Source organism: Endozoicomonas sp. PH6C, from assembly GCF_059322965.1.
The window spans coordinates 6318761-6434103 of the sequence record NZ_CP185342.1 but is presented as its reverse complement, the minus strand read 5'-3'; the positions used below and the strand labels follow the sequence as shown (position 1 = coordinate 6434103).

Annotated in this window: 94 protein-coding genes and 3 pseudogenes (2 of these 97 running past the window's edge); 50 read left to right on the top strand and 47 right to left on the bottom strand. The window is 50.1% G+C overall.

Annotated features, from left to right (window positions below):
- Together ACOMG9_RS22655 and mutL are read left to right on the top strand one after the other, a co-directional pair.
- A protein-coding gene (locus ACOMG9_RS22655; RefSeq protein ID WP_494529463.1) for a hypothetical protein crosses the window boundary here: on the top strand, positions 1-864 show its 3' portion. 108 nt of this gene lie to the left of the window's left edge; the window shows 864 of its 972 coding nt (coding positions 109-972); the start codon falls outside the window, past its left edge; the stop codon is at positions 862-864.
- Between the two features lie 71 nt (positions 865-935).
- On the top strand, positions 936-2876 hold the full coding sequence (gene mutL / locus ACOMG9_RS22650; RefSeq protein WP_422135705.1) for a DNA mismatch repair endonuclease MutL: 1941 nt from the start codon (positions 936-938) through the stop codon (positions 2874-2876).
- Between the two features lie 211 nt (positions 2877-3087).
- Here mutL and ACOMG9_RS22645 read toward each other — a convergent pair whose 3' ends face one another.
- Positions 3088-4923 (bottom strand): autotransporter domain-containing protein, encoded by a 1836-nt coding sequence (locus ACOMG9_RS22645; protein WP_494529462.1) that lies wholly within the window; start codon positions 4921-4923, stop codon positions 3088-3090.
- 317 nt (positions 4924-5240) lie between these two features.
- On the opposite strand from ACOMG9_RS22645, the gene miaA reads away from it, so the two are divergent.
- The 5 genes from miaA to hflC all read left to right on the top strand — a co-directional run bounded on the left by miaA (position 5241) and on the right by hflC (position 10930).
- A complete protein-coding gene (gene miaA / locus ACOMG9_RS22640) occupies positions 5241-6230 on the top strand; it encodes a tRNA (adenosine(37)-N6)-dimethylallyltransferase MiaA (RefSeq protein WP_448218867.1) in 990 nt (329 codons plus the stop codon).
- Between the two features lie 306 nt (positions 6231-6536).
- A complete protein-coding gene (gene hfq / locus ACOMG9_RS22635; protein WP_317144701.1) occupies positions 6537-6794 on the top strand; it encodes an RNA chaperone Hfq in 258 nt (85 codons plus the stop codon).
- 261 nt (positions 6795-7055) lie between these two features.
- The gene (gene hflX / locus ACOMG9_RS22630; protein WP_448218868.1) at positions 7056-8345 is read left to right on the top strand and encodes a ribosome rescue GTPase HflX; all 1290 of its coding nucleotides are present in this window, start codon (positions 7056-7058) and stop codon (positions 8343-8345) included.
- 531 nt (positions 8346-8876) lie between these two features.
- Positions 8877-10055, top strand: coding sequence for an FtsH protease activity modulator HflK (gene hflK, locus ACOMG9_RS22625; RefSeq protein WP_422135701.1), 1179 nt, complete (start codon positions 8877-8879; stop codon positions 10053-10055).
- Positions 10052-10930: a protease modulator HflC gene (gene hflC, locus ACOMG9_RS22620; protein ID WP_422135700.1), complete on the top strand. Its 879-nt coding sequence runs from the start codon at positions 10052-10054 to the stop codon at positions 10928-10930. Before hflK ends, hflC begins: the two co-directional genes overlap by 4 nt.
- Positions 10931-11877: 947 nt before the next feature.
- On the opposite strand, the gene ACOMG9_RS22615 is transcribed toward hflC, so the two are convergent.
- Positions 11878-13923, bottom strand: a complete 2046-nt coding sequence (locus ACOMG9_RS22615) for a death domain-containing protein (protein ID WP_494529461.1) — start codon at positions 13921-13923, stop codon at positions 11878-11880.
- Positions 13924-14207: 284 nt separating this feature from the next.
- On the opposite strand from ACOMG9_RS22615, the gene ACOMG9_RS22610 reads away from it, so the two are divergent.
- From ACOMG9_RS22610 to ACOMG9_RS22595, 4 genes are all read left to right on the top strand, one after another.
- Entirely contained in the window at positions 14208-14435 is a 228-nt protein-coding gene (locus ACOMG9_RS22610) for a hypothetical protein (protein ID WP_494529460.1), read from the top strand.
- A gap of 1032 nt (positions 14436-15467) precedes the next feature.
- On the top strand, positions 15468-15653 hold the full coding sequence (locus ACOMG9_RS22605; protein ID WP_317146501.1) for a DUF2065 domain-containing protein: 186 nt from the start codon (positions 15468-15470) through the stop codon (positions 15651-15653).
- A gap of 116 nt (positions 15654-15769) precedes the next feature.
- Complete coding sequence (locus ACOMG9_RS22600) at positions 15770-16954, top strand: ATP phosphoribosyltransferase regulatory subunit (RefSeq protein WP_448218870.1); 1185 nt, start codon at positions 15770-15772, stop codon at positions 16952-16954.
- Positions 16955-17089: 135 nt separating this feature from the next.
- Entirely contained in the window at positions 17090-18382 is a 1293-nt protein-coding gene (locus tag ACOMG9_RS22595; protein ID WP_494529459.1) for an adenylosuccinate synthase, read from the top strand.
- 45 nt (positions 18383-18427) lie between these two features.
- On the opposite strand, the gene ACOMG9_RS22590 is transcribed toward ACOMG9_RS22595, so the two are convergent.
- Positions 18428-19099, bottom strand: a complete 672-nt coding sequence (locus ACOMG9_RS22590; RefSeq protein ID WP_448218872.1) for an OmpW/AlkL family protein — start codon at positions 19097-19099, stop codon at positions 18428-18430.
- A gap of 235 nt (positions 19100-19334) precedes the next feature.
- Between ACOMG9_RS22590 and rnr the strand changes: the two genes are divergently transcribed.
- The 3 genes from rnr (at position 19335) to rlmB (ending at position 24150) form a co-directional block, all read left to right on the top strand.
- Positions 19335-21866, top strand: a complete 2532-nt coding sequence (gene rnr / locus ACOMG9_RS22585; protein WP_448218873.1) for a ribonuclease R — start codon at positions 19335-19337, stop codon at positions 21864-21866.
- 184 nt (positions 21867-22050) lie between these two features.
- Complete coding sequence (trhA, locus tag ACOMG9_RS22580) at positions 22051-22689, top strand: PAQR family membrane homeostasis protein TrhA (RefSeq protein WP_448218874.1); 639 nt, start codon at positions 22051-22053, stop codon at positions 22687-22689.
- A 723-nt stretch (positions 22690-23412) separates the two neighbouring features.
- A complete protein-coding gene (gene rlmB / locus ACOMG9_RS22575) occupies positions 23413-24150 on the top strand; it encodes a 23S rRNA (guanosine(2251)-2'-O)-methyltransferase RlmB (RefSeq protein WP_448218875.1) in 738 nt (245 codons plus the stop codon).
- Positions 24151-24163: 13 nt separating this feature from the next.
- On the opposite strand, the gene ACOMG9_RS22570 is transcribed toward rlmB, so the two are convergent.
- Positions 24164-24406 carry a DUF2789 family protein gene (locus ACOMG9_RS22570; protein ID WP_422135689.1) on the bottom strand — a complete coding sequence of 81 codons (243 nt, stop codon included), beginning with the start codon at positions 24404-24406 and terminating at the stop codon, positions 24164-24166.
- Between the two features lie 92 nt (positions 24407-24498).
- On the opposite strand from ACOMG9_RS22570, the gene ACOMG9_RS22565 reads away from it, so the two are divergent.
- From ACOMG9_RS22565 to ACOMG9_RS22555, 3 genes are read left to right on the top strand one after another with little or no spacing between them, the layout of a single operon-like run.
- A complete protein-coding gene (locus ACOMG9_RS22565; protein WP_448218876.1) occupies positions 24499-25443 on the top strand; it encodes a D-2-hydroxyacid dehydrogenase in 945 nt (314 codons plus the stop codon).
- The gene (locus tag ACOMG9_RS22560; protein WP_448218582.1) at positions 25362-25697 is read left to right on the top strand and encodes a type II toxin-antitoxin system RelE/ParE family toxin; all 336 of its coding nucleotides are present in this window, start codon (positions 25362-25364) and stop codon (positions 25695-25697) included. Before ACOMG9_RS22565 ends, ACOMG9_RS22560 begins: the two co-directional genes overlap by 82 nt.
- Positions 25697-25990, top strand: a complete 294-nt coding sequence (locus tag ACOMG9_RS22555; RefSeq protein WP_422135687.1) for a HigA family addiction module antitoxin — start codon at positions 25697-25699, stop codon at positions 25988-25990. Before ACOMG9_RS22560 ends, ACOMG9_RS22555 begins: the two co-directional genes overlap by 1 nt.
- Here ACOMG9_RS22555 and tamB read toward each other — a convergent pair whose 3' ends face one another.
- Together tamB and tamA are read right to left on the bottom strand one after the other, a co-directional pair.
- Positions 25991-29281, bottom strand: a complete 3291-nt coding sequence (gene tamB / locus ACOMG9_RS22550) for an autotransporter assembly complex protein TamB (protein ID WP_448218581.1) — start codon at positions 29279-29281, stop codon at positions 25991-25993.
- Positions 29278-31011, bottom strand: coding sequence for an autotransporter assembly complex protein TamA (tamA, locus tag ACOMG9_RS22545; protein ID WP_448218580.1), 1734 nt, complete (start codon positions 31009-31011; stop codon positions 29278-29280). The genes tamB and tamA overlap by 4 nt, the downstream gene beginning before the upstream one ends.
- 38 nt (positions 31012-31049) lie before the next feature.
- Here tamA and ACOMG9_RS22540 point away from each other — a divergent pair, with 38 nt between their 5' ends.
- The 6 genes from ACOMG9_RS22540 (at position 31050) to ACOMG9_RS22515 (ending at position 35754) form a co-directional block, all read left to right on the top strand.
- Complete coding sequence (locus ACOMG9_RS22540; protein WP_422135684.1) at positions 31050-31196, top strand: hypothetical protein; 147 nt, start codon at positions 31050-31052, stop codon at positions 31194-31196.
- A 149-nt stretch (positions 31197-31345) separates the two neighbouring features.
- Complete coding sequence (rpsF, locus tag ACOMG9_RS22535; protein ID WP_422135683.1) at positions 31346-31765, top strand: 30S ribosomal protein S6; 420 nt, start codon at positions 31346-31348, stop codon at positions 31763-31765.
- Between the two features lie 94 nt (positions 31766-31859).
- Positions 31860-32084 carry a 30S ribosomal protein S18 gene (rpsR, locus tag ACOMG9_RS22530; protein ID WP_034835335.1) on the top strand — a complete coding sequence of 75 codons (225 nt, stop codon included), beginning with the start codon at positions 31860-31862 and terminating at the stop codon, positions 32082-32084.
- 36 nt (positions 32085-32120) lie between these two features.
- The gene (locus ACOMG9_RS22525; RefSeq protein ID WP_422139152.1) at positions 32121-32993 is read left to right on the top strand and encodes a YybS family protein; all 873 of its coding nucleotides are present in this window, start codon (positions 32121-32123) and stop codon (positions 32991-32993) included.
- Between the two features lie 31 nt (positions 32994-33024).
- On the top strand, positions 33025-33471 hold the full coding sequence (gene rplI, locus ACOMG9_RS22520; RefSeq protein WP_317144724.1) for a 50S ribosomal protein L9: 447 nt from the start codon (positions 33025-33027) through the stop codon (positions 33469-33471).
- Positions 33472-33699: 228 nt separating this feature from the next.
- A complete protein-coding gene (locus ACOMG9_RS22515; RefSeq protein ID WP_494529458.1) occupies positions 33700-35754 on the top strand; it encodes a PhoX family protein in 2055 nt (684 codons plus the stop codon).
- A 130-nt stretch (positions 35755-35884) separates the two neighbouring features.
- Here the strand turns inward: ACOMG9_RS22515 and ACOMG9_RS22510 are convergent, their stop codons facing one another.
- From ACOMG9_RS22510 to tatA, 4 genes are all read right to left on the bottom strand, one after another.
- Positions 35885-37123: an ATP-binding protein gene (locus ACOMG9_RS22510; RefSeq protein WP_448218578.1), complete on the bottom strand. Its 1239-nt coding sequence runs from the start codon at positions 37121-37123 to the stop codon at positions 35885-35887.
- 263 nt (positions 37124-37386) lie between these two features.
- On the bottom strand, positions 37387-38133 hold the full coding sequence (gene tatC / locus ACOMG9_RS22505; protein WP_422135679.1) for a twin-arginine translocase subunit TatC: 747 nt from the start codon (positions 38131-38133) through the stop codon (positions 37387-37389).
- Between the two features lie 34 nt (positions 38134-38167).
- Entirely contained in the window at positions 38168-38461 is a 294-nt protein-coding gene (tatB, locus tag ACOMG9_RS22500) for a Sec-independent protein translocase protein TatB (protein WP_422139151.1), read from the bottom strand.
- Between the two features lie 10 nt (positions 38462-38471).
- Positions 38472-38693, bottom strand: coding sequence for a twin-arginine translocase TatA/TatE family subunit (gene tatA, locus ACOMG9_RS22495; protein WP_422135677.1), 222 nt, complete (start codon positions 38691-38693; stop codon positions 38472-38474).
- Between the two features lie 508 nt (positions 38694-39201).
- Here tatA and ACOMG9_RS22490 point away from each other — a divergent pair.
- The 6 genes from ACOMG9_RS22490 to ACOMG9_RS22465 all read left to right on the top strand — a co-directional run bounded on the left by ACOMG9_RS22490 (position 39202) and on the right by ACOMG9_RS22465 (position 44897).
- On the top strand, positions 39202-39648 hold the full coding sequence (locus tag ACOMG9_RS22490) for an IS607 family transposase (RefSeq protein ID WP_448218675.1): 447 nt from the start codon (positions 39202-39204) through the stop codon (positions 39646-39648).
- Positions 39560-40774, top strand: a complete 1215-nt coding sequence (locus ACOMG9_RS22485; RefSeq protein ID WP_448218674.1) for an RNA-guided endonuclease InsQ/TnpB family protein — start codon at positions 39560-39562, stop codon at positions 40772-40774. The genes ACOMG9_RS22490 and ACOMG9_RS22485 overlap by 89 nt, the downstream gene beginning before the upstream one ends.
- Positions 40775-40887: 113 nt before the next feature.
- Positions 40888-42291, top strand: a complete 1404-nt coding sequence (gene dnaB / locus ACOMG9_RS22480; RefSeq protein WP_317144729.1) for a replicative DNA helicase — start codon at positions 40888-40890, stop codon at positions 42289-42291.
- A gap of 108 nt (positions 42292-42399) precedes the next feature.
- Complete coding sequence (locus tag ACOMG9_RS22475; protein WP_448218576.1) at positions 42400-43635, top strand: RNA-binding domain-containing protein; 1236 nt, start codon at positions 42400-42402, stop codon at positions 43633-43635.
- A 55-nt stretch (positions 43636-43690) separates the two neighbouring features.
- On the top strand, positions 43691-44257 hold the full coding sequence (locus ACOMG9_RS22470) for a DnaB-like helicase C-terminal domain-containing protein (protein ID WP_448218575.1): 567 nt from the start codon (positions 43691-43693) through the stop codon (positions 44255-44257).
- 136 nt (positions 44258-44393) lie between these two features.
- A complete protein-coding gene (locus ACOMG9_RS22465) occupies positions 44394-44897 on the top strand; it encodes a DUF29 domain-containing protein (RefSeq protein WP_422413221.1) in 504 nt (167 codons plus the stop codon).
- A 204-nt stretch (positions 44898-45101) separates the two neighbouring features.
- Here ACOMG9_RS22465 and ACOMG9_RS22460 read toward each other — a convergent pair whose 3' ends face one another.
- The 3 genes from ACOMG9_RS22460 to ACOMG9_RS22450 all read right to left on the bottom strand — a co-directional run bounded on the left by ACOMG9_RS22460 (position 45102) and on the right by ACOMG9_RS22450 (position 47981).
- Positions 45102-46154: an RING finger protein gene (locus ACOMG9_RS22460; protein ID WP_448218573.1), complete on the bottom strand. Its 1053-nt coding sequence runs from the start codon at positions 46152-46154 to the stop codon at positions 45102-45104.
- A 383-nt stretch (positions 46155-46537) separates the two neighbouring features.
- Positions 46538-47416, bottom strand: coding sequence for a protein kinase family protein (locus ACOMG9_RS22455; RefSeq protein ID WP_448218572.1), 879 nt, complete (start codon positions 47414-47416; stop codon positions 46538-46540).
- A 166-nt stretch (positions 47417-47582) separates the two neighbouring features.
- Positions 47583-47981 carry a hypothetical protein gene (locus ACOMG9_RS22450; RefSeq protein ID WP_422139147.1) on the bottom strand — a complete coding sequence of 133 codons (399 nt, stop codon included), beginning with the start codon at positions 47979-47981 and terminating at the stop codon, positions 47583-47585.
- Positions 47982-48368: 387 nt separating this feature from the next.
- On the opposite strand from ACOMG9_RS22450, the gene ACOMG9_RS22445 reads away from it, so the two are divergent.
- Positions 48369-49283, top strand: a complete 915-nt coding sequence (locus tag ACOMG9_RS22445; protein WP_494529457.1) for a hypothetical protein — start codon at positions 48369-48371, stop codon at positions 49281-49283.
- A 372-nt stretch (positions 49284-49655) separates the two neighbouring features.
- Positions 49656-51080, top strand: coding sequence for a Fic family protein (locus ACOMG9_RS22440; protein ID WP_448218569.1), 1425 nt, complete (start codon positions 49656-49658; stop codon positions 51078-51080).
- Between the two features lie 45 nt (positions 51081-51125).
- Here the strand turns inward: ACOMG9_RS22440 and ACOMG9_RS22435 are convergent, their stop codons facing one another.
- Together ACOMG9_RS22435 and ACOMG9_RS22430 are read right to left on the bottom strand one after the other, a co-directional pair.
- Positions 51126-52406: a type II toxin-antitoxin system HipA family toxin gene (locus tag ACOMG9_RS22435; RefSeq protein ID WP_448218568.1), complete on the bottom strand. Its 1281-nt coding sequence runs from the start codon at positions 52404-52406 to the stop codon at positions 51126-51128.
- The gene (locus ACOMG9_RS22430; protein ID WP_448218567.1) at positions 52403-52681 is read right to left on the bottom strand and encodes a helix-turn-helix domain-containing protein; all 279 of its coding nucleotides are present in this window, start codon (positions 52679-52681) and stop codon (positions 52403-52405) included. The genes ACOMG9_RS22435 and ACOMG9_RS22430 overlap by 4 nt, the downstream gene beginning before the upstream one ends.
- 230 nt (positions 52682-52911) lie before the next feature.
- Here ACOMG9_RS22430 and ACOMG9_RS22425 point away from each other — a divergent pair, with 230 nt between their 5' ends.
- From ACOMG9_RS22425 to ACOMG9_RS22400, 6 genes are all read left to right on the top strand, one after another.
- Complete coding sequence (locus tag ACOMG9_RS22425) at positions 52912-54243, top strand: SWIM zinc finger family protein (protein ID WP_494529456.1); 1332 nt, start codon at positions 52912-52914, stop codon at positions 54241-54243.
- 175 nt (positions 54244-54418) lie between these two features.
- A complete protein-coding gene (locus ACOMG9_RS22420) occupies positions 54419-54892 on the top strand; it encodes an SNF2 helicase-associated domain-containing protein (RefSeq protein ID WP_494530402.1) in 474 nt (157 codons plus the stop codon).
- 71 nt (positions 54893-54963) lie between these two features.
- A complete protein-coding gene (locus ACOMG9_RS22415) occupies positions 54964-55218 on the top strand; it encodes an antitoxin (RefSeq protein ID WP_448218565.1) in 255 nt (84 codons plus the stop codon).
- Entirely contained in the window at positions 55218-55640 is a 423-nt protein-coding gene (locus ACOMG9_RS22410) for a type II toxin-antitoxin system VapC family toxin (RefSeq protein ID WP_448218564.1), read from the top strand. Before ACOMG9_RS22415 ends, ACOMG9_RS22410 begins: the two co-directional genes overlap by 1 nt.
- 65 nt (positions 55641-55705) lie before the next feature.
- Positions 55706-56185 (top strand): IS607 family transposase, encoded by a 480-nt coding sequence (locus ACOMG9_RS22405; RefSeq protein ID WP_448218563.1) that lies wholly within the window; start codon positions 55706-55708, stop codon positions 56183-56185.
- Complete coding sequence (locus tag ACOMG9_RS22400; RefSeq protein ID WP_448218562.1) at positions 56142-56480, top strand: hypothetical protein; 339 nt, start codon at positions 56142-56144, stop codon at positions 56478-56480. Before ACOMG9_RS22405 ends, ACOMG9_RS22400 begins: the two co-directional genes overlap by 44 nt.
- Here the strand turns inward: ACOMG9_RS22400 and ACOMG9_RS22395 are convergent.
- Positions 56460-57458, bottom strand: a complete 999-nt coding sequence (locus tag ACOMG9_RS22395) for a serine/threonine protein kinase (protein ID WP_448218561.1) — start codon at positions 57456-57458, stop codon at positions 56460-56462. The genes ACOMG9_RS22400 and ACOMG9_RS22395 overlap by 21 nt on opposite strands.
- 152 nt (positions 57459-57610) lie before the next feature.
- On the opposite strand from ACOMG9_RS22395, the gene ACOMG9_RS22390 reads away from it, so the two are divergent.
- The 4 genes from ACOMG9_RS22390 (at position 57611) to ACOMG9_RS22375 (ending at position 62212) form a co-directional block, all read left to right on the top strand.
- Positions 57611-58513 carry a protein kinase domain-containing protein gene (locus tag ACOMG9_RS22390; protein ID WP_448218560.1) on the top strand — a complete coding sequence of 301 codons (903 nt, stop codon included), beginning with the start codon at positions 57611-57613 and terminating at the stop codon, positions 58511-58513.
- Positions 58514-58869: 356 nt separating this feature from the next.
- The gene (locus ACOMG9_RS22385) at positions 58870-59847 is read left to right on the top strand and encodes a protein kinase domain-containing protein (protein ID WP_494529455.1); all 978 of its coding nucleotides are present in this window, start codon (positions 58870-58872) and stop codon (positions 59845-59847) included.
- A gap of 155 nt (positions 59848-60002) precedes the next feature.
- Positions 60003-60986 carry a protein kinase domain-containing protein gene (locus tag ACOMG9_RS22380; protein ID WP_448218558.1) on the top strand — a complete coding sequence of 328 codons (984 nt, stop codon included), beginning with the start codon at positions 60003-60005 and terminating at the stop codon, positions 60984-60986.
- Between the two features lie 209 nt (positions 60987-61195).
- Positions 61196-62212, top strand: coding sequence for a serine/threonine protein kinase (locus tag ACOMG9_RS22375; RefSeq protein WP_448218557.1), 1017 nt, complete (start codon positions 61196-61198; stop codon positions 62210-62212).
- Positions 62213-62221: 9 nt separating this feature from the next.
- On the opposite strand, the gene ACOMG9_RS22370 is transcribed toward ACOMG9_RS22375, so the two are convergent.
- Positions 62222-62914 (bottom strand): ComFC family protein, encoded by a 693-nt coding sequence (locus ACOMG9_RS22370; protein ID WP_494529454.1) that lies wholly within the window; start codon positions 62912-62914, stop codon positions 62222-62224.
- Between the two features lie 164 nt (positions 62915-63078).
- Here ACOMG9_RS22370 and bioB point away from each other — a divergent pair, with 164 nt between their 5' ends.
- From bioB to bioD, 5 genes are read left to right on the top strand one after another with little or no spacing between them, the layout of a single operon-like run.
- On the top strand, positions 63079-64179 hold the full coding sequence (bioB, locus tag ACOMG9_RS22365) for a biotin synthase BioB (protein ID WP_448218673.1): 1101 nt from the start codon (positions 63079-63081) through the stop codon (positions 64177-64179).
- The gene (bioF, locus tag ACOMG9_RS22360) at positions 64179-65354 is read left to right on the top strand and encodes an 8-amino-7-oxononanoate synthase (RefSeq protein ID WP_448218555.1); all 1176 of its coding nucleotides are present in this window, start codon (positions 64179-64181) and stop codon (positions 65352-65354) included. The genes bioB and bioF overlap by 1 nt, the downstream gene beginning before the upstream one ends.
- A complete protein-coding gene (locus ACOMG9_RS22355) occupies positions 65351-66097 on the top strand; it encodes an alpha/beta fold hydrolase (RefSeq protein WP_422135654.1) in 747 nt (248 codons plus the stop codon). Before bioF ends, ACOMG9_RS22355 begins: the two co-directional genes overlap by 4 nt.
- A complete protein-coding gene (gene bioC / locus ACOMG9_RS22350; RefSeq protein WP_448218554.1) occupies positions 66082-66900 on the top strand; it encodes a malonyl-ACP O-methyltransferase BioC in 819 nt (272 codons plus the stop codon). The genes ACOMG9_RS22355 and bioC overlap by 16 nt, the downstream gene beginning before the upstream one ends.
- A complete protein-coding gene (bioD, locus tag ACOMG9_RS22345) occupies positions 66893-67576 on the top strand; it encodes a dethiobiotin synthase (RefSeq protein WP_448218553.1) in 684 nt (227 codons plus the stop codon). The genes bioC and bioD overlap by 8 nt, the downstream gene beginning before the upstream one ends.
- 22 nt (positions 67577-67598) lie before the next feature.
- On the opposite strand, the gene ACOMG9_RS22340 is transcribed toward bioD, so the two are convergent.
- The 19 genes and pseudogenes from ACOMG9_RS22340 to ACOMG9_RS22250 all read right to left on the bottom strand — a co-directional run.
- Complete coding sequence (locus tag ACOMG9_RS22340) at positions 67599-68735, bottom strand: ankyrin repeat domain-containing protein (RefSeq protein WP_494529453.1); 1137 nt, start codon at positions 68733-68735, stop codon at positions 67599-67601.
- Between the two features lie 151 nt (positions 68736-68886).
- Entirely contained in the window at positions 68887-70593 is a 1707-nt protein-coding gene (locus ACOMG9_RS22335) for an ankyrin repeat domain-containing protein (RefSeq protein WP_448218551.1), read from the bottom strand.
- 137 nt (positions 70594-70730) lie between these two features.
- Positions 70731-72809, bottom strand: coding sequence for an ankyrin repeat domain-containing protein (locus ACOMG9_RS22330; RefSeq protein ID WP_494529452.1), 2079 nt, complete (start codon positions 72807-72809; stop codon positions 70731-70733).
- A 179-nt stretch (positions 72810-72988) separates the two neighbouring features.
- The gene (locus tag ACOMG9_RS22325) at positions 72989-74767 is read right to left on the bottom strand and encodes an ankyrin repeat domain-containing protein (RefSeq protein ID WP_494529451.1); all 1779 of its coding nucleotides are present in this window, start codon (positions 74765-74767) and stop codon (positions 72989-72991) included.
- Positions 74768-74915: 148 nt separating this feature from the next.
- The gene (locus tag ACOMG9_RS22320) at positions 74916-76709 is read right to left on the bottom strand and encodes an ankyrin repeat domain-containing protein (RefSeq protein WP_448218548.1); all 1794 of its coding nucleotides are present in this window, start codon (positions 76707-76709) and stop codon (positions 74916-74918) included.
- 182 nt (positions 76710-76891) lie between these two features.
- Positions 76892-78676, bottom strand: a complete 1785-nt coding sequence (locus tag ACOMG9_RS22315; RefSeq protein WP_494529450.1) for an ankyrin repeat domain-containing protein — start codon at positions 78674-78676, stop codon at positions 76892-76894.
- Positions 78677-78860: 184 nt separating this feature from the next.
- Positions 78861-80249, bottom strand: a complete 1389-nt coding sequence (locus tag ACOMG9_RS22310; RefSeq protein ID WP_494529449.1) for an ankyrin repeat domain-containing protein — start codon at positions 80247-80249, stop codon at positions 78861-78863.
- Between the two features lie 227 nt (positions 80250-80476).
- Positions 80477-83371, bottom strand: a complete 2895-nt coding sequence (locus ACOMG9_RS22305; RefSeq protein WP_448218543.1) for an ankyrin repeat domain-containing protein — start codon at positions 83369-83371, stop codon at positions 80477-80479.
- 146 nt (positions 83372-83517) lie between these two features.
- Complete coding sequence (locus ACOMG9_RS22300; protein WP_494529448.1) at positions 83518-84519, bottom strand: ankyrin repeat domain-containing protein; 1002 nt, start codon at positions 84517-84519, stop codon at positions 83518-83520.
- Between the two features lie 146 nt (positions 84520-84665).
- Positions 84666-85376, bottom strand: a pseudogene (locus ACOMG9_RS22295) (ankyrin repeat domain-containing protein); the annotation flags it as partial.
- A 4-nt stretch (positions 85377-85380) separates the two neighbouring features.
- A pseudogene (locus ACOMG9_RS22290) lies at positions 85381-85536 on the bottom strand (ankyrin repeat domain-containing protein); the annotation flags it as partial.
- A gap of 12 nt (positions 85537-85548) precedes the next feature.
- Positions 85549-85968, bottom strand: coding sequence for an RING finger protein (locus ACOMG9_RS22285; protein ID WP_448218540.1), 420 nt, complete (start codon positions 85966-85968; stop codon positions 85549-85551).
- 115 nt (positions 85969-86083) lie between these two features.
- Positions 86084-87172 (bottom strand): ankyrin repeat domain-containing protein, encoded by a 1089-nt coding sequence (locus tag ACOMG9_RS22280; RefSeq protein WP_494529447.1) that lies wholly within the window; start codon positions 87170-87172, stop codon positions 86084-86086.
- 380 nt (positions 87173-87552) lie between these two features.
- A complete protein-coding gene (locus ACOMG9_RS22275) occupies positions 87553-88848 on the bottom strand; it encodes an ankyrin repeat domain-containing protein (RefSeq protein ID WP_494529446.1) in 1296 nt (431 codons plus the stop codon).
- A 147-nt stretch (positions 88849-88995) separates the two neighbouring features.
- A complete protein-coding gene (locus tag ACOMG9_RS22270) occupies positions 88996-89991 on the bottom strand; it encodes an ankyrin repeat domain-containing protein (protein ID WP_448218537.1) in 996 nt (331 codons plus the stop codon).
- A gap of 127 nt (positions 89992-90118) precedes the next feature.
- On the bottom strand, positions 90119-92980 hold the full coding sequence (locus tag ACOMG9_RS22265; RefSeq protein ID WP_448218536.1) for an ankyrin repeat domain-containing protein: 2862 nt from the start codon (positions 92978-92980) through the stop codon (positions 90119-90121).
- A gap of 197 nt (positions 92981-93177) precedes the next feature.
- Entirely contained in the window at positions 93178-94305 is a 1128-nt protein-coding gene (locus ACOMG9_RS22260) for an ankyrin repeat domain-containing protein (protein ID WP_448218535.1), read from the bottom strand.
- A 312-nt stretch (positions 94306-94617) separates the two neighbouring features.
- Positions 94618-95769 (bottom strand): ankyrin repeat domain-containing protein, encoded by a 1152-nt coding sequence (locus tag ACOMG9_RS22255; RefSeq protein ID WP_448218534.1) that lies wholly within the window; start codon positions 95767-95769, stop codon positions 94618-94620.
- A 262-nt stretch (positions 95770-96031) separates the two neighbouring features.
- A pseudogene (locus tag ACOMG9_RS22250) lies at positions 96032-96118 on the bottom strand (IS3 family transposase); the annotation flags it as partial.
- Positions 96119-96318: 200 nt separating this feature from the next.
- On the opposite strand from ACOMG9_RS22250, the gene ACOMG9_RS22245 reads away from it, so the two are divergent.
- Entirely contained in the window at positions 96319-97302 is a 984-nt protein-coding gene (locus ACOMG9_RS22245; RefSeq protein ID WP_448218533.1) for a hypothetical protein, read from the top strand.
- Positions 97303-97667: 365 nt separating this feature from the next.
- On the opposite strand, the gene ACOMG9_RS22240 is transcribed toward ACOMG9_RS22245, so the two are convergent.
- Together ACOMG9_RS22240 and ACOMG9_RS22235 are read right to left on the bottom strand one after the other, a co-directional pair.
- Positions 97668-99875, bottom strand: coding sequence for an ankyrin repeat domain-containing protein (locus ACOMG9_RS22240; protein WP_494529445.1), 2208 nt, complete (start codon positions 99873-99875; stop codon positions 97668-97670).
- Between the two features lie 336 nt (positions 99876-100211).
- Positions 100212-102455: an ankyrin repeat domain-containing protein gene (locus tag ACOMG9_RS22235; RefSeq protein ID WP_494529444.1), complete on the bottom strand. Its 2244-nt coding sequence runs from the start codon at positions 102453-102455 to the stop codon at positions 100212-100214.
- Positions 102456-102761: 306 nt separating this feature from the next.
- On the opposite strand from ACOMG9_RS22235, the gene ACOMG9_RS22230 reads away from it, so the two are divergent.
- Both ACOMG9_RS22230 and ACOMG9_RS22225 read left to right on the top strand, forming a co-directional pair.
- Positions 102762-103031 carry a BrnT family toxin gene (locus ACOMG9_RS22230; protein ID WP_448218527.1) on the top strand — a complete coding sequence of 90 codons (270 nt, stop codon included), beginning with the start codon at positions 102762-102764 and terminating at the stop codon, positions 103029-103031.
- Positions 103015-103299 (top strand): BrnA antitoxin family protein, encoded by a 285-nt coding sequence (locus ACOMG9_RS22225; RefSeq protein WP_448218526.1) that lies wholly within the window; start codon positions 103015-103017, stop codon positions 103297-103299. The genes ACOMG9_RS22230 and ACOMG9_RS22225 overlap by 17 nt, the downstream gene beginning before the upstream one ends.
- Before the next feature lie 198 nt (positions 103300-103497).
- Here ACOMG9_RS22225 and ACOMG9_RS22220 read toward each other — a convergent pair whose 3' ends face one another.
- The 4 genes from ACOMG9_RS22220 to ACOMG9_RS22205 form a co-directional block, all read right to left on the bottom strand.
- On the bottom strand, positions 103498-104265 hold the full coding sequence (locus ACOMG9_RS22220) for an ankyrin repeat domain-containing protein (protein ID WP_448218525.1): 768 nt from the start codon (positions 104263-104265) through the stop codon (positions 103498-103500).
- 193 nt (positions 104266-104458) lie between these two features.
- A complete protein-coding gene (locus ACOMG9_RS22215) occupies positions 104459-105805 on the bottom strand; it encodes an ankyrin repeat domain-containing protein (protein ID WP_494529443.1) in 1347 nt (448 codons plus the stop codon).
- Positions 105806-105993: 188 nt separating this feature from the next.
- Entirely contained in the window at positions 105994-107346 is a 1353-nt protein-coding gene (locus tag ACOMG9_RS22210) for an ankyrin repeat domain-containing protein (protein WP_494529442.1), read from the bottom strand.
- A gap of 136 nt (positions 107347-107482) precedes the next feature.
- A complete protein-coding gene (locus tag ACOMG9_RS22205) occupies positions 107483-108682 on the bottom strand; it encodes an ankyrin repeat domain-containing protein (RefSeq protein ID WP_494529441.1) in 1200 nt (399 codons plus the stop codon).
- Between the two features lie 292 nt (positions 108683-108974).
- Here ACOMG9_RS22205 and ACOMG9_RS22200 point away from each other — a divergent pair, with 292 nt between their 5' ends.
- Positions 108975-109145 carry a hypothetical protein gene (locus ACOMG9_RS22200; RefSeq protein ID WP_422135625.1) on the top strand — a complete coding sequence of 57 codons (171 nt, stop codon included), beginning with the start codon at positions 108975-108977 and terminating at the stop codon, positions 109143-109145.
- 26 nt (positions 109146-109171) lie between these two features.
- On the opposite strand, the gene ACOMG9_RS22195 is transcribed toward ACOMG9_RS22200, so the two are convergent.
- The 5 genes from ACOMG9_RS22195 to ACOMG9_RS22175 form a co-directional block, all read right to left on the bottom strand.
- Positions 109172-109468 carry a helix-turn-helix domain-containing protein gene (locus ACOMG9_RS22195; protein ID WP_494529440.1) on the bottom strand — a complete coding sequence of 99 codons (297 nt, stop codon included), beginning with the start codon at positions 109466-109468 and terminating at the stop codon, positions 109172-109174.
- Entirely contained in the window at positions 109456-109797 is a 342-nt protein-coding gene (locus tag ACOMG9_RS22190) for a hypothetical protein (RefSeq protein ID WP_494529439.1), read from the bottom strand. The genes ACOMG9_RS22195 and ACOMG9_RS22190 overlap by 13 nt, the downstream gene beginning before the upstream one ends.
- 87 nt (positions 109798-109884) lie before the next feature.
- Entirely contained in the window at positions 109885-111156 is a 1272-nt protein-coding gene (locus tag ACOMG9_RS22185) for an ankyrin repeat domain-containing protein (protein WP_494529438.1), read from the bottom strand.
- 171 nt (positions 111157-111327) lie between these two features.
- The gene (locus tag ACOMG9_RS22180) at positions 111328-113388 is read right to left on the bottom strand and encodes an ankyrin repeat domain-containing protein (protein WP_448218518.1); all 2061 of its coding nucleotides are present in this window, start codon (positions 113386-113388) and stop codon (positions 111328-111330) included.
- Positions 113389-113557: 169 nt separating this feature from the next.
- Positions 113558-115343 carry the 3' portion of an ankyrin repeat domain-containing protein gene (locus ACOMG9_RS22175; protein WP_494529437.1) on the bottom strand. 581 nt of this gene lie beyond the right edge of the window, so only the last 1786 of its 2367 coding nucleotides appear in the window; the start codon falls outside the window, past its right edge; its stop codon occupies positions 113558-113560.

Here is a 115343-nt window from a genome sequence, read left to right as displayed (position 1 = left end):
CGGGTCAACCGGTCCGGGCATCGGATTTTCAGCGATACCTTCACCAGGCTCGATAGTCGGTCCATTGCACAGTTTGAGAGTCTGACACTTTCTTCCCCTGATCCTGAAAAGCCTGATGCCGATCTGTCAGATTTACTGGAATCCTATGAGGTGATTTCAGAGTACCCTGAGGTAGATTCAGCCCTCAGGATCATGTCTGGACTGGCTGCCACTTCTACACCCCGGTCTGTTTCTGTCAGGTCTGAACAGCTCTTGGCTTTAAGGCCGCGCTTATTGGTGCCTGAGCAGATCTGGAAGCAGAAAGAAATACAAAAGCAACCTGAAGCTCAGAAACAAGAGGGCACTTTGGCAGAAGAGACTGAAACCCCGGCAGAACAGACGATAGAACAAAAAGAGCCGAAAGAAACTCCGGTGATTGATGCGCTGACCGGCCTGCCCGCAGAAGAGCTTGAAAATAAAGTCTGGGAGTTTCTGGTCAAAGTTGTCGGTATTGCCTCCCCCGCAGGCAAAACAATTAAGGGGGCCGCAACCCTTGTCGTCTCAAAGGAGAAAATAGAGAAGTTTCAGACAGGGCTTAAGAATATCCTGAAAGGTCAGGTTCATTATGAAGTCAGTGAAAACATAGGACGTCGTATGCTTCAGCTGTCAAAGGTTTGTGGTTCTACCAGTCCATCACTGCCAGTACTGACTCTGTTGGGGTACACCATTCCGGGCTATCGGATTGTACCGGCCATGTTGACACTCTGGCGACTCAAGGATTTCAGGGATGAGATGGCTGCGCTCTACTACGACCAGAATGCCATGCCTGCGTTGACGGACTTTACCTTGAGCTGGATGCCAGCTTTATTATCCAGTCTCTTCTAACGACTTGGCAAAAGTCGATAGAGGCTGATAGTCTTTCTGGCAATAAAACCGGACTGACTGACCTGCCTTTTATGAAACCTATTCGTTTACTCGATACCCGACTTGCTAACCAGATTGCTGCCGGTGAGGTGGTTGAACGTCCCGCATCGGTTGTTAAAGAACTGTTGGAAAACAGTCTTGATGCCGGTGCCAAACGAGTGAATGTCGAGGTAGAAAATGGTGGTGTCAAATTGATCCGTATTCGTGATGACGGACATGGCATTGCCAAAGATGATCTGGCACTGGCTCTGTCGCGACACGCCACCAGCAAGATTTCTGAACTGGAAGATCTGGAAGGTGTCGGGACTCTGGGCTTTCGTGGTGAAGCCCTTGCTTCGGTCAGCTCGGTTTCACGCTTAACATTAACGTCACATGTTGATGGTCAGGAGTCTGGCTGGCAGGTTCGTACCGAAGGGCGTGACATGGAGGCTATTGTTAATCCGGCACCCCACCCCGTGGGTACAACGATTGAAGTCAAGGATCTGTTTTTTAATACCCCTGCAAGGCGTAAATTCCTGCGGACGGAAAAAACCGAGTTTTCCCATCTTGAAGAAGTCGTGAAGCGTCTGGCACTGTCCCGGTTTGATGTTGGGTTTGGTCTCAGACATAACCAGCGCAGTATTCATCAGCTAAGACCCTGTAACACTCAGGCTGAGAAAGATCGCCGGGTGGCTTCCCTTTGTGGTCCGAAGTTTATTGAAAACTCGGTGATTGTTGATGTTAATGTTTCCGGGCTCAAGCTTTGGGGCTGGGTAGGATTGCCAACGTTTTCCCGTTCCAGTGCTGATCTTCAATACTTCTTCGTCAATGGCCGCGTGATCAGGGATAAACTGGTCGCACACGCTGTTCGTCAGGCCTATCGCGATGTTCTCTATGGCGGCAGGCATCCAACCTTTGTCTTGTATCTTGAGCTTGATCCGGCGCTGGTGGATGTCAACGTTCACCCCACCAAGCATGAGGTTCGATTCAGGGATGGTCGAACCGTCCATAATTTTCTGTTCAGTACCCTGCATCGTGCTCTGGGAGAGGTGTCTCCAGAAGATCAGTTGCCACCAGCCGCTCTCTCTTCACAACCCCAGGCCCGGGCTTCAGGTGTTGAAGGTGGCGAGTTCAAAAGTCAGGAAAGTATGCCGCTGTCGCCAGCTCCAGCAACCGCTTCCCATTCTTATGGTGCGTCTTCCGGGCAGCCATCAGCATCGGCAGGTGCAAGACAGGCAAGAGAAACACCTCAGCCAGATCAGATTCAGAAGCAGATTCAGGTCTACAGTGAACTCTATGCTTCTGGTGCCACTGAGCGAAGCTCTGTCCAGGAAAGTCAGCCACTGGCCGTCAATGATGCGCCAGCTGCTCAGCCTGCATCTGTTAATCTGCCAGAGCAGACAGCAGATATACCCCCCTTGGGTTTTGCCATAGCGCAGTTGAAAGGTATTTATATTCTCTCTGAGAACGAGCAGGGGATGATTCTGGTGGACATGCACGCTGCTCACGAGCGCATTACTTACGAGCGGATGAAAGTTTCCTGGCATGCCGATGGTATTAAAGCCCAGCCCCTGCTGGTGCCAAAATCAATAGCTGTCAGCGATCGTGAGGCGACCTGTGCAGAAGAGAATTATGAGTACTTCAAAAAGCTTGGATTAACACTTGAGCGAATGGGGCCGGAAACGCTACTGGTTCGACAAGTGCCGGTCATGCTTCACAATGCTGATGTTGAAAAGCTGGTTCGTGATGTTTTGTCAGATCTGATGCAGCACGGTGACAGTGATCGTGTGGAAAGTCAGATGAATGAAGTGCTGGCCACCATGGCCTGCCATGGTTCGGTAAGAGCTAACCGTCGTCTTTCCATCGAAGAAATGAACGCTCTGCTCAGGGATATGGAGCAGACGGAACGCAGTGGACAGTGTAATCACGGAAGACCTACCTGGACGTTATTGACACTGGATCAGTTGGACAAACTGTTTTTACGAGGGCGTTAGGAGCCGATACTCACACAGCCGTCATTCCCGAATAAGAGCGTGTCGCAAAACGCTAACAATTCGTTCCCACGCTGGGACCCACAGGGCCTGAAAGCATGGGAACCAGAGGTCTTGCGACAGCCTCAGAAGCGGGAATCCAACATTCGTTGTACTCCTGCTTTCGTGGGGGTGGCGGAATGTGAGTAAGTTAACGATATAAGGCTCAGACGCACTAGATCGACCAGGAAATACCCAGTTGCAAGGCCTGATAATCGGTCTGATGGTCATCAGCCTTGCTGAACTGGTAGCTGCCGTAAACTTCCACGTCGTTTGTCAGGCTGTGCCCTACTCTTAACTTCATTCGCCAGGCATCTTTGCTACTGATATCAGCGGGTAAATAGGCCATCCGGGGAGTTAATTTCTGTCGCAGTTGAATGGTTCTCAAGTCGTCATCATTGAGATCCTTGTTGTAGTCAATCTGAATACCAAGACGTGTTTTGTCGTTTATCGCATCCAGAAAAACACCTGCTGCGGCATTTTTGAAATCCAGCTCCTGATCACCGAATACCATAGAGGACAAGTTATTTTCGGACTCGGTAAAACCGTCGACCGATGATTTATGATAGCTGGCGGAAACAATAGGGCCTGCCTTTAGCTGTCCATTGTCGTAGAGTGCATAGCCTGCGTCCATGCTTAAACCATAGAGTTTGCCCGAGCTGGAGCTGCTTTCTTTGCGTGTCAAGGCACCCAGATGGAAACCACGCTTGTTGTCGTAATCGAGGTCAAGATAGTTCAATGCCGTATTGGAAAAAAACCTTTCCCCCTGATAACTGGTAAAAAGGCTGCCACCAATACTGTTGGTTTTATAGTCGGACTGCTCAGGTTTGTAGTGTGTTTCAGCGCCCTGTAAGGCGACACCCAGCTTGAATTCTTCTGTCAGTTGATAGTGTAGGCCTGCATGGATTACGAAACCCTTATTGTCATTGGCTTTCCTGGCAACAGCGTCATAAATCTGGCTTTCTGCGCCGGCTCCGCCACCAAAGAATGACAGGGTACCCGGCTCTGCGTCTTTCCAGCGATGCAGTGCCAGCTCATTAAAAATACTGCTGTCCAATGTGGTTGAATGAGAGTCTGCGATTCTTGGCAGGCTGCCGACTTCGGTAGCCGCCCTGATGGCTGACAAAATGTAATCGCTCCCTATTTTGTGCATAGCGCTGCTGGGGTGCAGGCCATCCCAGAATATGGACTTCTGTGCAACCCCGGTGATGATGCGATCTCTATCGTCTCCGCCCATAACTGTAGCGGGATCGGGCTTTTCGCAGGGTACGCCTGTGGGAACGCCCGCAACCATACAGGTGATGTCTGCGTTTTCAGGGGAAAGATCAACAAAACCAAAGGCTGCCGGGTTATCGGATACCTCTTTCACCAGACCATACAAATTCAGATAGAAGATATTGGCAGTGGACTTCTGGAGTTCTGTGAGGACGGCATCATCAATCGCTTTGCTGACCATTCTGAGTTGATCACGCGTACCAGCCAGCAAATGTTCTCCTCCCGGCGTTTCTCCAAGGTTGGGAACATTAAGCATAATGATATAACGAGCGCCATAGCTATGGAGTGCATTGGCAGTGCCTACCAGGTCCTGAGCGGCTTTCAGGGGAGTTCGTAAGTTGTTTGTCACGAATTCAACATCATTGCTACCGCCCAGAATCATGTACATGGCTTTTTTATCTGCCTGTCCATGGCTTCTCATGAAGAAACTGTCTTGCGTCTGATTCTTGAAAAAATCCAGATTTAAAGGCACATAAGGGGTATCTGACGTGACGGATAAAAGGATTTCCTCACTGGAGTTGCCACTCACGGAAAAATTATTGCCGCCATCCATAGAGGGGCGAAAATCAAACCCCATTGTGCCGGCAATATTCTGGTTGTATAAAGTTTTGTCTGAGAACTTTAATGGAACCAACCGTCCGGCATAAGGGACTTTCAGATTGCCGGTATCTGAAATACTGTCTCCAAAACTATAAAACTGACTATAAAGTTCATTAGCTTTTACAGGGGATAGCATTAAGGAAAAGGCTGCTACTGAGAGTACTTTTCGGTAAGAGGGTGATAAAAAGGGGACTGCTTTCATGATAAACCCGTGTTTTTGATCAGTTTGTGTCAGTCATTCCATTGTTTGTGTGTTCCAAAAAAATTGAGAAGCCTGTCCGAGAATAGACTGCCCTGGTGTGGCAGCAACAAATTGGTAAAAAAAATTTTAACATCTTCGCTTAGACTTGCGGAACTCTTTGGTAAGTTTTCAGTCCAAAGCTTTTGATCATGGGAAGGCTTCGGGTACACTCAGCTCCCCGTTTTTTCTGATAACGCATTATTTTTCTGTTTATGGCATCCGAACCGCTTTCTTTTGAAGAAAAACAGCCACAGACTCTTTCTTCTGAAGAAATACAGCCACCGGCTATTTTTCTGATGGGGCCCACTGCATCGGGCAAAACGGATCTGGCTATCCAGCTGGCGGAGAGACTGCCCTGTGAGTTGATCAGTGTTGATTCGGCACTGGTCTACAGAGGCATGGATATAGGAACGGCCAAGCCCTCTGCACAGGAACTGGCAAGGGCTCCTCATCGGTTGATTGATATCCGCGACCCTTCCGAGCCATATTCTGCAGCTGACTTCCGTGAGGATGCTCTCAGGGAAATGACGGAAATTACTAATAAGGGAAACATACCTCTCCTTGTGGGAGGTACCATGCTCTATTTCAAGGCGCTTCGAGACGGTCTGGCAACTTTGCCAGCGGCAGATGCCGGGATCAGGGAAGCGTTGATGAGAAGGGCTGAGTCTGAGGGCTGGCAGGCGCTCCATGACGAGCTTCAGACAGTTGATCCTGTAGCCGCTCTTCGTATTAGACCGACGGATACTCAGCGTCTGCAAAGAGCTCTGGAGGTCTATTATGCCACAGGCAAGGTGATTTCCCGTTGGCATCAGGAGCAGGCAACCAGTCGACTGCCTTATAATCTGGTGAATCTGGCCATTGCTCCCGGGGATCGATCAGTGCTCCATCAGCGCATTGAAACCCGCTTCAAACTTATGCTGGAGCACCATTTTGTGGATGAAGTCAGGGCTTTATACGAGCGGGGAGACCTGGATATTTCCCTGCCTTCTATCAGGGCGGTTGGTTATCGTCAGGTTTGGGGGTATCTTCAAGGAGAGATGGACTATTCCACCATGCTGGAAAAAGGGATAATCGCTACCCGACAACTGGCCAAGCGACAGTTGACCTGGCTCAGAAGCTGGCCTGATATTCATTGGCTGGACAGTTTGTCGAAAAACCGGTTGGAAGATGCCTTGAAATGGCTGAAGCCCGTCCTTAAATAAGGAATAATAAGAAAGTGATTTCTGTACAAGTCTCCTGACCTCAGCTTTGTATTGGTTAAAGCATTAACAAAGTGCATTGGAAAAGGCTGGTACGTGAGCACCTGCAATAGTTTCTGCAGGTCCGGTATGAGTAGCTAGTATTACCTATTGATGGCAGTGTGGGGCATCGCTTACTGTTGCCCAGCTAAATTTCTGGGCTGTACACAGATTGAACAATCAGGTACTGGCACTGCCGGTCGAGCGAATAGCCCAACTAGAAGTGAACAATGGCTATTCAAAACCCGAGAATTAATAAGGAGTACAGAAATGTCAAAAGGGCATTCTCTACAAGACCCTTACCTTAATGTGCTGCGTAAAGAGCGCGTGCCGGTTTCTATTTATTTGGTAAACGGCATTAAACTCCAGGGACAGATCGAGTCTTTCGATCAGTTTGTAATCCTTCTGAAAAACACCGTTAGCCAGATGGTTTACAAGCACGCAGTATCAACTGTAGTGCCAAGCCGCCCGGTTCGACTGCCAATGCAGGGTCAGGAAGGTATGGGCGAGCACGACGAGCAAGAATAAGTTTTGCTGATTGATTAAAAGGCGCTTTATAGCGCCTTTTGACGTTTATGAGTTTCATAAACAGGTCGTGTACGATTGAAACATTTTAAGCATGAAAATTGTTTTATGGAAAAAACAGCTGTGTAGAAAAATAACCGGGCAGTATACTATTGGGGCTGGCAGTCTGTTTTAATGGTCAATTCAGACCGTCTCAATATTTCCTGTTCTGTTAATGAATGGTTAATAACCCCTATCGAAAGAAAATAATTTCAGGAGTTTTGTTTGTTTTTTGAGCGCCATGAAGGTGGTGAAAGTGCAATCCTTGTTCATCCGGATATGAGTGAAGACAAGGAACGGGAAGATCCGCAGGAATTCATGGAGCTGGTTCGTTCTGCAGGTGTTGAAACCCTTGCTTTTATCACGGTGAATGTCCGGTCTCCTTCTCCCCGCTATTTTGTCGGTCCCGGTAAAGTTGAAGAAATCCGTCAATCTGTGCTTCAGCACAAAGCCGAAGTCGTTCTGTTTAACCATGCCCTGTCACCCAGTCAGGCCAGAAACCTTGAAAAAGAACTGGAATGCCGTGTCATTGACCGCACCGGACTGATACTGGATATTTTTGCCCAGCGTGCCAGAACCTTTGAGGGTAAGCTGCAGGTTGAATTGGCTCAGCTTGAATATATGAGTACCCGCTTAATCCGCGGCTGGACTCACCTTGAAAGACAGAAAGGGGGGATTGGTCTGCGGGGGCCGGGTGAGACCCAGCTGGAGACCGACCGCAGATTGCTCAGGGCAAGAATCAAAAGCATCACCCGTCGTTTGGAAAAAGTTCGTAAACAGCGTGACCAGGGACGGCGTTCCCGAAAGAGGGCAGAAGTGCCGCAGGTCTCTCTGGTAGGTTATACCAATGCGGGCAAGTCGACATTATTTAATAGCATGACTCAGTCAGACGTTTATGCACAGGATCAGTTGTTCGCAACACTGGAGCCAACGTTGAGAAGGCTGGATCTTGCTGATCTGGGGCCGGTGATCCTGGCAGATACGGTTGGATTTATTCGACACCTGCCTCATAAACTGGTGGAAGCCTTTCGGGCGACACTGGAGGAAACCCGTCAGGCAGATTTGCTGTTGCACGTGATCGATGCCCATGATCCGGAGCGTCTGGAAAATATCAGGGAAGTGCATGAAGTTCTGAAAGAAATTGATGCCAATGAACTACCCATTCTTCAGATTTATAACAAGATTGATCTGCTGGCTGAGGTGGCGCCAAAAATCCAGCGTGATGATAATGGACAACCTGAAAGAGTCTGGGTCTGTGCAAAAGACGGTGCAGGTCTGGAGTTAATCGGTCAGGCCATCACCGAATTGCTGGGCAATGATATGATTCAGGGGCGTCTGATGCTTCAGGCCAATCAGGGAAAAGTGAGGGCACGCTTGTACCAAATGGGTGCTATCCAGACAGAAGAGTATTCTGACAAAGGTGAACTGTTGCTGGATATCCGCATGCCAAGAAGTGACTTCGAACGGGTGGCAAAACAGGAAGGTTTACAGACAGGTTGTCTGATTGAAGGGTAGGATTATTGTTAATGAATAGTCAGCAAGGTGTCAGGAAGTTGCGGCGATTACTAATATGAGCTTGCACTTCCTGCTCTCCAAACTCTACAATCTGGCCTAGGAGCCTGATGGACTTAAGACTGTCCTACTGGGGTTGCTTAAGTCGGACAGGCTCCTGGAGGACTTTGTGACTCAGGGCGGTTTCGTACTCAAAAGTTTTGGTCCGATGGGCTCCCGGAGCGACACAATCAGCCTTGGTCTGTCGCCGAAAGTTGTGGTATCCGGATTTGCTGAATGTACACTGTTTCAGTCAAGCCTTTGGTTCACACGACCGGAAAGACGCCATGCCTGTCCGGGCAAGGTCAGGTTCACATATCTGTCAGGCCGATCGCCTTATGGATTTTACGCACTGCTGTAAAGAGAGTTACCCTGTCGTTGCGACAAAGGTCAGCTTTACAGCGAAATAGTTTGCTCACAGAGCCAGTTTGGACGATGCAAGTCCTGACGCACCAGCTGGGCAAAGAATTCGTTACTGACTCTACGGAGACATATATGGCCTGGAACGAGCCGGGTGGAAACAGCCAGGATCCATGGGGTAGTGGAAATAATAAGGGTGGTGGCAAAAATCAGGGACCACCTGATCTGGATGAAGCATTCCGCAAACTGCAGGACAAACTGAACTCAATGTTTGGTGGTGGCAAGAGTGGGGGTGGTTCAGGTAAAGGGAGCAGTAATTCCGGTTCCTCCTCAGGAATGTTTATCGGAATCATTGTTCTGGCAATTGTTGCCTACCTCTGGAACGCAATTTACACCGTCGATGAAAAAGAGCGCGCCGTTATTCTGCGCTTTGGGGTATATACCGAGACCGTTGGTCCGGGTCTTCACATATACTTCCCGCCCTTTGAAAGCAAGTTTCTGGAAAAGGTGACCGAACTCCGTACCTATAACCTGAGACAGCAGATGCTGACTGAAGACGAAAACATTGTTGAAGTCTCCATGTCTGTCCAATACAACATTGAAGACGTTAAAAATTATGTTCTGAATGTTGCCAAGCCTCTGATGAGTCTTGAGCAGGCCACCCAGAGTGCGCTGCGTCATGTGGTCGGCAGCTCCGAGATGTACCAGGTACTGACCCAGGGACGTGAAGTTCTGGGGCAGGAAGTTCGTGCCCGTTTGCAGGAATACCAGGAAAACTATGGGACGGGTCTGCGCATCGGTAAGGTCAACATTGAAAGTGCCCAGCCTCCAAAAGAAGTTCAGGCTGCTTTTGATGACGTAATTCGTGCACGGGAAGACGAGCAACGTGCCAAGAACAAGGCGGAAGCTTACGCGAACAAGATTATCCCTGAAGCGCGTGGTAAGGCTCAGCGGACCATTGAGGAAGCTAATGCTTACCGTGATGAAGTCATTGCCAGGGCTGAAGGTGAATCAGATCGTTTCTCCAAGCTCTTGACAGAGTACAAGCGTGCACCTGAAGTGACACGTGAGCGTCTCTACATCGAAACCGTTGAAGAAGTCCTGAAGGGCACCAGCAAGGTACTGGTGGACGTCAAGGGTGGCAACAATATGATCTACCTGCCACTGGATAAATTGACCCAGGGCAAGTCATCCATGCCAGCCCAGCCAGCTGAGCTGAGCAGTCAGGATTTGACTGACATCAGTAATCGCGTTGCAGAGGAGTTGAGCAAGCGAGTGAACAGTGCACGAAGCAGTGGGAGGGTTGGTCGATGAGTCAGAAAGGTTTTACAGCTCTGATCGCTGGTCTGGTCATCCTGGTTCTGGCCTGGAGTTGTCTCTTTGTCATCAGCGAGCGTGAGCGTGCAGTGCAACTGCGTTTTGGTCAGCTGGTGAACCCTAACCTGAAACCGGGTCTGCATTTGAAATTCCCGTTTGTAGACAACGTGCGTATTTTCGATGCCCGTCTGCAACATCTCGAAGTGCCATCAGAACGTTTTCTGACACTGGAACAGAAAGCGGTTATTGTGGACTCTTACATCAAGTGGCGAATAGCAGATGTCGCCAAGTTCTACAAGGCGACAGCCGGCGACATTTATCGTGCCAACACGCTGCTTTCCCAGCGTGCTGAATCCAGAATGCGTAACAAGTTTGGTGGTTTGACACTGAATGAAGTGGTATCCGGTCAGCGTGACAAGCTGATGAATGATATCACCAGCAACCTGGATAAAGTGGCCAGAGAAGAGCTGGGTGTGACTGTTGTGGATGTCCGGGTTAAAAAAGTAGACCTGCCACCTCAGGTCAGTGACTCGGTCTTCGAACGTATGTCTTCCGAGCGTGAGAAAGAGGCTCAGGAATACCGCTCCAAAGGTCAGGAAATGGCTGAAGGTATCCGTGCTAATGCGGACCGGGAACAGCGCGTTATTCAGGCAGACGCCTACAAGGACGCAGAGATTGTTCGAGGTGATGGCGATGCCAAGGCGGCAGAAGTTTATGCCGGGGCTTACCGTCAGGACCCTGAATTTTACGCATTCTATCGTAGCCTTCAGGCTTATAAAGAGTCCTTTGACAGTAAAGGCGACATCCTGTTGCTGGAACCGGATAATGATTTCTTCAACTATCTGAACAGTCACTCAGGTAGCAAAAAGTAAGCGGACAGTTTGCCGGGCAGGGCATTGCGGAAGTTCGGATGAACTGAAGCAGTGCCTCTGCCCTTGATGGCTGACCAGAGACCTGTGAGTATGTTGCAACCTCGGCCATAGCCTGCCTATTGCCTTCGGCTTCTTCACGGGGTGAGGGCTCCCCTCTTATCCTGCACAGCGAAACAGGCTACGAATAGAAGCTCTGTAGGGGGCAGTTTCGTAAGGAATCCTGATATAAAAGGGTGAGTGGCTACTCTCCAGCAGATATAGCTGCAAGCTTATTAACTCAAGCTGAATGATTCCCGGCTTCACTCCCGTCATTCCCGCGAAGGGGGCTGTCGCAAAACTCTAACAACTCGTTCCCAAGCTCTGAGGCTGTCGCAAAAGCCCAACAAGCTCTGCGTGGGAACGCATACCTCCCCTGAAAAGCTGACTCTGCAGTGCGAGATGGGTATCGCTTCCCACGCTGCAGCATGCGAACCAGAGTTTTGCAACAGCCTCCCTCGCGGGAATGACGACTTCCTTCGCGAGAATGTCGAACTCCTACTTAGCGACCATCATGATGTTGATTTTGAACTGACCAAAGTCTCAGTTGGTGTGATCCAGACAGACAACCCAGTTTCCTTTGGTCACCATCTTTGCCAGTCAATGGGTGCGTTGCACGAAAGCTGACTGCTTGAGGTAATAGGCTTGCAGAATACTTGCTATCGGTCACCTATTCACCCTTTCATACCAAGCTTTGTCTCGAAATCGTCGCTACAGAGGAATAGGAAGTTAGCAGAATTGTGGTAGATATTTTGGCGCTCGCATACTGGCCAGAAAACTGTCTGTGAGGAAAGTTCCTGAAAGAACATTAGGTGGTTAGACGAGAGCACAACAACCATCTCTTGTCATACGATAATGAGATGGTTGTTTTAGCTGAATATGAGTTAAATAGCGGAGCTATTTTAAAAACTCTATATTTGAGGAAGATTATATCTTTGCTCTATTGAGCTTCTAATATCATTTCGGTCTATTTTTTTAAGGGTACTTAGGAAGTCTCTGAAGGTAATAGGTCGACGAGAGCCTCGCTTCCATTGGTACAGCATTGCCATCACCTTATCGAAGAGTTGTCTGTTATCATGATCTATAGCATCTAATTGGGGTTCTCTAAAACCTCCTTCCGTACGTCTGGCAAACATTTTCCATTTAGTACCTATCTCGTAACCATAATCTATGAATATTTTTTCTGGTAAAGGTGAGTCCAGAGTGTATCCTGTTGTTTGCTCACGCTGGGGTTCTGCCGCTGTTCGCATAGCAGCCAGTCCGCTGACAGGTGTGGATGGCTGTTCCTGAGCCAGTTCATCAGCCAATTCTCTGGGAATCTCGCCAAAGACGAAAAACATACTGTTTAAGAACGCATTTTTTTGCTCTGAACTGGTTGAGTTCAGTAAATTAATAAGTTCTTTTCTGGCAGTCTTGGCAAAATAAAGGAAAAGCTGACGTTGATCCTGAGAAAGTTTGTGCATAAACTCGCCACATTCCACGAGTGTTGTGCTTAAAATAGCCAAGCCGGTGAATATAGCCATAACTTGTTCAGGTGTGGATGGATTATTGTCAGAAATATAAAATCCAACGCCATAAAGTGTTTGAGATTGCAAATTCCTTTCTAATTTATGTACGTTAGATTCAGTAATAAAGGTATGTTGTCCAAAGCCCCAGGGGATAATATCCAGCTGACCATCTCTATAATTCGGAAAGCCAAAACGATAATCTCTAAACAGTTCTCTGGATAACTCGCTTAAATATCTGAATGTGTCATATGTCGAAGGAACCGTTTTCTCTGCCAGTAAATCACTGGTTTGTTTGAATATTTGATAAATAAAATCCATTAATTCTTTTTTCTTTTGGTTATCTACTTGTGAATATACGAGATTATATAACTCGTTATGTGTCGCAAGATTATTGCTTATCAGCTCACTGGCTAATTTGTTTTCTGTGAATTGATTCAAAAAGGCCTGGGTCTCAAATATGTCCCGGTGACGGGCCAGTGTCTTAACAATTCTTGCTATTTCAACATGCTTGTCGATTCCATGATTCTTAGCCAGCACACCGACCTGTAGAATCAAGTTACCAGCAGATATTGAACCTCTGGAAAATTTAACCCAGTACTTGTGAAATTTTTCCAGAGTCTCTTTATGCTGTAAAATATTTTCAGTTAGAAGGTTATAAAGTTCATACTTTTTGTAGAAATGGCTGGAGTGAAAAATATCCGACTCTCGTCTTTCATAGACCAGTTCACCGAGCCATCGTGTTAGTCTGATCGCTGAGGTATCAACCCACTCTGCCACGGCTACCGGTATTTCCTTACTTGTTACAATAGGAGGCGGTTCGCTGAGATCCCGCTCAAATGCAACCATGCCAGCATTAGCGCAGTCGAAGCACATATTGTTAAAGACTACAGGTTTTTGTCTCTGACAATGTTGGCAATACACGTTGTTGGGTGCCCCGCCGGAACCATCGTCTTCCCCATTTCCGCTTTCACCGAAGAGGCGTCGATTATGATGACTGTAGGCCTCCTGAGATTGCCTGTAGGAGGGAGGTTTCAGATCAACTCTGGCATCTTTTGCAGTGGTTTCAGTACCTTTCGGGCAACTTATCCCCGTTGGACAGCTGCCCGGAAATACTGAAACACTAATTAATTGCTTAGGGCTTAAAATGAACTCTTGTTCTGTATAAACACGATAGTCTTCTGTCTGTTCCGGGTTGTTGCTCTGGTAATGATCAAATGCTGCTTCCGGATTATCCGGATTCCTGAGCAATGCCATAAAAAGTCGCGGATTCCGCTCAAGGTTTGCACCCTTTATCTTATTCCACAGATGTTGTGAAATAAGGATGGTCTGCTCATTCCAGCCACGCTTGATTTTGAGAACAATCCGGGTATCCCAAACTCGTTTCTTAACAGCCTGACCGTTAGTGTCGGGGAGACGCACCAGGACTATTCTACTGACCAGTTCACTCATCAGTTCAAAAGAGTAAAGGGGAGCCATACCACCTCCCGGCCTTTTTTTAAATAAATCGTCTGAATCATCGCCGCCACCAAAACCGCCACCGCCGGAGTTTGTGTATAGCTCGCTGTTATCTGCGGTCTCAGGGGTTTGAGGTACTACAGAAGGCCCATTGAAACGGCTGGTATCGTCAGGATTATTGAACCCGTTTTCCGGAACCTGAGGGTTACGGAAAAAAATATCGACAAATGATAGCTTTTTATTGTCGGAAGTATTGTTACCAGAAGTGTTGCCACCGGATGGTGACGGTAGACCGGTGCTTTGTGAAAAAATACCACTACACTCTGGTTGTATACGCCATGCATTATTGTCTTGAACCGACAGGACCAACGACGCTTTACCAGCCGGTAAACGCCATCTGGCTAAATATTCATGTTGCCAGCCACCACTGTCTGGTGTCAGTTCGACCACTCTCATTCCTCCGGCCTGAATATCAGGCATACCCTGCCCTGTTAAAGCCTCTGTAATTACTGGTGGGGAGGGAAAATTTCCTGCGGATAACGAGGGAGGGGTTCTGAAACAAAAATGAAAGATATCGCCTGCTTTGCTATTCAGACGGATATAAAGCTGATTTTTTTCCAGTTCAATTGTCTTGCCTTTATCATCAGCAGTTTTAAGATCGTAAACAAGGTGAAGAGACGGATTGTTCTCTATAAACGACATTTTATTAATAAATTCTGTTGTCTTCGGGGATTTGAAGGAGTCCCCCCATCCCGCCCAGCTCAATAGATCGGAAACAGCAGAACTATGACCGGAGACCGGCAAAATGACCGACAGAGCGAATAACAGAAACAGGCGAGCCATAGTGAGAAATCTTTTTACTTTCATAATTGAATTTGCCCATAGATTTTTATTGTTGAGGCATAACAATAGACCCTAAATCTGAAGCTGTATTATTTATCTCCCATCTGTTCATGTTCAACGTGCCAGCTCAGAAGAATTGCACGGGAAGACATAAACGGTAATTTCACGTTTTTTGTGTTTTTCAAAATCGAAGCTATCCTGTTTCATGGCTTAAGAATTTTGGGAATGAAGAAAAGATACAGAGGCGATCTATTCTGATCGCAGGCGACTGATTATGCTTCTCTTGCGCAGGTACAGTTGTAGTTGCGAGTCCTGTCTGCTGATAGAGCCTGTCGTTCAAAGCTGTCGTTTATCAATTATTGGCAATTTTGTTAACATATTTGTCGGCGTCGGGGATACAAAAATGGCAATGCGCCATCCAGAATCAGCGGTAGAGTGAGGGCCTTGATTGAGTTTCATTATATCCGGATGATCGCTTCCCAACGGACAGGCTCACAAAAAGCGGGTTGCGATCTCTGACGATGAAGAAATGAAACAGTGCTTTTGCTCTTGCCGGTTGATCAGAGACTGATAAATTATCGACTACTGGTCGTGAAGTCTGCTTCAGCCAGTGGTATGATACCGCAAACCGGGTTCTGCCCGGTTTTTTTGTGGACCTGTCCGGACTAAAAGCTTTGGGGAGTCATCCTGTGGATATGTTGCAACATCTGGGCATAGCCTTGAGTCTGATGCTGGTTCTGGAAGGCGTCTTGCCTTTTTTGTATCCCCAGCGCTGGCGCAATATGGTCACAAAGTTGTCAGAGATTGATAACCGGCAGCTGCGCATGGCAGGTTTTGGCAGCATGTTGGTAGGACTCATAATTCTGAGTATGCTCACGTAAAAGCGGAATAGTTTATCGCTCCAGGAGCCTGTCAGACTTGAGTTGTCCGCCTCAGGACAGCCTTTAGTCCAACAGACTTCTGGCACAGTGGTAAAAGCGAAAAAAAGAGGGCTGTTATGACCGTCGCAGATCGCTGGTTATTGCCAGATGGCATTGAGGAAATTCTTGCTCCACGAGCACGTCAGGCAGAAATGCTTCGTCGTGAGATGCTGGATTTATTCGATTGCTGGGGCTACGAGCTGGTGATTCCTCCTCATCTGGAGTTCATGGAGTCACTGACAGCTGGTCTGGGCCGCGATCTGGAGTTGCAGACGTTTAAAGTAACAGATCAACTCACGGGTAGAACGATGGGGTTAAGGGCGGATACCACGCCAGCTGTTGCCAGAATTGACGCCCACACCCTGAAAGCAAAAGGGCCGGTTCGACTTTGCTACGCGAGCAGCGTGTTTCACACTCGTTCAGCGTCGTTGGGAGCCACAAGGTCGCCCATTCAGCTGGGTGCAGAACTTTATGGTCATGGCGGCGTCGAGAGTGATATTGAAGTCATTTCCCTGATGCTGGAAACACTGGCAGCGATCGGTATTGAGTCTGTGAACCTCGATCTGGGTCATGTGCGGATCTATCGTTCACTGGTGGAGTATGCCGGACTGAGTGAACAGCAGGAGCAGAAACTGTTTGATGCTCTGCAAAGAAAAGCGGTGTGTGAAGTATCTGAACTGCTGGCCAGCTGGCAAATCTGTTCGGGCACCGCAAAGATGTTTAAAGCGCTGACATCCCTGACAGGTCATGCCAGTGTCATCAATGATGCCCGTGCGGTTCTGAAGGACGCGCCTGAGGCTGTTTTCAAAGCGCTCGACCAGCTGGAAGTGATTGCCGGCAAGGTCGCTGAGCTTTACCCGTCAGCTAACCTCTACCTCGATATGGGTGAGTTGCGCGGTTATAACTATCATACAGGCGTCGTGTTTGCTGCGTATGTTCCCGGAAAGGGACAGGCGATCGCCAAAGGCGGCCGATATGACGGCATTGGGCGGATCTTTGGCAGAGCCCGCCCTGCTACCGGTTTCAGTACAGACCTGAAGACGTTAATTGAGCTGAAGAGCCTTCCGGATCTGAAAACGGATGCCAGTGACGAACGAATGACGATATTTGCCCCTGTTGCTGCAGATCCTGCTGTTGTAAAGAAACTGCGTCGCCAGGGACAACGGGTAGTTTACCAACTGCCTGAACAAGAGACAGACGCTGCAGGCACGGGTTGCGACCGGCAGCTGGTCTGCCGTGACGGAGAGTGGGTTGTAGAATAACCCGGAAGTCTGATCGAAATTGATTTCAGTTAAACTTCTCCGGCCTGTCACAGATGCATGAGAGTCGGTTCAGAAAATGTTTTGAACTGAACTTTGTCATGTCTGTTTATTTTAGAAAGTAAGAGACCGTTTACCATGGGTAAGACTGTTGTCGTACTCGGCACTCAATGGGGTGACGAAGGTAAGGGCAAAATCGTTGACCTGCTGACTGAGCAGGCAGAAGCGGTTGTGCGTTTCCAGGGCGGCCATAATGCCGGCCATACATTGGTGATCGACGGTGAAAAAACCGTTCTGCACCTGATTCCTTCCGGTATTCTGCGCGAAGGCGTTGTATGCTACATCGGTAATGGCGTAGTTCTGTCTCCTGAAGCTCTGCTGAAAGAGATTCACAAGCTGGAAGAAGGTGGCGTTCCTGTTCGTGAACGTCTGCGAATCAGCCCGTCCTGCCCGCTGATTCTTCCTTATCACATTGCCCTGGACCAGGCCCGTGAATTGGCACGAGGCAAGGACAAAATCGGTACCACCGGTCGTGGTATTGGCCCTGCCTACGAAGACAAAGTAGCTCGCCGTGGACTGCGTGTTGCCGATCTTCTGCATCCTGAGCGTTTTGCCCAGAAACTGAAAGAAGTCATGGAGTACCATAACTTTGCTCTGGAGCACTACTACAAGGCTGATACAGTAGATTTTCAGAAGACTCTGGATGAAGCACTGGCCATGGGTGAACAGATCAAACCTATGATTGAGCGTGTGACCGACAAGGTTCATGAGCACCATGGCAAGGGTGACAACATTCTGTTTGAGGGGGCTCAGGGCTCTCTGTTGGATATTGATCACGGTACCTACCCATTCGTCACTTCGTCCAACACCACAGCCGGTGGTGTTTCTACCGGCAGTGGTTTTGGCCCTCTCTATCTGGACTACGTTCTGGGTATTACCAAGGCTTACACGACTCGTGTCGGTTCTGGTCCTTTCCCGACCGAGCTGTTTGACGATGTGGGTATGCACCTGGCCAGGAAAGGCAATGAGTTTGGTGCGACCACTGGCCGTCCCCGTCGTTGTGGCTGGTTTGACGCTGTGGCTCTGCGTCAGTCTGTTCAGATCAACTCCGTATCCGGTCTCTGTCTGACCAAGCTGGATGTTCTGGATGGCCTGCAAACTATCAAGATCTGCACCGGTTACAAGAATGCCCGGGGTGAGTCCATTACGACCCCTGTGGATGCAGAAGAGTACGAAGCAATTCAACCGGTTTATGAAGAAGTGCCCGGCTGGTGTGAGTCTACATTTGGTGCCAGGAGCCTGAATGATCTGCCGGAAAATGCCCGCGCCTACATCCGCCGTCTGGAAGAAGTGGTGGGAACACCTATCCATATCGTTTCTACCGGCCCGGATCGTGTAGAAACCATTATTCTGGAACAGCCTTTCGGCTGATCCGGTCCCCCGCCGGATTTACTGGCGGCGGGGGCTTCTTCGCCATCAGAACCTGTAAGAAACACCGGCCATGTAAACCAGTGGGTCCAGTTCTGCGTCCAGCTTGTAGCGGTGTCCAGAGTCGTCCCTGAACTTCGCTGTGGTATTGATGTCCATATACCATACAGCAGCATTCACGGCCCAATGCTCGTTCAGTTGATAGTCAAAGCCCAGTTGTCCACTCAGGCCCAATGAACTGTCCAGTTCCAGATCGCTGAAGGTATCACTGGCGGAGCCTTTGAAATCTTCACTGAAGAAAACGGTGTAGTTCAAACCAAGTCCCAGGTAAGGCTGGAACCTGGCGTTTTTGTCCATCGGGTAGTATTGCAGGCTCAAAGTCGGTGGTAAGTGTTTAACTTCGGCAAAATCTCCCAATCCTGCCAGATCACCTTTTCCTTTCAGAGTGTGTTTGAACGGTGTCGCTGCCAGCAGCTCAACACCAAACTTATCCGACAGCATGTAGGTAAAGGAGAGTCCCAGCTGAGTGTCATTATTGACGTCAACTGTTTTGTTTTTTTCCTCAAACCCGTTGGTTTTTAATCCCCCACTGTCAACATTGGTCTGAACGCTGGCTACTCCGCCCCGGAAAATAAAATCTCCGGCCTCATAAGCCTGAGCAGAGGTAGCAGAAACAGCAATTGCTGCAGCAATAGTGAGTGAGAGAACGTTTCTGTTCATGGTGGTCCCTTGTAGGTGTGTGTAGAAAGTTTCTTTGTTAACTATTAACATTTTAATTAGTTGTTCGTGGTGCAATATTGATCTGAATCAATGCATCGTCGTGTCTGCCAACGCATATGCGGTAGGAATTAAGTTGAAAGTGTGGGCATACTAAGCAAAGATGCGCGCTAGTTACCCGGAGTAGGGTTACACTGCATACAGACATTATGTGATCACAGAGAGGTTAATAAACCCTATGCCCAAAAAAGGGTGGAAAGAACTGGACTCCCAGGCTGCTGATGAAGCAGCTCGCTACGACAACCCGATTCCCAGTCGTCTTTTTATTATGGAGACTCTGGAAAAGAGAGGGGCTCCGGCAAGCCATAAGTTACTGTGCCGTGAGTTGGGTGTAACTCTGCCTGAGCAGCAGGAAGCTTTGTTATTCCGCCTTAAAGCTATGATTCGTGATGGTCAGCTACTGGAAACCCGCAAGGGAACCTACGGTCTGTTGAGTAAAATGGATCTGATCAAAGGGCGTATTCAGGGTAATAAGGACGGCTATGGATTCCTGATTCCTGATGAGGGCGGCGAAGATTACTACCTCTCATGGCGTGAAATGCGCAAGGCTTTTGATGGTGATCGTGCGGTCATTCGTGAAACCGGAGTGGACCGCAGAGGACGACTTGAAGGTCAGATTGTTGAAGTCATAGAGCGTAATACCACCCAGTTGGTGGGTCGCTTTTACATAGAAAACGACAATGTTTTTGTCGTACCGGAAAACTCCAGAATTGATCGCGAAATTCTCATCAAGCCGGGCCCTTTGATGCCCAGCCATGGGCAATATGTTCTGGTTGAAATCCTTGAGCAGCCTGGCCGACGTGTTCAGCCGATGGGCCTGATCAAAGAAGTGTTGGGTGAACGACAAGATGCCGGAATGGAAGTGGACGTTGCATTACGCACCCATGACATTCCTCATGAGTGGCCTCCTGAAGTGGAAGAGCAGGTGGCCCGGTTCAAGCCGGAAGTGGCTGAGCGGGACAAAAAGCACCGTGTTGATCTGAGAGAGACGCCTTTCGTTACCATTGATGGCGAAGATGCCCGTGACTTTGATGATGCAGTCTACTGTGAACCCAAAAAAAGCGGCGGCTGGCGTTTATTTGTAGCCATTGCTGATGTTTCCCATTACGTGAAGCCCGGAACAGCACTGGACAAAGAAGCCTATAACAGGGGCACTTCTGTCTACTTCCCGGGACATGTTATTCCCATGTTGCCGGAAGTATTGTCAAACGGGCTCTGCTCTCTGAATCCTGAAGTGGATCGTCTGGCCATGCTGTGCGAAATGACCATCAGTGGCAATGGAAAAATTTCCGGTTACAAGTTCTACGAGGGTCTGATCCGCTCCCATGCCCGTCTGACTTATACCCAGGTTTGGGAAATGCTATCAAAGCCACTCAGTGATGAGGGCAAGGCTTTACGTCGCGAACGAAAAGCGGTTCTTCCCCATGTAGAAGAACTCTATAACCTGTTCAAGGTTCTGAAAAGTATTCGTTCTGACCGTGGCACTATTGATTTTGAAACGGTAGAAACACAGATCGTTTTCGGTCGTAACCGAAAAATCGAAAAGATTGTCCCTGCTGTCCGCAATGACGCGCACAAACTGATTGAAGAATGCATGCTTTGCGCCAATGTCTGTGCGGCCAAATTCCTTCAGAAACACAAGATTCCCGGGCTCTATCGCGTGCATGAAGGGCCTTCTATGGAGAAGCGGCTCAATCTGAACAGCTTTATTGCCAGTCTTGGCTTATCGCTGCCTGCTGGCAAGCTGAAGCCCGCTCACTTTCAGGCTTTGTTGGCATCGGTTAAAGATCGCCCCGATTACAATGTGATCCAGACAGTGGTCCTGCGTTCTATGAGTCAGGCCGTGTACACTTCGGATAATCAGGGGCACTTCGGACTGGCTTTTGACGAATATGCGCACTTCACTTCGCCGATTCGTCGTTATCCTGATCTGCTGGTGCACAGGGCTATCCGTCATATTATTCGTTCTTCTGTTGAAACCCGGCATGTTGTTCGCGTGGGTGCCAGAGAGATGAATAAAAAGACCATTTATCCCTATGATGGCAGTGAAGTGCTGGCCATGGGAGAGCACTGTTCTGCGACAGAACGCCGGGCAGACGAAGCTACACGGGATGCTATGGATTGGCTGAAGTGCGAGTACATGCAGCAGCATATCGGACAGACGTATTCCGGTGTCATTTCGTCCGTTACAGGCTTTGGCCTGTTTGTCGCCCTGGATGATATTTATGTAGAAGGTCTGGTACACGTCACTAGCCTTCCGGATGATTATTATCATTACGACGCTGTTCATCATCGTATGGTGGGTGAAAGAACCGGCAGAAGCTATCGATTAGGTGATGATATCGAAGTCATGGTGGCCAGCGTCAATCTGGATGACCAGAAAATTGATTTCGAATTATCCACAGGTACTGCGCAGAGACCTTCACGTTCCCGCAAATCGCGAAAAAGCCCCTCAAAAGGTGGCAAGCCATTAACCAGTGTGGCCAAGAGTCGGGCCGCAAAAAGAGCTTTACTGGATGCAGCAAAGTCTGAAGAATCGGGCAAGAAAACTACAGGTAAAAAGAAAAAAACCACTCGCAAGCAAAAAGCCAAGGCTAAAAGTACCGGCAAGAAGTCCGGTAAATCCTCAGCCGGTAAAAAGCCAGAAACGAATAAAAAGTCGTCTGCAAAACCGGCCGACAGACAGCCGAGAAAGAGAAAGGCTAAGTGATTTGAAAGCGGTCAGGCGGCAATTTCCAATTTGACGCCTAATGATTTCAGCAATCGGTGAACAGCAAGTTGATCTTTCTTTGTAATCTGCTCTGACATTAACCAGAATCTTGAGTATTATCCGGGCTAAATAGCCTATTCCGAGTGTTAAGATGTCAGTCAACACCGACACAGGAAACAACCTCATGGCCAGATATAGCCTGGCTGAAGAGATTGCAAACAGTATCACCCACGGTCTGGGCGCTCTGCTCAGTGTGGCCGGTTTGACCCTTTTGGTAACCTATGCTGCCGAACAGCATGATGTCTGGCGCATTGTCAGCTTCAGTATCTATGGGGCAACGCTAATACTGCTCTTTCTATCTTCCACGCTCTATCACAGTATCCAGCATGAGAACACCAAGAGGGTCTTCAAGCTGCTGGATCATTGTTCCATCTACCTTCTGATCGCCGGAACCTATACCCCGTTCTTACTGGTCAGCATGAGGGGAACATTGGGCTGGATCATGTTTGCCATTATCTGGCTGTTGGCTATTGCGGGCATTGTTTTTAAAGTCTGGTTTGGTCCACGCTTTAAAAAACTTTCGGTAGCCACTTATATTTTGATGGGCTGGCTGGTTCTTTTTGCGTCAAAAGAGTTGGCCAGCAAGGTATCGCTGGAGGGTATCTGCTGGCTGTTAGCGGGTGGCCTCTCTTATACTCTTGGGGCGGTTTTTTACCTGTGGAAAAAGCTGCCCTTTAACCATGCTATCTGGCATGTTTTTGTTCTGGGCGGTAGTGTCTGTCATTTCTTTGCTGTTTTTTTTCACGTACTGCCTGCCGGTTAGTTCCAGATCAGGCTATGGGGCAGAACTGTTGTCAGTGCTCGTGTTAGTGTGAGGTGGCAGGCAGCCATTCATCGCTTTTTGTAGTCATGGGGTGTTACCAGTTTCGCCGTAAAGCCTCGCCCAATGCGGGCGGGGATATAAGGCGGGAACGCGTAGAGCGTTCCGGTTGAGTGTTTGTAGGTAAACTGCTACCTTTTGTCCTGTCTCTTGTAGACCTACCGTCGGGCAGACGGGATGTTAAGTCTGTGGAGTTTGTGTGAGACTTGGGGAGCATGGGGCTAGGCGCCCCCGTTGATTCGCCATCGTAAAAGCTCCCACTGCGGAACTTTTATGCGATAACCAAGCCTGTTCCCTGAGCAACGAACTATGAAACAGAAACGTTCTTGAGCGATCAAGAACCCTCGCCCGATTGAGGCTGTCGCAAAACTCTGGTTCCCATGCTCCAGCGTGGGAATCCATACTTATCTCGAGCTGCAGAGTCCGCTTTTCAGGGGAGGTATGCATTCCCACGCAGAGCGTGGGAACGAGTTGTTGGGCTTTTGCGACAGCCTCGATAGGGCGGGGAGTGTCAGGACCTTGACCTGTACCAGATGACCCTCAATGGTGTAGATCACAGGGTATTGTTTATTCAAGCGTGAAGAACGGTATCCATTCCACTGAAGCCTTCGGCTCTGCTAATATGCATTCCAATCCTGATTCCAACCCTGCATGCGAATTCCCGTAATGAGTGATGATGTTGTTTTTGGCCTGCACGCTGTGCAGAGCCTGTTTGAGCATTCTCCTGAAAAAGTTTTGGAACTTTTGATCCAGAAAGGTCGCACTGATAAGCGCATTAATGCGCTGGTGGAGGAAGCCCGCAACCAGGGCGTGACGGTGCGTTTTGTCGAGCGCGCCCGATTGGACTCGAAAGTTGAAGGGGTGCACCAGGGTATATTGGCCCGTGTTGCGCAGGCGAAAGTTTACCGGGAGGGCGATCTGGAAGATCTTCTGAACACGCTGGATGAGCCGCCTTTCCTCTTGATACTGGATGGCGTGACCGATCCTCATAACCTGGGTGCCTGTCTAAGAACCGCTGATGCCGCCGGTGTTCACGCCATGATTACGCCCAAAGACAAATCTGCCACCCTGAATGCGACGGCTCGAAAAGTGGCCTGTGGCGCAGCAGAGAATGTCCCGCTGGTACAGGTGACCAATCTTTCCAGAACCATGGATTGGCTGAAAGATCGTGGCATCTGGATGATTGGCACCGCCGGTGAAAGCGCTTGTGATCTTTACAAGACAGACCTCAAGGGGCCCCTGACCCTGGTGATGGGTGCTGAGGGTAAGGGAATGAGAAGACTGACCCGTGACAAGTGTGATTCTTTAATCTTTATCCCCATGACAGGGTCAGTCAGCAGTTTGAATGTTTCTGTAGCGACAGGTGTCTGCCTGTTTGAGGCGGTTCGCCAAAGACAGTCATAGAACTCCGAAATTCTCAGGATGGTTTTTCTCTCAACAGAGCGTCCAGATGTTCAATGACTACAACCCAGTCAGCGTCTTCATTGTATGCCTGTTGAATAAAAGCCTGCTGGCTGTCTGAAAAGAAGTCGGCATGCTCAATTTTTACCCGATGGGGCATTTTTTTATGCTCTTCGATGAAGGCATTGATTTCTTGGTCGCTGCTGGGCAATCCAAGCTGATCAAACAAATCGTTCATGGTGTGATGAGCAGGTTCCATTGAGACCTCCTGATGGAATCTGTTTTCGTAACGTCATGATAGCAGGCCACTGTCTTTTGAAAAGATAAAACCGAATTCCAAAGGTAAAAAATGTGAGTACAAAAAAGAATGTCGTTTTATTGGATCGGGTTACTCTGGGTGACGGCGTATCACTGGAAGCGTTTCAACAGCTTTCATTACCGCTGGAAATATACGATCAGAGTCAACCAGAAGATATAGTTGAACGTTGTCGTGATGCGGTAGCGATTTTCACCAATAAAGTGGTGATTGATGAGTCGACACTCTCTTCACTCCCCAACCTTCGATATATCGGAGTAATGGCAACGGGAACAAATAATATTGATCTTGCTGCGTGTGATCTGCGAGGAATTAAAGTCCAGAACGTAGAAAGTTACAGCACCGCATCTGTTGCCCAACATACCATGGCTTTGATTCTGTCTCTGGCGGGCTCTGTTCCTGCTTACACCCAAGATGCTACCAACGGCAGCTGGGAAAAAAGCGACAGATTCTGTCTACTGAATCATCCGATCATGGAACTGGAGGGTAAAACACTGCTCATTGTCGGTTATGGTGACTTGGGTAAGGCCACTGCCAGGCTGGCAGAAGCTTTCGGTATGAATGTGTTGAAGGCTAAAGTGCCAGGTTCGCCGACAACCTCTGAAGACAGGTTGGAGTTAGACGAAGGATTGAAACAGTCAGATGTCGTCAGTTTGCATTGTCCTTTGAGCGAAAGCACTGCCAACCTGATGGATCAGAGAAGACTGTCACTGATGAAATCCGGGGCTATTCTGATCAACACCGCCAGAGGCGGGCTGGTAGACGAGAGTGCTCTGGTTTCGGCACTGGAAGCAGGACGACTGGGAGGCGCCGGGTTTGATGTGTTGACAGAGGAGCCCCCCAGACACGGAAATATCCTGCTCAGCACGTCTCTGCCAAATTTGATGGTCACTCCCCATTGCGCCTGGGGAAGTCTCGAGTCGAGACAACGTCTGGTCAATTTTGCGGCAGAGCACTATATACGTTTTCTTCAGGAGTAGGAGTCAGTTTCCTTTACGAAACTGGAAAGCCATCGGGTATCCAGACCATGCACGCGAGAAGAGTCAAGGCTCAGCTACAAGCCATCGACACTGCAAACGTAATTGATGATATTGACCTTCCGGGCTACGGCCTTCATCCACTGGTAGGAGACAGCAAAGGAGTATGGTCAATAACAGTTAAAAAAAACTGGCGCATCACATTCGAATTTACTGATGGCAATGCATACATATTGAACTACGAGGATTATCACTGATGAGAATGCACGATCCACTCCACCCGGGAGAGTTTATAAAGCAAACCTACATGGAACCAGCCAAAGTTAGCTGCAGGCAACTGTCTGAGGCTCTGGAGGTCTCACCCTCAACTTTGAACAGGATTTTGCAGGGAAAAAGCGCTATATCCACTGAGATGGCCAGAAGACTTTCCATGGTTATTGGCAGAACTACGGAAAGCTGGCTGGTTATGCAGAACAACTACGACATCTGGCAATCAGAGCAGTCAGTAAAGCTCAATACTCTGAAGCCTTTCAAATTTTCTTTTGCGTGATCACTCAGGCCCTTTTTTGGAATCAGGGGTATAGGTAAAGCGATAGAAAATATCCACAGCCTGAGCCAGACCACTGACGACCTGAAGATAGAGTCTGGGCATGAGTTCATAGCGAACTTTCACTTCGCTGACTGAGTCAAAAACCCCTGCACCGTATTGCAGGCGGAGACCGGGGGCTATGTAGCCACCAATGGTGATTCGGGTATCATCGCCACTGCCTTCAGTATCCAGAGAGACATCGCTGAAACCAAAGGATTCACCAAGCGATGTGGCGATACCACCAAATCGGGAAACACCAAGCCCTACCAGCATCGCCTGGACACCGGAACTGTCATCTCCTTCCAGACCCCGGCCTCGCAGCAGATAGGAGAGCTGCTCCTGTTGCGGCATTTCCGGGCTGGAATAAACGGTCCACTCAGGTTTTTTTACAGAGCCACTGACCTTGATGCCGACCTCAACATTATCTTCGATGGTTTCCGGATTTCGAATGGCATTGACCAATAGATAGGGGGAATCGATAGGCCCCTGAAAAATGATTTTTCCTTCCTTGATCAGTAAATCCTGGCCCAGCTGGTGGTAACGACCTTCAATTAAATTAATGGTGCCGCTTCCTTCCAGGGGTTTGTCAGGAAGCTGTAGAAGATCCAGATGCCCTGCCAGTCTGGCTTTGAGACCGAAAGCATTGAGCCGGATATCGTCTCCCAGTATGACTCGTACCTTCATCGAAAACAGCTGTAAGGCCTGTTCGTGGAGCTCAGAAGTTTGTCCTTCCTGCACTATTACTACATCATCTGAGACTGAAACTGCACTCTCCGGAAGACTGTTGATGGTAATGCGACTCCAGGGAATTCGGATAATACCCGTCAGTGTTATCTTTTCAGACAGTGTCAGCTTAAGGTCGGGAGAAACTTTGATCTCCCCCATGCCAGGGTATTTAACATCCAGGTTTTGCCCTTTCAGGGTGATGATACCGGCAGGCTGCCGAAAATCTTTCCAGCTTAGCTGACCTCCCAGATCCAGTGAGCCCTTACCTACCTGCATTTTGCCTTCTACTGTGCCTGAGTCACCGTTCACATTGAGGTAAGTATTAAGTTCAGAAACGCTGACAATGTCTCGTGTGGTATTGGCATAACCATTTTCAATGGCCAGTCGGCCATAAAAAAGAGGTTTGGCAAGAGAGCCTTCCAGTCGGCCCCGGGCAGAAAAAGTACCTTTCAAATCGCTAACTTCAGGCAAGAAAGGCGCAAATATTTCCAGCAATAATTGCTCAATATTCAGCTGGCCACTGAGGGTTTTCCGGTTTTTCAGATCATTGACGGCTATGGTCAGGTGGCTGCGTCCCAACGTGTCTGAGAGGAAGTTTAGGGAGCTTTGCAACTGATTGTTGACGATTCTGGCTTCCATGTTGAGCTGGCTGTAATCGCCGGACAGATCATAAGCCTGAAGTTTTCCGGGGCTTGAAGAAAGCTTTAACGACAGTTTCGGCTGGTTATCCTGCCAGCTTGCTTCCCCTTTTGAGTTAAGCATCGCCTGCCAGCCAAAATCGGTGGGAAAAAAGGCTTTGAATCTTTCAGGTGCGAGTTGCTCAATGTGAAAGGAGAGAAGTCCTGAATCTTTGCCCAAGTGGCTGGATTGAGCACAAATACTGGAAGGGGATGATTCCAGACAGAATTCAGAGAATGAAGCGCTGGCTGCCGAGGCTTTGATATCAACAGGCTTTTTCAGTGACCAATCTCCGAATTCTGTGTTCAGGTCACTGCGGGTGAGCTGTCCCTGCCATTGTTCGTTGTGGTAGCTGCCAGCCAGGGTGATGATGCTCTTGAGCTCTTTACCCTGGGTTGAGAGCCGAACCTGATGTTGTTTTTCATTGCCTCTGGCTTCAAGCAAGATCTGGTTAAGCGTGTGTGTGCCCTGTTTCAGTGCCTCTATGCTGATGCGAGCCTGCCCCAGAATCTGTTCTTTCTTTACAATTTGACCTTTTGCCGAGAGGTCTTTGACGACTGTGTCCAGATAACGAACTGAAGAGCTGTCCAGTTGAAAGTTCAATCTGGGTTGCTTTTTGCTCCCGGATACATGGATTAAACCTTTCACCTCACCCTTAAGGCCGGGATAAAGTTCTGCCAGTTTTGAAGCATTGAGTTCTGCTTCTATGTCCCATTGTTTATCAATAAGACCATGAGCGTTTAACTGGTTTTCACCGACTTTGGCATTGAGGTGATCTACCTTCCAGTTAAAAAGATGATTGATGTCCAGTGTGCCGGAGAGCGAGACGGGTTTGTCCCTGAGTTCTCCGGTGATATCCATTTCAGAAATCACCAGGTGCCAGATTTTACCGTCCAGATTAAAACGGCTTTTCATAACGCCATCCAGTCTCGCAGGATACTGAGGTAAGAGGCTGGCTGTGTTCAGACTGTTGAGATTCACCTTCCCATTCCAGGCAATCCCCTTTGTCCAGTTCAGTCGGCCTGAAAGATCTGCATCACCTTCAGGGGTTGAGAGATTGAGACGATGGATCGCAATATGCTCAAGGTCTCCCCGTGCCTGGAGTAAGACCTTTACCCGGATTTCTTTATGAGTCCCGGAAGTGGCCAGGACATTGGATTTGGCCGTGGCGCTGGCATCCAGTTGATAGTCGGCCAGAGAACCTTGAAGGCTGGCCTTCAGATTTTCTGGTTGGAGCTTTTTATCGAAGGAGGCTGGTTGAATTTCAACGGTTGCTGACAGTGGATAATCGCCGCTCAGTGTTATTTTCCCGTGCAGGCTGGCTTTGCCCAAAGCATGTTCAACCTTGAACTCTTGGATATTGATTTGCGATTGCCGGGCATCAGACGACAAAAGTATATTACTGACTTCTTCCTTAATCTCACCCTGTTCATAAGTGCCTTTATCCAGAGTCAGCTTTTTGACAGTGATGGGCAGAGGTAGCTCTATCTCTGGCAATATCAGTCCGTCGCTGGCAGGTGTTTGTGCTTTATCAGGCGCTGGTAGTTTAATTAAAAGATTTTCCAGTCCCAGTTCATCAATGACCAGTCTTCCTTCGAGCAGCATTTGTGGTTGCCACTGCAAAGAGAGTCGGTTAGCTGTGAACGCCATATCCTGATCCACCCAGCCTGGATTCTGGAAGACAAGGCCGTTGGAAATTGATCCCTGAACCAATTCACCGTGAAGTTCAGGTAATTGTGAGCGAGCCAGGTTCCACAGCCAGAGGTTGCCGGTATGAGTCAGCAGCAAAAACAGCATCAGGCAGAGGAGAGTGACAAGAGAGGTTAAGATACCCAGAGCCGTCTTCATATTTCTGGCCCCATAGAAAAGTGCAGTCTATAAGGGGTGCCAGGTTCACTGACAGCGAAGGCCAGATCCAATCTCAGCGCGCCCAGTGGGGTTATCCAGCGGATGCCGAAGCCGACTCCGGTTTTCCAGTCGTCCCTGTAGTCATTGGTGGCAGTCCCGTAGTCAACAAAAACAGCGGCTCGCCAGTGTTCCAGAAACTGGTAATTGTATTCCACACCGAGCGCAGTCATATATTTTGCCCCCGTCAATTTATCGTTGTCGTCTTTGGGGGCAATGCTTTCATAGTCATAGCCTCTTACCGTCTGGTCACCTCCAGTGAAGAAACGAATAGAAGGGGGTATTTTGCTGACGTCGTTTATCCAGATAGCACCTTGTTCAATTCTACCAATGAAACGGTGTTTTTCTGCCAGTGTTGTTAAACCTTTAGTACGGCCCCATAGCTTCACAAAGTTCTGATCAGAGGCAAAGAGCTTATCCGAAAATTCTGCCGTGGACATGATCAGGTAGCCGCTCCGGGGGTCGAGCTTCCCGCCTCTGGCGTGGCGTCGGGTCATGGAAATGCCCGGGATGACCAGAAAGCTTTCGCCACTCTGAAGGCCCTGTTTGTAGCTTTCGTATTGAATTCTTAAAAACAGGTCTCGGTCCCAGCCATGTGGGTTTTTTTTCCATTTATGGATGGACGTCGATCCAAGGTTACTGATGGTGTCTTCCTGTCGCTTATATTGATAACCCACCTGAAGGTCATAGAATTCAGTTAATGGGTTGCCGTAGGGGATTTTATAGCTGGAAGTCAGTTCGGCTCTTGGGGCTGAGAGCAGAGCCTCATTGGTCAGGCTGTGCCCTTTGTCATTGATCATGGGGATATCCCAGGTCAAAGAAAGCCTGGGGCCTTCGTCAGTAGAATAACCGACACCGGTTTCAATCTCATGATACCTCTTGGGAATGACACCGATATAAACAGGGACATGGTAGTCTTCGGTTTTATCCCGCATGGGGAGGATATCGATTTGCTGGAAATAGCCTGTTGAGGCCAGCTCTTTGTTCAGGTTGCCCAGCTGAACCGATTGATAGTTTGAGCCGGGCTTGAAGGTCAACATTTTCTCGATCAGGGCTTGGGTATTTTCAGGGATTTCTCTATAAACAATGTTCCCAAAGCGGTAACGCCTGCCAGAGTCAAAAACCAGTTCGACATCCGCCGCATTTTCTTGTGGATAAACTTTGACTCTGTGGGTTTGCATCTGAGCGTCGAAAAAACCGAGAGACTGGGCCTGGGTGTTAAGCTCCGTTTTAAGTTCTTCATATTCTCCGCTATTGAAGACAGTACCTTTTTTAAGGGGGGAGCGTTTGACGATCCTCTTGAACGACCGGTTTTTTCGGGCCTCTCCTTTCAGTTCTATTTTGATGGTGCGGATAAGTACGGGTTGTCCCGGATCAACATGAATCTTGAGCTGGTCAGTATCTTTGCCATCCATCTTCATGGAAATGGTTGGGTTGAAATAGCCCAGGGCTTGCAGAGATTTCTGAACGGCCTCAAGAATACTGCTTTGATAGCCAGGCAATTCTCCGGGCTCAATAGCAGGCAAAGTTTGCAGAAAGCGTTCGGCATTCCGCTTCAGCCCGTCTTCCAGACCCTTAATCTCATAGGTCAGATGGGATCGGGCCTGGCAAACAGAAGGAAGGGCTGAAAGCAAAAGTACGATAATCGATAGAAATTTATTCAGTTTACCCACTGGCGACCATTTGTTGAGAGTAAAGTTGTTGAGAGAAAGTGGCGGGACTGACCGATATCGTAGAAGGTCTGTCGATCTATCTCAATAAAAAGCAGCGTCAGGCAGTAGATTCCCGGATTCTCATGCGTTTTAACGTCGGCCGCCATCGGTTTATAATTCTTGCAACCATGGTCACACTTCTCTAAAATCCTCCGCTCTTTGTAAGCTGGGCGTGGTGTGCAGGCATCTTTCAGGTGACTGTCATCTCCGATCCATCTCCTTGCCTTACTGCTCTGTGAATGGAACCTGTGTTTCACTCAGTGTGGGAGGCTGTTTAACCCGTAAGGAGCAAATAATGCGTCATTACGAGATTGTTTTTCTGGTACATCCTGACCAGAGCGAGCAAGTACCAGGCATGATAGAGCGTTATACACGCGCTATCAGCGAAAACGGCGGTCAGGTACACCGTCTTGAAGATTGGGGCCGTCGTCAGCTGGCTTATCCAATCAACAAGATCCACAAGGCTCACTACGTTCTGATGAATATCGAGTGCAGCAATGAGATCCTGGACGAACTGACAGATAACTTCCGTTATAACGACGCAGTTATCCGTAACATGGTGATCCGTCGTGATGAGGCCGTTTCCGAGCCATCCATCATGATGCAGGCTGAAGAGAAACGTGAACGCCGTGACGATCGTCGTGAAGATCGTCGTGAAGAGCGTCGTGAAGAAGCTGCTGAAGCTCCGGAAGCTGCTGAAGAAGCTGCCGAGTAAGTCGTCCTTGATACTGCTTTAGCTCAAGGCTGTTTCAGCCCAGGCTGGCAGGATTAAGAACATCACCATTTGTTGAATTCAAGGAGACGTTGCAATGGCACGTTTTTTCCGCCGCAGAAAGTTCTGCCGTTTCACCGCTGAGGGCGTGAAAGAGATTGATTACAAAGATCTGAACACCCTGAAAGCTTATGTTTCTGAAACTGGCAAGATTGTACCAAGCCGTATCACCGGTACCAAAGCCCGTTATCAGCGTCAGCTGGCGACAGCTATCAAGCGTGCGCGTTACATCGCACTGCTGCCATATACTGATCGTCACTGATCAGTCGGCAAACTCTGGAACTGAAGGTATTGCTTGATGCGTAAACTGGCGGAACTGGCAATGAAAAGCCCGAAACATTCCTTGTTTCTGGCGGTCATATTTGCCTGTATTCCCATGCTTTTCTGGTTGAGTGCGGCTATTGTATCTCTGGTGATACTGCGTCGCGGCATTGACCACGGACTGAAAGTCCTGATTTGGGCTTTGTTACCCGGAATAGCCTGGGCCGCCTTTGGTCAGTACAGCGTATTGATCGGGTTGGCAACCACAGCGTTGCTGGCTTGCGTCCTGCGCCAGACTGTCTCATGGCCGAAAACCCTGTTGGCTGTTGTGCCGCTGGGAGGCCTCGTGGCTTTTGCCATGTACCAGATATCACCGCAGATGATCAGCGTCATGGCTGGCACTGTGATGGAGTTTCTGAAAAAGAGTCTCCAGGGCAGTAGCAGTCTAGAGGCTCTGCAACCGGGTGAACGTCTGAGACAGGTCCTGGAGTACGGCGTAGCGGGTGCTCTGGCCTGGGTGCACATACTGTTTTGTGTCCTGGCTTTGATGCTGGCGCGCTCCTGGCAGGCCGATCTCTATAACCCCGGAGGATTCGGTGAAGAATTCCGCAAGGTGCGGTTACCCGCAGCTGTCGGGGTAGGTCTACTGACCATCACTTTGATGGGGTCGGCACTGTCACCTGTGATGACTGCCCTGGTACCCATCGCATCGTTGCCACTGTTTATTGCAGGTCTGGCGCTGGTCCATGGGCTGGTAAAACTGCGTCAACGGGGCAGCTTCTGGTTGATTGGACTGTATATGCTGTTGATCACCCTTACGCAACTGGCATACCCGGTTATTGTTTTGACTGCTTGTCTTGACAGTCTGTTTGATTTTCGCAACCGCGTGAGTAAGCAGATTCAGGGCTGACAGGCACTAGGTATAAGGTAAGAGGCTAGCGATGGACGTTATCCTGCTTGAGAGAGTTGCCAACCTTGGCAACCTGGGCGACAAGGTAACCGTTAAAGCCGGTTACGGTCGTAACTTTCTGATTCCTTTCAGCAAGGCTGTGCCTGCTACCAAGGAAAATGTTGAAGCTTTTGAAGCTCGTCGCGCCGAGCTGGAAAAGGCTGCTAACGAAAAGCTGGCTGCTGCCCAAAAGCGCGCAGCTGAAATGGCTGAAATCGAACTGACCCTGACCGCCAAAGCGGGCGACGAAGGCAAGCTGTTCGGTTCTATCGGCTCACGTGATCTGGCTGAAGCCATCACTGGTGCTGGCGTTGAAGTAGCCAAGAGCGAAATTCGCATGGGCGAAGGTCCCATTCGCGCTACTGGCGAATACGACATCGCCATCCAGCTGCACACCGACGTTGCAGCGACTATCAAGGTATTCGTTGAAGCTGAATAAGTTCGGTTGTAACCACGCCTGATAGAAAAATACCCGTGGGCTTAGGTCCACGGGTATTTTTTTATGTGCCTTTTGTCCTGCCTCTTCATTCGCCGTCATTTCAGTCAAAAGATTGTTTTAAATCTGTCATCTTAAATACATTTCACTGTAATTCTTGTGTCGTTTAATGAGCCTGCTTTAGAGGATATTACACAACAAATAAAGCTGGCTTGAACGAGTAGATATTACATGAGCAAATATACTTTTGATCCGACGGTGTATAACTCCAGTGATAACAGGCCGATCTCGGCAGTGCTGGAAAAAGAACTCTCCCGCCGCGGTGTTCTGAAACGTGGGGGTGCGCTGGCAGCATTTAGTGCACTGGCCAGCTTTGGTTTAACGGGCTGTAACGATGACGACTCTGACGATGTTTTTTCATCAGAGCTCTCTCTTGGCTTTGACTCTATTTCCGGCTCCAAGACCGATGCTGTGTCTGTACCTGCTGGCTACTCCGCTCAGGTTCTGGCGCCGTGGGGAACGCCACTGAATGATTTAGCGGCAGAGTGGAAAGATGATGGCACCAACAGTTCCACCGATCAGGCGAATGCTACTGGCATGATGCATGATGGGATGCATTTCTTCCCCCTTGAAGGCAGCAGTACTGAAGGTCTGTTGTGTATAAACCATGAGTTTATTGATCAGACGCGACTGCATCCGAATGGGGCAACTGACAATAATGGTGTACGTCCTGCTGAGGAAGTTCGCAAAGAAATTAACGCTCATGGTGTTTCAGTGGTTCACATCAAACTGACTGATGGCGTCTGGGATGTGGTTAAAAACAGCAACTACAACAAGCGTTACACTGCAGGCTCTGAAATGGATCTGACCGGGCCGGTGGCAGACAGTGATCTGCTGATTACCAAATACACGGATGAAAAAGGGAATAAAGCCCTTGCCCGGGGCACCAACAATAACTGTGGTAATGGTCACACTCCCTGGGGGACTTATCTGACCTGTGAAGAAAACTGGCCTGGCTATTTTACCCGTTCCGATGACCCGTCTAACTGGACTGAAGAACAATTACGTCTGGGTATCAGTTCCAGGGGGACCCGTTATGATTGGGATACTGTTCTATCTTCTGACGAAAACGAAACCGGCGAGTTTGCCCGTTTTGATGTAACTCCGGGCTCCGGAGATGAGACTGAGGATTTCCGTAACGAAGCTAATGGTCACGGATACATTGTAGAAATAGACCCCTATAATCCACAGGCTAAAGCGATTAAACGGACGGCTCTGGGTCGCTTCCGTCACGAAGACTGCTCATTTGGCAAACTGGAAGAAGGTCAGCCCGTTGTTTTCTATTCTGGCCATGACAGCCGGTTTGAGTACATCTACAAGTTTGTTTCCAAAGAGCTCTGGGACGCGGCAGATGCTGACTCTGAAGATCGTCTCGCCACCGGTGCAAAGTACATGGATGAAGGTACTTTGTATGCCGCTCGCTTTGATGAGGAAGGTCAGGGTGTGTGGTTGCCCCTGACTCCCGATGCCACCACTAAAGACGGTGGAAGGTTAGGTGATATCTCAGGATTCACGACTCAGGCTGAAATTATCCTGAACACGCCGGGTGCAGCTGATCTGGTAGGCGCTACCCCCATGGACCGCCCCGAATGGACTGCGGTAGATCCGAAAACCGGCTCTGTTTATGTGACACTGACAAACAACACTGATCGTGATAACCAGGACGGCAATTCTGATACCGACACCAACGTGGCCAACCCTCGTGAAGGAAATGAGTATGGCCATATTATTCGCTGGAATGAAGGGGCTGATCCAAGCCAGTTTACCTGGGAGTTCTTCCTGTTCGGCTCTTTTGCATCTGAAAGTGCCCTGGTGAATCTCTCTGGATTGAATGAAGCCAATGAATTTGGCAGCCCGGATGGTCTGGCCTTTGATGACCGTGGTTTGTTGTGGATTCAGACAGACGGTGGTGTCAATGAAAACACCAATGACCAGATGCTGGCCATTATTCCATCTGAGCTAAGCAGTACTAGTACTGAGGACTTGTTAGCCGTTAACGCCGACAACCAGGAGCAACTGAAGCGTTTCTTTGTCGGGCCAAATGGTTGTGAGGTGACTGGTCTGGCGTTTACACCGGATCACCAGAGCTTCTTCCTGAATATTCAGCATCCATCGAACTGGCCTGCCGCCGGGTCAACCGATGCAAAGGATGAAAGTGGTGCGAACAGGGCGCGTTCTGCCACGGTGGTTGTTATGAAAGACGGTGGTGGTGAAGTGGGGGTTTAATAGCCGTCACCTGACTGCCAATTTGACAAAGCCGATGATTGGAATGCTCATCGGCTTTTTTTTGTGAAAAACATTTTGTTATGTCGTTTTCCATTGGCTGGTGGCGGAACAAAACCAGCTGATCAGGTACTTATATATCATTGCGCCAGAGCCAATCCAGTGGCACCGCCATGCAGTTTTTTGTCTTGAGTGGCAGTGCATTGTTACCACAATAAATCAATACGCCACCTTTAAAGTGTTTGTCGGCCTGGTCAGCAAGTCGCCTTAAGCCTTCTCCGTCTTTTTCCTGAATACTGATAGCTTTTTTAATTTCTATACCGTAGATATCACGATTGTGTTCGATGACCAGGTCTACCTCCACCTGATCTTTATCCCGGTAATAACTGAGGTGGACAGGGTCATCCAGCCATTCGGTCAGAGCTCTTATCTGCTGTATTACAAAACTCTCCAGAATGGGACCGAAGGGGGTCGAATAGTGCTGCCATTCTTCAGCTTTCAGTCGATTCAGCCTGCTTGCCAACCCACTGTCTGCGATATGAATTTTAGGTGCTTTTATCAGGCGTTTGGCAGCATTATTATGCCATGCTGGCAAACGGTAGAAGAGAAACAGGTGTTCCAGAATACCGATGTATTTATCGGTGGTCTCGCGTCGTATTTTCAGGTCAGTGGCGATACTACTGGTATTGAGCAGATTGCCAGTACGAAGAGATAGCAGCTCAGCCAGCTTCAGCATTTCATCTTCGTCACGGATGTTGGCAATATCCCGAATATCATTTTGAATAATGGTCTGAAGATACTGATTAAACCATTGTCCTGCACGATGGGGTGTGCGGGTGTTGGGCTCAGGAAAGCCGCCCCGACAAACCCGTTCAGCGATACCATGAATTTCTTTTTGCTCACCTTTGATAGAGGCAGACAGGGCTTGTGTGAAGAGTCGTTGTAAAAAGACGGGAGGAGTTGATTCTTTTTCCGCTTCTGTCAGTGGATGCAGATGCAAAATTTCAATACGCCCAGCAAGCGATTCTTTGACTCTGGGCAATAACATCAAGTTGGCTGAGCCTGTCAGCAGAAAGCGGCCAGGTTTGCGATTGCGATCAACTTCAGCCTTGATGGCAAAGAGCAGCTCTGGAACCCGTTGGACTTCATCCAATGTCACGTATTCAGGCAGGTTCTGTACAAATCCAGCTGGGTCGTCTTTGGCGGCTTGCAATACAGAAGCATCATCAAAGGTCAGGTAAACTCGCTCAGAGTAAAGCTTCCGACAAAGAGTTGATTTGCCCACCTGACGAGCCCCGAGCAGGCAGACTACAGGAGTATCCTGCAAGGCCTCTTCTATTTTTGGTTGTAAGTAGCGTGGGAAATTTGGCATCAGAAGGTGTTTCAAGTTTCGGCTAATTGTCTATTACTCTAGCGTCTATTTGACGGTTTATAAAGCGTCTAATTGCCTATTTAGCTTCCGGCCAAATGTCGGTTTATTTCTTTTTCTACTTTTTTATATATTAAAAACAAGTAGTTATATCGGTCTTTTGGTAGCTTAAGTATATGGCTTTTTGCAGGCCGAAAATGGCCTGCTATCGCTTTAAATCTTGCCAGGCTTTCCCGATAAATACGGACCTTGGCGCAGGGTCGTTCTCAAGAAGACTTTTTCATAAAAGGCGTCATCCTGGCAAACAAAAGTCCAAGTTCAAACAACATCCACATAGGTCCAGCCAGCAGGCTCTGGGAGATAACGTCGGGTGGTGTCAGAAGCATACCGATCACAAAACAGCCCACCACGATATAAGGACGTTTCCTGGAGAGGGATTCAACGGTGCTCATGCCAGACCAGATCAGTAACAGCGTTGCGACAGGGATTTCGAAGGCCAGCCCGAAGGCAAAAAACAGTTTAAGAATAAAGTTCAGGTAGCTGCTGATGTCGGTCATCATGGTGACCGTTTCAGGCCCGGTCGTGGTAAAGAAACCAAAGATCAGTGGGAACACCACAAAATAGGCAAAAGCGACACCGGTATAAAAGAGTATGACGCTGGTTATGAGTAATGGAATGGCCAGATGCTTTTCATTCTTGTACAGGCCGGGAGCAATAAATCCCCAGACCTGATGGAGAATAAAGGGAATGGCCATAAACAGGGAGAGCACAAGACTGAGTTTAAACGGAGCAAAGAAAGGGGAGGCTACATCGGTGGCTATCATACTGGTGCCTTCGGGCATTAGCAGGCGCAGAGGCTCGGAAACCAGCTCGTAAATGTCATTGGAAAAGTAAAACAGCCCGACAAAGAACAGCAGGGTAATCACCATACTTTTCAGCACACGAGTACGTAACTCAAGCAGATGCTGAATCAGGGGTTGTTCCGATTGAACCGTTGGGGTTTCAGTCTTCATAAATGTCTCGGCAGGCATCAAATAGAGGCAGTGTTCAGGCTGCCTTTATTTTGGAATCGGATGGTTTGGAGAGGTTTTCAGTAGCTACGGTTGCTTCCTGTTTTAGAGATCGAACCTGTTGATTCAGCTCCTCCAGCTGAAGATCCTGCTTGATCTCATCGACCTTTAGCTCTCTATTGACCGTTTCTCTTATAGTGCTGGCGCTGCTGCGCAGATAGTTGATCCACTGCAGACTGGTTTTTATCGCGTAAGGCAAGCGCTCAGGCCCCAGAATCACCAGGGCGAGCACTGAGATAACCAGCAGTTCGGCAAAGCCAATATCAAACACGCTGAAGTCCTCAGGCTTTGTTATGACTCAGTTCCCTGCTCTTTTCGGTGTCCTGGCTATTGCCCGCAGGGATTTCTGCTGAACTTGAGTCATCGCTGATGCTCTTCTTGAAGCCCTTGATCGCTCCACCCAGGTCACTGCCAAGACCCTTAAGTCGTTTGGTGCCAAACAGCATGACAAGGATCAAAAGTACGATTAACAGTTGCCAGATACTGATACCGCCAAGGCCCATAGTGATTCTTCCTTTATGATTCTTTGAAAATGGTCACTATAGCGTTTCATTATGGAGAAATTATGACAAGTCCCTGACTGTTCTGGACACTTGGGATTCACCCTCAATCAAATCGAATGCTTCAGCAGTCAAATAAAATTGCAACAATCGCAAAATCAATTACGCTAGCAGCCTGTCGGACTTAAGCGTCCGTAGCGAGGATTGCAAGAAATTGAGGATAAAAATCTCTGTTTCTGAGGAGAATAGCGAGCTATTTGACGAAGAAACAGGGATTTTTAGACCAATTTATTGCAACCGCAGTAGGACAGTCTTAAGTCCGACAGGCTGCTAGACACAAGATAAGTCATTAAAAAGTGAATTTATCTTGTGGGTTTCAGCTACAAAGCTCGCCAAGATTGAAGGCGTAACCAGCCAAACTATAAGGCGCAAGATCGAAAGCGGTCACTACGAAAAAGTGAAGCAAACCAGTGGTGGTCACTTCCGCATATTCATTAGCCAGTAAAGGAAGATATGCTATGCAAGAGTCAGTTCTGGAAAGCAAAAATCCAGCATCGACACGCAAAAGCATATCTTACTCCAAAAACATCCTGACGCAGAATTTATCAGCGACATTGCCAGTGCTTTCAACTTTAAGCGAAAAGGACTGCAAACCATTCTGGAATCACCGGTGTGCGGAAATCCAACCCATATTGTGGTTGCCACAAAAGATCGCCCCACAAAAGATCGCCTTGCCCGATCAGGGTTTGGACTCATCAAATGGCTTGTTGAATTATCGGGAGGACACATCGAGGTTTTGGATGACCCGGATAACGCCAGTGAGTCATTCGACACCCAAGAGCTTATCGGTTTCATTACCTCATTCTGCAATAGCCACTACGGGAAGCGATCTGCTAAAAGACGCAAAGGACGCAAAGATAGTAGCGTCAAAAAAGATCAGGTTTTACCCAGAGAATGAGCAAGCCTATCACGATGCCCTGATACTCTATCGCAGGTCGTACAACCTTGCTGTTGAGCGTTTCCGCAACGATGACTATAAAGATGCCAGCGGAAAATTCATCAACATGCGACCTGCCATTAAAGCTCAAGTGAAGCAAGAGCAAAAAGAAAGTGGCAGGGCTTATAACTCGCTTGTTTCTGATAATGGAACACTGGCGGCAGCGGCTACATTCAAAGCGGTCTGCAAGCACAACAAGAAGCTCAAGGGAGCTAAAGAGGGCTTTGCAGAAATCAGTTTCAAAAGCCGCAAAGGTAGCAGGCACTCATTCTCTATTGACCGTTTGCCAAAGGGATTAAATCCCTGCGTACAGGCTCTTGGCAAGATTCACCTGACAGAAGATGTGCCAGCAGAAGCGATTGGCAAGTCTTGTGTCATAACCTACGACAAAGGTCGCTGGTTCATTCAGGTTCAACAACATATTGAACTAAATCCCGAAATCCAAGGGAAGGTTAGATGCGTTGGAGTTGACCCCGGAGTTCGCACCTTTGCCACTTGCTACAGCGAAAAAGAGGCGTTGATAGCGGGTAATAACGTTGCAAAAACAAAGCTGTTCCCACTGATGAAGCAAGTGGACAGCTTGATCAGTCAAAAGCAAAAAATCCTGAACACGCAGAAGGGCGTTGAGTTCCCCGATATGCCCCAGTGGGCAAGAGATCGGATTATTCATTTCAACAGGGAAATTGACCGGCTGAAATGCAAAAAGGATGACATTGTTCTTGATCTGCATAACCGGCTGGCGTTCGAGTTGGTGTCGAAGTACGACGTTGTATTTTTGCCAACCTTTGAGACAAGAGGTATGGTCACACGCAAAGATAAGAAGGTTCGCACCATTCGCCGTAACACCTGCCGCCAGATGCTTGACCTCAATCACTACCCATTCAAAAAGCGGCTTAAGTGGTACGCAAAAAAGTATGGAAAGCATGTGGTTGATTGCAACGAAGCCTATACATCCAAGACTCGATCATGGAACGGTACCATTGACGAAAAATTAGGTTCTTCCAAAATTATTAAGGGTGAGGGCTTCACCGTTGATCGTGATATCAACGGTGCCAGAAATGTCTTTCTTAAGTGTTTGACAAGGTAGCTTGAACCTTAGCCATAACAGCGAGCGTTGCGCTCGTTGCGGTTTTAATCAAGAGTTTAGTCACCCATCAAGTTGCTGTATTCTGTAAGCTCCGATTTTGGTATTCATGAATCATGCTGGAAGCACTGCCCCAAGAAAGCGAACTGCCCATTGATGAAGCAACCGTAAGCCTGAAGACCCCTCCTCATTCCATTGAGGCGGAGCAGTCTGTGCTCGGTGGCCTGCTGCTGGATAATGAAGCCTGGGATAAAGTGGCCGACAAGATCACGGCTGACGACTTTTATCATCCCCGTCACAAAATTATTTTCTCGTCGATGGCTAAATCGGCGAATGAGACGCTTCCCTTTGACCCCCTGACACTGGCCGCCACCCTGGAGAATCAGGACGAACTGGAACAGGCCGGTGGTATGGTGTACATCACCGAGCTGGTGGCCAATGTTGCCGGTATTGCCAATATTGAGGCTTACGCCGGCATCATTCAGGAGCGTTCTGTTTTCAGAAAGGTGATCAATGCCAGTCAGAAGATGGCTGAAAGCGCCTACAATCCGGAAGGTCGGGACAGCCAGACAGTACTGGATGAAGCTGAACGACTGGTTTTCAACATCGCTGAAGAGCGCCCCAAAACCGGTGGCCCGGTGGGTGTTCGGGAAATCCTGGACAACACGGTTCAGAAAATTGATGAGCTTTTTAACGCTGGTGATGCCATCACCGGTATCACCACAGGCTTTAGTGATCTGGACAATATGACCTCGGGTATGCAGCCGTCGGATATGATTATTGTTGCTGCCAGGCCGTCGATGGGAAAAACGACGTTCGCGATGAACCTGGTCGAAAACGCCCTGCTAAATACCGAAAAAGTCGTCATGGTCTTCAGCCTCGAAATGCCCTCTGAGCAGCTGATGATGCGTATGTTGTCCTCTCTGGGCCGAATCAATCAGGGCAAAGTGCGTTCCGGTAAGCTGGAAGAAGACGACTGGCCGAAGCTGGTGTCAGCGGTGGAGAAAATCAAGGACAAAAAACTGTTTATTGATGACACCGCAGGCATCAGTCCTTCAGAAATGCGTTCCCGTATCCGTCGTGTAGTTCGTGAACATGGTGACATGGCCATGATTATGATTGACTATCTGCAGCTGATGCAGATTCCCGGTTTCAGCGAAGGTCGTACCAACGAAATTTCGGAAATTTCCCGATCCCTGAAAGCCATCGCCAAGGAGTTTAACGTACCGGTGATTGCGCTGTCTCAGCTTAACCGGTCTTTGGAGCAACGCCCCAACAAGCGTCCGGTCAACTCCGACCTCCGTGAATCCGGAGCGATTGAGCAGGATGCCGACGTCATCATGTTTATCTACCGTGACGAGGTCTATAACCCGGATACCGAGTTTAAGGGTATTGGTGAGATCATCATTGGTAAGCAGCGTAACGGCCCTATCGGTTCAGTAAGATTGGCCTTTATTGGTCAGTACACCCGGTTTGAGAATCTTGCCCCCGATGCTTATGTCAACTTTGATGATGAATAAGCAGGAAGTTATAGGTGTCGAACCTGTTCAGAAATTTGCGACTGATATTCTCGAAGGAGGAAAGGTTGCCTTTAATCAACGTCGTAAAAAGTACGGATTTAATTGAATATGCGCAAATCAGAGCTACTGGAAATTATTGCCAATGGCGAAAACTCAGGCGTTGAATTCAAGCGAGATGATATTCGTCCTGAGCAGCTTGCTGAAGAAGTAGTAGCGATGGCTAACCTCAAAGGAGGTATGCTGCTACTGGGTGTGGAAGATGACGGCTCCATTAGCGGTATAGCACGAGACAGACTAGAAGAATGGGTGATGAACGCTATTGCAGATAAAGTTCATCCCATGTTACTGCCTTACTACGAAGAAGTTCAGCTTGATTCTGATAACCGTGTTGCTGTGGTCAGCTTTACGGAAGGGGTATCAAAACCCTATGTGTTAAGGCATAAAGGCCGTGAAGATGTCTTTATTCGGGTTGGTTCAACATCCAGAAGAGCCACAAGAGAGCAACAGGCAAGATTGTTTGCCAGCGGCGGAATGCTCCATACCGAAGCTTTGCCTGTAGCAGGCTCCAGCTATAACTCTCTGGATCATGAACGACTGTCTGATTATCTGAAAAATGTTCTCGCAGACCCTGATATTCCCCAGAATAAGTCTTCATGGGTTAATCGGTTAATTGGATTAGGGTTTATGGCTGAGGGTATCAGCTCTCCAGTTTGTACTGTTGCGGGTATGGTATTGTTTGGTACTTCCCCCAGACGTTATTTGAGGCAGTCCGGAATCAGGGTAGTTGCGTTTGATGGAGAAGATAAAACCTATCAATCGAAGATTGACAAGATATTGGATTTTCCATTGGTTGGACTCTGGAAAGAAGATGAAGCGGGTGAGCGTCGTTTGTCAGAGATGCACTTTGGGCTTATTGAGAGGCTCGTTGATCTGATTGAACCCTATATCAGCGAAGAGTCTGGAGAAATAGACAGTCACTTTCGCAGGGAAAGGCGCTGGTACTACCCTAAAGCAGCTGTAAGGGAACTGGTTATTAACGCTCTTGCGCACAGGGACTGGACCCGGTCTGTCGATATTGAAATAGGTATCTATAATGACCGTCTGGAATTAATCAGCCCCGGCACTTTACAGAATTCTATGACCATCGAAAAAATGTTGGCGGGTCAGCGCTCTCCGAGAAATCCTATTGTAGTTGAGGTTCTCAGGGATTACGGCTATGTCGATGCCAGGGGAATGGGTGTGCGAACTAAAATCGTACCTCTCCTGAAACAATATAACGGGAACGAGCCGCACTTTGAACTAACGGAAGACTACCTCAAGACAACCTTCTACAAGAAAAAGTAGGAAAAAGTAAGAGGAAGGAAAATCTGCGACATATTGTTGGGCAGTAAGCGCTCATTTGAGGACGCTGCCCGTTTTTGGCAGGGAAAAGCTTTCTGAACACGAAATTAAGACTCTGGCTCACAGCTGTTTTATTGATGACACCGCAGGCATCAGTCCTTCAGAAATGCGTTCCCGTATCCGTCGTGTGGTTCGTGAGCATGGTGACATGGCCATGATTATGATCGACTATCTGCAGCTGATGCAGATTCCCGGTTTCAGCGAAGGTCGTACCAACGAAATTTCGGAAATTTCCCGATCCCTGAAAGCCATCGCCAAGGAGTTCAACGTACCGGTGATTGCGCTGTCTCAGCTTAACCGGTCTCTGGAGCAACGCCCCAACAAGCGTCCGGTCAACTCCGACCTCCGTGAATCCGGAGCGATTGAGCAGGATGCCGACGTCATCATGTTTATCTACCGTGACGAGGTCTATAACCCGGATACCGAGTTTAAGGGTATTGGTGAGATCATCATTGGTAAGCAGCGTAACGGCCCTATCGGTTCAGTAAGATTGGCCTTTATTGGCCAGTACACCCGGTTTGAGAATCTTGCCCCCGATGCTTATGTCAATTTTGATGATGAATAAGCAGGAAGTTATTAACGCTCTTGCGTGCAGAGACTGGACCCGGTCTGTCGATATTGAAAAAGGCATCTGTGCTTTGGTAATTCATTTTGATTCCCTTCTGTTAATTGCCTACAGTGTTAGGGCAATGGAGGTATTTATGGAAAACTTGTATGACAAAGATTATCACCAATGGCTTACCCTACAGCGGGAGCTACTTGCTCAGCGACAGTTTGACCAGCTTGACATAGAGAATTTGATGGGGGAGCTGGAGTTGGGCATTAAGGACCATATTCGTGAGTTAAAAAATCGTTTAGCTACTTTGATAACTCATCTTCTGAAATGTGATTATCAAACAAGTGTATTAATAGGCACTGTAGCAACTGAAAGAGTACCAAGGGTATGGTTAATTACTATCAACAGATCAAGAAACAACATTAACAAACTTATTGCGGATAATCCTTGTCTAAAACCACAAATAGAAGATGTACTAAACAGTACATATCCTGACGGTAAAAAAGATGCGATTAAAGAAATGAATATTTATGTTAATAAAAATCAAAAGTTAAATGAAAATAGTTTCCCGGATCAGTGCCCGTGGTCTTACGAGCAAATAATGACTGAAGACTGGTATCCGCTAAATGGCGTCAATATCGACGACTGAAGGTTGGCTGCCGGAGGCTGACAATGACTGATTTATACAAAACCGACTACACCCAATGGCTGAGTCAATAGCGTGAACCTTCTACAAGAAAAAGTAGGAAAAAGTAAGAGGAAGGAAAATCTGCGACAAATTCTTGGGCATGTCGGTGAGGATATAAGGGGTTGGCTCACTGTGTATGCCACCCTTGCTACAAGCGTGAGGCATTTATATACCACATAATGGGCAGCTTCGAGGATGTTCTGCTCTCGCTTTACTTAAACACAGTGTGCAAAACCAGTGGTACACACAAGCTGATGCTCCCGGGTATTGGACTTGGTTTAAACAAATTGCACAACTTTCAGCCAAAAGATAAAAGCTTGCGTAGTCAACAAAATATGAAAACACGTAAGTAACAATTCCATAGCCAAAAGAATGACCTAAAATGTACAATGTATTCAACCAGCTCTTTTCTCTCTCGTTATCAGCTTCCAGAAAATGTAAGTTCAAGATGTAATCTTGCAACGCTGATTTAATATCAGGCTCATTGCTATGGTAAAGTTCAAAGTACCCATGCTGTAAATTACAAATATTTAACAGCTGGGTTTTTGCTCGTTTGTTACCCATATTGATAGTCATAAACTTACTGAGCCCTTCTCCCGTCACTACGTTTAGACTGTATTTTGATAAAATTTCAATTTGCAATAATTTCTCGGGATTCTTTAGCTCAATGCAAACATTTGTTAAAACAAACCTGTTAAGAACACTAACTGCTTTTTCTGCTTTTTCCTCTTTTTCTAAATTTTTATCTTTATTTGACATGCATGAAGTTTCAAACCACCAATCCCCTTTTTGGCCATATGTTGAATCTAAATGCATGAGGTTATGCTCTGATGATATGTTTTTTAAATCTATGCTTAACTTTAATTTTCCGTCAATAGAAACAGGGTAAATAATTGAATTGTTCAATATCTGAATACAGTCTGAATTATTTTCACTTTGCAATAATGTTTTATTCAGTAATTCAAATTCTAAAATGATGCCATAAGCATAATTACTTTTAATAATTTTTGGTTTCAGTGATCTGGAATTACGATCAAGATGTCTTGAAGCAAATATTCTATCAATCAGGTAGTCTTTCGTAAGAATTGTTGAAATTACTGACAACGTCGTAAGGTGAAAAGGCCTGATATTCTGATCGAATCCCAGATTATAGTGCTCCTTAAGCTGTAAGTAATTAATGGTTGTTATAACTGGGAGCAATACAGAATTAATTCTCACAATATTCTCTATGTGAATTTCTTCGAAATAAGCAAACAAAGTGCTTGAGTAAAAACATAGGCAAAAGGTAAGTAAACGCATTTTTATTTACTAAATCAAAAGTGTTCAGAGTATATAGCAAAGCCTAAAAAAAAATCCAGTCGACTGCCTTTGGCATTAGTCGGAAGAAGTGTGAAAGTTTTTTCTATTTTTCCAGTGGATGATTCACGAGCCAAAATCCACGCTAGCCTTGGCTGTGATCGGAGATAGCACTATTTTAGTTGCTCTATTCTCGTTCGAAATTCTATCAACATTGTCGCTGACGGCGGGGCTGCCAGGATAACAAATACAGGCAAAGGGTTGGCATGTTGTGTTCGCCACCCTTACTGCAAAGGTTACAGGTTCTAAAAAACAAGCTCGCTCCTGGGTGAAATTTTGTCTCGCATTTTTATAACTTGTTTTTGCTTAGACTCTTCATTAATGAAACTTCTGCTTAATAATTGTCGTGTTTCTAAAGGAAGCTGATCATGCCAGATATCAGGATCCTCAGATAAAGCTTTTGCATCAGACTCGTTGAAATCATCTGAGAAGCAAGCATCGTTAAACTTATAAGTTAACTCGTAATATTTATCGTTTAGAGCGCCACATTTTATTTTCAACTGTATTTTTGATAAAAATAGTGCAGCATTGATAAGGCGTGATGATGGAGGCTCATAAAAACGTGTTCCTTTTTTATGGACGCTATCAAAATCGATTAATTTTATTTTATTTTTCAGACAAATCATATTTTCAGGTTTGAAATCCCTTTGCGTAACACTTATCGACTCAAGATGATTTAAAATCTCAAGAACTTGGAAAATAATTTCATGAAATTGTGAAACTGATAATTTTGAGAAGTTTTCATCTAAAAATTGATAGAGGTTGCTTTTCCCTAATTCCATCACAATGTACATTTTGTCATCTTCTTCCAGAACGCCAAAGTATTCAACAATATTAGGGTGGGGATTGGCTATTAAGGTTTGTATCGTCTTTTTCTCATCAATAGCATTCTCCGCTTTCCAACCTATCAAAGGAATAACTTTTATGGCTATATCACATTTACGTTCAGTTACGCACTTTGACCGATACACATCACCGCATGCGCCACCATCAATTTTATCTTTAAACTCGAACATATGAGCTTTTGGTATACATCCCTGTGCAAAGCCATGAAAACACTTATCTTCACTTTTACTTTGTACATCAATTTTCATCCTTTTAGAGGCTAAGCCTGAAATATCCATATTAACTCCCTGATTTAATTCATCCCTGTGGCACAGACTCTGAAACTGGCGTCATGTTGCAATCAATAACGAATGCTACTAAAACATGAAAAACCATTTGAACCCAATAAACATATTGGATTCAAATGGCTGCGTAATAACAGGCGATTTGATAGGATTTCTAATGTCAGAACTCATCTTTTTTGGATGGTTTTAATGCGCAAGCTACCTTTTCTGCTGCATTTTCTCCATTATCCCTGTTGTATAAACGTGTTTTCATAACATCAGAACTAATATCAATTTTCATTACACGCCCAGCGAGATAATCAAAATATAATTCATGAGAAGCTCGCTTGCTTAATAGCTCTTTGGCTTGATCTACAGTCATTGGAGCAGGATCATAGTGGAGCATTCCCAATCCTTGAGGTTTAGCTCTATTATAAAGAGCTGCCAGTAGTTCAGCTTTATCAAGAGTGCTTATATTCACTCTATTATGAGCAAAAACTATATCGCAAGTTTCAGATACAGCCTCCGCACTAATTGCCAGTGTTGCCATCAATATCATTAGCGTAAATTTATTTTTCATGGACTCTAGACCCTTTTTGTGAAACCTTAAAAAAATTAGACAACACCCAGCCCAGAAGGTTCCAAATAAAAATGACCATCATCAAAGCAACCAAAGAAACAAGTCCATAGATCATGGTTGGAAGCTGGTTAAAGTTTCTGTCGCCAGATACGGCGGGTTTTCGATATAACAGGAGGTCTTTTGGTATTGCATGTTGGTTGTTTATGTCATTCTTGTTTAAAACCAGACAGAAACCATCAACATCATAGAATACACTCATCATAGGCGCAGGAGCCCTGTCAGCTATCTATAGTCTGCAACCGAAAGATGGTTAAATCGCCGGGGCTCTTGTCTTTTTTAAATCGAACTCAAGTTCAATGAGCGCATTGCTGAGAAAGGCCCGATAACATGAAGCAAGGTATTCGGTTAGTGTTAGTCCTGGTTACCATGATGCTTCCTTGTACAGGCTATTCCGGAGATGACAGATACGACGCTTACCTGCCTTTGACAGAATTAGCGCTCATGCAAATGTTCAAAACCTTTATAGGGGGGAGCTCCTCCAGAAGCCTTTTCAATCTTGAAGAGTTTTCATTATGGTCATTTAACAGGGATCACCATTCATCTGACGGATTTCTGGGAATTGACGAGCAGACTGTTGATGGTCAGCTGAGAGTGACCGCCAGGTTCCAAATTACTGCAGTGAATACTCCCCCTGATATGAGACTCCGACCATCAAATTTCATTGAAATGGGGGCCAGGAGTAAGGCTTACTTTACGTCTGTTTTGCAATTGTTGACTGAATATTTTCGGACGCACTTCAACACTGATAAAGTTTATTATCTGGGCCGAGCCAATCTTGGTCGTAATCAAGGATCAGCAGTAGTCGAAGGCCCTGATTATCATAATTATGATAGTGACTATGCTTTGGGTGGATTTAGTGACAGCAGTGATGATGAAGGAAAAGCTTCTGAAGAAGATACTGAAGCTGGAGCAAGCAAAAAAAAGTATAAATGTTATGACCATTCACATATTGATGTCTGTAGTTTATCTGAAACTCCTGAATATTGGGATGCTGAAATGATGATCAACATGAAAAAAGGCACTATCACTTACAAAGCCTTACTGCTTTATTCAGGTTTTCTCAGGCCTGCTTTTGGACCAGAACCAAGCAGCCCTAAACGAAATGATAGTGGTGAAGAATATCGTGAAATCGGAGATCTGATTGAACAGACACGTCAATGTATTGATCTATACAACGGCGGGCTCGATGAAGGGCTAAGCGAGTATCTGCCACATGAGCCAACCCCTCCGTCTCAGGATTGATGGCATCTTTTTTGATTCATGACTCTCAATAACCAGATGCTTTCGCCCGTTGCTGCCCGCAGCGGTGCGGCGTAACCAGGCGTTTTCGTCCCGCCAGAGCGTAAGCTTCAGACAACCACGAGATGTTGCTATCACAAGTTGGAAAAGGTGCTGCAAATTGGGTTTTGCGGGAGTGCTGACCTCGATGATATAGATGAAATTATCAAAGGCCATCCTCTGTATCACGAGCTTCATGGGAAAAATGTGGAAGTGGAAACCTAAACGTTAAGAACAGACAGCTCTTCTGTGTTAAATACAAGCGAGGTTAGGTTAAAGAACACAACCATGTAAGCGCAGAAAACTCTGCAATCGCGCCAAAGCGATGGCGCAATTATGGCGCAATTAGATACAATACGCCATAATCGCGCCAAAGAGCTTCAAAGTTGCATCACATTCATGAATACTCTCGATGATTTATACCAGGCTATCATGCAAGCCAACAAGCCAGTCTCTATCTCTGAACTGCTTGCTGCTCACCCAAATCTTACCCGCCGAACAACCCAGCGCTGGTTAAACAGTTTACTGGCCGAAAGCAAGATTACTGCTCTTGGTGAGGGACGGGGCAGGCAATATCAGGTATTTAGTCTATCTCAGGCAAATCAGGATAATGATCAATCTGACGAATTTCCTGCATTTATTCCACTGTCGCCAGACAGTAAGGATATTCTGTCTTATATAGAGCAACCTTTCGAAGCCCGACAACCCATTGGATACCAGCGAGAATTTCTGGACATATACCAGCCCAACAACACCTACTACTTATCAGCTCCCATACGCCATCAGCTCTGGCGCATGGGCGACACTAAGCAAACATCACAACCCGCTGGCACATACGGTCGTGCAATTCTGAACCGTTTCCTGATTGACTTATCCTGGGCATCCAGTCATCTGGAGGGTAATACCTACAGCCGTCTTGATACTGTCCGGCTTATAGAAGACGGTCATGCAGCTCAAGGAAAGGCAGCTATCGAGACACAGATGATTCTGAATCATAAAACAGCCATAGAGTTGCTGGTTGATAATGCAGAAACCGCTTCATACAACCGCTTTACCCTATTAAACCTTCACAGTTTACTGTCCGAAAACCTGTTACCTAACCCTGCCGATGAAGGCCGGATTCGACAGCATCAGGTAGAAATAGGTAAAAGTGTTTTCAGGCCACTGGCTGGCGAAGTCATTATCAGTGAACTGCTTGATATTCTGTTGCAAAAAGCCAGTCAGATTGAAGATCCGTTTGAGCAGTCTTTTTTCATGATGGTCCACCTGCCCTATCTGCAACCTTTTGCTGACGTGAACAAACGGACATCACGTCTGGCAGCTAACCTGCCATTAATCCGGGCCAATCTCTGCCCTCTTACTTTTCTGGATGTACCGGAACAAGCCTATAGCTGTGCGACTCTGGGCGTCTATGAAATGACCCGGATTGAATTGTTACGTGATCTCTATCTATGGGCTTATGAACGCTCAACGCAGGAATATCTGGCGATCAAACAACAACTGGCTGAGCCTGATCCCCTGCGACTTAAACATCGGGACTTGGTTAAAAAAACGGTTAAAGAAATAGTTCTCACTCCGGATTCCGATCCTGTAGATCTGATTAAAGCCCTGTTACCAGAAGAGATTGAAGAAGCCTCACGCTCAGATTTGTCATCGCTGATTATTGAAGAACTACGTCGTTTACACGAAGGTGTATTAGCCCGTTACGGTTTAAGACCATCCCAGTTTAAACACTGGCAGGAAGTACAAAAAGAAAGTTAAATTGATCAGCTGGCAAGGGCTGACCGATCAGATTGGATGCTGGTTTCAACTGAATAAACCTTTATTAGCCCGCCAGGTTTCACGTAACTGTTTACCTATCAGCTTTTGGGTATCCGCCTTGATGTCGAACAATCCGGCCTGATCGCTCCAGCTGTGCACAGACTCAACCACTTGCTCGATCACTCGTCTGGCTTGATTCCAGTTTGCAAAATTTGCCTGGCTGGCCAGTTTCTGTATGACCTCTAGTGGCGGCTGGGAACCGTATCCCATATAGGCTGTCATGTGGTTGTTGTAGGGTGTTGGGCTGAAAGTTACGTCATAAAAAGGTGCCAGTGACCAACGACCATGGTCATCCATTAAAAAAGACCAGTTTTTCGTATGGTCATCCTGATTCATAGCAAACAAGTTGAATATGGCCCTGGCAAATTGCTCCTGTGCCACTGCCGGATTCTGGCACAATATCTGGCTCACTTTCAGCAAATCCTCATAATCCATTGAGGGTTGCCGAAAATCGGCATCCATAAGACCACACAGTGTTTGCATATGAAAATGCCCTTGCTGAGACGGGTGGTCTGAACAATCAAATCGCTTCAATGCCAGCCAGGCTTTTGCACCAGAGTTTCCAGTATCATGAATAAGGTGCCATTGCGGTGTCGTCAATCCAGCTCGTTTTGCCAGAGTTAACCAGAGTGCTTCACACAGGCTTTCTTCATGCCCGAGGGGAAGACTCTTGGCAGTAAATTTTACCAACCAGGGGGTTAGGTGACTTTGTGGCTTAATGCTGACATAGCGGGCATTATCGGAATCAAGCCATACCGATACCTTGGGTCTGGCCCCCCCCGAACCACCAGCCTGAGCCAGGACAGGTAATATATCTTCAGTCTCACCTTCAAAAACCTGTTGAGCCTCCTGTCCCAACAGCGCAATGTCTGATAAGGAGTGATCATTCTCAGTGGCATGATCCATAGCCGGTGTATAACTCAGGCTACCCATCCCTCTCTCACCGATGAATGCCAAACGATCCATCGGGGTTACCTGATGTGGAAGTATGCCCTGTTGTCGGAAGGCTCTATCCATCAACAGCAAGCCCCAGCCATCAGGCAGAGAATCGGCAAAAACTCCCTGTAACCCTTGGTGTGGCTGTCTGGGCCCGCGACTCAAGGTAGCTTCAAAGGGCAAGGTGAAAGGAGACAAACTATGAAAACGACTGAGATAGCTCTCATCATATTGAAAGAAAATACCCTGTTGATTCTGAGCCAACTCACCGACTTTATGCTTTGTCCCGTCACTGAACCTGCGATGTACACTGAGTTTTCGAACCCTCATGTTTTTAATACCTCGCTGATACTAACAGGCATAGACTCGGCTTTTTCTGTCAATGCAACCAGGGCTTCCAGCTGATCAACCGCCTGCCAGAGCAAAATGAACTGCCGCAACGATATTTGCCCGGTTAACTCAAATTTTTTGATCGTTGATGCTGGCACAGAACTCCGCTCTGCCAGACTCTGTCGGGACCATTTTTTTGCCTTTCTTCTGTCCATAACCGCAGTGGCCAGCTGCTGCTGAACATCAGTGGGTGTTAATAATGACAATAAGCTCATAGTGAGTCACATCCATGGAACATGGATACTATTATAGCTATTTTTAGGTAAAATACGAGATTTTGGACATTACTGTATCCAATCAAATTGAAAGAAAACTATCATCAGAATGAGCAACCCATCTACGAACTGAGTTCTTTCCGTTACCTGAGTAAGCAATACCCTGTTAAAAACGCTACAGTAGCCCAGTTACGCAAATAATGAGATGACAAACTAATGGCAACAAACTAATGACAACAAACTACGGTCAAACCTGGTGGGGCGAACAATGGCTGTTAGCCTTTAACGGCATTGATTACAGCAACCGTCTGCCCCGTGGGCGCCGCTATGCCGGTAATGGCTCGGTATCCAACATTGAGCTTAAAGGCACCTCAACTCATGCAGATGTTCGGGGAAGAGAACCAAGGCCCTACAGGGTCAAGGTTCATCTACCGGGTTTTACCACTAACCAGCAACAAAGCATTTTAATGGCCGTCAGCCAGAGTCCGGCCCTGCTCGCTAAGTTACTGAACCGGCAACTCCCCGCTCAGATGCTGACGTTGATGGAAAAACAGAACATCCCCCTGTTTCCCAAACACTGGGATGATATGAAAGCCAGCTGTTCCTGTCCTGACTGGGCAATGCCATGCAAACATATTGCCGCCGTCATCTACCTGATCGCCAATGAGATTGATAAAGACCCGTTTATGGTGTTCAAGCTTCACGGTATGGATTTATCCAAAGCTATTGAAAAACAAACCGGCATGTCCCTGGCGAAGGCCGACACACCGCCACAGGTGATGTCTTTCTGGCAACGCGAGCCAGTGTCTGAAGACTGGCAGTTGCCAAAAGCCCCAACCTTTGAGTTGCTGGATCTGGCCACCATTGAGCCATTGGGTGAGAGGATTCAGGGCATTCTCACACCAAAACCCTTGTTTTATGGCAAAGAATTTAAAACCGTATTGACTGACTTTTACAAACGCAGCGCCCGTTATGTCAGCCAATACGAAAAACAACAGGCGACGGAAAATACGCTGGATATTGCTGACTTCAGCCTGACCCAGCTGGTGATCGACAAGAATGGCTGTTTCCACTCAGCCCGAAGCAAAGATAATGGACAGGCTGTATCGGAACCGAACGAATGGATCAGTCTGCTGGCATCGTTACGCAATATTCACAGCCCTGAACGTAGCCGATATTTTCACAAAGCTCTGCTCTGGCAGTGGCTCTATCGCCTGAGTGTCAAGCTGGTACAGCAACATGCTTCTATTCCGGCCGTCTTTATGCAACAGGATGACCTGACGCTGATACAGTGGCAACCAGCACTGCTCAGTGAACCGGTGAAAAACCAGCTACAGATATTCTACGACGTGTGTCCACCGGATTTCGTGGTATTAGAAACAACGCAGAAAAACCGCAAAAAGCCTCAGCTGCATTATGCAGACAGCCAAACCCAGATCCATCTGGCCATCAACGCCGTCATCAGCTTCTTTATGGAACAGGCCATGGAAGCAGCGCCCGATAAATACTGGGAAGAAGATATCTGTCGTCTGTTTTTTTGCCGGATCACCCTGCCTGTTTAACCAGTTTGAAACGCTGGCTTACCCCAAGGTCATTCGCAACTGGCTGAACCGGCTATCACTGGGAGAGCGGGCGCACCGTCTGCACCTGCTGGTGGAAGAAGTGGATAGCCCGGAAGCAGATGACCAGATAGCTGACCAGCTATCGGTAGATATCAGGGTTGAACAGAAGCAGACCATGTTGACGCTGCCCGAACTGTTTAAAGAGGGTTCATTATCTGAAACCAAAGTAAGCGTGCTGACCGACCTGGCATTACTGGCAGATTATATGCCTGCTATAGAACAGCTTTACCAGACCCAAAAAAAACACCGCCCGCTGCATTACACACTTCAGGCCTTCACACCCATATTCAGGGAAACCCTACCTGCCCTGCAAATGCTGGGTATTCAGCTGGTACTGCCCAAACGACTGCAAAAGCTGGTGTACCCTCAGCTCAGTTTGTCATTGTCAAAAAGTGACAGTGATAATGCCGTCAGTTATATGAACCTTGACCAGCTTTTGCAGTTTAACTGGCAAGTGGCTTTGGGCGACCAGCGCATTGAGGTCAATGAGTTTAACCAGTTGCTTCAGGGCGCCGACGGTCTGGTTAAAATGCTGGATCAATACGTCATGCTGGATGACAGCAAATTGCACTTGATAAGCAGGGGTTAGTAAAAATAAGTGTGATATATTTTGATATATCACACTTATTAATATAAATTTATAAAACTTGGAATGATCGCATGGAGCTGGGTATGAGACACACCGCCAAATTATTTATGAATGGTCGAAGCCAGGCCGTTCGGTTGCCCGCTATCTACCGGTTCGATTGCGATGAGGTATATATTCGGCGTGATCCTGAAACGGGTGATCTGGTCATTTCCAAAAAGCCTGGAAGCTGGGCGAGCTTTTTTAAAATGTTGGACAATATAAACGTTCCTGATGATTTTATGAAGGAGCGCGATAATGAAGCACCGCAGGAACGGGATCTCTTTTAATGCCTGAAGCAACTCGTTATATGCTGGATACCAATACGGTCAGCTACATCATCAAAGGTAAATCTGCACAAATACGCGAGCACTTGCTGAGTGTTCCCATGGTCAATGTATGCCTGTCTGCTATTACTGAAGCTGAGCTGCTACAGGGTCTGGCAAAAAAGCCAGAGGCCACACAACTTGCCGTTGCGGTAAATGAGTTTTTGCTCAGGGTTGAGATTTTACCTTGGGATTCCAAGGCTGCCAAAGCTTATTCTGAACTTCGTACAGCTTGCGAGAATGAGGGCAAGTCCTTGGGTAACATGGATATGCTGATTGCCGCCCATTCCAAGGCAGAAGCAAGTGTATTGGTGACAAATGATAAGGCGTTTTACAGGATTGGCCATTTATTGTTACTTGAAGACTGGACCCTGACAGTCAAATAAAATTGCAACAATCGCAAAATCAATTACGTTAGACACAAGATAAATCATTAAAAGGTGAATTTATCTTGTGGGTTTCAGCTACAAAGCTCGCCAAGATTGAAGGCCTGACCAGCGAAACTATAAGGCGCAAGATCGAAAGCGGTCACTACGAAAAAGTGAAGCAAACCAGTGGTGGTCACTTCCGCATATTCATTAACCAGCAAAGGAAGATATGCTATGCAAGAGTGAGTTCTGGAAAGCAAAAATCCAGCATTGACACGCAAAAGCGTATCTTACTCAAAGAGCACCCTGATGCAGAATTTATCAGCGACATTGCCAGTGCTTTCAACTTTAAGCGAAAAGGACTGCAAACCATTCTGGAATCACCGGTGTGCGGAAATCCAACCCATATTGTGGTTGCCACAAAAAATCGCCTTGCCCGATCAGGATTTGAACTTATCAAGTGGCTTGTTGAATTATCGGGAGGACAAATCGAAGTTTTGGATGACCCGGATAACGCCTGTGAGCCATTCGACACCCAAGAGCTTATCGGTTTCATTACCTGATTCTGCAATAGCCACTACGGGAAGCGATCTGCTAAAAGACGCAAAGATAGTAGCGTCAAAAAAGATCAGGTTTTACCCAGAGAATGAGCAAGCCTATCACGATGCCCTGATGCTCTATCGGAGGTCGTACAACCTTGCTGTTGAGCGTTTCCGCAATGATGACTATAAAGATGCCAGCGGAAAATTCATCAACATGCGACCCGCCATTAAAGCTCAAGTGGAGCAGGAGCAAATGCAAATGAAACCTTGTTTTCCGGACACAATAATCAACAACTCACCTATTCCCGTAAACTGAAAGCACGGGTTCATCCAGATTAGCCATCTGTTCCCTCAGCTCCAGAATATGTTCTGACCAGTAACGCTCGGTATTGAACCAGGTAAATGCCATGGGAAAGGCCGGGTCCGTCCAGCGTTTGGCCAGCCAGCCGGAATAGTTGATCAGCCTCAGGGTTCGGAAGTATTCCACCAGATTGAGTTCTATGGGGTCAAACTCGTGAAATTCCTCATAACCTTCCAAAAGCTCTGCCAGTTGAATGGTCTGGCTGGCCCGGTCACCGCTCAGAAACATCCATAAGTCCTGAATAGCGGGTGCCATGCAGGTGTCGTCGAAATCGACAAAGTGAGGGTTATCATCTCGCCAGAGAATATTGCCGACATGAGCATCGCCATGCACCCGAATCATTTTCGGGTGGTATTGGGCTTCGATTCGCGCAAGACGATCCAGAATGTCGCGGGTCAGGGTTTCATAAGCTTCTCTGAGGGTGGTGGGAATAAAATCATGATCCAGCAGCCAGGTGACATTGTCGATGCCGTATCTTTGCAGATTAATGGCCGGACGATGCTGGAAAGGTGCCGCTGAGCCCAGTTTATGTAACCTTCCCATGCAACGACCCAGCACCAGCAGATGATCCAGGTTATCCAGTTCCGGTGGATAGCCTCCCATGCGTTTGAACAGGGCAAACCGGAAGCCCTCAAATTCATGTAAGGTTTCCTGATTCTCGTTCCGAAGAGGGGCCACAATCGGAAATTCCATGCCCTGCAGTTCCAGCGAGAAGGCGTGTTCTTCCAGAATCTGCTCCCGGCTCCAGCGCTCCGGGCGATAAAACTTGGCAATAATCGGCAAGCCATCTTCAATCCCAACCTGGTAAACACGGTTTTCGTAGCTGTTCAGAGCCAGATTTCTGGCGTCACACAGGTATCCCTGGCTTTCCACTGCGTCCATCACCCGATCAGGCGTCAGTCGCTCATAAGGGTGTTGGATATCTGAACTCATAGAAGGCTCCCATCATCGTTTGCTGCTGAAGTTTACTACGAAACTCGTCTCGGCAGTGTCAGGTTTACTGACCTTTTTGTCAGTTTCTCAGAAAACTATTTCTATTTTTGGTGAGTCTAAAAGTTATTCATGATCATTTGAGGAAAGCGGAAATGGATGTTCAAAGCGCTTATTTTCCCGGCAACAGGTTAGCGACTGATCAGGGTCGTTCCCGGAATCCCTGTGACATCATTGTATCGGCTGTTTATTACGTACTGGGTAAGCTCAGGCTGATTAACGTGCCTGAGGAGATGGTGGCCTCCAAAGTCGTCTATAAGAATGAATACTTCTCGGTGACCTCAGAGCTCTGGGAGTCCCCTGTGGGTCAAAATATCTACATGAGAAAGTGTGTTGTGCTAAGAGGGGCTGAACGGCGTCTCAGGATTGAAAAGGAGCTTCTCAGAGCGGCTCAGGGTCCGAATATTGTCAGGCTCATTGAAACAGAGGACGACACTATACTGATGCCCTTCGCAGGCATGTCACTTGAGGAGATTTTGCATTTTAATAATAGAAGGATGCCTCTGCCTATCTTTGAGACCTTTGCCCGACAGTTAATGAAGGGTGTTGCTCACCTGCATGATGCAGGGATCTGGCATCTGGATTTGAAACCAGAAAATCTGGTAGTCGATGATCAGGACAATCTCTCCATCATTGATTTTGGTCTGTCTCAGTATGCGGGTCCGATTGAAAGGTCAGAAGTAAGTACAGAAGGCTATAAACCTCCTGAAATGTTTTATAAGGGACCTGAGGTTATTTCCAGTAAAACCGATATTTTTTCAGCAGGAGTTTCTCTCTTCAAAATGTTGATGAATAAAAAGCTTTTTCCAGAGGACTTCGATAAGAGCGTAATGGTGAGGCAAGACGTTTATTATGAGTACCTGAATGAGCAATTAAAAGAGGTAGAGTCCATTGACGTAAGCCTTGGCGTATTACTCAGGTTGATGCTGGCCTGGTATCCACAGCATCGGCCTGATGCAAAGAAGATACTGGGCTACTTCATGAGATCCAGACCCTAAGTACCTGGCCAGTTGGTTTCGCATATTCTGGCGAGTGGATTTTTTCATCCATCAAGGCGCAACGACGGGCGCGTAGCCATAGCTACGCAACCAGAGTTGGAACGCAGAAGGATGGAAAAAGCCGCCGTCCAGAATATGCGAAACCAACTGGTTAGGTACTTAACATCAATAATGAGCCTTCCAGTCGGTAAAGCGCCTGAAGACGCAGTCCTGATCCAATAAGCCGTTGGAGCTTACTCCGAAACTCACCTCAAAAGAGTTAGCTTTACTGACCTTTCTGTTAGTCCTTCAGGAAACTTTTTTAATTGTTGGTGACTCTTAAACCTGAATCAATATCAATAAGGACAAAACAAACAATGAATGCTCGCCTCCCTGCTATTACTGGCAATGGTTCACAGACAATAGTTGCCCAAGGTGCTTCTTCTAGCGGCAATAGTTCACCGACTGATCAAGCTTGTCTCAGGAATCCCTGTAACATGGTTTCATCAGCTTATCACTCAGTGCTGGGAAGGCTCAGGCGGACTCATGTGAATGAGCATGTGAATGGGCTAATGCTGGAATCAAAAGCAATCTACAACAAAGACTACTTCATTGTGAGGCAAGAGACCTGGGAGTTCCCTGAGGGCAGAAAAATCTACGCGAGAAAGTGTCATAAGAACAGAGAGGCTGAAAAGAAGCTCAGAAGAGAAAAGAAGATGCTCAGGGCTGCTCAGGGTCCGTGTCCGTATATTGTGTCGTTTATTGAAACGAAGGACAAAAATCTGTTAATGCCCTACGCAGGCAAAACACTTCACGATATTTTGAAACGGGATCCAGGTCGAGGGCTACCAATTCACGAGTTTAGGCACTGTGTCAAGCAACTAATCCAGGGTGTTGCTCATCTACACCGTTTGGGGATCTGGCATTTGGATTTGAAACCCCTCAATCTGTTAATGGATGACAATGACAAACTCACCATTATTGATTTCGGTTATTCTCAGCATGCTGGTCGAGCTAGACGGGATTACCTGTGCACAGAGGGCTATAAACCTCCTGAAATGTTTTATCGGGGACCCAAGACCATTTCTGAGAAGACCGATATTTTCTCAGCGGGGGCTGTTTTTTTCGAGTTGTTGATGAATAAGCAACTTTTTGATCAGGTTCATTCTTTCTTTGAACCAAGCGTGAGATTTATGATGAACAAAGACTCCTATTACGAGTACCTGGACGATCGACTCAAAGGAGTTGAGGCCATTGATAAAGGCTATGCGGAATTAATAAGGTCAATGCTGGCCTGGAATCCAGAGCACCGGCCTTGTGCTCAATATGTGCTGACTTATTGCATGAACTCTTGACGAGAGAGGTTAAAGACCCAGCGGGGGTCAGGTGTCCTCGCCAGACACTCGCCTCAAAAGGGTTAGTTTTACTGACCTTTCCGTTACTCCTTCATAAAACTTTTTTTACTTTCGGTGTCTCTAAAGCTTGCATCAATCAGGAAAAAGACAAAAAAATGAATATAAGAATGGTTGCTCATATCCCTACTCTTACTGAAAGTGGGTCGCCAACAATAGTCGTTCAAAGTTCTGCTTCTAACGGTAATAGTTCACCGACTGATCAAGGTTGTCTCAGAAATCCATGTAACATCGCTTCATCGGCTTATCACTTCGTGTTGGGCAGGTTCAGGCGGACTCATGTGAATGAACATGTGAATGGTCGAATGCTGGACTCAAAATTACTCTGTTATAGTGGGTGCTTCGTTCTGAAGCAGGAGACCTGGGAGCTCCCTGAGGGTAGAAAAATCTACGCGAGAAAGTGTCTTAACAACAGAGCAGGTAAAAAGCTTCTCATAAATGAAAAGAAGATGCTCAGGGCTGCTCAGGGTCCGAATATTGTGCCGTTTATTAAAACGAAAGACAAAAGTCTATTGATGCCCTTCGCAGGTGAACCACTTATCTGTATTTTGGCTCGGGATCGGGGTCGAGGGCTACCACGACCCAAGTTTGAGAGCTATGCCCAACAACTCATGCAGGGTGTAGCTCACTTACATCATTCAGGGATCTGGCATTTGGATTTGAAACTCGCCAATGTCTTAGTGGATGAGAGCGACGAAGATAAACTCACCATTATTGATTTCGGTCTGTCTCAGCGTGCTGGTCGTGCTAAAAATAAGGATCCGGGCACAATGGGTTATAAATCTCCTGAAATGATTTGTTGGGGACACAAGGCCCTTTCTGCGAAAACCGATATTTTTGCAGCAGGGGTTATTCTTTTTGAGTTGTTGACGAATTACAGACTCTTTCCTCACTCTATTAATTTCCTTAACAAGGGATATGTGGCGAAAGAAGACTCATATTACGAGTACCTGAATAGACGACTGCAACTATTGGAGGATATTGATAATCACCATGCGCAATTAATAAGGTCAATGCTGGTCTGGAATCCAAAGGACCGGCCTGATGCCGATGAGGTGCTGGGTGATCTCTTGAGATACTGACTGTGACATCAAGAATGAGCCTTCCAGTCGGTAAAATGTCTGAAAATAGAATCCTGACCCAATAGGCTGATCATTGTTAGCTACTGTTGTTTACTCCGAAACTCGCCTCAAAAGGGTTAGCTTTACTGACCTTTCCGTTACTCCTTCATAAAACTTTTTCTACTTTCGGTGACTCTAAAGCTTGTATCAATCAGTAAAAGGACAAAAAAATGAATATAAGAATGGACGCTCATATCCCTACTCTTACTGAAGGTGGGTCGCCAACAGTAGTCGTTCAAAGTTCTGTTTCTAACGACAATAGTTCACCGACTGATCAAAGTTGTCTCAGGAATCCCTGTAACATCGCTTCATCGGCTTATCACTACGTGTTGGGCAGGTTCAGGCGGGTTAGTGTGAACGAGCAAATGCCGGGCTCAACAATAACTAATCTGAATGGGCAAATGCTGCGCACATCTTATGAGTATGATAACGGATACTTCTTTGTGAGGCGTGAGGTCTGGTGCTTCCCTGAGGGTGATAAAATCCTCATGAGGAAGTGCAGCCATGAGAGCAAATTGGCTAAAAATTATCTCAAACATGAAAAGAAGATGCTCAGAGCTGCTCAGGGTCCGAATATTGTGCCGCTCATTGAAACGAAGGGCACAAACATATTGATGCCCTACGCTGGCGAAACACTTCGCAATATTTTGGATCGGGATTCGAGCCGAGGGCTACCACTGCCCAGGTTTGAGAACTATGCCCGGCAACTAATGCAGGGTGTTGCACACTTGCATCATTCAGGGATCTGGCATTTGGATTTGAAAACCGCCAATGTGGTAGTGGATGAGGATAACGATGACAAACTCTCCATCATTGATTTCGGTGTGTCTCAGCGTGCTGGTCCGGCCAGGCAGGAGGTACTCTGCGCAGAAGGCCATAAACCTCCTGAAATGTTTCATCGGGGACCCAAGACCCTTTCCTGGAAAACCGATATTTTTTCAGCGGGGGTTATTCTTTTCAGGTTGTTAACGAATGACAGACCCTTTCCTGGTGTCCTTTCTATCTGTAGACCGACCTGTGGAGTGATGATGGAGAAAGACAGATATAACGAGTCTCTGGACGATCAAATGAAAAAGGTGGAGGCTATTGATGAACGCTATGGGAAATTAATAAGGTCAATGCTGGCCTGGAATCCGGAGGATCGGCCTGATGCAGGCGAAGTTCTGGGTTTTCTCATGGGATCTTGAAAAGAGAGGTTAAAGATCCTGGCGGTAGTCAGGTGTTCTCGCCAGACACCAGATATCGACACGTTCCACGCCCTGCTTTTTCAGAAGTCGGGCGATTTCCGTGACTGTTTCTCCGGTCGTGACAACATCGTCCACTATAGCGAGGTATTGATAGTTTGACTTGTCCGTCATGGAGAAAGCATTCCTGATATTGCTCCTGCGTTTTGAAGCCTTCAGACCCTGTTGGGGAATTGTGTGCTTCTGTCGTTTGATTAGATGGGCTTCCAATTTTATTTTCTGATAGGGCTGAAGGTTTTTAACCAGTTGCCTTGCCAGCAGCAGTGCCTGATCGAAGCCTCTTGTCCGTAGACGTTTATTGTGCAGCGGAACCGGCAGTATTGCCTGAGGCCACTCCCGGCCATCGTAGTGGTGGATCAGATTTCGAGTCAATTGATCGGCTACAGGTGGAAGGTAGATCAGTTGCTGATGGTATTTGATCTGTTTGAGAAGATGGTCAACGGGAAACTCGTAATTAAAGGCAGAATAACAGGTGTCGAATACCGGTTTCTTCTGGAGACAACGGGCGCAGAGTTCCAAAGCATTAAGTGGAACAGGAATGCCACAAGACTGACAGTGTTTTTCTGCAACAGGCAGTGACTTCATGCAAAGGCCGCAAACGGGCTGATTCATCGGCGTATCGGCCCGGCACAGCAAACAGCTCATGGAAATGAACTGTTTAAGATTTAACCACTTGTAAATATTGTTACGTTTTAACAATTGACGCATAGTTTCAATTAATTATCATCGATCCTGTTTTTGATCTTGATTTCTGATATTTGGTCTGACTTACAACAGAGAGCTTCTTCCCGGAAGAATCAGTGAAAAACATGACTAACCTTGCAAGCCTCAAGGACTCAGGTCCCAGCACACTTCGCCACGACTGGACACATGACGAAGTCGAAGCCCTGTTTCAAATGCCGTTCAATGATCTGATCTTCCAGGCTCAGCTGGCCCACAGAGAACATTTTGATCCCAACCGGGTGCAGGTTAGTACACTACTGTCCATCAAGACAGGTGCCTGCCCGGAAGACTGTAAATATTGTCCCCAGAGTGGTCACTACAACACCGGACTGAACAAGGAAAAGTTGATGGCAGTGCGCAAGGTTCTGGAAGAAGCTCGCCGCGCCAAAGCTTCCGGGGCGACCCGCTTCTGCATGGGGGCTGCCTGGAAAAACCCACCTGAGAAGGACATGCCCTACATTCTGGAAATGGTGAAAGGAGTCAAGGAAATGGGTCTGGAGACCTGTATGACCCTGGGTATGTTAGATGACGATCAGGCTGCACAGCTGGCCCGGGCTGGTCTGGATTATTACAACCACAATCTGGACACCTCACCAGAGTTTTACGGCAGCATCATCACCACTCGCACTTACTCAGATCGTCTTAATACCCTTGCCCATGTGCGTGATGCGGGAATGAATATCTGCAGTGGTGGTATCGTCGGTCTGGGTGAAACAGAAAGAGACCGTGCCGGTATGTTGATCCAGCTGGCCAACCTGCCCAAACATCCGGAGAGTGTGCCCGTGAACATGTTGGTTCGCGTCGAAGGTACGCCTCTGGCGGATGTCGAAGCCGTCGACGGTATTGATTTTGTTCGTACCATCGCAGTTGCCAAGATCATGATGCCTGCTTCCTGTGTGCGCCTGTCTGCCGGTCGTGAAAACATGAGTGATGAGCTGCAGGCTCTGGCTTTTCTGGCAGGCGCCAACTCAATCTTCCTGGGTGACAAACTGCTCACGACGGCTAATCCCAAAGAGAGCCAGGACCGACAACTCTTCGACAAACTGGGTATCAACAGAAGTGACGCCAACGGACTGGAAGAGCAGACGCTGGAGGCCATATGCCCTCTGCGCGGGCAGGACTCTTTATTTAATAATGAGTTGAATAATGAACAGTATTACGACGCCATGGGTCAGCAGGCTTCCTGATGGCTTTTGACCTTGAGAAGGACCTTCAGGCCCGGCGGACCCGGGGCCTTTACCGGACAAGGAAAACGCTTGAGGTCCCTCAGGGGGCAGAAGTGGTAGTCGATGGCAAGCCCTATCTGGCTTTCTGCAATAACGATTATCTGGGTCTGGCTAATCATCCGGGCATCCGTGCTGCCATGGTTCGAGCCACTTCTGAGTACGGTACCGGCGGCGGCGCTTCCCATTTGGTCATTGGCCATAGTCGTGCCCATCATCAGCTGGAAGAAGAGCTGGCAGAGTTCACCGGTCGTGAGCGGGTTTTGCTGTTTTCCAATGGCTACATGGCGAATCTGGGGGTCATCACTGCCTTGCTGGGTAAAGAGGATGCGGTTTTTCAGGATCGTCTGAATCATGCTTCTCTGCTGGATGCCGGTTTGTTATCCGGGGCAAGGTTTCAGCGATATCTCCACAAAGATCTGGCAAACCTGGAGACCCGGCTGAACCGCACCGATGGGCGGCGCAAGCTGATTGTTACTGACGGCGTTTTCAGTATGGACGGTGATCTGGCTCCTCTGAAAGCCTTATCAGAACTTGCCCATCGACAGGGTGCCTGGTTGATGGTGGATGATGCCCATGGCTTCGGTGTTCTGGGTAACAACGGCGGCGGAGTTGCTGAACATTGTTCTCTGGGTCAGAGAGACTTGCCGGTCCTGGTAGGAACTTTGGGTAAAGCGTTTGGTACGGCAGGCGCTTTCGTTGCAGGGAGCGAAGCCCTGATAGAAACTCTGATCCAGTTTGCCCGAACCTACATCTACACCACGTCAATGCCTCCAGCCATTGCAGAGGCAACGAGAGTGAGTCTTGGAATTCTGAAGGAAGAAAGCTGGAGACGAGAGCACCTGGACAAGCTGGTTCAATACTTCAGAAAAGAGTGCCAGCAGATGGGGCTGAAACTGATGGACTCGCACTCTCCGATTCAGCCTGTTATTGTCGGGTCTGCAGATACCGCTGTAGCCATGAGTGACGCTCTGGCAGCACAGGGTATCCTGGTGACGGCCATTCGACCCCCTACGGTTCCTGAAGGAACTTCAAGGTTACGCATTACCTTCAGTGCAGCTCACAAACAACAACATGTAGAACAGCTACTGCATGCACTGGAAAGAACAGTACGCCCATCACAGGAGGAAGTAGCGTGAGTTTACCCATTGTTCTGGTTAGTGGATGGGCGATGCCTGCAGCTGTCATGGAGCCTCTGGCGAGTGCTTTGGACGGCGATGGTCGAGTGTCTGTGGTGCAGCTGCCGGGCCTGGTCCGGGAGCGCAGAAAATATGACTGGAAGCAACTGCTGGACTACCTCGACATGCATTTGCTGGACCCTCCCGTCATCCTGGTTGGCTGGTCCTTAGGAGGCACTTTGGCTTCTATCTACGCCAGTCAGAATCCAGACAAGGTAGCCGGTCTGGTGACACTGGGCTGTAATCCCTGCTTTGTCAGAAACAAGGACTGGTCAGAAGCAATGCTGCCACAGACCTTTGAAAGTTTTTATGCCGGAATGCAAGAAGATTCTGCGGCCACCGTTGACCAGTTTTCCCTGCTCTGCTGCATGGGTAATGGCAATCGAAAAGAGGTCGCCAGACATTTGCAAAACGCGATTCGCCGGGACGCTGACCTGGAAGCAACCATTCTTCTGCAATTGCTGAAATTGCTGGGTACCAGTGACGTTCGTTCACAGCTGGCTGATATCCGTTGTCCGGTATTGCATTGTTTTGGCAAGGATGATGCGCTGGTGCCCATTGATACCGGCAAGAGAATCGAACAGGACTACCCGGGTCACAAAGTTCTGATGATGGAAGGCGGTCATTGCTTTTTCCTGGACCAGGGCTCTGGTGCCATCAGACAGGTAGCGGATCAGGTTAATCGCCTATGCAACCGAAGCTGAAAGCGGCTGATTGTGGGGCAGAAGCCCGCATCAACAAACAACGTGTTGCTGCCAATTTCAGTCGTGCTGCCACCACTTATGACTCCGCTGCAGTGCTTCAGAAGCGTGTAGCAGCCAGAGCCATGATGGGGCTGCCAACGGATATTTGTCCTGAGTATGTATTGGATCTTGGTTCAGGTACGGGCAGCCAGACTGGGTTACTCTCCGGACATTTCCCCGATTCCCATGTAACCGGTTTGGATCTGGCCATGGGCATGCTCAAGTTTGCCCGGTTGCAGTGCGACTCAGCTTCCTGGTGTTCAGGTGATATTGAGTCACTGCCGTTTAAGTCAGAAAGCTTTGACCTGGTGTTCTCCAACCTGGCCATTCAATGGTGCTCATTTGAGACGGTGCTGAAGGAAATCTATCGGGTACTCCAACCGGGTGGGGTCTTTGTTTTCTCCAGCCTGGCCAGTGGCACTATGGTGGAGTTGCAAGAAGCCTGGCGACAGGTCGACAGTCATGTCCATATCAACGGCTTTGACAGTTTTGAAAAGCAAAGGCTGTGGTTGCTTGAATCAGGCTTCAGGCAGCAATCTTTTAAGCAGCAGACTGAGACGCTTTACTACCCCGAGCTGTTTCAGATGTTGAGAGAATTAAAAGCATTGGGGGTCAATACCGTGCATGGTCGGCCATCCGGTTTGGTAACCCGGAGGCGATTGACCCAACTGCAGGAAGCCTACGAGTCTTTTCGGGCGGACGCCGGTTTACCCCTCTCCTATCAGGTGTTGTACGGAATTTTAAGAAAACCAGCCCATGCCTAGAACGTTTTTTGTCACCGGCACCGATACGGATGCCGGGAAGACTTTTGTCACCTGTGCAATGTTGCAGGCTGCCCATGAGCAAGGATTTAAAACACTGGCCCTGAAACCGGTGGCTGCGGGCTCCGATGAGACTTCAGACGGTCCAAGAAATGCTGATGCTCTGAACCTGATGAGTGCCATGAATGTCAAGTTGAGTTATCCACAGGTTAATCCGGTTCTTTTTGAAGCACCCATTGCCCCTCATATTGCGGCACAGGAAGAAGGTCGGCGAATCACTGTCGATCGTCTGACCGGCTTTTGCCGTGGAGCCTTGATGACCCGCCATGATCTTTCCTTCATTGAAGGCGCGGGCGGCTGGCGAGTCCCTCTGAACGACCGGGAAATGCTGGCCGATCTTGCCAAGGCGATGAACCTCCCGGTGATTCTGGTAGTAGGAATGAAGCTCGGATGTATCAGTCATTCCCTGCTGACGGTCGAATCCATTTTGCAAAGTGGTTGTCAGCTGGTGGGTTGGGTGGCCAATCAGGTGGATCCTGACATGAGCCGCTTTCAGGAAAATGTTGAAGCTCTCAAGCAGTCAATTCATGCGCCCTGCCTTGGCGTTGTTCCCTGGTGTTTTGAAGATCAGCCGGGTGACGCGGTAGCCAGTCTTGATCTCTCTCCTTTAACTGTCTGATCTTTTGTGAACTACTTTTTTCCTACCTTGCCCCGGCGTTGATCAGGAGTCTCGCGCAGTCAGCATTGCCCATCCCGGTTGCGATGGCGAGAAGAGTGGTGCCATCCGACAAGACGGCGTGGAGGTCAGCCCCGGCGTTGATAAGGAGTTCCACGCAGTCGGTGTTATCTTCTTGTACAGCCATGAGCAACGGGGAGGCACCATCCTCGATCCAGACGGCATTGAGATCGGCCCCGGCGTTGATCAGGAGTTTCACGCAGTCGATGTGATTTTCTTGTGTAGCGATGAACAGTGGGCTGGCGCCATCCTCAGCCCGGGCGTTGATATCCGCCCCGGCGTTGATCAGGAGTTCCACGCAGTCGGTATTGCCCTTCTGGGCTGCGATGAATAGTGGGGAGGCATCATTCTCGATCCAGACGGCATTGAGATCGGCCCCGGCGTTGATCAGGAGTTTCACGCAGTCAATGTGATTTTCTTGTGTAGCGATGAACAGCGGGCTGGTGCCATCTTTGATCCGGACGGCGTTGATATCAGCCCCGGCGTTGATCAGGAGTTTCAGACAGTCGGTGTTATTTTCTTGTGCAGCGATGAACAGCGGGCTGGTGCCATCCTTAGTCCGGGCGTTGAGATCAGCTCCAGCCTTGATCAGGAGTTTCACGCAGTCGGTGTTATTTTTCAGGGCAGCGAAGTGCAGTGGGGTGGCATCCTCCTCATTCCGAGCGGTGTCGACGTCCGCTCCGGCGTTGATCAGGCGTTCGACGATAGCCTTGTGCCCCCGGTAGGATGCGATCATCAGGGCAGTGTAACCTTCATGTGTAGCGGCATTGACATTGATTCCTTCTGCCAGTGACTTTTCCACCTGATCCAAATCCCCATCATAACAGGCATCATAAAACGCCTGATCGGGGAAAAATGTATCCGGGTGAGATTCACCGGTGTTCAGATTCACCACAGGCATCGGGTCCTGCCGACACATTGCACAGCGTCGTGAGCCGATGGGCTGATCAACAAAACACCTCGAAATACAGTCCAGATCGAAGCGGTGACCACAACATTGGGTTTTGACGACCACGGGTGCTTCACTTCGGTCATGGAAGTAAGCCAGACAAATAGGACAGTGATCAGCCTTCACTGTCGAGAGGGCAGCGAGCAATGTCATCCACGAGAAGAACATCTGTGTTGGTCAATAACTAGCACCGGTTAGATACAAAAGAGCAGGATAGTCCATTTATATGGCTAACAAAGTTTGCTGTGGCTAAATAATCACGCATTGCAAAACTCAAGAAGATGGGTACACCTGAGAACCCTGTTTACTGGGCAAGATCACATTTTTCTTTTGTTTCTTTCACCGCCCCTTTTCCCTTCATTGCCCCGGCGATGGTCAGCAGGTTCACGCAGTCGGTATTGCTTATCTCGGTCGCGATGGACAGCGGGGTGGTGCCATCCGACAAGGCGGCGTTGAGATCGGCCCCGGCCCTGATCAGGAGTTCTACGCAGTCGGTGTTATTTTCTTGAGCAGCGATCAACAGTGGGGTGGCGCCACTCTCAGTCCGGGGGTTGAGATCCGCCCCGGCGTGGATCAGGAGTTTCACGCAGTCGATATTGCCGCGCAGGGCAGCGATCAACAGCGCGGCGGCGCCATGCTTGGTCTGGGCGTTGAGATCTGCCCCAGCGTGGATCAGGAGTTCCACGCAGTCAATGTGATTTTCTTGTGCAGCCATGAACAGTGGAGTGGTGCCATTCTTAGTCTGGGCGTTAAGATCCGCCCCGGCGTTGATCAGGAGTTTCAGGCAGTCGATGTGATTTTCTTGTGCAGCGATGAACAGTGGGGTTGCGCCACTCTTAGTCCGGGCGTTGAGATCCGCCCCGGCGTTGATCAGGCGTTTCACAAACTCGGTATTGCCCTGATGGGCTGCGATTAACAGCGAGGTCGCACCATCCTCAGTCCTCCGGGCGTCAAGATCGGCCCCGGTGTTGATCAGGAGTTCTACGCAGTCGGTATTACCCTTCAGGACTGCGGTAAGTAGTGGGGTGATGCCTTTCCTGGACCGGGCGTTGATATCTGCCCCGGCGTTGATGAGGAGTTTCACGCAGTCGATGTTATTACGCAGGGTGGCGATGTACAGCGGGGTAGCGCCATCCCTGGGCCTGACAGCGTTGAGATCCACTCTGGCATTGATCAGTATTTTAATGCAGTCGGTGTTATTTTCTTGTGCAGCCATGAACAGCGGGGTGGCACCATCTTTGATCGGGACGGCGTTGATATCAGCCCCGGCGTTGATCAGGAGTTTCAAGCAGTCGGTGTTATTTTCTTGTGCAGCCATGAACAGCGGGCTGGTGCCATCTTTGATCCGGACGGCGTTGATATCAGCCCCGGCGTTGATCAGGAGTTTCAGACAGTCGGTGTTATTTTCTTGTGCAGCGATGAACAGCGGGCTGGTGCCATCCTTAGTCCGGGCGTTGAGATCAGCTCCAGCCTTGATCAGGAGTTTCACGCAGTCGGTGTTATTTTTCAGGGCAGCGAAGTGCAGTGGGGTGGCATCATCCTCATTCCGAGCGGTGTCGACGTCCGCTCCGGCGTTGATCAGACGTTCGACGACGTCCGTGTGCTCCCTGATGGATGCGATCATCAAGGCAGTGTAACCACCATGCGCAGGGGCATTGACATTGACCCCTTCTGCCAGTGACTTTTCCACCTGATCCAAATCCCCATCATAACAGGCATCATAAAATGCCTGATCGGGGAAAAATGTATCCGGGTGAGATTCACCAGTGTTCAGATTCACCACAGGCATCGGGTCCTGCCGACACATAGCGCACCGACGTGAGCCGATGGGCTGATCAACAAAACACCTTGAAATACAGTCCAGATCGAAGCGGTGACCACAACATTGGGTTTTGACGACCACAGGGGGCAGACTTCGGCCATGAAAGCAAGCCAAACAAATAGGACATTGATCGGCCTTCAGTGTCCATGGGGAGAGTAAAGAGAGCAATGCGATCCGTAAAAAGAACATCTGTGTTGGTCAAACAAGTGGCAAGGGTTTGATACAAAAAAATTATGGTAGTTTATTTATGGGCCTATCAAAGTTCGCTGTGGCTAAATAATCACGCATTTTAAAATACAGAAGCCGACAACAACTGAAAGCCGTGTTCACTGGATAATACAACGACTTTCTGTTGTTCCCTCCCTTGCCCCGGCATTGATCAGGAGTCTCGCGCAGCCAGCATTGCCCATCTCGGTTGCGATGGCGAGAGGAGTAGTGCCATCCGACAAGGCGGCGTTGATATCTGCCTCGGCCCTGATCAGGCGTTTCAGACACTCTATATTGCCATCCCGGGCTGCGATGAACAGCGTGGTCGCGCCATCCTCAGTCCTTCGGGCGTTGAGGTCAGCCCCGGCGTTGATCAGAAGTTCCATGCATTCGGTATTGGCCTTCCGGGCTGCAATGAATAGCGGGGTGGTGCCATCCTTACCCGGGATGTTGATGTCTGCCCCGGCGTTGATCAGGAGTTTCAAGCAGTCGGTGTTATTTCTATAGGCAGCAACGAACAACGGTGTGGCACCAAGCTTGGTCCAGACGGCGTTGAGATCCGCCCCCTCTTTGATCAGAAGTTTAACGCAGTCGATGTGATTTTCTTGTGCAGCTATTAACAGTGGGCTGACGCCATCCTTAGCCCGGGCGTTGAGATCCGCCCCGGCGTTGATCAGGAGTTTCAGGCAGTCGGTGTTATTTTCTTGCGCAGCGATGAGCAGCGGGGTGGCACCATCCTGGGTCAGGGCGGCGTTGAGATCTGCCCCGGCGTTGATCAGGAGTTTCAGGCAGTCGGTGTTATTTTCTTGTGCAGCCATGAAAAGCGGGCTGGCGCCATCATTATTCTGGGCGTTGAGATCAGCCCCGGCTTTAATCAAGAGTTTCAAACAGTCGGTGTTATTTTCTTTTGCAGCGATAAACATTGGGGTGGCGCCTCTCTCATTCCGGGGGTTGAGATCCGCCCCGGCGCTGATCAGGAGTTTCAGGCAGGCGGTGTGATTTTTTCGTGCAGCGATAAGCAATGGGGTGGAGCCACTCTTGTTCCGAGGGTTGAGATCCGCCCCGGCGCTGATCAGGAGTTTCACGCAGTCGATGCTATTACGCAGGGCTGCCATGAACAGCGGGCTGATGCCGTCTTCAGTTCGGGTGTTGATATCAACCCCGGCCTTGATCAGGGCTTTCATGCAGTCGGCGTTATTTTCCTGGGCAGCCAAGAGCAGCGGGGTGACGCCATACCCAGGCCCGGCATTGAGATCTGCCTTGGCTTCGATCAGGGCTTTCACGCAGTCGGTATTGCCCTTCGCAGCAGCGATGAGCAGCGGGGTGATGCCATCCTCAGTTTTGACGTTGAGGTTCGCCTTTGCTTCGATCAGGGCTTTCACGCAGTCGGTATTGCCCAACTGGGCGGCCATGAACAGTGGGGTGGAGCCATCCTCAGCCACCGCATTGAGATCTGCACCGGCCTTGATCAGGAGATTCACGCAGTCGGTGTTATTATTCTGGGCAGCGAGGAACAGTACCGTGCCACCATCCCCATCGGCGGCGTTGGGATTCGCCCCGGCGCTGATCAAGAGTTTCACACAGTTGATGCTATTTCTCAGGACAGCGATGTACAGCGGAGTGATGCCATCTTCAATTCTGGTGTTGATATCCGCCCCTGCCTTGATCAGGAGATTCACGCAGTCGGTGTTATTTTCCTGGGCAGCGAGGAACAGTGCCGTGGCACGAGCCTCACTGGTGGCGTTGAGATTCGCTCCGGCGTTGATCAGGCACTCGACGATAGCCTTGTGCCCCCGGTAAGATGCGATCATCAAGGCAGTGAAATCATCATGCGTAATGGCATTGACATTGACGCCTTCTGCCAGTGACCTCTCCACCTGATCCAAATCCCCGTCTAAACAGGCATTAAAAAACGCCTGATTGGGGAAAAATGTGTCCGGATGAGATTCACCGGTGTTCAGATTCACTACAGGCATCGGGTCTTGCCGACACATAGCGCACTGGCGTGAGCCGATGGGCTGATCAACAAAACACCTTGAAATACAGTCCAGATCGAAGCGGTGACCACAGCATTGGGTTTTGACGATCACAGGGGCTTCAGTTCTGCCATGAAAGTAAGCCAAACAAATAGGACAGTGATCGGCCTTCAGTGTCCACGGTGAGAGGATAGAGAGCAATGCGATCCGTAAGAAGAACATCTGTGTTGGTCAGGCAAGTGGCCAGGGTTTGATGCAGAAAAATTATGGTAGTTTATTTATAGGCCTATCAAAGTTTGCTGTGGCTAAATAATCACGCATTTTAAAATACAGAAGCCGACAACAACTGAAAGCCGTGTTCACTGGATAATACAAGGCCTTTCTGTTGTTCCCTTCCTTGCCTATCTTTCCTGTCTGGCCCCGGCGTTCATCAGGAGTCTCGCGCAGTCGGTATTGCCCATCCCGGTTGCGATGGCGAGAGGAGTGGTGCCATCCGACAAGGCGGCGTTGAGATCGGCCCCGGTGTTGATCAGGAGTTCCACGCAGTCGGTATTGCCCTTCTGGGCAGCGATGAATAGCGGTGTGGTGCCATCCTCGCCCGGGATGTTGATATCTGCCCCGGCACTGATCAGGATTTTTACGCACTCGGTATTGCCCATCTCGGCTGCGATGTGCAGGGCAGTGGTGCCGTATTTAGTCCGGGCGTTGAGATTCGACTCGGCGTTGATCAGGAGTTTCAGGCAGTCGGTGTTATTTTTGTGTGCAGCGACGTGCAGCGGGGTGCCGCCATGATTATTCTGCTTGTTAAGGTCCGCCTCTGCTTTGATCAGGAGTTTTACAATATCGGTGTTATTTTCTTGTGCAGCAATGAACAACGGGGTGGCACTCTCCTTGATCCAGACGGCGTTGAGATCCGCCCCCTCTTTGATCAGGAGTTTCACGCAGTCGGTGTTATTTTCTTGTGCAGCCATGAACAGTGGGCTGGCGCCGTCCTTAGTCCGAGCGTTGATATCCGCCCCCTCTTTGATCAGGAGTTTCAGGCAATCGATATAATTTTTTTGTGCAGCGATGTACACAGGGCTGGCTCCATTCTTAGTCCGGGCGTCGATATCCGCCCCCTCTTTGATCAGGAGTTTCAGGCATTCGATATGATTTTCTTGCGCAGCGATGTACACAGGGGTGGCACCATCGTTATTCGGGGTGTTGATATCCGCCCCCTTTTTGATCAGGAGTTTCACGCAGTCGATGCTATTGCGCAGGACGGCGACAAACAGCGGGGTCATGCCATCTTCAAATCGGGCATTAAGATCCGCCTTGGCCTTGATCAGGAGTTTCATGCATTCGGTGTTATTTGCCTGGGCAGCCAAGAGCAGCGGAGTGGTGCCATTCTCAGGACCGGCATTGGGATCTGCCTTGGCTTCGATCAGGAGTTTCACGCAGTCGGTGTTGTCTCTCGCAGCAGCCATGATTAGCGGGGTGTTGCCATCCTCATCCTTGGTGTTGAGGTTCGCCCTGGCTTCGATAAGGGCTTTCAGGCAGTCGGTACTGCCCATCTCGGCAGCGATGGACAGAGGGGTAGCACCATTCTTGGCCCCAGCATTGAGATCTGCCCCTTTATTGATCAGGAGCTTCAAGCAGTCGCTGTTATTTTCCAGGGCAGCATAGAGCAGTGGGGTGGCGCCATCCTCATTCCGAGCGGTGTTGACGTCCGCTCCGGCGTTGATCAGACGTTCGACGATATCCGTGTGCCCCTTGATGGATGCCAACATCAAGGCAGTCAAACCATTCGTCATAACGGCATTGACATTGACGCCTTCTGCCAGCGACCTCTCCACCTGATCCAAACCCCCATAATAACAGGCATCATAAAATGTCTGATTGGGGAAAGATGTATCCGGGTAAGATTCACTGGTGTTCAGATTCACTACAGGCATCGGGTCTTGCCGACATATCGCGCAGTGTCGTGAGCCGACGGGCCGATAAACAAATTGTTCTGAAATACAGTCCAGATGGAAGCGGTGGCCACAGTGGGTTCGACATTGCGTTTTGAGGACCACTGGTGGCACATCGTGGCCACGAAAATCAGCCAAACAAATAGGACAGACACTATCCTCCGGCTTTACGTCATTTCCCATGGAGGGGAGGGCGAGCAAGAGCAATGCCATCCATAAGTAGAACATCTGTGAAACGAGCTGGATAGTATGAATTTGACTTAAGAACATTAGGATAGTTCATTTATGTGGCTATAAAGTTCGCTGTGGCTAAATCATCACCTATTTCAAAAACTCAGAAGATGGGAACACCTGAGAGCCTTGTTCACCGGACAACCTAACGCCTTTCTTTTGTTCTTTTCACCGCCTGCGTTCCCTGCCTTGCCCTGGCATTGATCAGGAGTTCCACGCAGTCGGTATGGCCCATCCCGGTTGCGATGGCGAGAGGAGTGGTGCCATCCGACAAGGCGGCGTTGATATCTGCCTCGGCCCTGATCAGGCGTTTCAAACACTCGATATTGCCTTCCCGGGCTGCGATGAACAGCGGGGTCGCGCCATCCTGAGTCCTGCGGGCGTTGAGATCGGCCTCGGTGTTGAGCAGGCGTTCCACGCAGTCGGTATGGCCCTTCTGGGCTGCGATGAATAGCGGGGTGGTGCCATCCTCACCCGGGATGTTGATGTCCGCCCCGGCACTGATCAGGATTTTTACGCACTCGGTATTGCCCATCTCGGCTGCGATGTGCAGGGCAGTGGTGCCGTATTTAGTCCGGGCGTTGAGATTCGACTCGGCGTTGATCAGGAGTTTCAGGCAGTCGGTGTTATTTTTGTATGCAGCGACGTGCAGCGGGGTGCCGCCATCATTATTCTGCTTGTTAAGGTCCGCCTCTGCTTCGATCAGGAGTTGTACAATATCGGTGTTATTTTCTTGTGCAGCAATGAACAACGGGGTAGCACCCTCCTCGATCCAGACGGCGTTGAGATCCGCCCCCTCTTTGATCAGGAGTTTCACGCAGTCGGTGTTATTTTCTTGTGCAGCCATGAACAGTGGGCTGGCGCCATCCTCAGTCCGGGCGTTGATATCCGCCCCCTCTTTGATCAGGAGTTTCAGGCAGTCGATATGATTTCTTAGTGCAGCGATGTACACAGGGCTGGCGCCACTCTCAGTCCGGGCGTTGATATTCGCCCCCTCTTTGATCAGGAGTTTCACGCAGTCGATGCTATTACGCAGGACGGCGACAAACATCGGGCTCATGCCATCTTCAGATCGGGCATTAAGATCTGCCCCGGCCTTGATCAGGAGTTTCAGGCAGTCGGCGTTATTTTCCTGGGCAGCCAAGAGCACCGGGGTGATGCCACTCTTATGCCCGGCATTGGGATCTGCCTTGGCTTCGATCAGGGCTTCCACGCAGTCGGTCTTGCCTTTCGCAGCAGCGATGAGTAGCGGGGTGTGGCCAGCCTTATCCTTGACGTTGAGGTTCGCCTTCGCTTCGATCAGGGCTTTCACGCAGTCGATGTTGCCCAACTGGGCGGCCATGGACAGTGGGGTGGAGCCATCCTCAGTGCCAGCATTGAGATCTGCCCCGGCCTTGATCAGGAGTTTCATGCAGTCGGTGTTATTTTCCTGGGCAGCAGCAAACAGTGCCGTGGCACCAGTCTCACTGGCAGTGTTGAGATTCGCTCCGTGGCTGATCAGGCGTTCGACGATAGCCTTGTGCCCCCGGTAAGATGCGATTATCAAGGCAGTGACATCATCATACCTAACGGCATTAATATTGACTCCTTCTGCCAGTGACTTCTCCACCTGATCGAAATCCCCGTCATAACAGGCAGTATAAAACGTCTGATTGGGGAAAAATGTATCCTGGTGAGATTCACCGGTCTTCAGATTCACAACAGGCATGGGGTCTTGCCGACACATCGCGCAGTGTCGTGAGCCAACGGGCTGATGAACAAAGTGTCTTGTAATGCAGTCCAGATGGAAGCGGTGGCCACATTGGGTTCGACATTGGGTTTTGACGTCCATTGGCGCCACATCGCGGCCATGGAATTCATCGTGACAAATAGGGCAGACATCGGCCTCCGACTTTACGTCAGCTCCAATGGTGAGAGGGGGGCGAGCAATACCATCCATAAGTAAAACAACTGTGAAAGCAGCAAAATAATATAGATATGACATGAGAGCCGGTAGGATAGTTCATTTATGTAGCTGTAAAGTCCGCTGTGGCTAAATAATCAACTATTTCAAAATATCTGATGCATATCTGCCGCAATACCGGCACCGGGTCATGCCGACCTGTCGCACACCGGCCTCATTCACCTTCCCTGCATTGCCTCTGTTGCCTGCCTGGTCCCGGCGTTGGTCAGGAGTCTCGCGCAGTCGGCATTGCCCATCTCTGTTGCGATGGCGAGAGGAGTGGTGCCGTCCGACAAGGCGGCGTTGATGTCTGCCTCGGCTCTGATCAGGCGTTTCAGACATTCGATATTGCCTTCCCGGGCTGCGATGAACAGCGGGGTCGCGCCATCCTGAGTCCTGCGGGCGTTGAGATCGGCCTCGGTGTTGAGCAGGAGTTCCACACAGTCGGTATGGCCCTTCCGGGCTGCGATGAATAGCGGGGTGGTGCCATCCTCACTCGGGATGTTGATGTCTGCCCCGGCACTGATCAGGCGTTTCACACACTCGGTACTGCCCATCTCGGATGCGATGTGCAGTGCCGTGGTGCCGTATTTAGTCCGGGCGTTGAGATCTGCCCCGGCGTTGAGCAGGAGTTTCAGGCAGTCCGTGTTATTTTTTTGCGCAGCGATGTGCAGCGGGGTGCCGCCATCATTATTCTGCTTGCTAAGGTCCGCCCCTGCTTCGATCAGGAGTTTTACAATATCGGTTTTATTTTCTTGTGCAGCAATGAACAACGGGGTGGCACCCTCCTTGATCCAGACGGCATTGAGATCTGCCCCCTTGTTGATCAGAAGTTTCACACATTCGATGTGATTTTTTTGTGCAGCGATGAACAATGGACTGACGCCGTCCTTAGTCCGGGCGTTGATATCCGCCCCCTCTTTGATCAGGAGTTTCAGGCAGTCGATATGATTTTCTTGCGCAGCGATGTACGCAGGGGTGACACCATTGTTATTCGGGGCATTGATATCCGCCCCCTCTTTGATCAGGAGTTTCACGCAGTCGATCCTATTACGCAGAACGGCGATGAACAGCGGGGTCATGCCGTTTTCAGTTCGGGCATTGAGATTCGCCTTGGCCTTGATCAGGGCTTCCATGCAGTCGCTATGACCTCTCGCAGCAGCGATCATCAGCAGGGTGCTGCCAGCCTCGGTCCGGACGTTAGGATCCGCCCCGGCGTTGAGCAGGAGTTTCACGCATTCGATGTGATTAGTTTGTACCGCAATGAAAAGCGCGGTGACGCCATTCTCATTATTGGTATTGAGATTCGCCTTGGCTTCGATAAGGGCTTTCAGGCATTCGGTATTGCCCATCTCGGCAGCGATGAACAGAGGGGTGGCACCATTCTTGGCCTCAGCATTGAGATCTGCCCCTTTATTGATCAGGAGTTTCACGCAGTCGGTGTTATTTACCTGGGCAGCGTAGAGCAGTGGGTTGGCGCCATCTTCATTCCGAGCGGTATTGACGTCCGCTCCGGCGTTGATCAGACGTTCGACGACATCCGTGTGCCCCCTGATGGATGCCACCATCAAGGCAGTCAAACCATACGTCATAACGGCATTGACATTGACGCCTTCTGCCAGCGACCTCTCCACCTGATCCAAATCCCCGTAATAACAGGCATCATAAAATGCTTGATTGGGGAAAGATGTATCCGGGTAAGGTTCACTGGTGTCCAGATTCACTACAGGCATCGGGTCTTGCCGGCACACCGCGCAGTGTCGTGAGCCGATGGGCTGATAAACAAATTGTTCTGAAATACAGTCCAGATGGAAGTGGTGGCCGCAGTGGGTTCGACATTGGGTTTTGACGTCCACTGGCGCCACATCGTGGCCATGAAATTCAGTCAAACAAATAGGGCAGACCTCGGCTTCCGACTTTACGTCAGCGCCAATGGGGAGAGGGGGGTGAGCAATGCTATCCATAAGAGTTGAACATCCTTGATAACTAATAAATAGTTCGAGTTAGACATAAAAAAAGTACGATAGTTCATTTATTTGGCTATAAAGTTTGCTGCGGCTAAATAATCACCTATTTCAAAAGCTCTGAAGATGGGAACACCTGAAAGCCTTGTTCACCGGACAGCATAATGTCTTTCTTTTGTTTCTTTCATCGCCTCTGCTCCCCCTCAGCTCCGGCGTTCATCAGGAGTCTCGCGCAGTCGGCATTGCCCATCCTGGTTGCGATGGAGAGAAGTGTGGTGCCATCCGACAAGATGGCGTTGATATCTGCCTCGGCCCTGATCAGGCGTTTCAAACACTCGAGATTGCCTTCCCTGGCTGCGATGAACAGCGGGGTCGCGCCATCCTCAGTTAGACGGGCGTTGAGGTCAGCCCCGGCGTTGATCAGGAGTTCTACGCAGTCGGAATTGCCCTCCCTGGCTGCGTTGAACAGCGGGGTTGCGCCATCCTCAGTTCTTCGGGCGTTGAGGTCAGCCCCGGCGTTGATCAGGAGTTTCAGGCAGTCGGTGTTATGTTCTTGTGCAGCCATGAACAACGGGGTGATACCCTCCTCAATCCAGACGGCGTTGAGGTCGGCACCGGCGTTGATCAGGCGTTTCACGCAGTCGATGTGATTTTCTTGTGCAGCGATGAACAGTGGGCTGGCGCCATCCTTAGCCCGGGCGTTGATATCCGCCCCGGCGTTGATCAGGAGTTCCAGGCAGTCGGTATTGCCCTTCTCGGCTGCGATGAATAGCGGGGTGGTGCCATCCCCACTCGGGATGTTGATATCCGCCCCGGCGTTGATCAGGAGTTTCAGGCAGTCGATGTTATTTTTTTTTGCAGCAATGAACAATGGGGTGGCACCATTCACGAGCCAGACGGTGTTGAGATTGGCCCCGGCGTTGATCAGGAGTTTCACGCTGTCAGTGTGATTTTCTTGTGTAGCGATGAACAGTGGGTTGGCGCCATCCTTAGCCCGGGCGTCGATATCTGCCCCGGCATTGATCAGAAGTTTCACGCAGTCGCTGTGATTTTCCTGGGCAGAGAGGAACAGTGCCGTGGTACCAGTCTCAGAGGCGGTGTTGAGATTCGCTCCGGCGTTGATCAGGCATTCGACGATAGCCTTGTGCCCCCGGTAAGATGCGATCATCAAGGCAGTGAGATCATCATGCGTAATGGCATTGACATTGACGCCTTCTGCCAGTGACTTCTCCACCTGATCCAAATCTCCGTAATAACAGGCATCACAAAACGTCTCATTGGGGAAAAATGCATCCGGATGAGATTCACCGGTGCTCAGATTCACTACAGGCATCGGGTCTTGCCGGCACATCGCACACTGTCTTGAGCCAACGGGCTGAGAAACAAATTGTCTTGAAATACAGTCCAGATGGAAGTGGTGGCCACATTGGGTTCGACTTTGGGTTTTGACGTCCACTGGAGCCATATCCTTGCCATGAAAATCAGCCAAACAAATAGGACAGACTTTATCCTCCGGCTCTACGTCAGTTCCCATGGAGGGGAGGGCGAGCAATACCATCAATAAGTAGAACATCTGTGAAATCAGCTAAATAGTACGGATTAGTCACAAGAAAAGCAGGTTAGCTCATTTGTGTGGCTATAAAGTTTGCTGCGGCAGGGCATTGCCGCCTGGGAGAAGGAATACCAGTGCTTTAGAGGGTGACGCAAAACTCTGGTTCCCATGCTTTCAGGCCCTTTGGGTCTCAGCATGGGAACGAGTTGTTGGCGTTTTGCAACACCTTCCTTACGGCGGGGAAGATGTCAATTTTTCTGCATTGCCTCTGTTTTCTGCCTTGTCTCGAGAGAGGTCAGGTAATTCTGGCAAAGGGTATGGCCCATCCTGGTTGCGATAGCCAGTGGGGTGGTGCCATCCGACAAGGCGGCTTTGGGATCTGCTCCGGCTTGGACAAGGAACACCAGGCAAAAGGCATTGCCCTCCTGAGCTGCGAGGTACGCCGGGGTGTAGCCATCCGTAGTTCGGGCGTTGGGATTCGCTCCGTTTTTGAGCAGGAGTTGCACGATTTTGTTGTTATTATTCAGGATCGCGATTAGCAAGGGGGTGCAGCCATTCGGCAAGGCAGCGTCGACATCCGCTCCAGCTTCAATAAGTTTTACCGTGCAGCAGGTGTTATTTTCCTTGACAGAGGTTAGCAAAGGGGTAGAGCCATCCTTGTTTCGGGCGTTAAGGTCCGCTCCAGCTTTGATCAGGAGTTTGAGGTTGTCGACGTGATTGTTCTGGGCAGCCAGGGACAGTGGTGTGGCGCCCAGGGAATCGGCGGCATTGACTTTCGCCCCGGCGTTGAGCAGGAGTTCCACAACGGCAGGGTTATTTTTTCTGGCAGCCAAGAGCAGTGGTGTGGCACCATCCTCAGTCCGGACGGCGTTGACCTGCGCCCCAGACCTGATCAGGTGTTCGACGACCTCCTCGCTCCCGGTCAAGGATGCTATCATCAAGGCGGTGAGATCATCAGTCATAACGGCATTGACATTGACTCCTTCTGTCAATGACTTCTTCACCTGATCCAAGTCCCCTCTATAGCACGCACTTAAAAACACCTCGTCGGGGAAAGATTCATCCGGGTAAGTTTCGCCGGTGTTCTTATTCACCACAGGCATGGGGTTTTGCTCGCACACCATGCAGTGGCGTGAGCCGATGGGCTGCTTAACCACATGCTTGGAAATACAGACCAGATCGAAGTCGTGGCCACATTGGGTTCGACATGGGGTTCTGGCAGCCAGAGCCGCCACATCGCGGTCATGGAAATCAACCGGACAAACAGGACTGGCATCGGCCTTCGCCGCCTCTTTTTCCGCCACGGCGTTGCTTAGCACTTTCTCGCAGTCGTTATTGCCCAGCCTGGTTGCGATGGACAGTGGGGTGTCACCATTGGGCAAGGTAGCATCGGGATCCGCGCCCCTGCCGATCAGGCGTTTCACAATATCGGTGTTATTTTCTCTGGCAGCGAAGTGTAGCGGGGTGGCGCCTAACTTATTCCGGGCGCGGGGATCCGCCCCTTCGTCGAGCAGGAATTGTACGAAGTTGGCATTGCCCTTATGGACTGCGTTGAACAGCGGGGTGTCGCCATCCTCATTCCGGACCTTGAGATCCGCCCCATTCTCTAGCAGGAGTTTAACCATATCGGCGTTATTTTTTTGGGCAGCCAAGTGCAGCGGTGTGGTGCCAAACATAGTGGGAGTGTGGACATTAGCCCCGGCTTTGATCAGGCGTTTCACGCAGTCGATATTATTTTTCAGGACTGCGATGGCCAGTGGGGTGGTGCCATCGGGCCAGGCAGTGTCGAGATCCGCCCCATTGTTGAGCAAAAGTTCCAGAATGTCGGTTTTATTGTCCTGGGCAGCGCAGAACAGCAGGCTCCTGCCATACGCAGTGGGCTTATTGACATTTGCCCCGGCATTGAGCAGGTGTTTCACGCAGTCGATATTATTTTCCCGGACTGCGATGGCCAGTGGGGTGGTACCATCGGGCAGGGCAGCGTTGATATCCGCCCCATTGTCGAGCAGGAGTTGCATGCAGTCGCTATTGCCCATCTCGGCTGCTAAGAACAGCGATGTGGCGCCCTTCATATTCCAGTCGTCGATATCCACCCCTTTCTCGAGCAGGAGTTTCACAATATCGGTGTTATTTTTTCGGGCAGCCAAGTGCAGCGGGGTCTCGCCATCCTTATTCCGGGCGTTGAGATCCGCCTCGTTTTCGAGCAGGAGTTTCACAATATCGGTGTTATTTTTTCGGGCAGCCAAGTGCAGCGGGGTGTCGCCATCCTTATTCCGGGCGTTGAGATCCGCCTCTTTTTCGAGCAGGAGTTTCACAATATCGGTGTTATTTTCATGGGCAGCCAAGTGCAGCGGGGTGAAGTCAATCTTATTCCGGGCGTCGAGCTCCGCCCCTTCCTCGAGCAGGAGTTTCACAATATCGGTGTTATTTTTTCGGGCAGCCAAGTGCAGCGGGGTGTTGCCAAACACATTGGGCGTCTTGACATTCGCCCCGGCTTTGATCAGGCGTTTCACGCAGTCGATATTGCTCTTCAGGGCTGCAAGGTGCAGCGGTGTGCAGCTACTCTCATTCCGGGCGTCGATATCCGCCCCTTTCTCGAGCAGGAGTTTCACCATATCGGTTTTATTTTCATTGGCAGCGAAGTGCAGCGGAGTGGACCTGCTAAAGGCTTGGGCAGCGTTAACATCTGCCCTGTGTTTAATCAGTTGTTTGGCGACGTCTGTGTACCCCATAAAGGATGCCATTATCAAGGCAGTGTAATTATCCTTCATAGCGGCATTGACATTGACTCCTTCTGCAAGTGACTTTTTCACCTGATCCAAATTTCCATTCAAGCAGGCAACTGAAAACACCTGGTCGGGGAAAAACTTGTCCGGGTGAGATTCACCGGTTTTCAAATCCAACACAGGGAACGGGTTCTGTCCGCAATGCAAGCAGCTGCGTGAGCCTATGGGCTTATAAAGAAATAGCCATGTAAGGCAGGCCAGATGAAAGTGGTGGCCACAGCGGGTTTGACATTCCTGTTTGAGGTCCACAGCCGCCACATGGCGTCCGTAGAACTTACCGGGACAGGCAGAACAGATATCGGCCTTCGGCGTTACGTCAGCGCTCATGGGAAGAGCGTGGGGATTAATGCCGTCCATAACCAGAACCTCCTTGTTATTCAATAAGTTATATAAGTTAGACACAAAAAAAGTACGATAGTTCATTTTTATGGCTACAAAGTTTTTTGTGGCTAAATCATCACGCATTGCAAAACTCAGGGGATGAAAACACTTGAAAGCCGTGTTTACAGGATGATGCAGAGTCCTTCTTCTGTTCTTCTTGTCTTAGCCTCGTTAATGACTTCCACGCAGTCGAAATGGCCCATCATGGTTGCGACGTACAGCGGGGTGGCGCCATCCGAAGTCCGGGGGGTGTTGAGATTTGCCCCGTTGTCGATCAGGAGTTTCGCAATTTCGGTGTGATTTTTTTGTGCAGCGAAGAACAGCGGGGTGACGCCATTCTCATTCCGGGCGTTGATATCCGCCCCGTAGGTGAGAAAGAGCTTCATGCATTCGATATTGCCATTCTGTGCTGCGATGTGCAGCGGGGTCATGCCAGAGGATAAGACGGCGTTGGGATTCGCCCCGGCGTTGATCAAGAGTCTCACGGAGTCAATAGAGCCCGTCTGGGCCGCCATGGACAGCGGGGTGTGGCCATCCTTAGTCTGGGGGAGGTCGAGTTTCGCCCCCTTACTGATCAGCAGTTCCACAATGTCGATGTGATTGTTTTGCGCAGCGAAGAACAGTGATGTAACGCCTCTCTCAGCCATAGCGGTGTTGACGTTCGCCCCGTTGTTAATCAGGACTTCGGCTAATTCTGTGTGCCCCTCAGCGGATGCAATCAACAAGGGATTGAAATCATAACTCATAACGGCATTGACATAGACTCCTGCTGCCAGTGACCTCTTCACCTCATCCACATCCCCATTCCAGCAGGCACGGGAAAACACCTGGTCGGGAAAAAACTCGTCCGGGTAAGATTTACCGGTTTCCGTATCCAACGCAGGGAACGGGTTTCCTCCGCAATACGCGCAGCTGCGTGAGCCTATGGGCGTATGAACAGATTGCATCGTAAGACAGTCCAGATGGAAGATGTGGCCGCAGTGGCTTTTACATTTAGGGTTGTGTTGCGCAGGCGCCACATTGCGCCCATGGAACTCAGCAAAACAAATATCACATTTATCGGGCTCCGACGTTAATTCAGTGCTGATGGGGAGAGGGGGGTGATTAAGAGTAATGACATCCATAAGTAGAACCTTCATGTTATTAAAGTAAGTTATACGAATTAGACAAAAAAAAAGTAGATAGTTCAGTTTTGTGGCTACAAAGTTTTTTGTGGCTAAATAATCATGCATTGCAAAACCCAGGGGATAAAAACACCTGAAAGCTGTTTTTACAGGATGATGCAGAGCCCTTCTTCTGTTCCCCTGCTTCTCTCGGCCTCGTTAAGCGCTTCCACGCACTCGGTATGGCCCATCCTGGTTGCGATGGACAGCGGTGTGCTGCCATCTGGCAAGGCGGCGTTGGGATCTGCCCCAGCGTTGAGCAGGAGTTCCAAACATTCGGTATGGCCTCCCTCAACAGCTGCGAACAGCGCAGTGGTGCCGTGTTCAGTCCGGGCGTCGAGATCCGGCCCTTTCTCGAGCAGGAGTTGCACGCAGTCGATCTTGCCTCTGAGGGCTGCGGCGTACAGCGGAGTGACGCCATTCAACAAGGCGGTATTGGGATTCACCCCTTTGTCGAGCAGGAGTTTCACGCAGCCGCCAGAGCCCTGCTGGGCTGCCATGGACAGCGGGGTGGCGCCATCCGAAGTCCGGGGGGTGTTGAGATTTGCACGGTTGTCGATCAGGAGTTTCGCAATTTCGGTGTGATTTTTTTGTGCAGCGAAGAACAGCGGGGTGACGCCATTCCCATTCCGGGCGTTGATATCCGCCCCGTAGATGAGCAAGAGCTTCACGCATTCGATATTGCCTTTCTGTGCTGCGATGTGCAGCGGGGTCATGCCAGAGGATAAGACGGCGTTGGGATTTGCCCCGGCGCTGACCAAGAGTCTCACGGAGTCAATAGAGCCCGTCCGGGCCGCCGTGGACAGCGGGGTGTGGCCATCCTTAGTCTGGGGGGGGGGCGAGTTTCGCCCCCTTACTGATCAGGAGTTCCACAATGTCGGTGTGATTGTTTTGCGCAGCGAAGAACAGCGATGTAACGCCTCTCTCAGCCATAGCGGTGTTGACGTTCGCCCCGTTGTTAATCAGGACTTCGGCTAATTCTGTGTGCCCCTAAGCGGATGCAATCAACAAGGGATTGAAATCATAACTCATAACGGCATTGATATAGACTCCTGCTGCCAGTGACTTCTTCACCTCATCCACATCCCCATTCCAGCAGGCACGAGAAAACGCCTGGTCGGGAAAAAACTCGTCTGGGTAAGATTTGCCGGTTTCCGTATCCAGCGCAGGGAACGGGTTTTCTCGGCAATACGCGCAGCTGCGTGAGCCTATGGGCTTATGAACAGATAGCATCGTAAGACAGTCCAGATGGAAGATGTGGCCGCAGTGGCTTTTACATTTAGGGTTGTGTTGCGCAGGCGCCACATTGCGGCCATGGAACTCAGCAAAACAAATATCACATTTATCGGGCTCCGACGTTAATTCAGTGCTGATGGGGAGAGGGGGGTGATTAAGAGTAATGGCATCCATAAGTAGAACCTTCATGTTATTAAAGTAAGTTATACGAATTAGACAAAAAAAAGTAGAAAGTTCAGTTTTATGGCTGTTGAGTTTGCTGCGGCTAAATCATCACGCATTGCAAAACTCAGGGGATGAAAACACCTGAAAGCCGTGTGTGCAGGATGACGCAGAGCCCTTCTAGTGTTCCCCAACTTGTCTCGGCCTCGTTAAGGGCTTCCACGCACTCGGTATGGCCCATCCTGGTTGCGACGGACAGCGGGGTGGTGCCATCCGGCAAGGCGGCGTTGATATCTGCCCCAGCTCCGATCAGGCGTTTCAAACATTCGGTATGGCCTCCCCTGGCAGCTACGAACAGCGCAGTGGTGCCGTATTCAGTCCGGGCGTCGAGATCCGGCCCTTTCTCTAGCAAGAGTTGCAAGCAGTCGATCCTGCCTTTAAGGGCTGCGGCGCACAGCGGAGTGACGCCATTCAACGAGGCGGTGTTGGGATTCACCCCTTTGTCGAGCAGGAGTTTTACGCAGCCGCCAGAGCCCTCTTGGGCTGCGATGGCCAGCGGGGTGGCGCCATCCGAAGTCCGGGGGGTGTTGAGATTTGCCCCGTTGTCGATCAGGAGTTGCGCAATTTCGGTGAGATTTTTTTCTGCAGCGAAGAACAGCGGGGTGGCGCCATCCTCATTCCGGGCGTTGACATCCGCTTTGGCGAGGAGCAAGAGTCTCACGAAGTCGGTAGAGCCCTTCTGGACTGCAATAGTGAGCAGGGTGTGGCCAGACGACAAGACGACGTTGGGATTCGCCCCGGCGATGAGCAAGAATCTTACTGGGTCGATAGAGCCCACCTGGGTCGCTACGGACAGCGGGGTGTGGCCAGCATTAGTCTCGGGGATGTCGAGCTTCGCCTCCTTACTGATCAGCAGGTTCACAATGTCGGTGTAATTGTTTTGAGCAGCGAAGAACAGCGGTGTAACGCCTGTTTCAGCCATAGCGGCGTTGACGTCCGCCCCGTTGTTAATCAGGACCTTGGCTAATTCTGTGTGCCCCTCAGTGGATGCAATCAACAAGGGATTGAAACCATGACTCATAACGGCGTCGACATAGACTCCTGCTGCCAGTGACTTCTTCACTCCATCCACATCCCCATTCCAGCAGGCACGTAAAAACACCTGGTCGGGGAAAAACTCTTCCGGGTAAGATTTACCGGTTTCCGTATCCAACACAGGGAACGGCTTTCCTCGGCAATACCCGCAGCTGCGTGAGCCTATGGGCTTAAGAACAGATAGCATCGTAAGACAGTCCAGATGGAAGATGTGGCCGCAGTGGCTTTCACATTTAGGGTTGTGTTGCGCAGGCGTCACATCGCGGCCATGGAACTCACCGAAACAAATATCACATTTATGTGCCTCCGACGTTAATTCAGTGGTGATGGGGAGAGAGGGGTGATTAATGGCATCCATTAGAAGAACCTCCATGTTATGTAAGTTATACAAATTAGACACAAAAAAAGTACGATAGTTCAGTCTTATGGCTGTTGAGTTTGCTGCGGCTAAATCATCACGCATTTCAGAACTCAGGAGATGGAAACACCTGAAAGCTGTGTTTACAGGATGATGCAGAACCCTTCTTCTGTTCCCCTGCTTCTCTCGGCCTCGTTAAGGGCTTCCACGCACCCGGTATGGCCCATCCTGGTTGCGATGGACAGCGGGGTGGTGCCATCCGGCAAGGCAGCGTTGATATCTGCCCCGGCCAGGATCAGGCTTTTCAAACATTCGGTATGGCCTCCCTCAGCGGCTACGAACAGCGCAGTGGCGCCGTATTTAGTCCGGGCGTTGAGATCCGGCCCTTTCTCGAGCAGGAGTTGCACGCAGTCGATCCTGCCTTTAAGGGCTGCGGCGTACAGCGGAGTGACGCCATTCAACAAGGCGGTGTTGGGATTCACCCCTTTGTCGAGCAGGAGTTTCACGCAGCCGCCAGAGCCCTGCTGGGCTGCCATGGACAGCGGGGTGGCGCCATCCGAAGTCCGGGGGGGGGTGAGATTTGCCCCGGCGTTGATCAGGAGTTTCGCAATTTCGGTGAGATTTTTTTGTGCAGCGAAGAACAGCGGGGTGACGCCATTCTCATTCAGGGCGTTGATATCCGCCCCGTAGGTGAGCAGGAGCTCAACGCATTCGATATTGCCATTCTTTGCTGCGATGTGCAGCGGGGTCATGCCACAGGACAAGACGGCGTTGGGATTCGCCCCGGCGATGAGCAAGAGTCGCACGGAGTCGTTAGAGCCCTGCAGGACTGCCATGGACAGCGGGGTGTGGCCATCCGTAGTCCGGGGGGAATCGAGTTTCGCCCCCTTATTGATCAGGAGTTTCAAAATATCGGTGTGATTTTGTTGTGCAGCGAAGAACAGCGGGGTAACGCCATCCTCAGCCATAGCGGCGTTGATGTCCGCCCCTTGGTTAATCAGGACTTCGGCGAGGGTTGTATGCCCCTCACCGGATGCCATCAACAAGGCATTGAAATCACCCTTCATAACGGCATCGACATAGACTCCTTCTGCCAGTGACTTCGTCACCTGATTCAAGTCCCCGTGAAGACAGACATCATAAAACCTCTTATCGGGGAAAAACTTATCCGGGTAAGATTCGCCGGTTTTCATATTCAACACAGGGAACGGCTTTCCTCGGCAATACGCGCAGCTGCGTGAGCCTATGGGCATACCATAAAATAGCCTCGTAAGACATTTCAGATGGAAGAGATGGCCACAGTGGGTTTTACATTCGGGGTCGTCTTCCACAGGCGTGACATCTCGACCACGGAACTCAACGAAACAAATATTACATTCATCGGCCTCCGAAGTTACTTCAGTGCTCATGGTGAGAGCAGAAAGACTAATTGTATTCATAAGTAAAACCCCCGTGTAATTTAATGAGTTATACAAATTTAGACACTAAAAAAGTACGATAGTTCAGTTTTATGGCTGTTAAGTTTGCTGTGGCTGAATCATCACGCATTTCAGAACTCAGGAGATGGAAACACCTGAAAGCTGTTTTTACTGGAGAACACCGCGCCTTTCTTTTGCTTCCTGGCTTTTCCCGGTCGCGATAAGGACTTTTACGCAGTCGGTATTGCCCATTCTGGTTGCGATGGACAGCGGGGTGGAGCCATTCCTGGTCCGGGCGTTGAGATCCGCACCGGCGTTGATCAGGCGTTTCAGGCATTCGGTATTGCCTCTCAGGGCTGCGATATAAAGCGGGGTGATACCATTCGACGAGGCTTCGTTGGGATCCAGCCCGGCGTTGAGCAGGAGTTTCACGCAGTCGGTATTGCCTCTCAGGGCTGCGATGTACAGCAGGGTCATGCCACTCGACAAGGCTGCGCTGGTATCCGCCCCGGCGTAGATCAGGAGTCTCGCGCACTCGGTGCAGCCCTCCTGGACTGCGATGGACAGCGGGGTGGCGCCATCCGAAGTCCGGGGGGTGTTGAGATCCGCCCCGGCACCGATCAGGAGTCTCGTAATGTCAATGTCATTGTTTTTTGCAGCGAAGAACAGCGCGGTAACGCCATCCTCAGCCCGAGCGGCGTTGACGTCCGCCCCGTTTCTAATCAGGAGTTCGGCGAGGTCTGTGAACCCCTCACTGGATGCAATCATCAAGGCGGTGAAACCAGCATTCATAACGGCATTGATATAGACTCCTTCTGCCAGCAGCTTCTGCACCTGTTGCAAATCCCCGGAACAACAGGCACTACGAAACATCTGATCGGGGAAAAATTTATCCGGGTAAGATTTACCGGTGTTTATATTCAACAACGGGATCGGATTTTGTCGGCAAAGCTTGCAGCGGCGTGAGCCTATGGGCTCATCAACAAATTGCCCCGTAATGCAGTCCAGATGGAAGTAGTGGCCACAGTGGGTTTGACATTTGGGGTTGAGGTTCACAGGCGCCACATTGCGGCCATGGAACTCACCGTGACAAATAGAACAGACATCGGCTTCCGACGTCAATTCAACGCCCATGGAGAGAGGGGAGGGAGCAATAGCATCCATAAGTAGAGTTTCCGTGTTATTTAGTGAGTTATACAAACCAGACATAAAAAATTACGATGGTTCAGCTATATGGCTATATCAAAAAATCGGAAAATGAGAACACCTGAGAGCCGTGTTTACCGGATAACTAACGCTTTTGTTTTGTTCCCTGCTCTGCCCCGGCGTTGATCAGGAGTTTCTCGCAGTCGGTATTGCCCATCACGGTTGCAATGGCCAGTGGGGTGGTGCCATCCGACAAGGCAGCGTTGATATCTACCTCGGCCCTGATCAGGAGTTTCATACACTCGCTATTGCCTTTGCGGGCTGCGATGAACAGCGGGGTCGCACCATCCTCAGTCCTTCGGGCGTCGAGATCGGCCCCGGCGTTGATCAGGAGTTCCACGCAGTCGGTATTGTCTTGTGCAACAGCGGCGTGCAGCGGGGTGGCGCCATTCTTGATCCGGGCGTTGAGATCCGCCCCGGCTTCGATCAGAATTTTCAGGCAGTCGACGTTATTGTTCAGGGCAGCGATGAACAACGGGGTGGCGTCATCTTTGGTTCGGGGGTTGAGACCTGCCTTGGCGTCGGCCAGGAGTTTCACGCAGTCGGGGTGATTTTCCTGGGCAGCGATGAACAGCGCGGTGGCGCCATCCTTATTCTGGGCGTTGAGGTCCGCCCCGGCGTTGATCAGGAGTTTCGCGCAGTCGGTATTGCCTTTCTGGGCTGCGATGTATAGCGGAGTAGAACCATCTTTGATGCGGGCGTTGAGGTCCGCCCCGGCTTCGATCAGGAGTTTTACGCATTCGCTATGGCCTCCTGCAGCAGCGCTGAACAGCGGAGTGCAGCCACTCGACAAGATGGCGTTGGGATCCGCTCCGTCGTTGATCAGGAGTTTCAAGCTGTCGATGTGATTTTCTTGTGCAGCGATGAACAGCGGGGTGACGCCATGCTTATTTCGCGCGTTGAGATCCGCCTTGGCTTCGATCAGGGTTTTCACACAGTCGCTATGACCTCTCGCAGCAGCAATGATTAGCGGGGTGCTGTCATCCTTGTTCCGGGCGTCGGGGTCTGCCTTGGCTTTGAGCAGGGCTTTTACGCAAGTGGTATGGCCTTTCGCAGCAGCGATGAACAGCGGGGTGGTGCCATCCTCAGTCCGGACGTCAGGCTCTGCCCCGGCGTCGAGCAGGAGTTTCACGCACTCGGTGTGATTTTTTTGTACCGCAATGAAAAGCGGGGTGACGCCATCCTCAGTCTTGGCGTTGAGATCCGCCTTGGCTTCGATCAGGGCTTTCACGCAGGCGGTATTGCCCATCTCGGCTGCAATATAGAGCGGGTTGGCACCATCCTTGAAGCGGGCATTGAGATTCGCCCCGGCCTTGATCAGGAGTTTCAAACAGTCGATTTGATTTTCCTGTGCCGCAATGAAAAGCGCAGTGATGTCACCATCCTTAGTCCTGGCATTGAGATCTGCCTTGGCTTCGATCAGGGCTTCCACGCAGTCGGCATGGCCTTTCGCAGTAGCAACGATCAGTGGGGTGAAGTCATCCTTAGCCCTGGCGTTGAGGTCTGCCTTGGCTTCGATCAGGGCTTTCACGCAATCGGTATGGCCATTCGCAGCAGCGATGAACAGTGGGCCGGTGCCATCTTCATTACGAGTGTTGATATCGACCCCGGCGTTGAGCAGGGCTTTCACGCAAGCGGTATGGCCATTCGCAGCAGCGATGACAAGCGGGGTGCTGCCATCCTTAGTCCTGGCGTTGAGGTCCGCCTTGGCTTCGATCAGGAGTTTCACGCATTCGGCGTGATTTTCCTGTGCAGCCATGAGCAGCGGGGTGGCGCCACCCTTGGTCCGGGCATTGAGATCCGCCCCGCCTTCGATCAGGAGTTTCATGCACTCGGTATTGCCCATCTCGGCTGCGATGAGCAGCGGGGTGGTGCCATCCGGCAGGGCAGCGTCAAGATCTGCCCCGGCTTCGATCAGGAGTTTCACGCAGTCGATATTGCCCATCTCGACTGCCATGAGCAGCGGAGAGGTGCCATCCAGCAGGGCGGCGTCAAGATCTGCCCCGGCTTCAATCAGGAGTTTCACGCACTCGGTATTGCCCATCTCGACTGCCATGAGCAGCGGGGTGTTACCATCTTTAGTTCGGACGTTGAGGTCTGCCTTGGCTTCGATCAGGAGTTTCAGGCATTCGGTATTGCCGTTCTGGGCTGCCAGAAGCAGCGGGGTAGCACCATCCTTAGTCCCGGCGTTGAGATCCGCCCCGGCTTTGATGAGGGCTTTCACGCACTCGGTATTGCCTTTCGAAGCAGCGATGAGCAGCGGGGTGGCGCCCTGCCTGGACTGGGTGTCGAGATTCGCCTTGGCTTCGATCAGAGCTTTCACGGACTCGGTATTGCCTTTCGAAGCAGCGATGAACAGCGCGGTGGCGCCATGGGAAGTTCGGACGTTGCTATCTGCCTTGGCTTCGAGCAGTCTTTTCAGGCAGGCGGTGTTATTTTTTTGTGCAGCTATGATCACTGCGGTAAGACCGCTCTTAGCGACGGCGTTGAGATTGGCTCCGGTGTTGATCAGGCATTCGACGATCGCCATATGCCCACTCATGGATGCCATCATCAAGGCAGTGAAATCATCATACGCAATGTAATGGACATTGACATTGATTCCTCCTGCCAGAGTTCTTTCCACCTGATCCAAATCCCCTTCAAAACAGGCACGAAAAAACGTCGGATCAGGGAAAAACGTATCCGGGTGAGACTCCCCGGTGTTCAGATTCAACACAGGCATCGGGTCTTGTCGGCACATTGCGCACCGCCGTGAGCCGATGGGCTGATCGACAAAACACTTCGAAATACAGTCCAGATCAAAGAGGTGGCCACAACATCGGGTTTTGACCACCACGGGCGCTACAACACGACCATGAAAATGGGTCAAACAAATAGGGCAGGGATGTGCCTCCTCTGATACTTCAGTATCACTGGGGGAAGGGTTGCGAGCAATGCCGTCCATAAGTACACATCTGTGTTAGTGAATAAGCAATGCCGGTTGGACACAAGAAAAGTAAAATAGTTCAGCTACATAGTTATAAAATTTGCGGTAGCCAAATAATCACCCATTTCAAAAACCCGGAAGATGGGAACACCTGAAAGGTCTATTTACTGGATAGCACAAGAGCTTTCTTTTGTTTTCCTGACCGCCACTGTTTCCTACTCTGCCCCAGCGTTAGTCAGGAGTTCCTCGCAGTCGGTATTGCCTTTCGCAGCAGCAACGAAGAGCGGGGTGAGGCCAGTCTCAGTGCAGGCGTTGAGATCTGCTCCGGCGTCGAGAAAGAGTTTCACGCAGTCGATGTTGCCTCTCATAGTGGCAATTAACAGCGGAGTGGCGCCATCCGACGTGGCGGCGTTAAGATCCGCTCCGGCGTTGATCAGGAGTTCCACACAGTCAGTGTTATTTTCCTGGGCAGCGATGAACAGCGGTGTGGCGCCATCCGACATGGCGGTGTTGAGACTCGCCTTGGCTTCGATCAGGGCTTTCACGCAGTCGGTATTGCCTTTCCAGGCTGCGATGAGCAGCGGGGTGGAGCCATCATCGGTCTGGGCGTTGAGATCCGCCCCGGCTTCGATCAGAGCTGTCAAGCAGTCGATGTTATTTTTTTGGGCAGCGATGAACAGCGGGGTGGTGCCATCCGACAAGGTGGCGTTGAGATCCGCCCCGGCGTTGATCAGGAGTTTCACACAGTCGGTATTGCCTTTCGCAGCAGCAACGTAAAGCGGGGTGGCGCCATTCCTGGTCCGGGCGTTGAGATCCGCATCGGCGCTGATCAGGAGTTTCACACAGTCGGTGTTATTTTTTTGTGCAGCGATGAACAGTGGGGTGGTGTCATCTTTATTCCGGGCGTTGAGGTCCGCTGCGGCATTGATCAGGCGTTTCACGCAGTCGGTATTACCGAACTCAGCAGCGATGAACAGCGCGGTGGCGCCATGGGAAGTTCGGACGTTGCTATCTGCCTTGGCTTCGAGCAGTCTTTTCAGGCAGGCGGTGTTATTTTTTTGTGCAGCTATGATCACTGCGGTAAGACCGCTCTTAGCGACGGCGTTGAGATTGGCTCCGGCGTTGATCAGGCATTCGACGATCGCCATATGCCCACTCATGGATGCCATCATCAAGGCAGTGAAATCATCATACGCAATGTAATGGACATTGACATTGATTCCTCCTGCCAGAGTTCTTTCCACCTGATCCAAATCCCCTTCAAAACAGGCACGAAAAAACGTCGGATCAGGGAAAAACGTATCCGGGTGAGACTCCCCGGTGTTCAGGTTCAGCATAGGCATCGGGTTTTGACGACCACAGGTACTTCACTTCGACCATGGAAGTTAGCCAAACAAATAGGACAGTGATCGGCCTTGAGTGTCCATGGGGAAAGAGTAGCGAGCAATGCCACATATAAGTAGAACATCTGTGTTGGTCAATAAGCAGCGTGGGTTGGATGTAAAAAAGCATGTTAGTTCATTTATTTGGCTATCAAAGTTTGCTGTGGCCAGATAATCACCTGCTTCAAAAACTCAGGAGATGGGAACACCTGAAAGGTGTATTTACTGGAGAGCACAAGATCTTTCTTTTGTTTCTCTGACCGCCACTGTTTCCTACTTTGCCCCGGCGTTGGTCAGGAGTTTCAGGCACTCGGTATGGTCATTCTGAGCTGCGATGAACAGAGGGGTAGCACCAGTCGTAATCCTGGCGGCGTTGAGATCCGCTCCGGCTTCGATCAGGATTTTCAGGCAGTCGGTATTGCCATTCTGCGCTGCCATGTACAGCGAGGTGGCGCCATCTTTATTCCGGGCGTTGAGGTCCGCCCCGGCGTTGATCAGGAGTTTCACACAGTCTGAATTGCTTAACGCAGCAGCAACGTGCAGCGGCGTGATGCCTTTCCTGGACCGGGCGTTGATATCTGCCCCGGCGTTGATGAAGAGTTTCACGCACTCGATGCTATTACTCAGGGTGGCGATGTACAGCGGGGTGGTGCCATCCCTGATCCTGAAAGCGTTGAGATCCGCTCTGGCATTGATCAGTATTTTAACGCAGTCGGTGTTATTTTCTTGTGTAGCAATGAACAACGGGGTGGCGCCATGCTCAGTTTGCGCGTTGATATCCGCCCTGGCGTTGATCAGGAGTTTCACACAGTCGGTATGGCCTTTCGCAGCAGCAACGTGCAGCGGCGTGGCGCCAGACCTGGTCCGGGCGTTGATATCTGCCCCGGCGTTGATCAGGCGTTTCACGCACTCGGTATTACCGAACTCAGCAGCGATGAACAGAGCGGTGGCACCATTAGAACGGGTAGCGTCGTGGTTTGCTCCCGTGTTGATCAGGCGTACGACGACATCCGTATGCCCACTGTGGCATGCTAACATCAAGGCTGTGAAATCATCAGTCCTAAAGGCATTGACATTGACTCCTTCTGCCAGTGACCTCTCTACCTGATCCAGATCCCCGTTAGAGCAGGCAAGATAAAACCTCCAATCGGGGAAGAATGTATCCGGGTGAGATTCACTGGTGTTCTGGTTCACCACAGGCATCGGGTTTTGCCGACACATCGCGCACCGGCGTGCGCCGATGGGCTGATCAACAAAGCACATCGAAAGGCAGTCCAGATCAAAGCGGTGACCACAACATTGGGTTTTAACGATCACAGGCGCTCCACTTCGGTCATGGAAGTTAGCCAAACAAATGGGACAGTGATCGGCCTTCAGTGCCCATGGGGTGAGGGTAGCGAGCAATACCACATATAAGTAGAACATCTGTGTTGGTCAATAAGCAGTGTGGTTTGGATGCAAAAAGCATGTTAGTTCATTTATTCGGCTATCAAAGTTTGCTGTGGCCAGATAATCACCTATTACAAAAACTCAGAGGATCGGAACACCTGAAAGTTTTGTTTACTCGATAGCACAAGGCCTTTCTTGTTTTCCCCTCCTTTAAAGGTGATGTCTGAAATTTCAGTCGATTGCACTTTGATATGGCAAGAGTTTTCCGGACACTTTTTTACACTGCATAGGCAAACTTCTATTCGTACTCGAACGGCGCCAGGTAGCCATTGGCTGAGTGCTTTCTCTGGCGATTGTAAAACACTTCGATATACTCAAAAATTGCTTACTGTGCCTCCTTCGCGCTGCCTATCTGCATCTTCTTGAAACCCGATATCTGAAAAAAGTCACCAGAGTTCAGAAAGACTTCGACAAAGGTGATGTCTGAAATCACAGGGTATATTCCGAACATCGAACTCACATTGACTTTGCACTTTCCTCAACTATCTTTCCTGACTACAAAATCAGCAAGAGATTCATCGAATAATGGAACAATTGCTTTTTGCGGCACCTCTGTTGCTCTTTTTCTCTTTGCCTGCCATCTGTCAGGCAGACTCGTTTACAAGACATCTTGCTGTCGAACAGTTTGTCGCTGTCGGCTGGCTTTTAAAAAACTATTGGAACCCCGATTCATTGCTGTTTAACCCGGGGGATCAACTGGAGGCAAGTCGGGATGACCCGTTTACAATCATTACCATGATGCTCCCCGGACAAAACAAACAACAAAGTGACCAACAAAACCCGTCATCAGAATCATCCAGCCAACAAGCCTCAGGGACAACCGGCCATGTCAGAGGCTCTGTCAGTAACCCCCTGTCGTCTGGTTCTGGCGGTGGTAATGAACATCCTGAACAAGACCTGCATACGTTGGATTTAAATTGTTATGCCGGTTCCTGTCATGGTGTTTGTGAACTCCGACAAAAATTCAATAATATTACGTTAGCTGAAGAGTCGCTGAGTTACGCAGAAAATTCGACAGGACACAATCATCATGAGATGACAGAAACACAGCCCTCTCAGCCGCAAGCCCGTGAGGGTGCCGAAGAAGCGAGCAAAATGGATGAATCAAACGCAGAAGCTTGTTGCAATATTTCACAATTCATAAATTTCCTGGATTATTTAAAAGATATTCTCATTGAAAATGGTGCGCAATTTAGAGCGTCAAGCCCTGTAGAATTCAATAATGCCATCGATTTACTTAAATCTCTTAACCCTTCCGATATTTCAATAGTTCAAGAGAGAGACCCGATTCGTGACTTTTCAGACTGTGAAGACGGTTGTGAAGGCGATTATAGGGACATTCGGTCTCTCGTCTTTTATAGGGGTGAGCCGTTATTTACAGTAACAAAGACTGACAGTGAAACTAGATTTGAAGGACGCTGTACATATGGGGAATCGGCATATATTGAAATCACAAAGTTATTTGTTGAACTCCATGTTCGTTATGCTCTCAGATTCCTATCTTTTTAAAGGCTGAATTTTGAGAGATTTAAGGAATGTTGAAAAAAATAAGTCTCAAACTGTAGAGTCCGCTTTTCAGGGGAGGTATGCATTCCCACGCAGAGCGTGGGAACGAGAAACGGGCGCTACAACACGGCCATGAAAATGGGTCAAACAAATAGGGCAGGGATGTGCCTCCTCTGGTACTTCACTATCCCCGGGGGCAGGGGGGCGAGCAATGCCGTCTATAAGTAGAACATCTATATCAGTCAATAAGCAATGCAGGTTGGACACAGGAAAAATATGATAGTTCAATCAGGTAGTTATTAAATTTGCATTAGCCAGATATCACCTATTTCAACAACCCGGAAGATGGGAACACCTGAAAGCCGTGTTTACTGAACAACACAACGTCTTTCTTTTGTTTCCTTCTCTGCCTCTGTTCCGAACTCTTCCCCGGCGTTGGTCAGGAGCTTCACGCAATCGGTATTGCCCATCGCGGTTGCAATGGCAAGTGGGGTTGTGCCATCCGGCAGGGCAGCGTTGAGATTCGCCCCGGCCCGGATCAGGAGTTCCACGCAGTCGGTGTTATTTTTCTGGGCGGCGATGAACAGCGAGGTGGCGCCATCCGATAGAGCGGCGTCGGGATTCGCCCCGGCATTGATCAGGAGTTCCAGACATTCGGTGTAATTTTCTTGTGCTGCCACGAACAATGGGGTGGCGCCCTGCCTGGTCTGGGCGTTGAGATCTGCATTGGCTTCGACGAGGATTTTCAGGCAGTTGAGGTTATTTTTCAGGGCCGCCGCGATGAACAGCGGGGTGACGCCATTCTTGGTTTGGAGGTTGAGATCCGCATGGGCTTCGGTCAGTATTTTCACACAGTCGGCGTGATTTTCTTGTGCAGCCATGAACAGAGGGGTGGCGCCACCCTCGGTCTGGGCGTTGAGATCCGCCCCGGCTTCAATCAGGAGTTTCAGGCAGTCAGTATTGCCATTCTGGGCAGCGATGAGCAGCGAGGTGGCGCCATCCTTAATCCGGGCATTGAGATCCGCCCCGGCGTCGATCAGGGCTTTCAAGCAGTCGGTATTGCCCAACTTGGCTGCGATGTACAGTGCGGTGGCACCGCTTTTACAGACGGCGTTGAGATCCGCCCCGGCGTTGATCAGGAGTTTTACGCAGTCGGTGTTATTTTCTTGTACAGCGATGAACAGCGGGGTTGCTCCACCCTTGGTCCTGGAGGTGTTGAGATCCGCCCCGGCGCTGATCAGGAGTTTCACGCAGTCGCTATTGCCCTCCTGAGCTGCGATGAACAGCGGGGTTGCGCCATCGTTGATCCTGGCGGCGTTGAGATCTGCCCCGGCGTTGATCAGGAGTTTCACGCAGTCGGTATTGCCGTTCTGGGCTGCCATGAACAGAGGGGTGGCAGCATCCGTAATCCTGGCGGCGTTGACACCCGCCCCGGCGTTGATCAGGATTCTCAGGCAGTCAGTATTGCCGTTCTGGGCTGCCGTGAACAGAGGGGTGGCACCATACGTAATCGTGGCGGCGTTTTGATCTGCCCCGGCTTCGATCAGGATTATCAGGCAGTCGGTATTGCCGTTCTGGGCAGCGATGAACGCAGGGTTGGCACCACTCTTGGTCACGGCGTTGATATCTGCCTCGGCTGCAATCAGGATTTTCAGGCTGTCGATGTTATTTTTTTGGGCAGCGATAAACACCGGGGTAACGCCATCCTCAGTCTGGACGTTGAGATCCGCCCCGGCGTCGATCAGGAGTTTCATGCAGACGTTATTGCCCCTTTGGGCTGCGATGAAGAGCGGGGTAGCGCCACCCTTAGTCAGGGCGTTGAGATCCGCCCCGGCGTCGATCAGGAGTTTCATGCAGACGTTATTGCCCCTTTGGGCTGCGATGAAGAGCGGGGAGGCGCCATCCTCAGTCTGGGCGTTGAGATCCACCCCGGCTTCGATCAGGATTTTCAGGCTGTCGATGTTATTTTGTTGAGCAGCCATGAACAGCGGGGTGGCTCCGCCGCCAGTCCGGGCGTTGAGATTCGCCCCGGCGCTGATCAGGCTTTTCACGCAGAGGGTATTACCACAATCAGCAGCGATGATCAGTGCGGTGGCATTATTCGAAAGGGTATTGGCAGTGTCGGGGTTCGCCCCAGCGTTGATCAGGTGTTCGACGACTTCCGTATGCCCCCAGAGGGATGCTATCATCAAGGCACTGAAACCAGCAGTCATAATGGCATTGACATTGACTCCTTCTGCCAGTGACCTCTCTACCTGATCCAGATCCCCGTTAAAACAGGCAAGACAAAACCTCCAATCGGGGAAGAATGTATCCGGGTGAGATTCACTGGTGTTCTGATTCACCACAGGCATCGGGTTTTGCCGACACATCGCGCACCGGCGTGCGCCGATAGGCTGATCAACAAAGCACATCGAAAGGCAGTCCAGATCGAAGCGGTGACCACAACATTGGGTTTTAACGATCACAGGCGCTCCACTTCGGTCATGGAAGTTAGCCAAACAAATGGGACAGTGATCGGCCTTCAGTGCCCATGGGGTGAGGGTAGCGAGCAATGCCACATATAAGTAGAACATCTGTGTTGGTCAATAAGCAGCGTGGGTTGGATGCAAAAAAGCATGTTATACCAATCGTACTTTCTAAATCCCGTGATGAGCATGGAGATTTGAGCCTTAAGACAAGGCGGCGTGAGGAGTCATAGCCTTAGCTATGGCGACGATCGCCAACGCAGGATTAAGGCTCAAATCTTCAGCGCAATAGGGAGTTAGAAAGTTCGATTGGTATTAGTTCATTTATCTGGCTATCAAAGTTTGCTGTGGCCAGATAATCACCTATTTCAAAAACTCAGAAGATCGGAACACCTGAAAGTTTTGTTTACTCGATAGCACGAGGCCTTTCTTGTTTTCCCCTCCTTATCTTGCCCCGGCGTTGGTCAGGAGTTCCACGCAGTTGGTATTGCCCATCTCGGTTGCGATGGCGAGTGGGGTGGTGCCATTCGACAAGGCGGCGTTGATATCTGCCTCGGCCCTGATCAGGAGTTTCAGAACCTCGGTTTTACCCTCCTCAGCGGCGATTAAAAGCGGAGTCGCACCATCCTCAGTCCTTCGGGCGTCGAGATCGGCCCCGGCGTTGACCAAGCGTTCCACGGAGTCGCTATTGCCCATCTCGGCTGCGATGAATAGGGGTGTTCTGCCATCCTCAGTCCTGGTGTCGAGATCTGCCTCAGCTTCGATCAGGAGTTTCAGGGAGTCTATGTTATTTTCCTTGGCAGCGATTAACAGCGGGGTGGCGCCAACCTTAGTCCGGATGTTGAGGTCCGCCCCGGCTTCGATCAGGTGTTTCACACAGTCGGCGTGATTTTCTTGTGCAGCCAAAAACAGCGGGGTGCCGCCATCCTTGGTCTGGGTGTTGAGATCTGCCCCGGCATTGATCAGGAGTTCCACGCAGTCAGTATGGCCATTCGCAGCAGCGATCAGCAGCGGGGTGCAGCCTTCCTTATTCCTGGCGTTGAGGTCAGCCTTGGCTTCGATCAGGGATTCCACACAGTCGGTATTGCCATTCTGGGCTGCGATGTACAGCGGGGTGGCACCATCTGACAAGCTGGCTTCGAGATCCGCCCCAGCGTTGATCAGGAGCTTTACGCAGTCGCTATAGCCCATCGCAGCAGCGCTGATCAGCGGAGTGCAGCCATTCGACAGTATAGTGTTGGGATCCGCTCCGTCGTTGATCAGGAGTTTCATGCAGTCGATGTGATTTTCCTGTGCAGCGATGAACAGCGGGGTGACGCCCTCCTTATTTTGTGCGTTGAGATCCGCCCCTGCTTCGATCAGAGCTTTCAGGCAGTCGATATGACCTCTCGCAGCAGCAATGATCAGCGGAGTGCTGTCTTCCTTTGCCCTGACGTTGGGGTCTGCCTTGGCTTCGATCAGGGCTTTCAGGCAATCGGTATAGCCTTTTGCAGCAGCGATGTACAGCGTGGTGGTGCCATCGTCAGCTGGGGCGTTGGGATCCGCCCCGGCGTTGCACAGGAGTTTCACGCAGGCGGTGTTATTTTCTTGTACAGCGATGAGCAGCGGGGTAGCGCCATCTTGAGTCAGGGCATTGAGTTTTGCCTTGGCTTCGATCAGGCGTTTCACGCAGTCGGTATTGCCTTTCGCAGCAGCGATGAACAGAGGAGTGGAGCCATCCGACAAGGCGGCGTCAAGATCCGCCCCGGCTTCAATCAGGATTTTCACGCAGTCAATATTGTTGTTCTGGGCAGCGATGAGCAGCGAGGTGGCGCCATCCTTAGTCCGGGCATTGAGATCCGCCCCGGCGTCGATCAGGGCTTTCACGCAGTCGGTATTGCCCATCTCGGCTGCGATGAATAGTGGGGTGAAGCCATCAGACAAGGCGGCGTCGAGATCCGCCCCGGCTTCAATCAGGAGTCTCACACAGTCAGTATTGCCATTCTGGGCAGCGATGAGCAGCGAGGTGGCGCCATCCGGCAAGCTGGTGTTGAGATCCGCCCCGGCGTCGATCAGGGCTTTCAAGCAGACAATATTGCCCATCTCGGCTACGATGTACGACGGGGTGGTGCCATCTGGTAAGGCAATGTTGGGATCCGCCCCGGCGTTGATCAGGAGTTTCACGCAGTCGGTGTTATTTTCTATTGCAGCGATGAACAGTGCGGTAGCTCCGCTCTCACAGACGGCGTCGAGATTCGCCCCGGCGTTGATCAGGCATTCGGCGACCGCCATATGCCCCCCGATGGATGCCATCATTAAGGGCGTGTAATCATCATTCGTAATGTCATGGGCATTGACATTGACTCCTTCTGCCAGTGACTTCTGCACCACATCCAAATCCCCTTCAAAACAGGCACGAAAAAACGTCAGATCGGGGAAGAATGTATCCGGGTGAGATACACCGGTGTCCAGATTCAACACAGGCATCGGGTCTTGCCGACACATTGCGCACCGTCTCGAGCCTATGGGCTGATCGACAAAACACTTCGAAATACAGTCCAGATCGAAGAGGTGGCCACAACATCCGGTTTTGACGACCACAGGCGTGACACTTCGGCCATGAAAGTAAGTCAAACAAATAGGACACTGATCGGCCTTGACTGTATATGGGGAGAGGGTAGCGAACAACGCCACATATAAGTAGAACATCTGTGTTGGTCAATATGTAATGCGGGTTAGATACAAAAAAGCATGTTAGTTCATTTATGTGTCAATCAAAGTTTGCTGTGGCTAATCCGGACGGTGAAAGCAAAACCTGAAGAGATTAAGTATGCCATTTGCTTCAGTCCAAGCTGAAAGTGACCTGATCCTGCTTAACATGTAGTTGTAAAGTGAGACGACCTCCTTAAGGCGCTGGGTCTGCGGTTGCAGGTGTTGGGCTAACATGGATAAAGCGTTAACTTGTGCTATACCTGATAGCTGGCAAACCTTAATTAACGTGCATACAATAATTCTATGAAGTATGAATACGATGCCGCCAAGGATGCCGTCAACCGGGCTAAGCATGGCTTGTCGTTGTCTGAGGCTGAGCGCTTGGAGTGGGACACGCTTAAGGCATGGGAAGATCATCGCTATGACTATGGAGAGCAGCGTATGGTTGGTTTTGCTTCCAGAGGTAAGCGCCTTTATTGTGTGGTGTATACCGACCGGGGCGAGAAGCGCCGCATTATTTCCCTGCGAAAAGCCAATAAACGAGAGGTACGAATTTATGCAAATCAAGACTAAATCAGGGCGCTGGCTTGAGCTGCCCACCGACGAAGAAGAGGCAGCCATCAATGCAGGCATTGCCGCTGATCCTGACACATATGAACTTACTGACGAGGAGTTCAAACAACTACGACCAGTGGGGCGACCCAAGGCCGAACAGACCAAGGAGCGGATTTCTATCCGGCTGTCACCCGAGGTGGTTGAATTTTTCCGCGCCACTGGCAAAGGCTGGCAGACCCGTATGGATGAAGCTTTGCGTGAATATGTGGTCAGGCATTCAGGGTGACAGCTTGCAGTCTCCCCCTGCTTTGGTTTCACCAGATCCCCAGCCAGCCGAAACGCCACTTCTCGGGCTCTGGCAATCAGAAATCGATTCAACCGGCTGACACAGCGTTCTTCCTGATCCTGCTCGGCGCGGAGCTGGGCCAGAAGGCGGGTGTCCAGCTTTACTGAATAGCACAAGGCCTTTCTTGCTTTCCCGTCCTTACTTTGCCCCGGCGTTGGTCAGGAGTTCCACGCAGTCGCTATTGCCCATCTTGGTTGCGATGGACAGCGGGGTAGTGCCATCCGAAGTCCTGGCGGCGTTGAGATCCGCTCCAGCTTCGATCATGAGTGTCACAAAGTCGCTGTTATTCTCTTGTGCAGCGAAGAACAGCGGGGTGGCGCCATCCGAAGTCCGGGGGGTGTTGAGATTCGCCCCGGAGTCGATCAGGAGTTTCCCAATGTCGGTGTTATTTTCTTGTGCAGCGTAGAACAGCGAGGTGGCGCCATCCGTGGCCCGGGCAACATTGACGTCCGCCCCGTCTTTTATCAAACGTTCGACGACGTCTATGTGCCCCTCACTGGATGCTACGATCAGGGCAGTGAAATCATCAGTCATAACGGCATTGACATAGACTCCTGCTGCCAGTGACCTCTCCACCTGAATCAAATCCCCGTCATAACAGGCATCATAAAACACCTGATCGGGGAAAAATGTATCCGGGTGGGATTCACTGGTCTTCTGATTCACCACAGGCATCGGGCATTCCCGACACATCGCGCATCGGCGTGAGCCGATCGGTTCAAAAATGAATTGTTTCGAAATACAGTCCAGATGGAAGCGGTGGCCACACTGGGTTAGACATTGGGTTTTGACGTCTACTGGCGCCACATCGCGGCCATGGAAATTAGCCAAACAAATAGGACATACATCGGGCTCCGACGTTACGTCAGTTTCCATGGGAAGAAGAGTGCGAGCCATGCCATCCATAAGTAGAACATCTGTGTCAGTCAATAATGCAGTGTTGGTTAGACATAAGAGCAGTACAAAAGTTCAATTGTGTGACTATAAAGTCCGCTGTGGCTAAATAATCACCTGTTTTAAAAACTCGGAAGATGGAAACACCCAGAGGCGGGTTTATCGGTTAACACAACGCCTTTCTTTCCTTCATCGCCTCTGTTCCCTACTCTGCCCCGGCGTTGATCAGGAGTTTCACGCAGTCGGAATTGCCTTTTGCAGCAGCAACGAACAGCGGGGTGGCACGATCCGTAATTCTGGCAGTGTTGAGATCCGCCCCGGCATTGATCAGGAGTTTCACGCAGTCGGAATTGCCCACCAGGGCTGCGATAAACAGCGGGGTGGAGCCATCCTCGGCCTGGGCGTTGAGATCTGCCCCTGCGTTGATCAGTATTTTCAGACAGTCGGTATTGCCCTTCAGGGCTGCGAGGAACAGCGAGGTGGCGCCATTCTCAGTCCGGACGCTGACATCTGCCCCGGCATCGAGAAGGAGTTTCACGCAGTCGATGTTGCCCTTCTGGACTGCGATGATCAGAGGTGTGCAGCCATCCGACATGGCGGCGTTAAGATCTGCCCCGGCGTTGATCAGGAGTTCCACGCAGTCAGTGTTATTTTCTTGAGCAGCGGTGAGCAGCGGTGTGGCGCCATCCAACATGGCGGCGTTGAGATTCGCCTTGGCTTCGATCAGGGCTTTCACGCAGTCGGTATTGCCTATCCAGGCTGCGATGAGCAGCGGGGTGGAGCCATCATCGGTCTGGGCGTTGAGATCCGCCCCGGCTTCGATCAGGGCTGTCATGCAGTCTATGTTATTTTCTTGGGCAGCGATGACCAGCGGGGTGGTGCCATCCGACAAGGCGGCGTTGAGATCCGCCCCGGCGTTGATCAGGAGTTTCACGCAGACAATGTTATTTTCCTGGGCAGCAATGAACAGCGATGTGGCGCCACTCGACATGGCGGCGTTGAGATCTGCCTCAGCTTCGATCAGGATTTTTACGCAGTCATCGTTATTATGATGTGCAGCGATGAGCAGCGGGCTGGCGCCATTCGACAAGGCGGCGTCGACGTCCGCCCCGGCTTCTATCAGGCGTTGGACGACAGTCTTGTTCCCGTTTTGGGATGCCAACATCAAAGCAGTGAAGCCACCAACCATAACCGCATTGACATTGACTCCTTCTGCCAGCGACCTCTCTACCTGATTCAGATCCCCGTTTAAACAGGCATTATAAAAAGTCTGATCGGGGAAAAATGTATCCGGGTAAGCTTCACTGGTGTTCTGATTCACCACAGGCATCGGGTTTTGCCGACACATCGCGCACTGGCGTGAGCCGATGGGCTGATCAACAAAGCACATCGAAAGACAGTCCAGATCGAAGCGGTGACCGCAACATTGGGTTTTGACGACCACAGGCGCTTCATGACGGTCATGGAAGTGAGCTAAACAAATAGGACAGGGATCAGCTTCCAGTGTCCATGGGGAGAGGGTAGCGAACAATGCCATACATAAGAAGAACATCTGTGTTGGTTAGTAGTGTGGGTTGGATACAAAAAAAGGAATGGTAGTTCATTTATATGGCTATCAAAGCTTGCTGTGACTAAATAATCACCTGTTTTAAAAAAAATTCAGAAGATGGGAACACCTGAGAGTCGTTTTTACTGGACAAAGTAACGCCTTTCTTTTGTTGCCTTCACGGCCTTTGTTCCCTACTTTGCTCCAGCCTTGATCAGGGCTTCCATGCAGTCGGTATTGCCCATCGCGGTTGCGATGTAGAGTGGGGTGGCGCCATCTGAAGTCCTGGCGGCGTCGAGATCTGCCCCGGCATTGATCAGGCGTTCTACGCAGTCGGTATGGCCATTCAGGGCTGCGATGAACAGCGGGGTGGCACCATCTGAAGTCCTGGCAGCATTGAGATCCGCTCCGACGTGGATCAGGGTTTCCATGCAATCGGTATGGCCATTCAGGGCTGCAGTGAACAGCGCGGTGGTGCCATCAATAGTCCGGGCGTTGAGATTCACCCCGGCCTTGATCAGAAGTTTCACGCAGTCGGTGTTATTTTTCTGAACTGCGATGAACAGCGGGGTGGCGCCGTCCGAAGTCCTGGTGGCCTTAAGATCCGCCCCGACCTGGATCAGTATTTCCACGCAATCGGTATGGCCTAGCCAGACTGCGATGAGAAGCGGGGTTGCACCATTCTTATTTCTCGCGTTGAGATCTGCGTTGGCTTCGGTCAGGGCTTTTACGCAGTCGGTATTGCCTCTCAGGGCAGCGACGAATAGCGGGGTTGTACCATTCTCAGTCCTGGCGTTGAGATTCGCCCCGGCGTTGATCAGGAGTTCCACGCATTCGATGTTATTTTCCTGGGCAGCGAAGAACAGCGGTGTGGCGCCATCCAACAAGGCGGCGTTGATATCCGCCCCGGCGTTGATCAGGAGTTTCATGCAGTCGGTATTGCCCTCCTTGGCAGCGATCAACAGTGCGGTGGCACCATTTGAAAAGGTGGCGTTAACATCCGCCCCGGCGTTGATCAGGAGCTTCACGCAATCGATGTCATTCTCCTGGACAGCAAAGAATATTGCGGTGGCTCCACCTGTGGAGGTGGCGTTGAGATTCGCCCCGGCGCTGATCAGGCGTTCAACGATTGCCTCGTGCCCCCCGTCAGATGCCAACATCAAGCCAGTGAAATCATCATGTATAACGGCATTGACATTGACTCCATTTGCCAATGACCTCTCTACCTGATCCAAATCCCCGTCATAACAGGCATCAAAAAACACCTGATCGGGGAAAAATGTATCCGGGTGAGATTCACTGGTGTTCTGATTCACCACCGGCATCGGGTTTTGCCGACACATTGCGCACTGGCGGGAGCCAATGGGCTGATCAACAAAACACTTCGAAATACAGTCCAGATCGAAGAGGTGACCACAGCATTGGGTTTTGACGACCACAGGCGCTTCACTTCGGCCATGGAAGGGAGCCAGACAAATAGGACAGTGATCGGCCTTCAGTGTCCATGGGGAGAGGGTAGCGAACAATGCCACATATAAGTAAAACATCTGTATTGGTCAAGAAGCAGTGTAGGTTTGATACAAAAAAGCATGTTAGTTCATTTATATGGCTATCAAAGTTCGCTGTGGCCAAACAATTACCTGTTTCAAAAACTCAGAAGATGGGAACACCTGAGAGCCCCGTTTACTGGACGGCATGACGCTTTTCTTTTGTTTCCTCCGCCGCCTCGGTTCCCAACTCTGCCCCGGCGTTGATCAGGAGTTTCATGCAGTCGGTATTGCCCATCGCGATTGCAATGGAGAGCGGGGTGGTGCCAGTCTTAGTCCGGGCGTTGAGATCTGCCCCGGCGTTGATCAGGAGTTGCACGCATTCGGTGCTATTTTCCTGGGCAGAGATGAATAGCGGGGTGGCGTCATCCAAAGTGTGGGGGGTGTTGAAATCCGCCCCGGCTTCGATCAGGAGTATCAGGCAGTCGGTATTGCCGTTCCGGGCTGCGATGAACGTTGGGTTGGCACCACTATTAATCCGGATGTTGAGATCTGCCTCGGCTTCAATCAGGATTTTCAGGCTGTCGATGTTATTTTCTTGGGCAGCCATATACACAGGGGTTCCGCCATCGTCAGTCCGGGCGTTGGGATCTGCCCCGGCGTTGATCAGCATTTTCACGAGGTCGGTATTGACCTCCTGTGTTGCGAAGAACAGCGGGCTGGCGCCATCCGACGAGGCGGCATTGATGTCTGCCCCGCCACCGATGAGGCTTTCCACGCAATCGGTATGGCCTTTCCAGATTGCGATGATAAGCGGGGTGTTGCCAGTCTTGGTGTGGGCGTTGAGATCCGCCCCGGCGTTGATCAGGCGTTTCACGCAGTCGGTATTACCGTACTGAGCAGCGATGAATAGTGCGGTGACACCATTCGAACGGGCAGCGTCAAGGTTTGCCCCAGCGTTGATCAGGCGTTCGACGACATCCGTGTGCCCGAAGCTGGATGCCAACATCAAGGCAGTGAAATCATCAGTCATAACCGCATTGACATTGACTCCTTCTGCCAGAGACCTCTCTACCTGATCCAGATCTCCGTCAAAACAGGCATCATAAAACGTCTGATCGGGGAAAAATGTATCCGGGTGAGATTCACTGGTGTTCTGATTCACCACAGGCATCGGGTTTTGCCGACACATCGCGCACCGGCGTGAGCCGATGGGCTGATCAACAAAGCACATCGAAAGACAGTCCAGATCGAAGAGGTGGCCGCAACATTGGGTTTTGACGACCACAGGCGCTTTACTTCGGCCATGGAAGGGAGCCAGACAAATAGGACAGTGATCGGCCTTCAGTGTCAAAGGGGAGAGGGCAGCGAACAGTGCCAGACATAAGTAGAACATCTGTGCCAGTCGATAACTGCTGCGGCTTGGGTACAGAAAAGGAATGATAGTTCATTTATGTGTCTCTCAACGTTTGCTGTGGTTAAATAATCACTTGTTTCAAAAACTCAGAAGATGGGAACAACCAGAGCCGTGCTTACGGGCCATGTACCAACTCAGTCCGAGACCGACATTACGGCGGCACGGTTGGCGATTGTGGGTCAGTGCGATGAGGATAAAAGACCGCATTTGAATACCTGCCTAAAACGGATGGCCGTAGTACCTAAAGTGGAAAATCCACAAGGAGGCTCACATGAGAAAACAATGGAAGGGAACGCCAGAAAGCAGAGGCCATGAAGCTCGCCTGCGGTGGATTAGAAAAGCAGGTGGCAAGATTGATAAGAACAAAGCAGTAATGAAGATGCTTAAGAAAAGTATTAGAAAATGGAATACTAAACGCACTAAAAAACAACCACATAAATAGCTGCAAAAACATTACCAGCCGATGATTCAGGAATGAGCCAGCCCTAGCATGGCGACAATCTGTTTGGGTTCTCTGGCGAGCAGGTTCAGCAATACACGGGCAGGGCCGTTCGGTTTGCGGTCACCCCGCTCCCAGTGGCGAAGGGTGGGGAGTTTTACACCTACAGCCTGGGCAAACTCTTCCTGAGTCATATCGAGCTGCTGGCGAATGCCTTTGATGTCCAGGGGTGTCACCTCATGGACGATCGCACCTGTATTCTCACCTTTTGTGTAGGCTACGGCCTCTTCAAGGCCCTGGATAATGCTGTTCGCTACGCTTGCCATTTTTTCCATCCTCTTTCGAGCAGAGTGACTAACTGTTTCACGGTGTTGCGGTCTGCCTTTGACAGGTTTTCCTGTTGGTTTTTCCCATAAACCGTGAGCAGGAACAGGGGCATTGATGGGTTCTTGTAGAAGTGAATAATCTGCACTCCTCCACTCTTGCCTGATGCACCTCTTCGCCACCGGAGCTTACGGATGCCGCCTGTACCCTTCATGATCTCACCAGCCTCAGGGTTTGCCGCCAGGTAATCAATGATATGGCGGCGTTCCTCACTGGATAGAAGGCTCTCAGCTTCGTCCTGATAGTTTTTCAGCTCAGCGACCGTATGCATTAGAATGTAATCCAATGGATTAGTTCAGGCAAAGTATAATGGTTGGTAAGAAAGATGCAAGCCGGTGGTTTTTCGCACTTCACCTGACTATTTAACGGCCAACCCTGATAAAGCGTTTGCTCCAGCCTTTATCAGGGCTTCCACGCAGTCGGTATTGCCCTTCGCGATTGCAATGGAGAGCGGGGTGGCACCATCTGTAGTCCTCACAGCATTGAGATCCGCTCCGGCGTTGATCAGGAATTTCACGCAGTCGGTATTGCCTTTCGAAGCAGCAAAGTGCAGCGGGGTGGAGCCAGTCTTAGTGTGAGCGTTGAGATCCGCTCCGGCGTTGATCAGGCGTTCCACGCAGTCGGTATTGCCAATCGAAGCAGCAACGTGCAGTGGGGTGGCGCCAGTCTTATTGTGGGCGTTGAGATTTGCCTCGGCATTGATCAGGAGTTGCACGCATTCGGTGTTATTTTTCTGGGCAGCGATGAATAGCGGGGTGGTGCCAAACTTATTCCGAGCGTTGAGATCCGCCTTGGCTTCGATCAGGATTTTCAGGCAGTCGATGTTATTTTGCAGAGCAGCTATAAACAACGGGGTGGCGCCATCCAGCAGGGCAGCGTTGAGATCCGCCCCGGCGTTGATCAGGAGTTTCACGCATTCGATGTTATTTTTTTGTGCAGCGATGAACAGCGCGGTGGCGCCTTCCTCAATCTGAGCGTTGAGATCCGCCCCGGCGTTGATCAGGAGCTTCACGCATTCGATGTTATTTTCTTGTGCAGCGATGAACAGCGGAGTGGCGCCATCCTCACTCCGGGCGTTGAGATCCGCCCCGGCGTTGATCAGGTGTTTCACGCAGTCGGTATTACCGTATTCGGCAGCGATGAACAGTGCGGTGGAGTTATTCGAACGGGCAGCGTCAAGGTTTGCCTCAGCGTTGATCAAGCGTTCGACGACATCCGTGTGCCCCCAGCTGGATGCCAGCATCAAGGCAGTGAAATCAGCACTCATAACGGCATTGACATTGACTCCTTCTGCCAGAGACCTCTCCACCTGATCCAGATCCCCGTTTAAACAGGCAAGATAAAACGTCTGATCGGGGAAAAAAGTATCCGGGTGAGATTCACTGGTGTTCTGACTCACCACAGGCATCGGGTTTTGCCGACACATCGCGCACTGGCGTGAGCCGATGGGCTGATCAACAAAGCACATCGAAAGACAGTCCAGATCGAAGAGGTGGCCGCAACATTGGGTTTTGACGACCACAGGCGCTTCACTTCGGCCATGGAAGGGAGCCAGACAAATAGGACAGTGATCGGCCTTCAGTGTCAAAGGGGAGAGGGCAGCGAACAGTGCCAGACATAAGTAGAACATCTGTGTTGGTCAATAATCCGTGTGGGTTAGATAGAAAAAAGCATGTTAGTTCATTTTTATGGCTATCAAAGTTGGCTGTGCCCAAACAATCACTTGTTTCAAAAACTCAGAAAATGGGGACACCTGAGAACCATGTTCACCGGGCAACATAAATTCTTGCTTTTGTTGCCTTCACGGTCTTTGTTCCTTTGCTCCAGCCTTGATCAGGGCTTCCATGCAGTCGGTATTGCCCATCGCGGTTGCAATGGAGAGCGGGGTGGCACCATCCTCAGTCCGGGCGTTGAGATCTGCCCCGGCGTTGATCAGGAGTTTCACACAGTCGCTATTGCCCTTCCGGGCCGCCATGTGAAGAGGAGTGGCACCATCCTTAATCCTGGCGATGTTGAGATCCGCCCCGGCGTTGATCAGGAGTTTCAAGCAGTCGGTGTTATTTTCCTGGGCAGCCATGAACAGTGCGGTGACCCCATCCTTATCTCGGACGTTGATATTCGCCTTGGCTTTGATCAAGGCTTTCATGCAGTCGGTATTGCCTTTTGCAGCAGCGACGAAAAGCGGAGAGGTGGCATCCCTGAGCCTGACAGCGTTGGGATCCGCCCCGGCTTCGATCAGGATTTTAAGGCATTCGCTATTGCCCTTCCGGGCCGCCATGTGAAGAGGAGTGGCACCATCCTTAATCCTGGCGATGTTGAGATCCGCCCCGGCTTCGATCAGGATTTTAAGGCTGTCGATGTTATTTTTTTGGGCAGCGATAAACAGCGGTGTAGCGCCATCCTCAGTTCGGGCGTTGAGATCTGCCCCGGCGTTGATCAGCAGTTTCACGCTGTCGGTATTGCCCTCCTGTGTGGCGACGAACAGCGGGGTGCCGCCATCCGAAGTCCGGGCGTCGAGAAGCGCTCCCGCTTTGATCAGGCGTTCCACGCATTCGGTGTTGCCTTGCGCAGCAGCAACGAACAGCGGGGTGCCGCCATCCAAAGTCCGGGCGTTGAGATCCGCCCCGGCGTTGATCAGGAGTTCCACGCAGTCGGTATTGCCTTGCCCAGCAGCAACGATCAGCGGGGTGGTGCCATCCTCAATGTGCGCATTGATATCCGCCTTGGCTTCGATCAGGATTTTCAGGCTGTCGATGTTATTTTGTTGAGCAGCTATGAACAGCGGGGTGGCACCATCCGAAGTCCCGGCATTGAGAGCCGATCCGGCTCCGATCAGGATTTTAAGGCAGTCGGTATTGCCGTTCTGGGCTGCCATGAACAGCGGGGTGGCACCATCCGAAGTCCTGCCGCTGAGAGCCGCTCCGGCTTCGATCAGGATTTTAAGGCAGTCGGTATTGCCGTTCTGGGCTGCGATGAACGGTGGGTTGGCACCACTCTTAATCCGGGTGTTGAGATCTGCCTCGGCTTCAATCAGGATTTTCAGGCTGTCGATGTTATTTTTTTGGGCAGCGATAAACAGCGGGGTAGCGCCACCCTCAGTTCGGGCGTTGAGATCTGCCCCGGCGTTGATCAGAAGTTTCACGCAGTCGGTATTGCCCTCCTGTGTTGCGATGAACAGCGGGGTGACGCCATCCAAAGTCCGGCAGATGTTGGGATCCGCCCCGGCGATGATCAGGAGTTTTACGCAGTCGGCATTGCCTTTCGCAGCAGCAACGTGCAGCGGGGTAGCGCCAGTCTTGGTGCGGGCGTTGAGACCCGCCCCGGCGATGATCAGGCGTTTCACGCAGTCGCTGTCACCGTACTCAGCAGCGATGAACAGTGCGGTGGCACCATTTGAACGGGCAGCGTCAAGGTTTGCCCCAGCATTGATCAGGCGCTCGATGACATCCGTGTGCCCTCTGTTGGATGCTAACATCAAGGCAGTGAAATCATTAGTCATAACGGCATTGACATTGACCCCTTCTGCCAGAGACCTCTCCACCTGATCCAGATCCCCATTTAAACAGGCACGATAAAACGTCTGATCGGGGAAAAATGTATCCGGGTGAGATTCACTGGTGTTCTGATTCACCACAGGCATCGGGTTTTGTCGGCACATCGCGCACCGGCGTGAGCCGATGGGCTGATCAGCAAAACACCTTGATATACAGTCCAGGTCGAAGCGGTGGCCGCAACATTGGGTTCTGACGACCACAGGCGCTTCACTGCGGCCATGGAAGGGAGCCAGACAAACAGGACAGTGATCGGCCTTCAGTGTCCATGGAGAGAGGGTAGCGAACAATGCCACACATAAGTAGAACATCTGTTGGTAAATAAGCCGTGTAGGTTAGATACGGAAAAGCATATTAGTTCATTTATACGACTATCAAAGTTGGCTGTGGCCAAATAATAACCTGTTTCAAAAACTCAGAAGATGGGAACGCCTGAGAGCCATGTTCACTGGGCAACATAAATCCTTTCTTTTGTTGCCTTCACGGTCTTTGTTCCCTTGCTCCAGCCTTGATCAGGGCTTCCACGCAGTCGGTATTGCCCATCGCGGTTGCAATGGAGAGCGGGGTGGCACCATCGGTAGTCCTGGCGGCATTGAGATCCGCCCCGGCGTTGATCAGGCGTTTGACGCAATCGCTATTGCCTTTCGCAGCAGCAATGAACAGCGGGGTGGAGCCATCCGCAGTTTGCGCATTGATATCCTCCTTGGCTTCGATCAGGATTTTCAGGCTGTCGATGTTATTTTGTTGGGCAGCGATAAACAGCGGGGTAACGCCATCCTGAGTCCGGGCGTTGAGATCTGCCCCGGCGTTGATCAGGAGTTTCACGCAGTCGGTCTTGCCCTCCTGTGATGCGATGAACAGCGGGGTGGCGCCATCCGAAGTCTGGCAGATGTTGAGATCCGCCCCGGCTTTGATAAGGAGACTCACGCAGTCGCTATTGCCTTTCGCAGCAGCAATGAACAGCGGGGTGCTGCCATCATCAATTTGGGCATTGAGATCCGCCTTGGCTTCGATCAGGATTTTCAGGCTGTCGATGTTATTTTGCTGAGCAGCCATGAACAGCGGGGTGATGCCATCCGGAGTCCTGGCGTTGAAAGCCGCCCCGGCTTCGATCAGGATTTTAAGGCAGTGGGTATTGCCCTTCTGGGCTGCCATGAGCAGGGGGGTGACACCACGCTTAATGGTCGCAGCGTTGAGATCCGCCCCGGCTTCGATCAGGAGTATCAGGCAGTCGGTATTGCCGTCCTGGGCTGCCATGAACAGAGGCGTGGTACCATCCTCAATCCCGGCGGCGTTGAGATTCGCCCCGGCTTCGATCAGGAGTATCAGGCAGTCGGTATTGCCGTTCTGGGCTGCGATGAACGCTGGGCTGGCACCACTCTTAGTCCCGATGTTGAGATCTGCCCCGGCTTCAATCAGGATTTTCAGGCTGTCGATGTTATTGTCTTGGGTAGCGATAAACAGCGGAGTAGCGCCATTCTGAGTCCGGACGTTTAGATCTGCCCCGGCGTTGATCAGCATTTTGACGCAGTCGGTATTGTCCTCCTGTGATGCCATAAACAGCGGGGTGCCGCCCTTCGAAGTCCGGGCGTCGAGAAGCGCTCCCGCTTTGATCAGAATTTGCAGGCATTCGGTGTTGCCTTTCGCAGCAGCAACTAATAGCGGGGTGGTGCCATCCGACAGTGCGGCTTTGGGATCAGCCCCGGCGTTGACCAGGCGTTTAACGCAGTCGGCATTGCCGTACTCAGTAGCGATGAACAGTGCGGTGGCGCCATCCTTGGCCCGGGCGCTGAGATCTGCCCCGGCTTCGATCAGGATTTTAAGGCATTCGGTATTGCCTTTTGCAGCAGCCATGGACAGAGGAGTGGCACCATGCTTAAACTCGGCGGTGTTGAGATCTGCCTCGGCTTCGATCAGGATTTTGAGGCTGTCGATGTTATTTTTTTTGGCAGCGATTAACAGCGGTGTAGTGCCATCCTCAGTTCGGGCGTTGAGATCTGCACCGGCGTTGATCAGCCTATTCACGCTGTCGGTATTGCCCTGCTGTGTGGCGATGAACAGTGGGGTGCCGCCGTCCAAAGTTCGGGGGGCGTCGAGAAGCGCTCCCGCTTTGATCAGGAGTTCCACGCATTCGGTGTTGCCTCTCTCAGCAGCAACGAACAGCGGGGTGGCGCCACCCGACGGGGTGGCGTTGAGATCCGCCCCGGCGTTGATCAGGAGTCTCACACAGTCGGTATTGCCTTTCTGTGATGCGATGTACAGTGCG

What these genes read in the sequence shown, in the direction of transcription:
- bioC (WP_448218554.1), top strand. Translation starts at nt 66,082, where the DNA reads ATGCAACCGAAGCTGAAAGCGGCTGATTGTGGGGCAGAAGCCCGCATC.
- rnr (WP_448218873.1), top strand. Translation starts at nt 19,335, where the DNA reads ATGCCCAAAAAAGGGTGGAAAGAACTGGACTCCCAGGCTGCTGATGAA.
- bioD (WP_448218553.1), top strand. Translation starts at nt 66,893, where the DNA reads ATGCCTAGAACGTTTTTTGTCACCGGCACCGATACGGATGCCGGGAAG.
- ACOMG9_RS22305 (WP_448218543.1), bottom strand. Translation starts at nt 83,371, where the DNA reads ATGGACGGCATTAATCCCCACGCTCTTCCCATGAGCGCTGACGTAACG.
- ACOMG9_RS22455 (WP_448218572.1), bottom strand. Translation starts at nt 47,416, where the DNA reads ATGGATATTTCAGGCTTAGCCTCTAAAAGGATGAAAATTGATGTACAA.
- ACOMG9_RS22270 (WP_448218537.1), bottom strand. Translation starts at nt 89,991, where the DNA reads ATGGATGCTATTGCTCCCTCCCCTCTCTCCATGGGCGTTGAATTGACG.
- ACOMG9_RS22240 (WP_494529445.1), bottom strand. Translation starts at nt 99,875, where the DNA reads ATGTTCTACTTATATGTGGCATTGCTCGCTACCCTCACCCCATGGGCA.
- tatC (WP_422135679.1), bottom strand. Translation starts at nt 38,133, where the DNA reads ATGAAGACTGAAACCCCAACGGTTCAATCGGAACAACCCCTGATTCAG.
- ACOMG9_RS22615 (WP_494529461.1), bottom strand. Translation starts at nt 13,923, where the DNA reads ATGAGTGAACTGGTCAGTAGAATAGTCCTGGTGCGTCTCCCCGACACT.
- ACOMG9_RS22205 (WP_494529441.1), bottom strand. Translation starts at nt 108,682, where the DNA reads ATGTTCTACTTATGTCTGGCACTGTTCGCTGCCCTCTCCCCTTTGACA.
- ACOMG9_RS22415 (WP_448218565.1), top strand. Translation starts at nt 54,964, where the DNA reads ATGGAGCTGGGTATGAGACACACCGCCAAATTATTTATGAATGGTCGA.
- ACOMG9_RS22375 (WP_448218557.1), top strand. Translation starts at nt 61,196, where the DNA reads ATGAATATAAGAATGGACGCTCATATCCCTACTCTTACTGAAGGTGGG.
- ACOMG9_RS22430 (WP_448218567.1), bottom strand. Translation starts at nt 52,681, where the DNA reads ATGAGCTTATTGTCATTATTAACACCCACTGATGTTCAGCAGCAGCTG.
- ACOMG9_RS22185 (WP_494529438.1), bottom strand. Translation starts at nt 111,156, where the DNA reads ATGTTCTACTTATGTCTGGCACTGTTCGCTGCCCTCTCCCCTTTGACA.
- tatA (WP_422135677.1), bottom strand. Translation starts at nt 38,693, where the DNA reads ATGGGCCTTGGCGGTATCAGTATCTGGCAACTGTTAATCGTACTTTTG.
- ACOMG9_RS22450 (WP_422139147.1), bottom strand. Translation starts at nt 47,981, where the DNA reads ATGAAAAATAAATTTACGCTAATGATATTGATGGCAACACTGGCAATT.
- ACOMG9_RS22510 (WP_448218578.1), bottom strand. Translation starts at nt 37,123, where the DNA reads ATGCCAAATTTCCCACGCTACTTACAACCAAAAATAGAAGAGGCCTTG.
- ACOMG9_RS22600 (WP_448218870.1), top strand. Translation starts at nt 15,770, where the DNA reads ATGACCGTCGCAGATCGCTGGTTATTGCCAGATGGCATTGAGGAAATT.
- ACOMG9_RS22385 (WP_494529455.1), top strand. Translation starts at nt 58,870, where the DNA reads ATGAATGCTCGCCTCCCTGCTATTACTGGCAATGGTTCACAGACAATA.
- hfq (WP_317144701.1), top strand. Translation starts at nt 6,537, where the DNA reads ATGTCAAAAGGGCATTCTCTACAAGACCCTTACCTTAATGTGCTGCGT.
- ACOMG9_RS22220 (WP_448218525.1), bottom strand. Translation starts at nt 104,265, where the DNA reads ATGGATGGCATGGCTCGCACTCTTCTTCCCATGGAAACTGACGTAACG.
- ACOMG9_RS22425 (WP_494529456.1), top strand. Translation starts at nt 52,912, where the DNA reads ATGACAACAAACTACGGTCAAACCTGGTGGGGCGAACAATGGCTGTTA.
- ACOMG9_RS22465 (WP_422413221.1), top strand. Translation starts at nt 44,394, where the DNA reads ATGGAAAACTTGTATGACAAAGATTATCACCAATGGCTTACCCTACAG.
- ACOMG9_RS22595 (WP_494529459.1), top strand. Translation starts at nt 17,090, where the DNA reads ATGGGTAAGACTGTTGTCGTACTCGGCACTCAATGGGGTGACGAAGGT.
- ACOMG9_RS22570 (WP_422135689.1), bottom strand. Translation starts at nt 24,406, where the DNA reads ATGGAACCTGCTCATCACACCATGAACGATTTGTTTGATCAGCTTGGA.
- trhA (WP_448218874.1), top strand. Translation starts at nt 22,051, where the DNA reads ATGGCCAGATATAGCCTGGCTGAAGAGATTGCAAACAGTATCACCCAC.
- ACOMG9_RS22265 (WP_448218536.1), bottom strand. Translation starts at nt 92,980, where the DNA reads ATGGACGGCATTGCTCGCAACCCTTCCCCCAGTGATACTGAAGTATCA.
- ACOMG9_RS22395 (WP_448218561.1), bottom strand. Translation starts at nt 57,458, where the DNA reads ATGAGTTCAGATATCCAACACCCTTATGAGCGACTGACGCCTGATCGG.
- ACOMG9_RS22310 (WP_494529449.1), bottom strand. Translation starts at nt 80,249, where the DNA reads ATGTTCTACTTATTGATGGTATTGCTCGCCCTCCCCTCCATGGGAACT.
- miaA (WP_448218867.1), top strand. Translation starts at nt 5,241, where the DNA reads ATGGCATCCGAACCGCTTTCTTTTGAAGAAAAACAGCCACAGACTCTT.
- ACOMG9_RS22275 (WP_494529446.1), bottom strand. Translation starts at nt 88,848, where the DNA reads ATGAATACAATTAGTCTTTCTGCTCTCACCATGAGCACTGAAGTAACT.
- ACOMG9_RS22475 (WP_448218576.1), top strand. Translation starts at nt 42,400, where the DNA reads ATGCGCAAATCAGAGCTACTGGAAATTATTGCCAATGGCGAAAACTCA.
- ACOMG9_RS22210 (WP_494529442.1), bottom strand. Translation starts at nt 107,346, where the DNA reads ATGTTTTACTTATATGTGGCATTGTTCGCTACCCTCTCCCCATGGACA.
- ACOMG9_RS22605 (WP_317146501.1), top strand. Translation starts at nt 15,468, where the DNA reads ATGTTGCAACATCTGGGCATAGCCTTGAGTCTGATGCTGGTTCTGGAA.
- ACOMG9_RS22200 (WP_422135625.1), top strand. Translation starts at nt 108,975, where the DNA reads ATGAGAAAACAATGGAAGGGAACGCCAGAAAGCAGAGGCCATGAAGCT.
- ACOMG9_RS22320 (WP_448218548.1), bottom strand. Translation starts at nt 76,709, where the DNA reads ATGGATGGTATTGCTCGCCCCCCTCTCACCATTGGAGCTGACGTAAAG.
- ACOMG9_RS22380 (WP_448218558.1), top strand. Translation starts at nt 60,003, where the DNA reads ATGAATATAAGAATGGTTGCTCATATCCCTACTCTTACTGAAAGTGGG.
- dnaB (WP_317144729.1), top strand. Translation starts at nt 40,888, where the DNA reads ATGCTGGAAGCACTGCCCCAAGAAAGCGAACTGCCCATTGATGAAGCA.
- ACOMG9_RS22190 (WP_494529439.1), bottom strand. Translation starts at nt 109,797, where the DNA reads ATGCATACGGTCGCTGAGCTGAAAAACTATCAGGACGAAGCTGAGAGC.
- ACOMG9_RS22325 (WP_494529451.1), bottom strand. Translation starts at nt 74,767, where the DNA reads ATGTTCTACTTATGGATGGCATTGCTCTTGCTCGCCCTCCCCTCCATG.
- ACOMG9_RS22610 (WP_494529460.1), top strand. Translation starts at nt 14,208, where the DNA reads ATGGTGACGGTAGACCGGTGCTTTGTGAAAAAATACCACTACACTCTG.
- ACOMG9_RS22330 (WP_494529452.1), bottom strand. Translation starts at nt 72,809, where the DNA reads ATGTTCTTCTTACGGATCGCATTGCTCTCTATCCTCTCACCGTGGACA.
- ACOMG9_RS22180 (WP_448218518.1), bottom strand. Translation starts at nt 113,388, where the DNA reads ATGTTCTACTTATGTGTGGCATTGTTCGCTACCCTCTCTCCATGGACA.
- rpsF (WP_422135683.1), top strand. Translation starts at nt 31,346, where the DNA reads ATGCGTCATTACGAGATTGTTTTTCTGGTACATCCTGACCAGAGCGAG.
- ACOMG9_RS22525 (WP_422139152.1), top strand. Translation starts at nt 32,121, where the DNA reads ATGCGTAAACTGGCGGAACTGGCAATGAAAAGCCCGAAACATTCCTTG.
- ACOMG9_RS22335 (WP_448218551.1), bottom strand. Translation starts at nt 70,593, where the DNA reads ATGTTCTTTTTACGGATCGCATTGCTCTCTTTACTCTCCCCATGGACA.
- tamB (WP_448218581.1), bottom strand. Translation starts at nt 29,281, where the DNA reads ATGAAGACGGCTCTGGGTATCTTAACCTCTCTTGTCACTCTCCTCTGC.
- ACOMG9_RS22230 (WP_448218527.1), top strand. Translation starts at nt 102,762, where the DNA reads ATGAAGTATGAATACGATGCCGCCAAGGATGCCGTCAACCGGGCTAAG.
- ACOMG9_RS22235 (WP_494529444.1), bottom strand. Translation starts at nt 102,455, where the DNA reads ATGTTCTACTTATATGTGGCGTTGTTCGCTACCCTCTCCCCATATACA.
- ACOMG9_RS22420 (WP_494530402.1), top strand. Translation starts at nt 54,419, where the DNA reads ATGTTGACGCTGCCCGAACTGTTTAAAGAGGGTTCATTATCTGAAACC.
- ACOMG9_RS22645 (WP_494529462.1), bottom strand. Translation starts at nt 4,923, where the DNA reads ATGCTATCCCCTGTAAAAGCTAATGAACTTTATAGTCAGTTTTATAGT.
- ACOMG9_RS22195 (WP_494529440.1), bottom strand. Translation starts at nt 109,468, where the DNA reads ATGGCAAGCGTAGCGAACAGCATTATCCAGGGCCTTGAAGAGGCCGTA.
- ACOMG9_RS22225 (WP_448218526.1), top strand. Translation starts at nt 103,015, where the DNA reads ATGCAAATCAAGACTAAATCAGGGCGCTGGCTTGAGCTGCCCACCGAC.
- bioB (WP_448218673.1), top strand. Translation starts at nt 63,079, where the DNA reads ATGACTAACCTTGCAAGCCTCAAGGACTCAGGTCCCAGCACACTTCGC.
- rlmB (WP_448218875.1), top strand. Translation starts at nt 23,413, where the DNA reads ATGAGTGATGATGTTGTTTTTGGCCTGCACGCTGTGCAGAGCCTGTTT.
- ACOMG9_RS22590 (WP_448218872.1), bottom strand. Translation starts at nt 19,099, where the DNA reads ATGAACAGAAACGTTCTCTCACTCACTATTGCTGCAGCAATTGCTGTT.
- mutL (WP_422135705.1), top strand. Translation starts at nt 936, where the DNA reads ATGAAACCTATTCGTTTACTCGATACCCGACTTGCTAACCAGATTGCT.
- ACOMG9_RS22215 (WP_494529443.1), bottom strand. Translation starts at nt 105,805, where the DNA reads ATGTTCTTCTTATGTATGGCATTGTTCGCTACCCTCTCCCCATGGACA.
- ACOMG9_RS22300 (WP_494529448.1), bottom strand. Translation starts at nt 84,519, where the DNA reads ATGGATGTCATTACTCTTAATCACCCCCCTCTCCCCATCAGCACTGAA.
- ACOMG9_RS22390 (WP_448218560.1), top strand. Translation starts at nt 57,611, where the DNA reads ATGGATGTTCAAAGCGCTTATTTTCCCGGCAACAGGTTAGCGACTGAT.
- ACOMG9_RS22440 (WP_448218569.1), top strand. Translation starts at nt 49,656, where the DNA reads ATGGCGCAATTAGATACAATACGCCATAATCGCGCCAAAGAGCTTCAA.
- ACOMG9_RS22410 (WP_448218564.1), top strand. Translation starts at nt 55,218, where the DNA reads ATGCCTGAAGCAACTCGTTATATGCTGGATACCAATACGGTCAGCTAC.
- ACOMG9_RS22245 (WP_448218533.1), top strand. Translation starts at nt 96,319, where the DNA reads ATGGAACAATTGCTTTTTGCGGCACCTCTGTTGCTCTTTTTCTCTTTG.
- ACOMG9_RS22285 (WP_448218540.1), bottom strand. Translation starts at nt 85,968, where the DNA reads ATGGATGCCATTACTCTTAATCACCCCCCTCTCCCCATCAGCACTGAA.
- hflK (WP_422135701.1), top strand. Translation starts at nt 8,877, where the DNA reads ATGGCCTGGAACGAGCCGGGTGGAAACAGCCAGGATCCATGGGGTAGT.
- ACOMG9_RS22515 (WP_494529458.1), top strand. Translation starts at nt 33,700, where the DNA reads ATGAGCAAATATACTTTTGATCCGACGGTGTATAACTCCAGTGATAAC.
- ACOMG9_RS22445 (WP_494529457.1), top strand. Translation starts at nt 48,369, where the DNA reads ATGAAGCAAGGTATTCGGTTAGTGTTAGTCCTGGTTACCATGATGCTT.
- ACOMG9_RS22315 (WP_494529450.1), bottom strand. Translation starts at nt 78,676, where the DNA reads ATGGATAGCATTGCTCACCCCCCTCTCCCCATTGGCGCTGACGTAAAG.
- ACOMG9_RS22370 (WP_494529454.1), bottom strand. Translation starts at nt 62,914, where the DNA reads ATGAGCTGTTTGCTGTGCCGGGCCGATACGCCGATGAATCAGCCCGTT.
- rplI (WP_317144724.1), top strand. Translation starts at nt 33,025, where the DNA reads ATGGACGTTATCCTGCTTGAGAGAGTTGCCAACCTTGGCAACCTGGGC.
- ACOMG9_RS22255 (WP_448218534.1), bottom strand. Translation starts at nt 95,769, where the DNA reads ATGTTCTACTTATATGTGGTATTGCTCGCTACCCTCACCCCATGGGCA.
- rpsR (WP_034835335.1), top strand. Translation starts at nt 31,860, where the DNA reads ATGGCACGTTTTTTCCGCCGCAGAAAGTTCTGCCGTTTCACCGCTGAG.
- ACOMG9_RS22260 (WP_448218535.1), bottom strand. Translation starts at nt 94,305, where the DNA reads ATGCCTATGCTGAACCTGAACACCGGGGAGTCTCACCCGGATACGTTT.
- ACOMG9_RS22340 (WP_494529453.1), bottom strand. Translation starts at nt 68,735, where the DNA reads ATGACATTGCTCGCTGCCCTCTCGACAGTGAAGGCTGATCACTGTCCT.
- ACOMG9_RS22435 (WP_448218568.1), bottom strand. Translation starts at nt 52,406, where the DNA reads ATGAGGGTTCGAAAACTCAGTGTACATCGCAGGTTCAGTGACGGGACA.
- bioF (WP_448218555.1), top strand. Translation starts at nt 64,179, where the DNA reads ATGGCTTTTGACCTTGAGAAGGACCTTCAGGCCCGGCGGACCCGGGGC.
- ACOMG9_RS22555 (WP_422135687.1), top strand. Translation starts at nt 25,697, where the DNA reads ATGAGAATGCACGATCCACTCCACCCGGGAGAGTTTATAAAGCAAACC.
- hflC (WP_422135700.1), top strand. Translation starts at nt 10,052, where the DNA reads ATGAGTCAGAAAGGTTTTACAGCTCTGATCGCTGGTCTGGTCATCCTG.